The following is a 115343-nucleotide window of genomic DNA, read 5'->3' as shown; positions in this document are numbered from 1 at the left end:
GCGCTTGAGCAGATACCATACTTTGCGATAGTACTCTTTATCCATGCCCGCGAGTGGGTCATCGAGTAGCAGCACCTTAGGCTGCAAGCAGGCTAATGATGCCAAGGCAATAAGATGCTGTTGACCGTAGGACAACTTATGAGGCGAATGTTCGGCCAGCGCACTCAATTCGAGATCGAGCAGCATTTGCTCGGCACGCTCTTTAGGCAGTTCGAAACGATTCAAACTAAACTGCATCTCGGCCAGCACGCTGGTTTCAAACAGTTGTCGACTCGGCCTTTGCAGCAATAACCCTAACTCGGCGCCATACACACCGAGTTTAGGTTTACGGCCTAGCACCTTGAGTGGCAAGCGCAGCTTTAGGTGCAGCATACCCGCGATGGATTTTAATAGGCTAGTTTTACCCACACCATTATCCCCCACTAAGGTCACTATCTCGCCGGCGTGCAATTCAAACCCTTGTGGACAGCTAAACAAGGGCTGACAACCATCGAAGCTGAAATCAAACGCCTCGGCGCTCACCTGTACTTTGCCTAAGTGATGAGTACTGCCCCAAGCTCTCACTGGCGCTTCCTGCACGGTGGCATCGCTGACGGTATATATCCCCTCGGATAAACGGCCTGCCTCTAATTGCCAATAGTGCTGGATAATCTCGGCAAAGGCCGCCGCATTATGCTCCACTAACACCAATGCCATGCCTTCGGCAATTAGATTGCGTAATACCGCTAACAGCTCACTCACACCATGGTCATCGATCTGCGCCCATGGCTCATCGAGCAAGAGTAAATGCGGCTCACACACCAACTGTGCGGCGATCATCAAACGGTATTTTTGACCGAGGGAAAGGGTACTGACTGGAGTGTCGAGCCGTAAAAACAGCCCGACGCGTCGCAGCGCTAACTGCACTTTAGGTAACATATTCTCGGCGGGGATGCCGAGATTCTCTAAGGCGAAGGCGACTTCGGCACCAACAGTCTGCCGCAGTAACTGAGTTTGCGGATCCTGCATCACTAAGCCAGTAACCAACTCGGGGTGACGCCAAATATCGCCCTCATGCGGGCGATTCTGCACGCCCGCCAGTAGATTTAATAGACTCGATTTACCCGAGCCCGTGGGCCCACTCACACAATGGCATTGGCCTGCGCCAATCGAGAGCTTAAGCTCCTGTAAAACCGGGGCTAGCTGGCTGCCATAGTTAAAGCTGACACCGTCGAGCTCGAGTAATTTCATCTTAAATCTGCCAGTTCACACCCACGAAGAACTGACGGCCAGCCTGAGGCAATGCTTCACTCTGGTAGTAGTTCTCATCCAATAGGTTAGTGGCGCGCAGATACACTTCTAACTTATCGGCGATCAGCGGCTGCACTAAGTTGATATCCACTAAGGTGTAGTTATCCAGCGACTGCTGTTGATACTGGTTTTGTCCGTTTACCTTCACCTGAGTCGCATAAACCTGATCGAGGATACGTTCCACATTGAGGTGGACTTGTGTCTCGAATGGGAATTCGTAGCTCATTTGCCAGCGCAGCTGGTGACGAGGACGGTATTGCAGCGCATCTAAGGTATCGTCGCCTTCCATTTCTTTTGAATCTAAGTAGCTGTAGGAGAAGCTCAGATCCAAATGTTCAATCACATGGTTATTAATTTGAAAATCAATCCCTTTGAACTCATAGCGCCCCATATTTTGGTAGAAACCCGCAGTATCTTTGGCGATGTAGTTCTTCGCATCCGTGTAATAACCGTAGAGCGAGAAGTCGGTGCTGGCGAGTAAGTTTTGCTCTAAACCCAACTCAACATGCTTAGACTCTTCCGCTTCTAAATCACGGTTACCCGATGATTGCGAGTACAAGTTCACCATGGAAGGGAAACGGACTTTACGTGCCACACTTAGGCTTAAACGTGAATCGGGTACCACTTGCCAGTAGCTAGATGCCATAGCCGAGTAATTATCATCCGTGCCATCAGAGGCATCGAGTGAATGGAAAGCTCCACCTAAGGTAACGCCATAGTTGTGCTCAGATTGATACTGATATTCGGCCGCCGCAGTATATAACCATGCAGAATCATTTAGGTTTTCAGCGCCGCCAGAACCGCCACCGCTACCATTGCCACCGCCAGAACCTGTTCCACCACCGCTACCAGTGCCACCGCCAGAACCTGTTCCACCACCGCTACCAGTGCCACCGCCAGAACCTGTTCCGCCGCCGCTGCCAGTACCACCGCCGGAACCTGTTCCGCCACCACTACCAGTGCCCCCGCCAGAACCTGAACCAGTGCCCGAGTTATTCCCCGTACCACTACCAGTATTGCTGGAGTATGTGTCCACTACAGACTTCCAGCTCTGCTCTTCAGCAATCACAGAGGTGGTTAACAGCCCGGCCTTATGAAAATCAGTGATCAGCTGTAAATTGACCCCTTGAACCACGGAGCGACCGTCTTGAGTTTGCGTTAATGCCAAATAAGTTTCATCGGCATAAGCGGCTTCTAAGGTATCGCTTTGATTGTGGTAGCCAAAACCACGCAGGGTAAAAGTATCGTCGAACTGATGGGCTAAGCCGAGCTGGAAGGTATGTGAATCGTAATCGTCGGTGCGCTCATACTTAAGTTTGCCACTGCCAGTTCCATCACGGGCAGGTTTGCCCCATTCGCCATTACGCAGTGCCGCGTTGACAATCAGTTGGGTCTTATCCGATAACCAGTAACTACCTTGGGCATAAACGTTGGTGACTTCTTTATCTGAGTTGGCACGCAGTTCACCGTCTTGATATTGGGTTGGCTCGAAATCGTTCGACATCGGGAAACCATCGGTCTGTTGACGGCTAACACTCACTAATCCCTGCCAATCATCACCCGAACCTGCGGCGCTGATGTCGCCATTAAAGGTATTGTCTTTACCCGCTTCTACACGTCCAGACAAGGCGGGCGCAGTGCTGCCTTGCTTAGTAATAATATTGATCACCCCGCCGGCACCGCTTGGGCCGTACAGCACTGAAGTCGGGCCGACCGACACTTCAACCGAGGCAATTTGGCTGGTTGGGATCACGCTTGGGTCGAACTGCCCATCGTCGGCACTGCTCATGGGCACGCCGTTTACCAGTAAAGTGACATGGCGAGTCTTAAAACCACGTATATCAACCCTAGGGGTGCCATCGCCACCCACACGGATATAAACCCCGGGCACATTCTTCAGCACTTGGTCTAATGTCTGCGCACCCAAAGCACGGATTTCGGCCTCATTGATGCTCCAATGAGTGGTCGCCAATTGCTCCGCATCGGCGCCTTCGCCATGGACGACAATCACTTCATTCACATTTAGCAGGGGATCGCGGGCGATTTCATCGGCGTGAGCAGTTAAACTGAGCCCAATCGCTAACGCTAAGGACGACACTCTAAAAATCGTTTGTCTGGTAATCATATTATTGTTGTCATACAGGAAATTTAAGATGTGCCCCCTATTGTGGTCTTAGATAATTCCGTCTCAACCAAAAAAAAATTAAAAACCAACCCAGATCGACTAATTACGGCAAATGGAACACGCCTTTAGTCACAAAGAGACAAAATGTCCAACACTGGCAACGGTATCGACAAAAAGACCCATCTTGGTCACATTTTTTTGCGTCTTAAAATGAGACTATGGTAAAAGTCACACACTCATGGCTTGCTTCTTGACACTGACGGCCTCGGCCTTTAATTTGAGCGAAAGATTCTTATTTACACGCTCTAATCAACTTGGTGTAAATGACTTTAAAAAGAATGCATTAATCTAGTTCATATTCACCGCTGAGAACCGGAACTTCAGCCACTACCTTCATTCCGTTATCTTTGGAGTTTTACTTGCCTGCTCATGCCCTGTCTGAAGACCTTAAGTCTCTCATCGACAAACTCATTCAAATGAAACAGGTTCCAGCGTCGGAGCCGATAGTGCAGCTATCTTTAACGACTGTCTCTATTCCTTTGATTTCATGGTTGGCATCACAAACTCAATATCCACGCATCTACTGGCATGGGCGTGACAAAATTGAAGAAGTTGCAGCCATAGGTGCTTGTAAAGACATAAAATTTGAAACTGGCGTCCAGGATAACGAGCTGGCCAGTGTTTACGAACGGCAACGTGTTTTATCTAGCAATCCAGACATTCGATACTATGGCGGTGTAGCCTTTGACCGCAGCATTGAATCTTGGCCTGAGTTTGGTAATAGCCGATTTGTACTACCCAGAATCGAGTTTAGACGCAGTGCAGATCAGTTTAGTTTGCGGGTAAATCTTAATTTTGCCGATAACAATCCTATCGATGAGATCGACCTTGCGATTGCCGCTATTGAAGCGGTTATGCCAGCACGCCCCTTGGCGCCACCCAATAAACTCACCCTAGAGAGCCGCCAAGATATTCCGGACTTTCCTCGTTGGAAAACCTTAGTCGAACAAGTCGTTGAGCCTGAATTTAATCAAGATACGCCCAAGGTCGTTCTCTCACGTTTGACAGAGCTTAAGGTTAACGAGCAAGTTGATCCTTGGATGGTATTAGCCTGCTGGCAAGGCCGTAACCCCAACAGCTTTCAATTTGGATTCCAATTTAGCCCTGAGCGTACTTATATCTCCTGCTCCCCAGAGCGCTTATTTCGTCGTCGTCGGCAACAATTGTTTACCGAGGCATTAGCGGGCACGACAGTTCGCGGATTAAATAAAGAAGAAGATGTGGCGCTAGCCAATGCGCTGCTGGAAGACAATAAAAATAGTGTTGAAAATCAGCTTGTTCGTCGTCACATAGTCAATATGCTCACGCCTTTGAGTCAGTATGTCGGTGCAGAAGAAGCGGCCACAATCTTTAAGTTAAATCATATTCAGCATCTGCACCGCGCTATTCGTGCCGAGTTAAAGCCCGGCGTGAACGATTTTCAGCTGTTACAAGCACTGCATCCTACACCCGCGGTGGGAGGCCTCCCTAGAGAATCTGCAATGAAGTTCATTCGCCAGCGGGAAGGCTATATGCGAGGCTGGTACGCTGGCGCTTGCGGATATTTTAATCAAGATGAGAGTGAGTTTTCAGTCGCCATCCGCAGTGCATTGATTGAGCCAGGTAAAATTAATCTGTTTGCGGGTGCGGGCATTATTGCAGGTTCAGATCCCAAGGCTGAGTGGCAAGAGCTAGAGAATAAACTTGCAACGATAATGTCGATTCTGATTGAACTATAAACATTTAACACTGATGCCAAAACATTAAAAACCCTTTGCTTTGGTCTCAGTGTAAAGCCTATCCTGCTCACCGGAGTCAATGATTTTTTTATGTTCAATATCAAAATGTTGCTTTAGCATTTGTCCTTTTTCGGTATTGGCAAAGGCAAAAAAAGTTTCTGCATTTAACACTCCTTGGATAATCACAAACGTTTGTGGCGCCCTCAGTTCAGGAATGAGCGCCTCCATATTCTTTTTGTAATCCAGTACGGCATCGATTCGTCCCGCATTTACACTATTGAGCATACTCAACATGTCGCTACTTTCTTCGTAAAACATCGGTATGGAGGTCAGCATATTGTAACGATAGGCCAGCATGGCTTGGACTCGCTTATGGGATAAACTCTCCATCCCAGCCCAAGTTGCTGCAATTTGAGGCGTTACTGCGGCATCAATTGAATCAAGCTCAACGGCATTTTCACTCAGTAGGCTATTTTTCACATCGCCTTTGTACACGCTGAGAACCATATCGACCCGTCCGCTTTCAATCAGATATAAGGTACGAGCAAAAGGCATAAACTGCACATCGACCTGCCATTCCGGTGATGGAAAGACACGCCTGAGGAGATCAAAGTAGTAACCCGTCTCATCAGGATTAGCAAAACCTTCCCAAGAGGCTGTGACAAGATGCACCACGACCGGCTTATTGGGAGTCGCGAAAGCACATAAACTCAATAAGCTAACACACAAGGCGGCAAAAAATAATCTCATCGGTTTCTCCTAACATTTCTTAAAAGTGTAGGACAATTTCGATCCCTATGCCTTAGGTTTGCGCTGTATTCGCGGCTAAATTGCTTGAAATATAAACCGTAAGCTTGCATCTTCAAACATGGTCACTATAATGGCGGCCCGATTTCAGCACGCTGGAACGGGATAAAATAACAGCAGACGATTTAGCGGGTTCCCTCACCCCGCCCTACACAACTAAAAAGGCCACATATGTTAATGTTAACCCCTGCGCAGCTTCGCCGCGCACTCCTGCTATTAGTGGGATTTCACATACTGATTATTTGCCTAAGCAACTACTTGGTACAACTGCCGTTTCAATTGTTTGGTTATCACACCACTTGGGGCGCGTTTAGTTTTCCTTTTGTTTACCTTGCAACCGATCTAACGGTGCGCATTTTTGGACAAACACCCGCTCGAAGCATCATCCTCAAGGCCATGGTGCCCGCACTGATGATTTCCTATGTTATGGGAGTCGTATTCCATCAGGGTAGCTTCCAAGGGATGGACTCCTTAAGCCAATGGAACACCTTTGTGTTTCGTATTGCGTTTGCCAGCTTTGCGGCTTATTTGATTGGTCAGCTGATGGATATCACTGTATTCGCCCGTCTGCGCCAGAGCCGTTCATGGTGGGTCGCGCCTGCGGCATCGACGATTGTTGGTAACTTAGTCGATACCTTAGTGTTCTTCAGCATCGCTTTTTATGCTTCAACAGACAGCTTTATGGCCGCCAACTGGCCTGAAATTGCCACTGTCGATTACAGCTTTAAATTGCTTGTTAGCCTAGGGCTATTCTTACCCGCCTACGGTGTGCTGCTGAAAGTGTTACAAGACAAGATATTGCAAACCAGCCCACAAAAATCATTTTCCTGATTAACTCAACTGGCCAGACCTGTTATAATTTGAACAGTTTTTATTCGGCCCCAATGCGTTTGATACGCTATTGGGGCTGATTTTTGTGAGAGAAAATTATGTATTCAATTGAAATCAAAGCAATCACAACTCTGACTCCCGAGTTAGCCATACAACTCATCGAACTAAGTAAGCAAATTCCTGAGCTCGACCGTCCCTTGACGCCTGACACCTTAACGACACGGCTTTCAGGCAAGACTTGCTTGATTCTCCTAGCCTATGTGGAAGGCGAACTGGCGGGGTTCAAGCTGGGATATGAACAGGAAAAAGGAATTTTTTACAGTTGGCTAGGTGGCGTTGCGACAGACTTTAGACGTTTAGGATTAGCACAAAGCCTACTTGAATACCAAGAGAAATGGGCCAGCCTCCAAGGCTATAACCATATTCAGGTTAAAACCATGAATCGTTTCCCTGCAATGCTCAATCTGTTGATTAGAAACCAATATTTAATTACCGAGCTAAATGCCGATCCTCAGAGTTTGATCAACCATAAATTACATTTAAGCAAGTCTATTGTGGCTGCATAAATATACCATAGATAAAAATATGCATTTTTTGCAATAAATAGCTTGCAAACACAATTGAGAATGATTATCGTTAACTTGCGTTCCAAAACTCATCTTTAACACCGATGACTGGTAATCTGACGTTGTTAAAGTGCTCCTGAGTTTGCAAGCACGACATTGCTCACACACTCTTTTGTGGCCGGATTCATCATCCGGCTTTTTTTTGCTTGTTATTCAGTGAATCAATCTGATAGCGTTTTATGCAGAGTCGCTTCTAAGATGACATTTCGGTGCTTTGGCCAGAAAAATGTAAGCCATCGTAAAGGTTGTTTTGTTGATCTTCCTTAGCCTCGTGATACAAGCCAATGGTGAAGATTGAGCCTTTACCTAATACAGAGCTCACCTCTATGGTGCCACCGATGCGCTTAATAATACCGTAGCTGAGCGACAGCCCAAGACCAGTGCCATCTTTACGCGTGGTATAGAAAGGATCAAAAATCCGCCCCAATTGCTCAGGCTCAATCCCAGACCCTTCGTCTTCAACCTCGATTTTGACGCCAATCGGCATATCTTGCTGCACCCAATCATAAGTGCGAACCCAAATGCGTCCCTTACCATCCATCGCATGGGCTGCGTTCACCACAAGGTTAATCAGTACTTGCAGTAACTGCGGGCGATTGACCTGAACAGGGCAACTGGCGTTCAGTTCCGTTATCAGCACAACTTCTTGCTTTTGAATTGAATGCCGCACTAATACCAGCATTTCCTCAATGATCGGCGTGATAGGGTGCATCTCTAAGGGAGCGTTAAACTCTCCCGGGCGACTATATTGCAGTAGGCTACGGATAATAGTGCTTATACGACCAACCTGCTGAATAACTAGATCAATTTCTTCTTTTACGACGTCGGCATTATCACCCAGCTCATAGCGCAGTAACTCCATATTGCCGAGGATAACAGCGGTCGGATTATTGATTTCGTGTGCAATACCAGCGGTTAACTCTCCTAGAGCGGTCAACTTTTCATTAGTCACTAACTGCTGGCGTGTCTCATTGAGTAAAGCGACGTTACGCTGTAGCTCTAAGGTCTTATCTTGCAGGCTACGAGTACGCTCTTCGACCTTCATTTCGAGCTGTTCGGCAGCGGCCTGAATTTGCGCGTTGCGCCGCTGCAATAGGTCGAGCATACGGTCGAACTGCTCGGCAAGATTCGACAACTCGTTATCCCTATCTAACCCCAAGGCACCAATACGCACATTGCGTCCAGACTGCACCGCTTGCACCACATGGTGAATCCGCTCAATCGGCTGCAATAAACTGTAGGCACCGCGGTAAACCAGCAATCCAGAAATAAGCAGCACTAACATCAGAATGGTACCTAACTCAATGATATTAAGCAGGTAGTTATGAATAAAAGGTGACTCCGAAAAACCGGTGTAAATCATCCCAATTCGTTGTCCACGGACATCTTCTAACGGCGCATAGGCAGAAATAAACCAATCATTGTACACAAACGCCCTATCGACCCATAACTCTCCGTGATTTAACACTTTTTCTCGCACTTCCTCCGAGACCAAACTCCCCAGTGCACGCCCTTGGGATTCATTCGGCTGTGGAAAAAAATGCAAAGGAACGTTAGTCGATACCCGAATATTATCGAGAAAAATCGTCACAGTACCAATTGAACGTTCGGGCAAGGTACCCTTGTCGTAGACAAGATCGCGGATATGATCAACGATGCGGGTGTCGCGGTTAAATAACACCCCGCCGTCGAGATACCATGCCACTTTGCCTTCAGTATCGGGGATCGGCAACAAGCTACGGCTGAGCAAACCACGGTCCTCAACTTGCTTATTGGGACTTTGTGCCCGCAAGGTCGCTAACAGTGGAATACTCGCTCTTTGCGCTAAATCAGGGTCAATCCGCGCCAAACGTTCACGAGATAACACCATCAGTCCCGAATAAGGCAACATTCCACCCATTTTCGGTAAAATCTGTCGTAAATCAGGATCCGCCGCCGCTTCAGCCACACTGACCAGCCGCAAAAAGTCTAAATCGAGTTGCTGCTTTTGCTCATCAAGAAAACTATCTATGCTCGTCCTATGATCTAATGCACCACTGAGGATCGGCCTAAAATCATTCTGGAATGTCCATGAGGTCATCACTCTTTCTAGCTGTTTTTCTTGGCGAACTTGCACCTGTTGCAGGGTATTTTCAGCCACAGCCAAATCGGCTTTGACCTTCATAAACAGTTGCTTACCTGTATAGCTGATATTCCAGTAGATCGTGATAAACACTAAACTCACCAAAGTGAGCAAAATCGGCAGCAATGTGAGGATCAAAATGCGATAACGCACTTTAGCCTGCATTTGCTGCCAACTAACTCCAAAAAAGTGAGTAAAAAAAGACACTTAAAACTCCTGCTCGTCGCTAACGTCAAACCACTCTTTATATTTGCGATCTAAGGTCTTGCGGGAAACCCCTAAGTCCCGAGCAGCCGCAGATTTATTGCCAGAATGCAGATCGACCACACTCGTCACATGGTGTTTTTCCACATCTTTTAATGGCCAATCTAAAGGATAACCCTGCAAAGCCGAAGACTCGGTTTTAACCTGCTGCTTCCAGTACTCCGCTGGCGGCTTGCCGAGCAGAATACAACGCTCAATCATATTACGCAGTTCGCGGATATTACCCGGCCATTCATGTTGTTGCAGCTTTACCATGTCCTCATGGCTCCACACCACTTCACGCACGCCTAATTCTGCAGCCAATTGGCGGGTAAAATGGTGGGTCAATTCGACCACATCTTCCGGACGCTCACGCAGCGGAGGAATAAAAATATCCAGCACATTCAGTCGATAATAAAGATCGCGACGGAAGTTCCCCGCTTCGACTTCATCCATCAGAGTACGGTTAGTTGCCGCAATCACCCGGACATCAATATTGACTTCCTTCTCACTGCCCACGGGGCGAATCGCCTTCTGCTCCAGCACCCTTAACAACGCTGTTTGCATTTTGAGCGGCATCTCGCCAATTTCATCGAGGAAAATCGTACCGCCGGAGGCAAAACTAAATAGGCCTTCACGGTTACCTTTAGCACCAGTAAACGCGCCAGCCGTATGACCAAAGAGTTCACTCTCAAGCAGTTCGGGGGCTATCGAGCCACAGTTAACAGGCACGAAGGGCCCTTGGCGGCCGCTGAGCAAATGTAATTGGCGCGCGACTAACTCTTTACCTGTGCCCGATTCGCCTTGAATTAACACCACGGCGTTGGTCGGTGCCACGCGCTCTATCACTTGCTTCACCGACTTCATGGCGTCGCTACTCCCTATGATGGTAGAGGAATAGCCGATAGAGACTTCGCGACGCAACATCAAGTTTTCACGGCGCAGCAATCGGCGTTCAATACAACGGTCAACCGCCGACATCATCTGCTCGAGATGGAATGGCTTCATAATGAAATCTGAGGCACCTGCTCGCAGCGCTTTAATCGCCACCTCTAAATCCGCATAGCCGGTCATAAAGATTACATCGGAACGTCGGCCTTGCTCGTCTAAGGCTTCATGCCACTCGATACCCGAGCGACCGGGTAAGCGGATATCGACAATCAGCAAGTCGAAATGGCAGCGGCTACGTAACTGCTCAGCATCTTCAATACTGCCCGCCGTTTCGACTAAGGCGAATTTCTTCGAGAGTGCCTTATTCAAAAAGCTACGCATCCCCGGCTCGTCATCGACGATCAGGACTGAAACAGCGGAAGGAAGGGGCTTGAGGTTATTATCTATCTGGCTCATAGTGCTCACGTCTGGACATTTTGACTCAATTGCGACCAATTCTAGCATTGAAACTAGACGAATAGGTCACTATGAACCATCAGAAGCATGCGCTGGGACAATTTGTCTGCAAACTATTTGCTGAGCCTGAGATCGAAGTCACAATTTAGATCAAGCTGTGAAGGTAAAAGCGTGAATATCGGTTTGGCACCCTATTTGCTTTCAACCGAACGCATTACAATTTACGGAACCTCCCACTCAGTAGGCAATTGAGTCGGAACCCTATTTTTCGCCAAGGAGTATCCATGCTAAACGTGAAATCCCACATGAAGTCATTACTGGGCCTGGTTGTTGCAGCCAGCATGCTCACAGTGTTACCCGCTCAATCGGCTGAAGTAATTAAGTTAGCCACCACGACCAGTACTGAAAACTCTGGTCTGTTACAAGAATTACTGCCTAAGTTTGAAAGTGCAACAGGCTATAAAGTACAAGTTATCGCAACGGGTACGGGTAAAGCATTGAAACTAGGCGAGCAAGGCGATGTGGATTTAGTGATGACCCACGCACCAAGTGCTGAAGCAAAATTTGTTGCCGATGGTTTTGGTGTTGAGCCACGTGGCATTATGGAAAACGATTTCGTCGTATTAGGCCCTAAAAACGACCCGGCAAAATTGCGTGAAAGCAAAACAGCCGAAGAAGCCTTCGCGAAAATCGCCAAGTCAGGCTTACCTTTCGTCTCTCGTGGTGACAACTCTGGCACCCACATCAAAGAGTTAGAAGTATGGAAAGCCGCAGGCGTGACTCCAGACTTCAAAGGTTACACTTCAGTAGGTCAAGGCATGGGTAAAACCCTGCTGATGGCAAACGAATTACAAGGTTACACTCTGTCTGACCGTGGTACTTTCGTGGCGTACAAAACTAAGCTGGACTTAGGTGTCGATTTCGATGGCGGTAAAACCCTGGCGAACCCATACCAAGTGATTCTGATCAACCCAGCTAAATACCCAGATCTGAACCACAAAGGCGCCAAAGCCTTCAGTGACTGGCTGATCAGCAAAGAAGGTCAAGCCATGATCAACAACTTCAAAGTTGAAGGCGAGCAACTGTTCAAGGCAACCTATAGCGAATGAGCGAAGGCTGGCTAGCACTGTTACAGCAGGCGTTAAGCCTGCTGTTTTCATTGGACCCCGACGTTTGGTCCATCATCTCTGTCTCGTTTTCGGTTTCTTTCGCGGCGCTGCTCATCACCTTAGTCCCCTCTATGGTGCTCGGTTTTGTGTTGGCGTTTGCCCATTTCCCCGGAAAGTGGTTTGTCACTAACTTAGTACAAACATTGCAATCGATTCCCACCGTAGTGATCGGCCTGCTGGTGTATCTCATCTTGACCCGCAACGGCCCGCTTGGGGATTTAAAGTGGTTGTTCACTCAAGAGGGGATGATCCTCGGCCAAATGATGATTTGCGCCCCAGTGATGATCGCCATGAGTCAAGCGGCCTTCACTAGTGTCGATCGCCGGGCATGGGAAACCTCACGCACCTTAGGCGCCTCTTGGTTTAGCGCGGTCTGGACCGTGTGTCGCGAACTGCGTATGCCGTTATTGCTGGCAATTGTCGCGGCCTTTAGCCGTATTCTCACCGAAGTCGGCTGTTCGATGATGGTCGGCGGCAACATTTTAAACGTAACACGTAATATCCCGACGGCTATCGCACTGGAAACCAGTAAAGGCGATTTCGCCCAAGCTATCGCCCTCGGATTAGTGCTGCTAATCTTGGCCTTGATCCTCAACTTTGCCTTAGGTGGTTTACGCGGCAAAGAAACGCCAAGGAGCCATTAACTTATGACCCAAGCCAAACTGATTGCCCGTGATTTGGAAATGTCCTTTGGCCCGCGCTTATTATTCAAAGCTCAGCGCCTTGAGTTATGCCAAGGGAATGTCATTTATTTGCAGGGTGACAACGGCTCAGGCAAATCAACCCTGATGAAGATCCTCGCGGGTCTACAGGCGCCATCTCAGGGCAAGATTGAAGTCAGCGGCTTTAAAAAAGATGGATGGTGGAAACGTAACCCTTTGCTTGGAAAGGCTATTTATCTCCACCAGCACCCCTATCTATTCGATGGCACAGTCAATTACAATCTGACTTACGGTTTACCCTTTGCGGCCTCAAAAACCGAAGCCAAACGTAGAATTGGTCAAGCAATTGAGATGGCTCAACTAGGCTCGCTATTACAAGCTAGAGCCAGCAATTTATCCGGCGGCGAAAGACAACGCCTCGCCATCGCCCGCGCTTGGATATTGCAGCCAAAGTTACTGATGCTCGATGAGCCGACCTCCAATATGGATAAGGACTCCCAAGCCTTAGTGCTGCAAATGATCCAACAGCTCAAACAGCAAGGGACGGGAATGCTATTAAGCAGCCACCAAAACTGTGCGCTCACCGCCATTTGCGAGCAGCAGTGGCACATTGCAGACCAACAGGTGATAACCTCCCATCAGCAAACGCCCACAAACTCCACACAGGGATCTTTATATGTCGTTGCAAATTGATGCGGTTATTCTTGCCGGTGGTATGGCACGCCGTATGGGCGGGGACGATAAAGGCCTCGTCGAGCTAAACGGCAAGGCCATGATAGAACACACTATCGAACGGATAAAACCTCAGGTTAAGGAGATCCTGATCAACGCAAATCGTAACCAAACACGCTATGCTGAGTTCGGTTTTACGGTGTTGAGTGATGAGCATACTGGGTTTCTCGGCCCCTTGGCGGGCATGATCACCGCTATGGGTCACACCCAAGCAGACTATCTGCTCGTGGTGCCCTGCGATTGTCCGCTACTCCCGCGGGATTTAGTCGCCCGCTTATTAACCGCCATTGAGGCAAACGATGCTGAACTTGCCGTGGCCAGCGATGGGGAACGTGAGCAGCCGGTGGTGATGTTACTAAAGCCGAGCCTGCGCGAGTCGATGACCGCCTTTCTCGAAGCGGGTGAGCGTAAAATTGATTTTTGGTATGCCAAACATCGCTTTGCGGTGGCGGCCTTTGCCGATCAACCCAATGCCTTCGTCAATGTGAACACGCCAGAACAAAAACAACGACTGGCAGCAGAGATAAACCAAAGCTAAGGCTTCAAATTTCCCAGATTAGAGGTGCAAATGAGTACTCCCTTCGTCAATCCGCTATCTATTCCCGTTCTCGGATTTTGTGCCTATAGCGGCACGGGGAAAACCACCCTACTCAAGCAATTGATCCCCGAATTAAATCAGCGCGGCCTGCGTCTGGCGGTGATCAAACATGCTCACCACAATTTCGATGTCGATATTCCCGGTAAAGACAGCTACGAGATGCGCAAAGCCGGTGCGCGGCAAATGCTAGTCGCCTCCCATGTGCGTTGGGCGCTGATGACCGAAGATGCCCGCGATGGTGACCCAGAGTTAGTCCACCTACTCAAGCAAATTGAAGCCGATAAAGTCGATATTGTATTAGTCGAAGGCTTTAAAAAACTCACGCTGCCGAAAATTGAGCTGCACCGCGCCGCCCACGGCAAGCCGTTTATCTATACCCAAGACGACAATATTCTCGCCATCGCTTGCTGTGATGACACCGAGCTACCGAGCGAGCTAAGAAGACTCGACCTTAACAATGTCGCGCAAATCGCTGACTTTGTGATGGAATATGCCAATAGCTGGCAAGCCCCTAACCCCGCATTACCGATCGCAACTGTCAATGCCTGCACCTTGGGCAGCGATAAAAACCTGAGCGTGAGCCAAGGGTTAGCGCAGATTTTATCCCATGTCACGCCGGTCACTGAGCTGGAAGACATAGGCTTAGACGATTTAGATAATCGCGTGCTCGCCCGCGACAGCATTTCGCCCGTGGATGTACCGCAGCAAACCAACTCGGCGATGGATGGTTATGCCTTCGCCTATCAAGATCCGCTGCCTGCAAGCTTCACCTTAGTCGGTGAGGTCCTCGCCGGACATCAATATTCCGGCATTCTTAAGGCAGGAGAGACTGTTCGCATAATGACAGGCGCGCCCGTACCCGCTGGCGCAGATACAGTTCAACCTCGTGAGCTAGCTAACGAGGCCAATGCCAAGGTCAGTTTCGATGGTCGCATTCAGCCAGGCCAACACGTTCGCCTTGCAGGTGAAGACATAGGCCAAGGCCAAGTTGCCCTCACTCAAGCCACACGCCTAAGCGCCGCCGAACAGGGCTTATTAGCTTCCCTCGGCCTTGACCGTGTGACGGTTTATCGCCGCCCGACCGTGGCCGTGTTCTCAACCGGGGATGAAGTCAGCCAACCCGGCGAAGCGCTAAATCCAAACTGTATCTATGACTCGAACCGTTACACCATCAAGGCGATGGCAAAACGTTTAGGTTGTGAAGTCATGGACTTAGGCATTATCGAAGATTCCGAAAGCGCTCTCGAAGCCACCTTGACCAAAGCCGCGGCGCAGGCCGATGTGGTGATTAGCTCTGGCGGCGTTTCCGTTGGCGATGCCGACTACATCAAGGCCGTGCTGGCACGCCTTGGTAATATCGACTTCTGGCGGATCAATATGCGCCCAGGTCGCCCACTCGCCTTTGGTAAAGTCGGCGATAGCCTATTCTTCGGCTTGCCCGGCAATCCAGTGGCTGTGATGGTGTCTTTCCTGCAATTTGTGCAACCTGCGCTGCGTAAACTCGCTGGTGAAACTCACTGGCAGGCGCCATTATTCCCAGCGATTACCGATGAAACCCTGCGAAGCCGCACGGGCCGCACTGAGTTTATCCGCGGCATTTATCGCCTCGGTAATGATGGCAGGCTGCACGTGACCAGCACAGGTAACCAAGGTTCGGGCATGCTCAGCTCTATGGTCAAAGGCAATTGCCTTATCATCATTGGAGATGATGCTGAGGTGGTGAATGCGGGTGAAACCGTGTTTATTCAACCTTTTGCCGATCTTCTATAAGAGCCACTGAGTCCCTATGAGCCAACTTGTAGATGCCTTTGGCCGTCAGGTCGAATATTTACGACTCTCAGTGACAGATCGCTGCGACTTCCGTTGTGTCTACTGCATGACCGAAGATCCCTGCTTCTTGCCCAAGGACCATGTACTGCACCTCGAAGAGTTGGCTTGGATTGCCCAAGCCTTTACTGAACTGGGGGTGACCAAAATTCGCCTCACCGGCGGCGAGCCGCTAGTGCGTAGCGATTGCGATCAACTGGTGCACTTACTTGGCAAGCTCCCAGGGCTCAAAGATTTATCGATGACCACCAACGGTTCTAGGCTCAGTAAGTTTGCCAAACCTATGTTTGATGCGGGTCTTAAGCGTTTAAATATCAGCTTAGATACCCTTAACCCCGAGCTCTTTACCCAACTGACACGCAACGGCAAATTAGCACGCGTTATCGAAGGCATTGATGCGGCCATTGCCGCAGGTTTTACGCGCATAAAAATCAATGCCGTGATCCTCAAACAGCAAAACGATCATGAAGTCATCGATCTGGTTAACTTTTGCCGCGACCGCAAGCTCGATATCGCCTTTATTGAAGAAATGCCGCTGGGTGAAATGGATGAACGTAAACGCATGCGCCATTGCAGCAGTGATGAAGTTAAGGCCATGATTAGCGAGCATTATCCACTACAACTCTCCAATAAACGCACAGGCGGACCCGCGCGTTACTACAAGATGGTCGATAGTCCAATTCACATCGGCTTTATCTCACCCCATAGCCACAACTTTTGCCACGAATGTAATCGGGTGCGCGTGACCGTAGAGGGGCAGCTATTGCTCTGTCTGGGTAATGAGCACTCCGTTGATTTAAAAAGCATTATAAGAGAGTTCCCCGGCGATATTGAACGACTAAAAACCGCCATTCTCCAAGGCATTAAGCGCAAACCTCAGCAGCATGTATTCGATAATAACGAAGTACAAATTCTGCGTTTTATGAACGCCACCGGCGGTTAACCTCCTCACCTCAGGGCTAGCATCTCAATTTTGCCGTGATACACTCATGGCATTAGTCCTATTTTTTGTGTCACTCTTCCTATGGCGCTTACTCGTAAACAGTGGAATAACATCATTATTCTTGCCTGCGTGTTTATCATTGGCGTGCTCACGTTTATGGATAAGAAAACCCAAAATGTGCCCAGTGATGCGCAACGGCTATTTGATGATAATGCCCCGCTGGCTCAGTTGCAGTTGGATGGTATTTGGCTGCACAAACAAACTTCAAGCTGGGAATGCGATCCACAAGTACTCAACTGTGAGCAATGGGCAAAGGCTTGGCAAGGCTTAAGGGTCTCGCCCTTGAATGACGCGCCACAACCCACTGGCAAACCTCAGGAGCTGGTGATCCAAATTACCGATATTCGTCAATCACAGCGCTGGATTTATTTCCCCGATGAAGGCGTCCTTAAATCTCCCGCGAGCAACTGGTACTTAGTGCCACCGAGCTTAAGGACGGGTTTACAGCCAATCCTCGATGCGAAACCTGCACGTTAATCTATTGAATAAAAGAAGCCAATCATGCCGGAATTACCAGAAGTCGAAGTCACCCGTCAGGGGATAACCCCTTACTTAGTCGATCAAACCGTGGTTGACCTCGTTGTGCGGAACGCCTCACTGCGTTGGCCCGTTCCCGAACTTGCCAAACAGATCATCGGCCAAACCATACGCCAAGTGCGCCGCCGTGCTAAGTATCTGCTCATCGATACCGATGCCGGCACCAGCATAGTGCACTTGGGAATGTCGGGCAGCCTAAGGATCCTGCCCCACGACACGCCAGTGGAGAAGCATGACCATATCGATCTCGTTCTCGCCAATGGCCGCATTCTACGCTTTAACGACCCAAGACGCTTCGGCGCTTGGTTATGGTGTCAGTTGCCAGAGGAAGCCCATCCGCTGCTGGAAAAACTCGGGCCAGAACCTCTGACCGATGCCTTTAACGTCAATCAGTTAGCTGCCGCACTGGCAGGCAAGAAAAAGGCCATCAAACTCTGCCTGATGGATAATCATATTGTGGTGGGTGTGGGAAATATTTACGCCAACGAAGCACTGTTTGCCGCAGGGATACACCCCGAGGCGGAGGCAGGCAAGATAGATATTGAACGCTTAACGGTACTGGTTGCCGAGGTCAAACAAATACTCGCACACGCCATCAAGCAAGGCGGCACCACGCTTAAGGACTTCACCAATGCCGAGGGTAAACCCGGCTATTTCGCCCAAAAGCTGCATGTTTACGGCCGCGGCGGCGAAACCTGCACTCAGTGCGGCAATCTACTCAGCGAAATCCGTCTTGGTCAACGCACCACAGTATTTTGCGGCATCTGCCAGACGCGTTAACCTCACCGATAAAAATGCCTGCTATTGCAGGCATTTTTAGCTTCTTCGATATAATGTTTGATTACTCTTTTAACCAACGGCCAGGATGATCGGTAAAGTAGCGGTACACACGCTCTGGCGCTTGGCACTGAGGCTTAAGCTCTGACGCAGATAACAAAATCCATTCGTCACGGTGGGCAATCCCCATGCTCTTACCGCCTTTAATATCGAAACAACTCAGCTCAGCACCGCTAGGCACTAACACATAACGCTGTTTGTTCTCCTGCATCCATTGCCACGCGTTACGCTCCTGCTCTTCTACTGGCGCGAGATAACTAAAATGCGTCACACTCATGGGCGAGAACAGAATAAATTGCTCTTTAAAGTTTACTAACCCAAGCTCGGCATCCTCACCTATCACTTCGGCAGTGTGTAGCATCAGGCTTCTGGGGGTGCGCATTTCATCGAGCATAGCGTAACCCCAAGTGCTCACCAGCACCCAGCCCAAGGCTGAAACTAGCCCCACTTTCACCAGTGCAAACTGACGACGCGCCAGCCACAGCAAGGCACACCAAAGCACCCCGAGCAAAATAAATAAGTAACCAATGCCAGTGAGATCATCGGTATAGTCCGCCAGCGCTTTGACAAGTGCAGGGTGATGGATAAATGCCAGCACGCCAGCCACTAACACGAGCGCGCCCAAGAACCACAGCACACCAGTGACTAGTTTTTCAAACCAAGCTTTGGGTGAAACACCCGTTAATACCGCCGATGACGCGAGGGCCAACATAGGTAATGCGGGCAGAATATACACGTTGCGCTTGCCCGGACTGATACTGAAGAACAGCACCACGAGCCCGACCCAAATCAGCAGAATCGCAATGGTGGGATCGGCTTTTACCTTTTGCAGCCACTGTTTCCAATAGGCGACCACCAGCAACGAAATCGGGAACCACATCCAAGGGATCACACTCAGCACGAAGAAATACCAAGGCTTGATATGGTGCCAAGCATTGACGTAACGCTCGCCCGTTTGCTTGAACAAAATATTATTTTGATAGGCCACCATCTCGGGCGTGCCATGGGCTTGAACCGTCATCACCATTGGCACTAACCAACAGGCAATCACGGCCAGCATGGCCAAAGGCCCCGCCAGGCAAAGCCAAGTTAAGCGGCCCTCGAAACGGGTCTTATCTTTGAAGGCGTAAATCCCAATTGGAATGAGCAACAACAAGGGCAAGAAACCAACCCCCTTAGTGATCACCCCAAGTCCCATAAATGCCCAGCCAATAAAATACCAATGCCACTTAGGCCCAAGCATAAAATGCCTGATTAATCCGTAACATCCCACGGTTATCCAACACATCACCATGGCATCTATCTGGGCATTTTTCGCCTGCATCAAAAACTGCGGCACGATAAGGAGCAATAGTGCAGCGTTGCGGCCAACCCGCACATTCCACAATCTGGCACCCAGATCATAGACAAGAAATACCGTCAGCAAGCCACAAAAGGCATTGGGGAGTAAGAAGGAGAGTTTTAACGACCCCGTGAGTTGATAAAACAGGGCAATCGCCCACATAAACACTGGCGGCTTATCGGGATAATATTCCCCGCCCCGGGTAGGAAATAACCATTGACCCGAGGCCACCATTTCCCGCGCGACCTCAACAAACCGCGGCTCGTCAGCAGGCCAAGGGGAACGAAAACCTATGCCAACCAGTAAGATCAGCAAACTCATCAACAGCAGCGGCCAGAGTACTTGGTAATAATCTTCGCTATTGAAACGACGATTCAATGCATCCATTCCTAATCCCTATTTAGTTTTCCAATTCATCCACCTGCTTACGCAGGCTAGAACGGTAAAGGTAAGCGCCGATAAGACTCGAGATAATAAACAGCCCGATACTGATCCCCAGTTGGTTATGATCAGATAAGCCTATGCCCGCGCCCGCAAAACTGAAAATCAGCATCTGCGGCAAATAACCCAGCACGCTGCCAAACATAAATCCCCCCGCGGGGATATGTGTCGCCCCCGCAAACAGGTTTGTCAGCAGATTACTGCCCACGGGTAACAGACGGATCATTAAGACTTTTAACCAAGTCCGATGAATGATCAGCGCCTCAAACTTTTGTAAACGATTGCCAAAACGTCGTTGCAGACTGTTTCGAATGGTTAATCTCGCGGTGTAAAACGCCAGCACACAACCCAGCAATGCCGCTAAGGTGGAAAATAAACCACCATAGATGCCACCAAGGGCAAAGCCGAATACAAAGGCGATCACCTGCCTAGGTCCACCGACAGCGGTAAACAAGGCGCCAACCATCAGCAATACCGCCAGCGCATAGACCCCTTGAGCGGCAATAAAATGTGCCACCCAATTGCTATCGGTTACATGCTCGAATAACCCTTGCTGGGCCGCAAACATTAACACCAGCAAAATAAAGACGATAAAAATCGCCTTATAGAGTCGCTTCATCTTAATCGTGCCAGCTGGTTTCGCTACGGGCGACCTTCGCGATTTTCGCCCTGCGACCGAGCCAGATTACGCCCATGATGTCGACAATTCCGACCCAGACCCGATTCCAAGCGGTATATTTAGATACGCCTACTTGGCGATCCCTATGATTAACCACAGAAATAAACACCTCGCCCCCCATGCGGCGCACGAGTGCAGGGATATATCTGTGCATATGGTCGAAGTAAGGCATGCGCAGGAAGGTTTCGCGGGGGAAGAGTTTTAAGCCACATCCGGTATCGGGTACGCCATCGTGTAACAGTGCATCACGCACTTTATTCGCAAAGCGGGACTGAAATCGCTTCCACGCCGTGTCCTTGCGGTTTTTGCGATAACCGGCAATACAAAAATGTTCGGCATGAATTTGCGGCAATTGGGCCAACATGGCGGGAATATCTGCAGGGTCGTTTTGTCCATCGGCATCTAAGGTGACTATGTATTTACCGCGGGCATGTAAAACGCCAGTGGAGATAGCGGTACTTTGGCCCGTACTGCGCTCGTGACGAATGGCTTTGGCATCGCATTGCATCACCTCTGCGGTGTGCATAACTTCACCAAAAGTGTCATCCTGACTACCGTCGTCGACAACAAGAATTTCAAACTCAGTCAACCCTTGCAGGGCTTGGCATATCTCTTTCATTAATGGGCCAATATTGCCCACTTCATCTTTGGCGGGGATCACGACTGAAATCACGTTAAGGCTCCAAGCTTAATAACCATGAGTACGGTAACATAGGATTGTGGCAAACAAAAATCTGCATTGATAGGATGTTATGAATTAAACGGAACGCGAGCCCAGCATTGTATACGGGTGAAAATCGAGAAAAGAGCACTTAATTTGGAACTGTGGATTTCATCGAAATGACATATTCTAATGCCGCAGAAAATGCTAGGTTAGATAACTACATGCCAAACTTTATTGAATCTATGAACATAGTTGTGGTTGGAATGGGCTATGTCGGCCTATCAAATGCGGTGTTGCTCGCGCAGCAAAACCAAGTGACTGCTATTGATCTGATGCCTGAACGAGTCAAATTGGTCAATGACCGAAAATCAACCGTCGCGGACAACCTGATTGAAGAATACCTGCAGCATAAAGCCTTAAATCTCAGTGCCACGAGCGACAAAAACGTCGTTAAAGAAGCCGATTTTGTCATCATAGCCACTCCTACGGATTACGACCCACAAACCAACTACTTTAATACTCAGTCGGTCGAACGGGTGGCGAAGGAAGTGCTCGCCCTGAATCCTGACACCACCATTGTCATCAAATCTACTGTGCCAGTGGGTTTTACCGAAGGGCTGAGAAGTAAACTCAACAGTGACAATATCTTATTTTCGCCAGAGTTTTTGCGTGAAGGTAAGGCGCTTTACGATAACCTGCACCCCTCGCGGATCATAGTGGGTGAACGTTCCGAGCGCGCCCAAGCCTTTGCCAATCTGCTTACTCGCGCCGCAATTAAGCAAGATATTCCAATTTTACTCACAGACAGCACTGAGGCCGAGGCGATTAAGTTGTTTGCCAACACCTTTTTAGCCATGCGTGTCGCCTACTTTAATGAGTTGGACACCTATGCGGAGAGCCGAGGGCTCAACACCCGCCAGATTATCGAAGGCGTATGCTTAGATCCGCGCATCGGCGATTACTATAACAATCCTTCCTTCGGTTATGGCGGTTACTGCCTGCCCAAGGACACTAAGCAGTTGCTGGCCAACTATAATAATGTGCCTAACAATCTCATCAGCGCCATTGTCGATTCCAACACCACCCGTAAAGATTTTATTGCCAACGCCATTATCAGTAAGCAACCCAAACGGGTCGGCATCTATCGTTTGATCATGAAGTCCGACTCGGACAACTTCCGCGCCTCGGCGGTACAAGGTGTGATGAAACGCATTAAGGCCAAGGGCATCGAAGTCGTGGTCTATGAACCCGTACTCAAAGAAGGTGAGTTTTTTAACTCGAAAGTCATTCGCGATTTACACGAATTTAAAACCATGTGCGACGTGATTATTTCTAATCGTATGGCCAGTGAACTCGAAGATGTTGCCGATAAGGTTTACACCCGGGATCTGTTCCATCACGACTAAGCGTCCCAAACATTAAGGTTGACGATGAAATACTTAGTTACAGGCGCCGCCGGATTTATCGGCGCTAAAGTCAGTGAGCGACTCTGTGCACAGGGCCATGAGGTTGTCGGTATCGATAACCTCAATGACTATTATGATGTCGGGTTAAAACTAGCACGACTGGCACCGCTCGAGACCTTAAACAATTTCCGCTTTATCAAACTGGATTTAGCCGACAGAGACGGCATTGCGGCATTGTTTGCAGAGCAGGATTTTCAACGGGTTATCCATCTTGCCGCACAGGCAGGGGTGCGCTACTCCCTCGATAATCCCCTCGCCTATGCCGATAGCAATTTAGTTGGGCATCTCACCATTTTAGAGGGCTGTCGCCACCATAAGATTGAGCATCTCGTCTATGCCTCTTCATCCTCTGTGTATGGCTTGAATCAAAAGATGCCATTTTCGACCGAAGACAGTGTCGATCATCCGATATCCCTCTATGCAGCGACCAAGAAAGCCAACGAGTTAATGTCGCACACTTACTCACATCTCTATCAGTTACCCACCACAGGCTTGCGCTTTTTTACCGTGTATGGCCCCTGGGGACGACCCGATATGGCCTTGTTTAAATTCACAAAAGCCATTCTCGCGGGCGACACTATCGATGTGTATAACCATGGCGATCTCAGCCGTGATTTCACCTATATCGATGATATTGTTGAGGGCATCATCAGGGTGCAAGACAAACCACCTCGCCCAACACCGGACTGGCGTGTAGAAACCGGTACACCGGCTAATAGCAGCGCCCCTTATCGCGTATTCAATATCGGCAATGGCAGCCCAGTGCAATTGCTGGATTTTATTACCGCACTCGAAAGTGCACTCGGCATTAAGGCTAAAAAGCAATTCTTACCCATGCAGCCCGGTGATGTACATTCCACTTGGGCCGATACCGAAGACCTGTTTAAGGCGGTGGGTTATAAACCCCAAGTGGATATCAATACCGGAGTGGGCAGATTTGTCGAGTGGTACCGCGCGTTTAATGCGAAGTAAGCTCTTTGAGAAAACAAAAAGGCCTGCTGATTTGCAGGCCTTTTTATTGGATTGGCGCTTAAAAACGGTATTCAAAACTGCTAAAGAAGGTCGCATTAGTATCGTTTTCTTGTACATCAAATTCCGATCTCGATACTGTACCGCCCAGACTCCACATGCCCTTCCACACCGGCATACGGTAAGAAAGTTCCAGCATCAGCAAGTCTTCCTTCGGTGGCTGTGGCGCCCATGTGGTCGCCACGTTGGTGCCGTCTTTATTCAACTTGGCATAACGCAGTAGCGAGGTAAAACCACGGCTGTTATGGAACTGACCAACCAAACCAAACACAAAGACTTGGGCATCGCTATCATAAGTCGAGCCTAAAGCTCTGCCGTAGTAACGCGCTCCACTGAGGTAAACAGGATCTTCATAGAAGCAGTTAGGCTTGCCATCACACTCGACAAAGGTATCCGAGTATTCCATAAACAGCTTGAACTGTTTACCCGATGTGCCGAAATGAGTATCTATCCCCCAAAGTGAGCCGCAATCGCTGCCGTTTTCACAGCTGCGTTCAAGGTACAAACCAACGGGGATATCCTGCCAAGTGTCGGCATAACGTAAATCGATGCTCTGGGTTCTATGGCCAGCGTCACGGCGTTGATCGGCCAAGCAAGAATCCGAACCGTCGATACACACCGCATTGCTTGCCACCGAGTCCCACCAAGAATCGAAGTCGCAATTCTGCCCTTCACCGCAAAAGAGTGTCGACCAAGACAGGCCTATTTCTAGCTGTTGAAGGGGTTTGGCGGTGAAACGCATATCCCATTCAGCCGTTTTAGGCACGGCACGCTCTTTTTCAGCCATGCTAAAACCGGTCTTGAAGGTCCAAGGACCAATCCAAGATAACCATGGCGTTTCGAAAGCGGCAGCATTATTACGGCTGAGCGACAGTGACTGCATTGGGCGCGCGTTATTAGAGCGATGCAATGCCGAATCAAATCCCGGCCCCCACCATTGTTCAACCGTACCTAAGGTGGCAATCCAGTTCCCCATGATCACTGCAAAATAAGACTCATCGAGGCGAAAATTCTTGTTATCTTGCGGATCGTACGTTTCGGCAACTGTGGTTTTATAGGCCACACGTGAGCCTAAGTATTCGTAGGAGGCTTTAGCCTCACCCTTTTCACGATAGTCAGAGCCATAATGCTGGAAGCGAGCGGGATCGGTCGCTCCCGAGAGTTTAACCCTAGCATTGCCGCGATTATCGACGGCATTCTGATAGTAAAAGTTAACTCGGGCAAAGGCTTGCACTAATCGGGGAGACAATAGCTCGGGTTCGACTTTCGCTAAGTCGCCACCAATTCCAGACCACATCAAGGGAAAGGTATTCACGGGCACCCGGATCACGCCCGCATCGGCCAGTGCTTGAATATCGGCTCTTAAATAAATATCCGAAGCATCCACCCAAGGGGCGGCAGCAACGGAAGCAGAAAACAGTAAACCAGATGCAACGCTAGCAGCGAGGATAGTGGGGGTCAAAAAAGCCTTCATAACATCCTTTTCATTATCATCGCGAGGCCTGATGCCTCAAAGGTTTTATAGAAATACTCAGCCTTATCAGGCTTTTGCGAGGTTAAGCTTGGCGGTCAACGCGCTTGCTACCTCAGGGTGAACAAACTGGCTCACATCACCGCCATGCAGCGCGACTTCCTTCACTAAGGTGGAAGAAATAAAGGAATTTTCTTCGGCCGGTGTTAAAAACACGCTCTCAAGATCTGGGCTTAATCTACGATTCATATTGGCCAATTGGAACTCATACTCAAAGTCAGACACTGCGCGCAAACCACGCACCAGCACGCTCGCACGCTGTTCCTTGGCAAAATCCACCAGCAGGCCCGAAAAACCAACCACTTCGACATTATCCAAATGCGCAGTGACACGATTCACCAGCTCAACGCGCTCCTCGAGGGTAAATCTAGGTTGCTTGGATGGATTGGCTGCAATACCAATAATCACATGCTTAAACAACTTAGCCGCACGCTCAATCAAATCGGCATGACCATTGGTAATGGGATCAAACGTCCCAGGATAAATCGCTCTTGTATGCACTTTGCTGGCTCGACTCAGATAAATACCTAAAAATCATTGCCGCCAGTCTACTCGTTTTAGCCACTTGAGTGAATCTTCCAGATAAAAACCACCAAAAATCCCATTAAAAATTGAAATACTGGCAAGAATTCCTCGGATTAAGCCCATGTAAAGGCATGAACTGATATAATGCCGACTCGCAATATATTGGATTAAGTAGGCAATGGTTTTCATCCAACCTAGGAGGATTAAAACCATACTGCAACCGATTAAGTCCACGTAATCAGAGCACTTATATGAAAAAAATCGCCATTTTTTGCCATAACTTTTTCTCGAATGGCACGGTCAAAATTGCCTTATCTCAGGCCGAAGTGCTGCAGGAAGCCGGGCAAGATGTTCACCTCTTTGTGTTCCATAAAGAGGGAGATTTTATGCCGCCAGAAAATGTGACGATTCATTACCTGTATGACGCCGGCCAAAAGCCAAGCCTACAGGAACAAAGACAACGCCTGAAGGCCAAGGTGGCCGAAGCGGAACAATCGGGTAAGTTCTCGCTATTTTTAAGTAACTCGACCGACTGCGATGTTGTTGTTTCCGGCTGCGATTTCGATCCCTGCTATTACTTTTGCCACTGCGCCCTTAAGCAAGAGCTATTGATGGAATTAAAGCGCGGTCCAGTGCATTTCTGGCGCCGCTGGAAAAAAGCCAAGGCACTGATAGGCAAAAAAATCATCACGGTTTCCAATGGCATCGCTGATGAGCTCAGAGCCACTTCCTGGCTCAAACCACAAAGCGTTCAGACCATCTATAACCCCTTTAGATTGGAGGAGATCCGCAAGAAGACTCAAGAAGAAATTGCCGAGATCCCAAGCGAGCCTTATATGATCCATGTCGGCCGCGTGACACGGCAAAAGCGCCACGATATTTTGTTTAAGGCACTTAGGGATATGCCAACAGCCCCTAAACTTGTCCTGCTGTGCAACCGCCCCAAAAAGGCGCGCAAACTGGCCAAGAAATACGGTGTCGAACACAGAATCATCACTCCAGGGTTTCAACACAATCCCTACGCCTGGATTGCCAAGGCCGAGTTGATGTTACTCAGCTCAGATTTTGAAGGCTTACCGACCGTTGTAATTGAGTCTTTAGCCTGTGGAACGCCTGTCGTCAGTACGGATTGCCCCCACGGGCCCAATGAAATTCTCACAGGCCATTTAGCACAATATCTCGTCCCCGTTCGCCAACCCGCGCTGCTGGCACAAAAGGCACTAGAGTGCTTAGCCTCACCACCTGCTTTAGACAATCTAGAAATATTAAAGGCAGTAGATAGCCAATATATTGCCGCTCAATATATTAATTTAGTAATTTAAATTATTCTCAATGAGAGTACTTGGAGTTAATGTGAAAAAATTAATTGTCGATTTGGACGGAACTATTACACTAGCGAATACTACTGACTATGAAAAAGTTTTACCTAACACAGCGTTAATTGAGAAACTTAAAGAATATAAAACCTCTGGATTTAGCATTGTAATTGCAACAGCAAGAAATATGCGAACATACGATGGAAACATCGGAAAAATCAACATACATACTTTACCAAAAATAATAAAGTGGCTAGATAAACATGAAGTTCCTTATGATGAAATTATAGTAGGAAAGCCCTGGTGTGGTAATGATGGATTTTATATTGATGATAAAGCTATTCGCCCATCTGAGTTTTTAAGCATGGATTTAAGTGAAATAAAAAGTCTACTAAACAAGGAAAATATATGTTTTTAATTATGTCTGGTGCATATGTTACCGAAGATCTTAAAGCTGAATTCGGAACAATACCACCAGCCTTTCTACCTTTAGGTAACAGACGGCTATTTCAGCATCAAATACAAAAAATTCCTAAGGGAAAGAGTATTTACCTTTCCTTACCAGACTCTTATAAAATTCCTGAAGTGGACAATACGTGGCTAGCCGCCCATAACATTAACATTATTCGTACACCAGTAAACCTTTCTATCGGCGAAGCTATTGTCACCAGTTTAAACATTGCAGAAGAAATGTCTTCAAATTCACTTAGCATTCTCTTTGGAGATACATTACTGGAGAGTTATCCAACAGAATGCGATATTATAGCAACAGCTAATACACTAGATAACTATACATGGTCCACTTTCTCAACAAAAAACGAAATTAGCAGGAAAGAAAACAAACAAATTATATGTGGTTATTTTAACTTCACCCATCCAAAAAAACTAATAAAATGTATCACAATTGAGCGCTGGGACTTTATTAATGGAGTAAATCGTTACAATAATGAAAATGGATTATCAAATTTTAAAGTTAAAAAGTGGTATGATTTTGGTCATATAAACACATATTACCACTCAAAAACAGCATTTACGACACAAAGAGCTTTCAATGATCTGAAAATAAACCAAACACAGATTACAAAATCTAGCAAAAATAATAATAAAATTCTTGCCGAAGCAAACTGGTTTGAATCAATACCACCAATGCTCAGAGTTTATACCCCACAATATTTGGGTTGCACTGAAGATAAACTAGGAAATTATAGCTACTCTTTAGAATATCTTCACAACATTTCCTTGAATGAATTATTTGTATTCACTGAGATTCCAACTAGCATTTGGGATAACATTTTCACTCATTGCATAAAATTCATTGACTATTGTAAAGAAGTAAAAAATGTTAAAAATGAAAAATTTTTCAATGAATTACTAACCGTAAAAACAAAAGATAGATTAAATGATTATCTCTTGAGTGAAAAAATAAAAATTGACGAAAAGTGGACATTTAACAAAAACATCAAGTGTAGCATTTTAGATATTTTAGATCTAAGCAAACAATATCTTCCAGCAGAAAGTAAGCACGCAACATTAATGCATGGAGATTTTTGCTTTAGCAATATTTTGTATGATTTCAGAGCTGACAAGATAAAAGTCATAGATCCAAGAGGAATTACACATCAAGGACAAATCAGCATTTATGGTGATATTTTATATGATATAGCTAAGCTAAGTCACTCCGTATTAGGAATGTATGATTGGATTATTGCTGGTTACCATCAAACAAGTGTTGACTACGCTAAAAGAGAATTATCAATAATCTTACCAAACGATAACAAAATCGATAAAATAAAGTCGTCGTTTTTAAATAAGGTTTGCAAACATTACAATCTAACACCGTTAAATATATATGCCATGCAAATTCAACTTTTCATATCCATGTTAACATTACACTCTGATGATAAATATAGGCAATCAGGGCTATTTGCTAATGCTTTCAGAATTTACAGTATTATGAAGGAGCTTATAAAATGATTGTAATCCCAATGGCAGGACTAAGTAGTCGATTTTTTAAAGAAGGATATGAGCAACCAAAATATATGTTACTAGCCCATGGATTATCTCTGTTTGAGCACTCAGTTAAAAGCTTTGAAAAATATTTCAAAAGCGAAGAGTTTATTTTTATAGTTCGAGATAGCTATGAGACTCCTAATTTTGTAAGAAAAAAATCAGAGATCCTAGGCATAAAAAACTTCAAAATAATAGTTCTTCATGAAAATACAAAGGGACAGGCTGAGACAGTTTTTCTCGGCTTAAAAGAGATTAACAAAACAGAAGAACCAATCACTATTTTCAATATAGACACATTTAGACCAGGATTTATATACCCGGAATTGGAAGCGCTCGGAGATGGCTACTTAGAAGTATTTCAGGGCGAAGGAGATAACTGGTCATTTGTGAGAGCAATTTCCAATGAAACAACGTTGATTGACTTAACTACTGAGAAAAAACCTATATCCAAATTATGCTGCACTGGGTTGTATTATTTTAAAAGCAGTAAAGATTACATAGATGCATATAATGATTACATACGTCTCCCTATAGAAAAATGGGAAAAGGGAGAACTATATGTAGCACCGCTGTATAACTATCTCATAAGAAAAAATAAAAAAATACATTATAATTTAATATCTAGAGAGGATGTCATATTTTGCGGAGTCCCTTCGGAATATAAAGACTTTCTATCAGTAAATGATTAAAAATCTTAGCCTACAATGCATAAAACATGCATTGTAGGTTTAATTTATTTTTTTTAACTTATTCCAAAAATCTCTTAGTCCAGACTTTTTCAAAATAAATTTATTTATAAAATATAGATTATATACTAATCTCCCAAATATATTTCCATTGATAAAGTATGCCTGATCTCTATAAGGTCGTTTAAATCTACGAGGTATATCTAAGCCTAGCTTTTTAAATGGCAAAAAATTAAAATCTTCTTGAATTCTTGACTTTGCCAACAAACACTCCTCAAGACTAACATTTCGTTCAGAATTTATTTCAATATTTGAAAAATAGTTCTTATAAAAACGTCGCCCCAACATTTGTTCGACAGTCCTATAGTCATCATAATGAAGATAATTTTTGTCTGTATCACCAAAAAGCTCACCTTTCCAATACTTTATAACATCTTCAGAATATCCTATAAATATAAAGTCACTTAAGTGATAATCAACATAACTCCTTCCACCAAATTTAAAGTACTCTGTGCGACTGTATATATCCAATATGGTCAAACGTCCTTTAAATCTACTGGCTTTAACCAATAAAGAAGGGAGAATATCTATCAAGTTATTATTGATAAATTTAAAATCAGATCTAACTTTACAACAATAAATAGATTCGACTAACTCCAATCCGGCTACAACACCATGTATTTGTCTATTCACATTCTCAAATTTTGGAATTGAGTTGATACATCCGGCCTGATTAGGGCCTACGTCATCAGGACAAACTATAAGATCTATCAAAGATAATACTTCAAGAGGGATCACGACGTTATCTGACCTTGAATATATTATTTTGGAATCAGGAAAATATTTTCGTAAAGTTCTAAAGCATTCATCAGAAGAAATATGATTTCTATCTGTATGCGGAAAGTAAGGTCCTTGCACAACAAAAGTAAGTTCTTTCATTTTTATCTCAAAATAAATTTAAACTAATCATAAATCAAAATTTTACCAAAACTTCCAATAGCCCAACTTGCGGCGCATTTTAAAGTGTCGCAGTAGGTTCAATGGCTTAGGTTTAAGCCAAGCGGTTCCCTTATCAATCAAGGCATCGGTCGCCGCGAGTACACGCTGGCTAGACTGACCATCTCCCGTGGGGTGAATTTGATTACAATAATCATGGATATGCGCCATCAAATCATCGGGGCGGCTGAGCGCTCTAGTGAGTGCAGGTTCAATCTCTTCGACTCGGTTAATATCGATTAAATGCGCCTTCGGTGACTGATTTTTAAAGGTCACTACAGGCTTACGCTGCATTAAAAACATCAATAAAATCGAGGATGTATCGCAGAGCATCACATCTCCCGCCTGCAAAAGTGGGATCACGTTGTCGGTTTCTACAAACTGGAGATTCTCATTTTCGAGAGTCTTGTATTGCTCAACAATGCTAGGTTTCATCTTAGGATGGAATTGTACCAACCAGCGCCACTGACTCTTTTGCGACAGGGCTTTAATCTGCTCAAATACCTCAGGCGCACAGGTCAGACTGGGGGAGAATGTTGAGCAAAACAGCACTACGGGCCGAGGATCGTCGGGCTTAATGTAAGGATTATCTTTATTTTCAATAAATAAAGGATCGAGCGCTGGCCAGCCCGTTTCGGCTACGGTAAAGGTGCCGAATTTTTTCTCTAGCTCAAGGAAAGGTAGCGTCGTCGCCGGCCCTTGGGTGCAATACAGGTCAAAGCAATCTCGGATTTCGAAGTGATCTTCTCGCCCCTTATGATTCATTTTGCCCGCGTTAAAACCGTGGAACACCCCTACTTTTACCCCAGGGATAAAACTTGGCACTACGTTACCCGGCACGAACACGGCATCGGGTTTCCATGCCTTAACGGCATCGATATCGAGTAAGCGTTTTTCATCCGCTTTAAGGAATTTGGGGTCTACCTCACGGCCTTCGAGGAACCAACACGCCTCATCGCCACGCGCCAGAATCACTTGCTGCAGCGGCCTTAGCATCGCATAGGAATAGTTCTGTGCGATGTAGAACAAATAACGTCTTTTGTTTGATTTGCGCGCTTCCACCGCTTTCTCCTCGGGTAAATTATTTCGCTAACGCGAGATATTGTTCGGCAATTGCAGTCGCATCCACCTTAGCTAAAATCTCAACATGTTCGAGGGATGGCGGCTGCGCGACCACGGCGTCAATCATCTTCGCCAAGGCCGCAGGATTACGACGGGGCACAAGATAGGGAGCCAAATTTCCGGTCAAAATCTCATTCGGTCCGTGTGGGCAATCGGTACTCACCACTGGTGTGCCACAGGCTAAGGATTCGATTAATACCGTCGGCAATCCTTCGAAATCGGAACTCAGCACCAGTGCTTTCGCACGTTTGATCCAAGGAAAAGGATTACTCTGGAATCCAGGAATGATTAAGCGCTTCTCGATGCCGAATTTCTTCGCTGCTTTAATTGCCTTCTTATGGTTATGGCATAACAACACTACGGGTAGCTGATTTTGGGTCTGTTTAAGAGCCTCAAACAACACATCGTGGCGCTTCTGCTTAGCAAAACGTCCTACGTGGATCAGATAGTCACCCTGAGGAATTTGCGGATTATCTTGCTGTGACTGAGCAACAATCTCATTAAATTCAAATGGATTGTAGATGGTTCGCATTGATGCTGGGTGCAAACGCCCCTTGGCTTGAATCTCTTTAGCGATGCCATTGGATACAGTGATCAAATGCTGGCCATTGAGCGCTTTTTTCGCCCGCAGTTTCTTGAAGTAGGCGAAGGGGCCTAACTTAAACTGACGACTCAATTCTTCTTCAACTGATGAGTGCACAATCACATAGAGTGGTGTCACCCCGGTTTTGGTCATCATCAAGTTGGTTTTATCAAGATTGGATAAAAACAGATCGAACTTACCGACTCGGGACTCAATCTCGGCAATCTTTGCCCGTAATTTATCGACCGATGCCCCTAGGTGCCCGAAGTGGTCATAATCTTTATCTTTGTCGGCAAAACATTGATGAACAGGTAAATTGTCTGGGGTTTCGTAATAACGATTATCTTCCATGACCAAAAAATGCGGCTCATGCCCTAGGCTAATAAACTGCTTTGCCAAGGTAATCATGACCTTCTCGGCTCCACCACCCGCTAAACTGTCGATGGCTATGGCTATCCGCATGATTTTTCTCCTAAACGATAATCTAAAACTCAGGGTGACAAGCTAACAGTGGTTAACTGTGTGTCTGCTGAATAACCTGATCAAATTTCTCTATCACAGCGTCAACACTAATTAGCGCCATAAGGTGCTCACCCTTGGCTCGGGTGCCCCATTTCACCTCACCGCTTTGCTGTGAGGCGATGGCCTCTTGATAGGCGCTCACCACATATTGCTGCGATAAATAAGGCCCGGTGCGCCCTGGGTTGGAATGGGCATATAAACCTATGACTGGCGTCCCTTGAGTGACCGCCATATGTGCAGGGCCAGTGTCGGGCGCGAGCACTAGGCTGGCGCGTTTCAGTAGAGCCAGCAATTGGGTCAAACTGGTTTTGCCGACCAAGTTATCGAGTTTGGCAGAGCACGCATTGGCAATATCGTCGGCCAATGTCTTTTCAAGTACTGTTGGGCCACCGCAGAGAATAACTCGATACCCCTTATTCACCGCATGCTGCGCCACGGCGGCATAACGCTCAGGCAGCCAATTACGCTCAGCTTTACTAGCGGCCGCGCAAATGACTAATACCTTCTCATCATCGACAATATGGCGCTGGGCAAATTCAGTGTCCGCTTGAGGGACAGGAATATTCCAACTCGGGGTAATATCGCTAACACCAATCGCCTTGGCGAACCCCATAAAACCGTCGAGCACATGGGGTTGAGCTAAAGGTTCTACTCTATGATTGGTGACTAGCCATTGACCTTCTTTGGCGCGGGCACGGTCGAATCCGACCCGAACCTTTGCCGAAATAGCGAGGGATGCCAAGGTCGCACGCAGCGCCACTTGCATATGCAGCAGCACATCAAAACGGCGGCCTTTCAATGCCTTATGCAGATAAAAATAGCTACGCCAGCCTTGGGATTTATCGAAAATCACAAACTCAATGCCGGGCAAGTGCTTCAGCAACTGATATTCAAGTTTACCTATCACCCAAGTGATTTTGAGCTGGGGATATTGGCGCTGAATGGCCTGCACCATCGCCACAGCATGACAGACGTCACCGATAGCCGATAGCCTCAACAGGCAGAGAGAATTCATGGTGTTAATATCTAAACTCAAGCGAATAGCCCTTAAGGTTATTTGGCGCAAGCTGAGGATCTTAATGTAGAATGGCCGCAGGTGCCACGCTTAAGTCAACAAATCTCCCATGAACGCACAAATCAAAATCATAAATACTGCCAATGGCTATATGGCACTTTGCCAAGATACGCCAGAGGACATCACGCCGGCTTGGTTCTCGGTCGATTTTTGGCGCGAAAAAGCTGCAGTTGTGGGTTCATCCAAGGGCCGCTATACCACTTGGTTTGTAGCATTTGAGCACAGTCATTGGGTACTGCGGCATTACTGGCGCGGCGGCCTGATGGAGAAATTCAGTAAGGATGCCTACTTCTATACCGGGCTTGAAAACACTCGCGCCATGGGTGAATTAAGGCTGCTTGACCTGCTTTACCGTGAGCAATTTGCGGTGCCTAAACCTATTGCCGCCAATGTTGTGCGTGATGGCTTGTTTTACCGTGCCGACATTATTATTGAGCGAGTCGATGGCGCCGAAGACTTGGTCGCTAAGTTAACGAAAGACGCCATGGCTCCAGAGCAGTGGCAAGCTCTTGGCGCGACCATTGCCCAGTTTCATCGCCGCGGCGTTTACCATGCCGACTTAAACGCAAAGAACATTTTGTGGCAACCACAGCAAATGAACGGTGCACAAGAGCGCTTTTATCTGATTGATTTTGACAGGGGTGAAATCAAAACGCCCAATGCCCAATGGCAGAAGGCGAACCTTGAAAGGCTGCTACGCTCCTTCAATAAAGAACAAGGTAAGCAGCAAACACTTGCCTTTACACCCGCTAACTGGGCTGCATTGCTCGAGGGTTATCATTCAATTATCCCAAAAGCCTAATACCTCAGTGGCACTAGGCTGTTTGGCTCAGTAACGATTCGGCGAGAGCAAACTGACGCTGCAAAGCACCACGATTGGCTTCTACCACGGCAAGGCCTGCTTCAGCGGCTTGTTGGCGTAAAATCGGCTGCTCAAAATACTGAATTAAATTATCCCCCAACTCTTGCCCTGAACTCACAATCCGCAAGCCACCCGCATCTGCCAACATTTGGGTAATTTGGGCAAAATCCCAATGATTTGGCCCTACCATTACTGGCACGCCCATGGCCGCGGGTTCGAGGGGATTATGGCCGCCATTTTCAATCAAAGTACCTCCCACAAAGGCTTGATCGGCCGCGCCATAAAAGGTTAATAGTTCACCCATGGTATCGCCCACCAGCACCTGCGTCGTGGCAGTAATTGCTTGAGCATCACTGCGGCGCACATATTCAAAACCTTGGCTAGCGGCAACCTCCGCCACCGCCACAAACTGCTCTGGGTGACGCGGCACAATGATCAGCAGCGCCTCCGGCCACTTAGCGAGCAACCGTTTATGGGCACTTAACATGGCATCAAACTCACCGGGGTGAACACTGCCTGCTACCCACACGGGCGCCGTCTCACGCCCCCAAGCTTGCCGAAGCGCTCGTGCGAGGGTTAAGCGCTCGGGCGTAATACTTAAATCAAACTTCAAACTGCCGCAAACAGTCACTCTGTCAGCAGGCACTCCAAGGTCGATAAATCGCTGCGCTTCAACTTGGGTCTGCACCGCAATCACATCTAAGCGTTGCAACATGGGACGACTTAATTGCGAACGCTTGGCATACTGCGCCGCCGATTTAGCCGACAGCCTAGCATTGGCGAGCATCAAGCGCACGCCGCGCTTAGCCGCCAGTGCCAACAGATTCGGCCATAACTCAGTTTCCATTATGATGCACCATTTAGGGGATAACTGGCGCAGAAAACGGCTCACACACCAAGGCAAATCGAAGGGCAAATAGCAGTGCTGCACTTGATCACCAAAGGCTTTGCGTACCTCGGCAGAGCCGGTGGGACTGGTGGTAGTAACCGTAATGCTTAGCTCAGGGTGCGTTTGCATAATCAAACGGATCAAGGGAATAGCCGCGAGCGTTTCTCCCATCGACACCGAATGGATCAGTAAATCCGTCGGTTTAAGTTGGGCTAATCCGAAGCGTTCGCCCCAACGGCCACGATAGTCTGGACTTTTAATGGCTCTAAAAGCCAAATAGACAATGAGTAGAGGGGATAAAAGATAAAGCAACACACTGTAAAAAAATCGATTCATAAAATCGTGCTGATGAGATTTTGCCTGTTGGATAACGGCAATGTTAGCATAATATACCCAAGCGACCTCAAGATACGAGTTCAAGCCTCTCGAAGTTGTTTGCGTATACCAATCCTATTGAATTTTTGTGCGTTGGGGCTTAATCAATAGGGTTTTAAATTAGGGATAATTTACCAGCAGTGTAGCGGTCGTTGGTTAGCCTTCTTTAGTCAATTTGCAGCGTTCACTAGCCACTTGGAAAACATATGAAAACCCGCGACAAAATTATTTACGCCAGCCTTGAGCTGTTCAATGAGCATGGCGAACGAAATATCACCACCAATCATATTGCCGCTCACCTAAATATGAGTCCCGGGAATCTTTATTACCACTTCCGTAATAAGGAAGATATTATTCAGTCGATCTTCAGTCTCTACGAGGCGCACCTTGAATCGGGGTTTCAGCCCTATGAGGGCGAGCAAGTCAACGTAGAACAGCTGATCGGCTATTTTGATGCGATGTTTTACACCCTGTGGCAATTCCGTTTTATGTACGCCAATTTGGCCGATATCCTCGCCCGCGATGAAGAATTAAAAAGCCGATATTTGCACGCCCAGCAGCAAGTATTAACCCGTTCAAGTCACGTGCTAGGTAAACTCAAGCAGGATGGTTTTTTAAATATTGATAACGATAAAATCACGCCACTTGCCGACACCATCAAGATGATTGTGAGTTTTTGGATTGGTTATCAGCTTACCCAATCGAGCACGTCCACCATCACTAAAGGCATTTTGTACGAAGGAGTATTGCGGGTATTGATGATTTTTAAGGCCTACGCCACGCCAACCTCCCAAGCGACCTTCTGTCGTTTAGAGCAGCACTACCACGAGTTAGCGACCCAAGATTCGCTTTAATCGTCCAACGCCGTCGCATTTAGCGCTAAACTCAACAGGTTAAACACGCTAAATGCGGGCTCAATTCATGCCGTTGGCGGTGATGCGACCGACAAGCCGATCATGTTGCACATTAGTTTTTATAATGTAACAACCCCTTTAGCCCTAAACTAATTTATCTAGCTAACCTGCATGAAAAAAAGGCTGTAGGCCGATAGGGTTTAGCGTTAGAATGCCGCAACTCCCAGAATCAGAATAAAGTTAACTAAGGAGATATCAGGTGGCCTCTACCTCATTCTACGCACAGATTAATCAACAGCTTGCGGATATCAAAGCCGAAGGTTTATATAAAAGCGAGCGTGTTATTGCCTCACCGCAACAGACAGCCATTCAAGTAAATCACCAAGAAGTTGTTAACTTTTGCGCCAACAACTATCTAGGCCTAGCTAATCATCCTGAACTGATCAAAGCCGCACAGCAAGGCTTAGACAGTCATGGCTTTGGTATGGCGTCGGTCCGTTTTATTTGTGGAACCCAAGACATCCACAAGCAACTCGAAGCCAGCCTGAGTGAGTTCCTCGGCATGGAAGACACGATTCTGTACTCTTCTTGCTTCGACGCCAACGCAGGCCTGTTCGAAACCCTGTTAGATGCCGAAGATGCGATTATTTCCGACGCCTTAAACCATGCCTCTATCATCGATGGCGTGCGTTTATGTAAGGCCAAACGTTTCCGCTACGCCAACAACGATATGGCGGATTTAGAGACGCAACTGATCGCCGCAAAAGCAGCTGGCGCGCGCAATATTTTGATCGCCACCGACGGCGTATTCTCAATGGACGGCGTCATCGCCAACCTGCAAGGTGTGTGTGACTTAGCCGATAAATACGGTGCATTAGTGATGGTTGACGACTCACACGCCGTGGGCTTTGTTGGCCAAAACGGCCGTGGTTCACACGAACACTGCGGTGTGATGGGTCGAGTCGATATTATCACTGGCACCTTAGGCAAAGCCTTAGGCGGTGCATCGGGCGGTTTCACTTCAGGTAAAAAAGAAGTCATCGACTGGTTACGTCAACGCTCTCGCCCTTACCTATTCTCTAACTCATTGGCGCCTTCGATTGTAACTGCCTCTATCCATGTATTAGAGATGCTCAAATCGGGCCAAGCACTGCGTGAAGCGGTATGGGAAAACAGCCGTTACTTCCGCGAGAAAATGTCAGCGGCAGGCTTTATCTTAGGCGGTGCCGACCACGCGATTATCCCTGTGATGATTGGCGATGCCAAATTGGCGAGCGATTTCGCTAACCGCTTATTAGCAGAACATATTTACGTTATCGGCTTCTCCTTCCCTGTGGTACCAAAGGGACAAGCCCGTATCCGTACGCAAATGTCAGCGGCCCACACCCGTGAGCAACTCGACAAAGCAATTGAAGCCTTTACCCGTATTGCTAAAGAAATGGCGATTATTTAGGACCCTACAAAATGAAAGCACTAAGCAAGTTAAAAGCCGAAAAAGGTATTTGGTTAGTCGATGCGCCTAAACCTGAAATGGGCCATAACGATCTGCTGATCAAGATTAAAAAGACCGCCATTTGCGGCACCGACATGCACATCTACAACTGGGACGAATGGTCACAAAAAACCATTCCTGTACCTATGGTGGTAGGTCACGAATATGTGGGTGAAGTGGTTGATATCGGACAAGAAGTTCGTGGCTTTAACATTGGTGACCGCGTTTCTGGCGAAGGCCATATCACCTGCGGCCACTGCCGTAACTGCCGCGCTGGTCGCACCCATTTATGCCGTAACACCTCAGGTGTGGGTGTAAACCGCGAAGGTTCATTTGCCGAATATTTGGTTATCCCGGCCTTTAACGCCTTCAAAATCCCCGATGATATCAGCGACGATTTAGCCTCTATTTTCGACCCATTCGGTAACGCAGTGCACACTGCGCTGTCATTCGACTTAGTGGGCGAAGACGTGTTAATCACTGGCGCTGGTCCTATCGGAATTATGGCTGCGGCCGTATGTCGCCACGTTGGCGCTCGTCATGTGGTCATTACCGACGTTAACGAATACCGCTTAGAGTTGGCCCGTAAAATGGGTGCTACCCGCGCAGTTAACGTGGCTCAGGAAAGCCTGAAAGACGTGATGAAAGAACTCGGTATGACTGAAGGGTTCGACGTGGGTCTAGAAATGTCTGGCGTACCTTCTGCCTTCCACGCCATGTTAGATACCATGAACCACGGCGGCAAAATCGCGATGCTCGGTATTCCGGGTGGTGAAATGGCGATTGATTGGAGCAAAGTGATCTTCAAGGGTCTGGTCATCAAAGGCATTTACGGCCGTGAAATGTTCGAAACCTGGTACAAGATGGCAAGCTTGATCCAATCTGGCTTAGATATTTCGCCTATCATCACCCATCACTACAAGATTGATGATTTCCAAAAAGGCTTCGACGCTATGGGCTCGGGCCAATCTGGTAAAGTCATCCTCAGCTGGGATTAATTCTCTTAGCTATGCCAATCACGGGGCTGTACACATGCAGCCCCATGTTGCACACTTATCCCATCGCTTATTCCTTTTCAGTTATTTCAGGTTTTATTATGTCTTCCTTTAAACACCTTAGCGTGAATCAATTAGTGCAAATGACCGAGTCAAAGCCAGTGCAAATCGTCGATATTCGCGATGGTCATAGCTTTAACAACGGCCACATTGATGGCGCATTTAATTTGAATAACGAGAATCTAGCGCACTTTATTAGCCAAGCGGATATGGACAGTCCTTTAGTGGTGGTTTGCTACCATGGCATCAGCAGCCAAAATGCCGCGCAATATCTGTGTGAGCAAGGGTTTGATGACGTTTATAGCCTAGATGGTGGCTTTAGCGCTTGGCATGAGGCCAATGCATGATAGAGATTGGCAGACTCCCCAACAGCAGAGCCGCGCAGGCCTTTGTCGATTACCTCAAAGGTGAACAGATAGACTGCCAAATTCAGCCATTGCCGCAGGGAGTCGCTATTCTGGTTATCCGCGATCAGGATGCCGAGCAAGCCCGTAAAGAATTTGCCCACTTTATCGCTCATCCTTACGATAACAAATACTTACAAGCCTCGTGGGAGCATGGTGATACCAATACTAAGCTCGACTATGGCGCCCCTTCTTTACAGCTATTTACCCAATTTATCACAGGCGCAGGCCCAGTTACTCTTATCATCTTCGGCCTCTGTGTACTGATTTATGCTGCGATGAATTTAGGCTTCGCCAGCCCCGTTTACCAAGCACTCTCCTATTTTGGCGCAGTGTCTGACACCAGTTTTAGTGAATTCTGGCGCGTGTTTACCCCAAGCCTGATGCACTTTTCCGCCATGCATATCATCTTCAATTTGCTCTGGTGGTGGTATTTGGGTGGAAAAATCGAGACTCGCATAGGCACAGCCCCGCTGTTAATCCTGCTACTGGTCGCGGGTACTTTGCCCAATATCGTCCAATACTATGTTAGCGGTCCCAACTTTGGCGGGCTGTCAGGCGTAGTGTATGCGGTCGCCGGTTACACTTGGGTCATGGGGCGACGTAAACCAGAGGCGGGTATAGGCTTACCGCCATCCTACATGGGATTTATGCTGATTTGGCTGGTGTTAGGCTTTACGGATTTCTTAGGTGTTTCAGTTGCGAATGGCGCCCATATTGGTGGGCTATTGATAGGTCTCGCCCAAGGCTGGCTTGATAGTCGCAGTAAAGCCACTCGCTAACTCACCGCGATTTCTTCCATATTCAGATACAAATGCAGGGTAAGCCTTAGAGTTTACCCTGCTGTGTTTAGGCGTAATTACTTGGCTAGTTCTAGCACTTTGGCGACCAGCTTCTCGATGCCAGAGTGTGCCTCAGCAATATTCCCCGCCAACATATAAGCGGGCGTACTAATAATCCTATTATCCTCATCCACCACGATATCATGCACAGTCGCTGCCTGATGATTGCCGCCCATCAGATTAAAGGCTGCCACCGTATCCACATCATTACCGATAGTGCCCTTAGCGCCGTGCCCATATAAACGCGGGATCATCATAGGCGCGATGCAAATAAAGCCGACAGGCTTTTTCGCAAGAATAAATTCATTAATAAAATCAGTAACGAGTGGATTCACTTCACACTCACTGCCATTAGTGGCGAAGTTACACAGATTTTTCGCCGCCCCAAAACCACCAGGGATAACTAGCGCATCAAAGTCGCTGATATCGAGTTCGGTCGTTGCCTTTACTTCGCCGCGGGCGATACGCGCCGATTCAACCAGCACATTTCGTGTCGCCGACTTGTCTACTTCACCAGTGAAGTGATTAACAACATGCATCTGATTGATATCAGGAGCAAAACACTGATATTGAGCCCCGGCTTTCGATAGAGATAATAACGTTAAAACCGATTCATGGATCTCTGTTCCATCGAAAACACCGCACCCACTGAGTAATACTGCGATTTTTTTCATTATAAATATCCTTCTTATGTCATTTGGTTTTAACAAACTGTAAACAAAATGGTTGATCTGCTTAAAAATCGTGCTAACTTAGTTCGTCGAATCTAAGGGTCGGTGAAAATTAAGCCAGCCTCTAGGTATTTTACGGAGTCAATAAAAAATCCACAAATCAGGAAGATTTTTCAAGAAACAGTATTTAACTCACACAAATATAATAAAAACATAAAAATCAACAACTTAAAAATATCGCACCAAGCCGTAATTATCGCCATTATTCACAGTTGACTTTTTCACTCACAGAGTTATCCACAGGCTGAGAGTCAATTTGCCGTGGCTGAAATACCACTTCTGTGGCATGCTTAGCGCCATCTAAGTCATCGATAAACGAAAATTACTTATGCCGACCATAGCCAATAACCCACTTGTCCTTGTGGATGGATCTTCTTATTTATATCGCGCCTATTATGCGCCTCCTCACCTGACAAACTCAAAGGGCGAAGCTACTGGTGCAGTTTATGGCGTAGTGAATATGCTCCGCAGCTTATTAAGCCGTTATCAACCTAGTCATATCGCTGTGGTGTTCGACGCTAAAGGCAAAACCTTCCGCAATGACTTATATGAAGAATACAAGGCGCATCGACCACCGATGCCGGATGACCTGCGCTCACAAATTGACCCCCTGCACCGTATTATCCGTGCCTTAGGCTTGCCCTTAATCTCTATCCCAGGTGTTGAGGCAGATGATGTTATCGGCACTATCGCTCGCCAAGCGAGCCGCGAAAACCGCGCCGTACTCATCAGTACAGGCGATAAAGATATGGCGCAGCTGGTTGATGACAATATCACGCTGATCAACACCATGACAGATACCATTATGGGCCCTGAAGAAGTTGCGGCTAAATATGGTGTAGGTCCAGACAGAATTATCGATTTCTTAGCGCTGATGGGCGATAAGGCGGATAACATTCCCGGTTTACCTGGTGTTGGCGAAAAAACCGCATTAGCTATGCTCACGGGGGCGGGTAGTGTAGCCAATTTGCTTGCAGAGCCCGAAAAAGTCACCGAATTAGGCTTTAGGGGCGCAAAAACCATGGCGGCGAAGATCATCGACAATGCCGACATGCTAAAGCTGTCCTATGAGCTTGCCACCATTAAAACCGATGTTGAACTCGAACATGATTGGCATGAGCTCACCGCCAAACCTTCTGATCGAGACGAACTGATCAAATGCTACGGCGAGATGGAGTTTAAACGCTGGCTTGCCGAAGTCTTAGATAATAAGGCGCCAACAACGGTCGCAGTAAAAGCTGAAACAACAGAGACCCAAGAAGAATCAGCGCCCAGCGTCACGATTGAAACCCAATACGATACGATTCTGACCGAAGCTCAGCTTGATGAGTGGATTGCCAAACTCAAACAAGCGCCATTAATGGCCGTGGATACCGAGACCACCAGCCTCGACTATATGGTTGCGGAACTTGTTGGCATGTCCTTCGCAGTGGAAGCAGGAAAAGCCGCTTATCTGCCTTTAACCCACGACTATGTTGGCGCACCTCAACAATTAGATAAGCAGACTGCACTCGAAAAACTGCGCCCCTTACTCGAAGATGCCAAGATCAAAAAAGTCGGTCAAAATCTGAAATATGACATCAGCGTATTGGCCAATGCAGGCATAAAACTCCAAGGCGTGGTATTCGACACTATGCTCGAATCCTATGTGTTTAACTCGATCGCCTCACGCCATGATATGGATGGGTTGGCGCTAAAATATCTGGGCCATAAAAATATCGCCTTTGAAGATATCGCAGGTAAAGGTGCTAAACAGCTAACCTTTAACCAAATTCCGTTGGAAACAGCAGCTCCCTATGCGGCGGAAGATGCCGATATTACGCTACGCCTACATCAACACCTGTGGCCAAGACTCGAAAAAGAAGCTGAATTAGCCTCAGTTTTTACCGATATTGAACTGCCGCTGATCCAAATTCTGTCCGATATTGAACGCCAAGGTGTGTTTATCGATAGTATGTTGCTTGGTCAACAGAGTGATGAACTTGCCCGTAAAATCGATGAGTTAGAAACTAAAGCTTATGATATTGCTGGTGAAAAATTCAATTTAAGTTCACCAAAGCAACTGCAAGTGCTGTTTTTTGACAAGCTGGGTTATCCGGTTATCAAAAAGACACCTAAGGGTGCACCATCCACCGCCGAAGAAGTGCTGGTCGAATTGGCATTAGATTTTCCTCTGCCTAAGGTGATCCTTGAGCATCGCAGCCTGACCAAGTTAAAGAGTACTTATACCGATAAGTTACCTTTAATGGTGAACGCTAAAACGGGCCGAGTACACACAAGCTACCATCAGGCCAACGCCGCAACGGGGCGTTTATCCTCGAGCGAACCAAACCTACAGAATATTCCTATCCGCACCGAGGAAGGTCGTCGTATTCGCCAAGCCTTTATTGCTCCGCAGGGACGTAAGATTTTAGCCGCCGACTATTCGCAGATTGAATTGCGGATCATGGCGCATTTATCCCAAGATGCAGGCTTACTCAAAGCCTTCGCCGAAGGCAAAGACATTCACAGAGCCACCGCCGCCGAAGTATTTGGCACCGACTTTGACAGCGTAACCTCGGAGCAACGACGCCGCGCCAAAGCCGTTAACTTTGGCCTGATCTATGGTATGTCCGCCTTTGGATTGGCGCGTCAGCTCGACATCCCCCGCAACGAGGCACAAACCTATATAGACACTTACTTCGCCCGCTATCCAGGTGTATTAAGGTATATGGAAGAAACACGAGCCAGTGCAGCAGAGCTAGGCTATGTCTCTACGCTATTTGGTCGCCGTTTGTATTTACCCGAAATTCGCGACCGTAATGCAATGCGCCGCCAAGCAGCAGAAAGAGCAGCGATTAACGCCCCAATGCAAGGCACCGCCGCGGATATCATTAAAAAAGCCATGATCAGCATTGCCGATTGGATAAAAACTGATACCCAAGGTGAAATCGCCATGATCATGCAAGTGCACGACGAATTAGTGTTCGAAGTCGATGCCGATAAAGCTGAAAAACTCAAGCTCAAGGTGTGTGAACTCATGGCGAAAGCGGCCAATCTGGATGTAGAACTCCTGGCCGAAGCCGGCATTGGTGATAACTGGGATCAAGCCCACTAGCATTTAAACTGTAGACTTTAGCTTCGAACCTCATTGCTAACACTTACTAAGGCTCATTCATTAAAGGATGGGCCTTTGTATTTGGTGCGACTTTTATATACCGCTAAAATCGACGCCACAGAGGACAACATGGCGAGAAGTTGCTTACGTAGGCGAAAACCTTAAGGGCTAAGTCACCTTAAGAGCGGGAAACAGCATTCGACTCTCTATACAATGCTCTAAGTCACTAATGCAATCTCCCCTCAATTCTCGCTGCTTAAACACCGCCATAAGCACAACCTGCTATCCGCGAGACACTCCACACAAGCCTAAACAATCGTTCGCTGATGGATACAACCAACAACAATCCCCGAAATAGAGTAAAAACATTAAAACTGAAGAATTGATCAATTCTGTACTAAAAATACAGTCTATTTAGCTAAAACAGTGGTTTAGATACTCTTTGTGAAAAGTTTAGATCAAACGTCGCTGATTTTTTCACCTAAAACTTGAGATCTACCGCACACAATTATCACTTTTTCAAAAAAACTGTTTTCCATTTAAAGATAAATAGCGTATTATTCTCTGCGTAGGGTACAGAGGTTAAGATGTTCTATCTTTCAGACCTTTATTTCACTTATAGTGACGAGCCAAATTCTGGCGCCCCAGCAACTTGTTTGCTGGGGCTTTTTTTTGCTTTTTTTTCGCTCTAGGGATGATTTCAACAAAGGCGAGTAAATTTTAGAGTATTTACTTTAATAAAAGATAAATTCGATGTATGCTGTCGTCATTGAGAACCATTGAAGGTAATTTGATGGTGCTTGAGTCTTGTTGAATTTAGCTTCTCCCCAAAAGAGCTAAAACTTTGGCCGGTGACTATTGTTATCGGCTATTTTTTTGCCTGAAACTTGAGGGTTGAGAGTTGAAAATCAATTGTTTTATAAGGGGATAGAGCGGGATATCGCAGCAGAAGATGGCCGAATGCACTTGTGGCATCCGACCATAAAGCAAAAGACTTACTCGGCGCCGTCTTGGTTTTCTAACTCATCGGCCAACCATTGCGGATGACACCATTCATTTAAGATACTGAGCACTTTAGGTTTGCCCGTGCCCTTGAGCGCAGAAAAAGGCTCAACCTGCACCCAATCTCCAAACTCAACCAGCGCTTTACGCACTTCGTTTACTGTCTTCATCTTCGCGCTTTGCGCCAGCTTATCTGACTTAGTCAGCAATGCGAGTACCGGAATTTCACTCGCCACCGCCCATTCAATCATCTGCATATCCAGATCTTTTAGGGGATGACGGATATCCATTAAAACCACAACACCACTTAAACAAGCACGCTTCTGTAAATACTCGCCTAGAGATTGTTGCCATTTAATCTTCATGGCTAATGGCACTTGGGCAAAACCATAACCCGGTAAATCGACTAATCTACGCTGTGCATCAAGCTCAAATACGTTAATCAGTTGAGTGCGTCCAGGCGTTTTACTGGTGCGAGCCAAGTTTTTTTGCTCAGTTAATGCATTGAGCGCACTCGATTTTCCAGCATTTGAGCGACCAGCGAAAGCAATCTCAACACCGACATCGCCAGGCAGATATTGATCCAAATGTGCAATGTCTGGTGCACTGATTAAAAACTTCGCCCTGCGAAAATCTATATGAGATTCAGTCACTATTTACTCCAATATATTTACTGCGCAATACCATAATTTATGAAGAATTGCTTACTTTTCCACGTTTTCGTGTAAAATATTACCCCGATCACATTAAACATATTTTACCACGCTTGCGGGTCACCCTAGTAAGCTCAGGATAATAATCTTAACCAGAAGTTGGAACGCCATGAAAAAGTTAGCTCTTGCGCTGTCTGTTGTAGTTGCCGCCATATCTTCACCTGCGATTGCTGAAGGTAATGCTGAAGCGGGAAAAACTAAAATTATCGTCTGTTCTGCCTGTCACGGTATGGACGGTAACAGCATGATCGATATGTACCCTAAGCTTGCGGGCCAACACGCCACATACCTCCAAAAGCAACTACATGATTTCCGTAGTGCGGCACAATCTGGCGGTAAAGATGGTCGTATGGATCCTATCATGAGTGGTATGGCAATGCCTCTTAGTGATCAAGATATTCTCGACATTACTGCATATTTCTCTACTCAAGCAATCCAAGTTGCTGAGGTGAAAGATGTTCCTGAGCTAGGTGCAAAACTTTACAAAGGTGGCGATGTGTCACGCGGCATCACTGCTTGTATGGCATGCCACGGCCCAGATGGTAAAGGTGCTGAATCAGCTGGTTTCCCAGCATTAGCTGGTCAACACGCTAACTATATCAAGATCCAACTGACTAAGTTCCGTGATGCAGGTCGTCACAATGACCTAAACGGTATGATGCAAGATGTCGCTAAGAAGTTAAATGACAGCGATATCGATGCACTATCTAAATATCTTGCTAGCCTGAAATAAGGTTTAGCGATGTAAAGAAGGGTGTGTTGTCACCCTTTTTTTACACTGCCTAGTTTACGTTAACGTAAACTGATAAAGATTCATGCTTGACATGGATCACAGATTTGGGTTTAATAAGCCCCGTACCGAGATAAACCCATCTGTTTGTACAAATAAATTAATAATAACTTACAGATTTCGGTATAATTAACATTCAAGATATAAGAATAAAGACTCTCAATAACAACAATATAACTAAGACCACTCTCTAATAATAACAAGAGCAGTGATTTCGCTTTGAAATCCAGGTCAGTACATTTTTGTAAGGGACGGCCGATAACGCCAATTTGCGAAAGCAAAACGCCTTACATTCAGGGTAACTTGCCCCATCAGGACACAGTTTTACATGATGTAAACTGTAGCAAAGGAAGCTAATCGCTTTGGATGCACTGGCTGGAAGCTTGTTATCACTGGAAGGTACTTCAAGTAACAAGGATGGTTGATTTAACGTCATTGATGACGCTGCTATAAAAGATGTGTCTTGAGACCATCTACGGAAACTGTGGTCAGGATGGCGACAGGAAAGAATTAAGAGTCTGGAAGACCGCTAACAAAAACACGCAGGGAAAGCAGTAAAAAAAAGAAGGATACCGACCGGGAAAGTCGCATAGCAAGTACGGATACTTGGAATCAGAATAGGGTGCTAAAATGCACTGTTTGTAAGGCGGCAGTTTAACTGCCGCCTTTTTTCTTTATGATTTTCAATCAAAACGCACTTTGTCTAGAAAGTGCACTCTGCAAATATAATTGTTACAATCAAAGCCTTAATCTTTTATCAGTTGACTCAATGCGCAGATGTCCCCTTTGTCATAGCACACAAACACTGTTGCTCCTACAGGACAAAAAACGGTGTTTTTATATTTGTCAGACATGCGGACTCACTTTTGCTGATGCAAATAGCCATCTTCCTCCTGCGGCAGAAAAACAGCGCTATGGCCGTTCACGTATTGCCGCCAAACAGCGCCAACTCTCGCAATTTATTTTGCCGCTACTGACACAAATACAACTGCAGCAAAAAGGTAGCCTTACGGGCTTAAATTTTGGACGCGTGTTAGATCAAACCAGTCTGGCGACCATTGAATCGGCGGGGCACACCTTCAAGCAATATGACCCTTTCTTTGCTCCTGACCATGAACCTCTAAAGCAAGAGTATGATTTTATTTGCTGCTACCGAGTATTTGAGCATTTTCAGTATCCCTTCAAAGAATGGAGATTACTGACCCGCTTGCTTAAACCAGGAGGCTGGTTAGCAATTAGTACTCCTTTATTAATTGATTTAGAAGGTTTTGCTAAGTGGCATTATAAAAACAATCTCACTCACGTGAGTTTTTACCAAAGACTAACTTTTGAATACCTAGCGAGTAATAGTGATTTTGAACTATTATTTGCCGCGAAAGACCTCGTTTTGATGCAAAAAACATCATAATCTGGTATAACAGCCGACCGAATTTAGCACTTAGTCGATCCAGTATCGGCTAGGCCATACGATGTAAATAATTGAGAAAATCATGTCTCGTAGCAAGAAAACACGCAAGGGCGGCGAGAATAGCCCCAAACAACAGCCAAGAGTGAAAAAGCAGGACCGTGCTGAAGTAACAGGCAAGCGCGCAGAAAAGGGTAACAAGTCTGGCAGTCGTCATAATGAAGCGCTGATCCAGGCTCAAGCACCACAGAAAAAGGCTGCACAGAGCAAAGATCCTCGCCATGGCAGTAAAAAACCTGTGGCTTTGACGTTGCCAACCGCGACAGAAAAGCCTGCCACGCCAAAGGTTAAGCAGCCAAAGTTAACTGACGAGCAAAAATTACTGAAGCTGGAAGAAGATCCAAGACTAAATCAGTTGCTCGATATGCTAGAAGAAGGTCGCAACTTAAATGATGCCGATCAAAAATGGTTAGATCAGCAGCTGAATAAGATTGAAGCCCTGATGATTAAACTGGGTATTAGCGATGAGCTAGAAGATGAAGTGCCAGCGAAATCTAAAGCTGATTCAGATGACGACCTGTTCGATCGCTTTGAATCAGGTGCCGAACTGCTAAAAGATTATCAAGATAAGTTTTAAATCTTAGAATATGCATAAAAACAAAACGATTATGTTTTGTTTTTATGCTTTCTGAACAAGGAGTTCTCGTGTCTACCACTCTTATCGTTCTTGGTTTTATCATTATTGTTGCCCTCAGTAGCTACGCCACTTTTTTACTCCTCAAACTCAAGCAACAAAAACACCGTCAACAAGCGCTTTTTGCCGAGCGCGAAGTGGCTGCTAATGCCAAACGAGCACAAGTACTCGAAGATATCCGCTATATTGCGACAGCCATGATTGAAGACCGCTGTGAAATCTCCGAAGGCGTGGTCAGGATTGGGCGTTTGTTTGAGATTTTATCCCTCAGCGAGCGAGTCGCACCAGAGTTTCCTGCACTCTTCCAACATTTTGAGTTAATTAAAAATCATCCGATTATGGAAGCCCGCCAAGCTCTGCCAAAGCAAGATCGAATGAAACTCGATTTTACACGAATGAAATCTGAAGCTGAGCTTGCCGAAGGTATTAACGAAGATGCTAAAAAGTTGTCGACTTATCAGCTAAAAGCACCGCACTAAAAACGCTTACTCCGCCTCGAAGCCAAATTTGGATCGGTTTCGAGGCGATCAATTTAAATCCGTTCATCACATAGAGTGCGACTTCCCGTGAGCCTGTGCACAAAACCTCCAAAAAACGACAGACACACGCTCTTTTTTCATAGATATTGCGTAACTTCTAAAATGGCAGACATCATTTTTACAACCTAGATCAAGGTTATTTACCTAAGAACCTTGCATACTTCGTTTGTTGCTAATTTACCCTCGGAGGACACGCCTTGAAGCAGCCCACTCAGATAAGCTGGGATCAGTCGATGATCGAAAAATATAACTACAGCGGTCCCCGTTATACTTCTTATCCAACGGCGCTAGAGTTCGATGATTCATTCACTGAACAAAACCTGTTAACGGCGATTGAAAACAGTAAGAGTGACAAACTGTCGCTGTATATTCACATCCCCTTCTGCGCCAAACTTTGCTACTACTGTGGCTGTAATAAAGTCATCACTCGCCACGCCCACAAAGCCGATCAATACATTGAGTATTTAAGCCTCGAAATTATTAAGCGTGCTCCGCTGTTTAAGCACTACACAGTCACCCAAATGCACTGGGGCGGCGGCACTCCAACCTTCTTAAATCCAGAGCAAATTTTGAAGTTAACCGACTTAATCAAGGCTAACTTTAACTTTGCCGCTGAAGGTGAGTTCTCGATCGAAGTTGACCCGCGTGAGATTGAGCTTTCAATGCTCGATACCTTAAAAGAAGCGGGCTTTAACCGCATTTCTATCGGGGTGCAGGACTTCAATAAAGAAGTACAAGTCGCAGTTAACCGCGAGCAGGACGAGCAATTTATTTTCGATTTAATGGCCAAAGCCAAGGATATGGGATTCGTCTCAACCAATATCGACTTAATTTACGGTCTGCCACATCAGACACCCGAAACATTCGCCGCCACCATGCAGCGCGTGTTAGACCTGTCACCCGATCGTCTATCCGTGTTCAACTATGCCCATTTACCCGCGCGTTTTGCCGCGCAGCGTAAGATCAAAGATGAACATTTACCATCGCCGAAACAGAAACTCGAGATGTTGCATCAAACGATCGAGACCTTAACCGGCGCGGGTTATCAGTACATCGGCATGGACCACTTCGCTAAGCCTGACGATGAGCTGGCTAAGTTACAACGCGAAGGCAAACTGCACCGTAACTTCCAGGGTTATACCACCCAAGAAGAATGCGACCTGCTCGGTCTGGGCGTGTCTTCAATCAGCCAAATCGGCGATTGTTATGCGCAAAACCAGAAGGACATTCGCCCTTACTACGAAGCCATCGATAAAGATGGCCATGCACTGTGGAAAGGTTGTAGCCTCAACCGTGACGACGAAATCCGCCGCGTAGTGATCAAGCAATTGATCTGCCACTTCGATTTAGATATGGCAAAAATGGATGACAAACTGGGTATTAAGTTTGAGGAATACTTCGCCGAAGACTTAAAACTACTGCAAACCTTTATCGACGATAAATTAGTTGAAATCGCCGACAGAAAGATCACCATCAGCCCCACAGGCCGCCTGTTGATCCGCAATATCTGTATGTGCTTCGACCTTTACTACCGTCAAAAAGCGCGTCAACAACAGTTCTCCCGTGTGATCTAACACTGACACATTTCCAATAAAAAAAATCCGACTCGAATGTCGGATTTTTTATTGGGCAAAAGAGCCGTTTACTTAAGCTTTAGCCGCATACAGCGCCTTGCGCTCACTCTCGGATAAAAACGCCATTTCCACCCCGTTGCGTTGCACCTGAGCCAGCTCAGCATCACTTAGTCCCAGTTCAGACTTAGCAATGCGATACTCATGCTTGATATCAATCGCACTCACACCCGGATCATCGGTGTTCAGGCTTATCAACACACCGGCATCCATAAAGGTTCTGAAGGGATGTTCAGCATAGGAAGACACTGTCGAGGTGTGCAGGTTGCTGGTTGGGCAAGATTCGATACCAATACGATGTTTAGCGAGATATTCCATCAGCTTAGGATCGTGAATCGCATTCACCCCATGGCCAATACGTGTCGCACCCAACTCCTGAATCGCTTGCCACATACTTTGCGAACCCGCCGCTTCCCCCGCATGGGCGGTAATGGCTAAGCCCGCGTCTCGTACTCGCTTAAAATGCTCGTTAAACAATTCGCCAGGGAAACCTAGCTCATCGCCGGCTAAATCCATCGCGACTAAATGTTGTTTATGGGCGAGTAAGCCTTCAAGCTCCTGAGTACAAGCGGCTTGGCCGAAAGAGCGCGACATAATCCCGATAAGATTGATTTTAACTTGGTAATCTTTCAGGCCCGCTTTTACCCCGTCGATAACCGCTTCAACCACACCTTCAATCGGTAGCTTATGGTTCATCGCCATGTAATATGGACTAAAACGCAGCTCCGCATAATCAAGGCCAGATAACGCCGCATCCGCCACGTTTTCATAGGCGACACGTTTTACCGCATCTAAATCAGCCAGAACTGCCACCATCCAGTCAAGCTTCTTCAAAAAGGCGACTAAGCTGGTTTCTTTCCCCTGAATTTGTACAAATGGCGCGAGAGTCTCTAAAGAATCGGCAGGCAAAGCAATGCCGTGTTGGTGTCCGAGTTCCCAAATGGTGTTCACTCGCACGTTACCATCTAAGTGACGATGCAAATCCACCAATGGAATGGATGTATTGATCATAATTAACCCCTATGTGAACTACCCAGCCAATGCTTTTGTTATTTGGTCTAGGGCGGACACTAAGTTTAACATGCATTCTTGGGTGGCACTTAGCTAAGGGCAGGATTTAAATTCACATTCAGTCACAATTCTGCTTAATATGCGTACAAGAATCTGGGGTAAACCTCAGGCATAATGACTTCAATAACAACGAAAATATCCGAGATAAATCATGCATAAACTCTTTACCCCAAGCTTACTTATTTGCGCCCTAACTGCCTGTAGCACAGCTCAAACTCCTATCGAACATACACCTACAACCATCACTACAGCGCAGGCGCCAGCCAAAACTATGGCCCCAGCACTGCAAGCGATTGCTGATCAAAGTTGGCAACTCCAACTCAGTGCCAACCCAGAAATGGCCTATGGAATGGGGGATAAGAGTGCTGCGGGTAAACTACAAAATCTGTCTCCAGAAGCCTTAGCCAAGCTCAATCAGGGACAAATTGCCATTCTGGCCCAATTGAAAGCACTGGATCGCAGCAAGCTGAGTAAAGAAGATAAAATCAACGCCCAAATCCTCGAGGATCAGATCCAAAATGAGGTTGATCTCTATAAATACAAGGATTACTACCTGCCAATCACCGCAGAGAGCGGCTTCCACGCCTATATATCTTCCATTGCACAAGGGCGATTCAACACCCTAGAGGATTACCAAAACTACCTAGGTAAGCTTAAGGCGCTACCGACCTATTTTGCACAGCAAACCCATTGGTTAAAACAAGGCTTAAAGGAAGGCATTACACCGCCTAAGGCGACGCTCAAGGGATTTGAAAACAGCATTAGCGCTTACATCTTACCGGTAGAGAAAAGCAGCTATTTCAAGCCATTTACTCAATATCCAAGCCACTTTACTAAGGCGCAAAAAGCGCAACTGACCCAAGAAGGCCGAGCATCGGTCGAACAGAATGTGCTCCCGACCTATCAGGCTTTTTATGATTTTATGACTCAGGAGTATATGCCCAACACTCGGGAAAATATTGCTGCCAACAGCTTACCCGATGGAGATGCCTTCTATGAGAACCGCGTTCGCTACTACACAACCTTAAATATGACCTCGGCCGAAGTGCACGAACTTGGTTTAAAAGAAGTAAAGCGTATCCGCCAGGAAATGGAGCAAGTCATTACGTCTGTTGGCTTTAAAGGCAGCTTTGCCGACTTTCTACATTTCTTAAGAACCGATCCCCAGTTTTATACCACCAGTGCGGATCAGCTCCTGAAAGAGGCGGCCTTTATTGCCAAAAAAGCCGATGCCATGTTGCCCAAATATTTTGGTAAATTGCCGCGAAAACCCTACGGTATCGCGCCAGTGCCGGCCGAAATCGCCCCTAAATATACCTCAGGCCGTTATTCAGGCTCTAATCGTGATGACGAGCCGGGTTACTACTGGGTTAATACCTACGCCTTAGATAAGCGCCCGCTCTATGAACTCGAAGCGCTAACGCTACACGAAGCTGTGCCTGGTCATCATCTGCAGATTTCACTCAACTCCGAACTGAGCTCGTTGCCTGATTTTCGTCGCTACAGCTACATTTCGGCCTTTGGTGAAGGTTGGGGATTGTATAGCGAGTACTTAGGCTTAGAAGCGGGATTCTATCAAGACCCTTACAGTAACTTTGGACGTCTCACTTACGAGATGTGGCGCGCCGCTCGCCTCGTTGTCGATACGGGGATGCACGCCCAAGGTTGGAGTCGAGAACAAGCCATCGAGTTTATGGCGAGCAACACGGCGTTATCGCTCCACAATGTGACCACTGAGATTGACCGCTACATTACCTGGCCAGGGCAAGCACTCTCCTACAAGATTGGTGAGCTCACCATTAAACGCCTACGCGCGAAAGCCGAGCAAGCCTTAGGCGACAAATTCGATATTCGCGCCTTCCACGACGCCGTATTAGAAAATGGTTCAGTGCCTATGTCAGTGCTGGAGCAACAGATAAACAACTTTATCGAAGCACAAAAAGCCACGATTTAAGTTCATCCCAAGGGAGCGGGTATTTTCCTGCTCCCTTTCCTGCCCGCCCCAGTTCTCTGATACACTCTAGCAAACCTTTTTGCCCGAGATGTGTGACAGAGTATGAGCCAAACGCCCCTAAACTTTCCAAGGGAAGAGTTTTCCAAGGTAGCTTTTTCAACGGAACACGATTTAAATACTTCTGAACAGCAAGCCTTTTGGCAAACCGTTATCCAAGACACACTCAAAACCCCCGATGGATTAACCTTGGCCTACATGATGGTCAAGCATCCCAAGGCCCATGCCAGCATAGTCATCAGCAGTGGCCGAGTTGAGTCCTACTTAAAGTATCAAGAATTGGTATTTGACTTGTACCAGCAAGGCTATTCGGTGTTTGCCATTGATCATCGCGGGCAGGGATTATCGAGCCGCATGACGGCAAATCCCCATCAAGGCCATGTGCGGCGGTTCAATGACTATATCGACGACTTTGCCCTGTTTATGCAAAGCGTTGTACTCAAACATGCCACTTCGCCGCTGTTCTTACTCGGGCATTCCATGGGCGGTGCCATCGGCACCTTGTATCTCAAACAACATCCAGATGTGTTTACCGCGGCAGCATTCTCAGCCCCCATGTATGGCATTAAGTTACCTATGCCTAAAGGGTTTGTCCGTTGGTTAGCCAGTAAGCTCGATACTAGCCTCAACGGTGGAGAGCCTAACTATGTTCTCAGCGGGCAAAACTATAAGGCCGCTCCCTTTAAAGGCAATGATCTCACCCATTGCCAGAGCCGTTATCAAGCTTACCGAGAATTGTACGATGCAGCGCCAAAGCTACAATTAGGCTCACCGACTAACCGCTGGTTGACTGAATCCTTAGATGCGGCCGATGCCTGTGTCTTGGCCACGGCACATATCCGCACTCCTATTCTGATCCTACAAGCTGGCGAGGATAAAATTGTCGACAATGCCGCACAAAATCTTGCGGTGAGTTCTAATTGCCAACTAAAAGTGATTGCAGGTGCTGCCCATGAAATTTTTATGGAGAAAGATAGCTATCGCAATCAAGCACTAAATTACGTACTCGACTTTTTTAAACGCTACGCAACAAGGGACGTGGACAAGCAAGCTGTATAAAATCATTAAAACTCAAGGCTCGAGCGATATTGTAGCCTTGAAAGTGCGTACATCCTAAGGCTGTAAATAGCTGCTGTTGCTGTACAGATTCGACACCTTTCGCCACTATCGGCAGTTTAAAAGATTGTATCGATTGGATAAGCGCTTGGCTCCAACTGGCATCAACCAGCAAGCTTGCAGCACAATGCAAATCTAACTTAACCTCTGTAAGCGGGTAGTGGTGTAGGCAACTTAAGGCGCACTGACCAGCACCAAAGTTATCTAATGTAATCGCAATACCAGCCTCTGTTAACTGTCGGATACGTGGCTCAACAAAAGCGTTAGCGGTAAGCAATATACCCTCAGCAAGTTCAACCCCCAGTTGCTTATCATCAAGCTCATAGGAACGAACTAAAGTAATAAATTGATCTACAAAATCAGCTTGGCAAAAAGATAAGGTACTTATATTCAACGTCATACGCGGTAGTATGATGCCCTGTCGCTTAAACTTTTTGACTAACTGACAAACTCGATCGGCAACATTTAAATCAAGCGCGGCGATTAATCCATTATGCTCAGCTAAGCGAATAAACTGCGCTACAGGCACGATTTCACCATTGGTTAAATACCAGCGAGATAAAACCTCTACAGAAACAATTTTGCCTTGCCTATCAACAACAGGCTGGAACATCAAAGAGAGTTGATTGTCAGTAATCGCATGTTGTAATGCACTGATTAATGACGATTCAGGATCAACAGCAGACGCTAAGTCTGGATGATAAAACGCGCATCCCTCATGCTCCAGTGACAGAGCACACTTCATTGCGAGTTGCGCACGCTGAACCACGAGTTCTGGAGTGAGAGTATCGACGGGATCTAATAAACAAATACCCACGTTGGCACTCAAACTAAAATGAGACTCTCCATAATGGAAAGGGCGAATCGTAATTTGTCTTAACTCGGTTGCCAAAGCTAATGCTCGACGCCCTGCAATCTCAGCATCAACGGCCAACTCCTTAATTAAAAGAGCAAAATGACCAAGTTCAATATGAGCAACGACAATGTTCTCTGTAAAGTAACTCGAGAGCCTTGCACTTAACTGCGACAGTAAACGCTCAAGTTCGTGGGATGATAATGCCTCGCTAACGCCTAAGGTATCGACATTAACGAATAATAATGCTCCCCACTGGCCAGAACTATTACGTTGAGTCAGGTAATGTGACAATTGCACCATAAATATTTCAGGAAGCATCCGATGACCACCTGCCGATTGTTTCACTAACTCCGCAATCGCAGCATGGTTTCTCTCACTCTCTGATACATCGACATGAATGCCTATCATCCGAGTCGGTCTACCAAGATGGTCCCAGTCGACTAACATGCCACGGTCAAATACCCAGACATAATGCCCTTCGCGGTGCTGTAAGCGATGAACACTCTCAAACTCTTTTGTTTTTCCGCTCACATATTCCTGTAAGCAATGCAATACAGCCCGTCTATCATCGGGATGCAAACGTGTTTCCCATGTCTGGAATACCCCTTCCAGTTCATCGGGTTGATAACCTATCATTTCTTTCCAGCGATCGGAGAGAAACACTTCGCCAGTACGAAGATCCCAATCCCAAATACCATTGCGCGACCCTTCAACGGCAAATAACCAACGCTGTTCACTATCATTAAGCTGTTTAACCGCTCGCGCTAACCGCTCATGAACCAATTGAAGGTTTGTTTGCAGGGATAAAATCTCGGACGCACTCCAAGGTACTTGAGTAGAAAATGCCGATGTGCCGACATGTTGTGCCGATTTGCATAACAGCTTCAGTGGACGTATTAGCAGATAATATAACACGCAGGTAAAGCCAATAAGCAGCAACGCCCCAAGCCCCCACACACGCATAAATCGCTGTTGTAACTCGCTTGATGCTCTCGCGACCAAAGGGGCTAGATCAGATTCAAGATAAAGCAGCTCTGTGGCCCCAGGATACTGGGCGTCAACTGGATAATAAGCTTGAATTGATAACCTTTCTGGATTGACCGAAATACTTGCCTGACCTGATTGCACTACGGCATGATGTCTAAGCACATCATATCCATCAATCACTTCTATCGCATTGCTATCGCGCCAAACAGTATGATTAGCAAAACGGATCCGACTGTTCGCATCCAGCAAGATATAAACCATCACATTCATATCTAAGGTTGCTAGAGACACTTCCTGCTCAATCCGCTCAATATCTTGCAGTGCCTGTGCTGACTGAACAACAGCCTGCATACGCAAAAGCTGCTGTTTTATCTGACTAACTTGACGATCAGCTAACTCCTTACGCACCAGTTCACTCTCATAAAAATACTCAGCCGTCACTAACACTAAATAAAGTGTCAGCATACACACAGGAATTAATACGGCGAGTGAGAGTTTGCGAAGCATTGGTAGCTTATGATCTTAAATAAAGAAATAGACGCCCTGTATGCTAACGGTAAACCTACGACTAAGCAAAAAGACTTAACATAAATACGAGTATTTTGGAGAATACTGCCTAAAAATTAAGACAGTGATTGATTGTAATCATCTAATAACATTTAGATGATTTGAATATGGGATCGCTATGTTACAACAAACAGGCAGTTTGAAATATCAAAAACAAAAAAGCCAGCTTATTCAGCTGGCTTCATTGTTTAATTAGGCGCTTGGCGATGACCTACTCTCACATGGGGAGACCCCACACTACCATCGGCGCGATTGCGTTTCACTTCTGAGTTCGGGATGGGATCAGGTGGGACCACAATGCTATTGTCACCAAGCAAATTTGTTATTCACTACCCGTCTTATTGTCGCAGGCAGTAAATTAAATTCGGAAAGCTGTTTGAGTTACACTTCTTAAGTGTTCATATTCGTCTAAGAACTTGCAAAACCCATCTGGGTTGTATGGTTAAGCCTCTCGAGTCATTAGTATCAGTTAGCTCAACGCCTCACAACGCTTACACACCTGACCTATCAACGTCCTAGTCTCGAACGGCTCTTTAGTGGACTTATAGTCCAAGGGATGACTCATCTTGGGGCTCGCTTCCCGCTTAGATGCTTTCAGCGGTTATCGATTCCGAACATAGCTACCGGGCAATGCCATTGGCATGACAACCCGAACACCAGCGGTTCGTTCACTCCGGTCCTCTCGTACTAGGAGCAACTCCCCTCAATCATCCAACGCCCACGGCAGATAGGGACCGAACTGTCTCACGACGTTCTGAACCCAGCTCGCGTACCACTTTAAATGGCGAACAGCCATACCCTTGGGACCGACTTCAGCCCCAGGATGTGATGAGCCGACATCGAGGTGCCAAACACCGCCGTCGATATGAACTCTTGGGCGGTATCAGCCTGTTATCCCCGGAGTACCTTTTATCCGTTGAGCGATGGCCCTTCCATTCAGAACCACCGGATCACTATGACCTACTTTCGTACCTGCTCGACGTGTCTGTCTCGCAGTTAAGCTGGCTTATGCCATTGCACTAACCGTACGATGTCCGACCGTACTTAGCCAACCTTCGTGCTCCTCCGTTACTCTTTGGGAGGAGACCGCCCCAGTCAAACTACCCACCAGGCACTGTCCTTACCCCAGATAATGGGGCCAAGTTAGAACATCAACACTACAAGGGTGGTATTTCAAGGACGACTCCATCAGAACTAGCGTTCCAACTTCATAGTCTCCCACCTATCCTACACATGTAGGGTCAATGTTCAGTGCCAAGCTATAGTAAAGGTTCACGGGGTCTTTCCGTCTAGCCGCGGGTATACGGCATCTTCACCGCAATTTCAACTTCACTGAGTCTCGGCTGGAGACAGCGTGGCCATCATTACGCCATTCGTGCAGGTCGGAACTTACCCGACAAGGAATTTCGCTACCTTAGGACCGTTATAGTTACGGCCGCCGTTTACCGGGGCTTCGATCATGAGCTTCTCTTGCGATAACCCAATCAATTAACCTTCCGGCACCGGGCAGGCGTCACACCGTATACGTCATCTTGCGATTTTGCACAGTGCTGTGTTTTTGATAAACAGTTGCAGCCACCTGGTATCTGCGACTCCCGTCAGCTTAGAGAGCAAGTCTCATCACCAACAAGAGCGTACCTTCTCCCGAAGTTACGGTACCATTTTGCCTAGTTCCTTCAGCCGAGTTCTCTCAAGCGCCTTGGTATTCTCTACCCGACCACCTGTGTCGGTTTGGGGTACGATTCCCGCTAACCTGAAGCTTAGAAGATTTTCCTGGAAGCATGGCATCAACTACTTCATCCCCTTGGGGACTCGTCATCAGCTCTCAGTGTATAGTGACCCGGATTTGCCTAAGTCACCCACCTACCACCTTAAACGCGGACTACCAACGCCGCGCTAGCCTAGCCTTCTCCGTCTCTCCATCGCAGTTAGCGGAAGTACAGAAATATTAATCTGTTTCCCATCGATTACGCCTTTCGGCCTCACCTTAGGGGTCGACTCACCCTGCCCCGATTAACGTTGGACAGGAACCCTTGGTCTTTCGGCGAGGGGGTTTTTCACCCCCTTTATCGTTACTCATGTCAGCATTCGCACTTCTGATACCTCCAGTGTGGGTTACCCCTTCACCTTCAACGGCTTACAGAACGCTCCTCTACCGCGCAACTCTAATGAATTGCACCCGTAGCTTCGGTGGTATGTTTAGCCCCGTTACATCTTCCGCGCAGGCCGACTCGACTAGTGAGCTATTACGCTTTCTTTAAATGATGGCTGCTTCTAAGCCAACATCCTAGCTGTCTAAGCCTTCCCACATCGTTTCCCACTTAACATACACTTTGGGACCTTAGCTGACGGTCTGGGTTGTTTCCCTTTTGACGACGGACGTTAGCACCCGCCGTCTGTCTCCCGAGTAGTACTCATTGGTATTCGGAGTTTGCAAAGGGTTGGTAAGTCGGGATGACCCCCTAGCCTTAACAGTGCTCTACCCCCAATGGTATTCGCTCGAGGCGCTACCTAAATAGCTTTCGAGGAGAACCAGATATCTCCCGGTTTGATTGGCCTTTCACCCCCAGCCACAAGTCATCCGCTAATTTTTCAACATTAGTCGGTTCGGTCCTCCAGTTGATGTTACTCAACCTTCAACCTGCCCATGGCTAGATCACCGGGTTTCGGGTCTACGCCTTGCAACTAAACGCGCAGTTAACACTCGGTTTCCCTACGGCTCCGCTATTCGCTTAACCTCGCTACAAAACGTAAGTCGCTGACCCATTATACAAAAGGTACGCAGTCACGGTCTCAAGAACCGCTCCCACTGCTTGTACGTATACGGTTTCAGGTTCTATTTCACTCCCCTCACAGGGGTTCTTTTCGCCTTTCCCTCACGGTACTGGTTCACTATCGGTCAGTCAGGAGTATTTAGCCTTGGAGGATGGTCCCCCCATATTCAAACAGGATATCACGTGTCCCGCCTTACTCGTTTTCATCAAAGGTTAGTTTTCGTGTACGGGGCTATCACCCTGTGCCGCTGGACTTTCCAGACCATTCCACTAACACCCCTCTGACTTAAGGGCTAATCCCCGTTCGCTCGCCGCTACTAGGGGAATCTCGGTTGATTTCTTTTCCTAAGGGTACTTAGATGTTTCAGTTCCCCTCGTTTGCCTCATTAAGCTATGTATTCACTTAATGATGACACCTTATGGTGCCGGGTTCCCCCATTCGGACATCGTTAGCTCAAATGCTTGTTACTAGCTCGCCAACGCTTTTCGCAAGTTACTACGTCCTTCATCGCCTCTGACTGCCAAGGCATCCACCGTATACGCTTAGTCGCTTAACCATACAACCCAAATAGGTTTCACTTGCGTGAGCCACTTGCGCTGTTGCGACCAGCTGGTTTTACTTGTCTCATCTTCGACCAAGAAGATGGACTCGCCTTAGACTTGAATATTCAAGACACTTAACAAGTGTTTTAAGAACTCAATTTTTTTCGTATTAACACAACGACAGACATCATTGCGTTAATTACTATCAGCTTTCCAAATTGTTAAAGAACAATGCATACCGGCTCGCGGTGCATGTCGCTCTCCCTTCCCTTACAGGAAGTTCAACAAGCCATCTGTGTGAACACTCAACAAACATCGAGTTAGTCGTATAGGTAAGGAGGTGATCCAGCCCCAGGTTCCCCTAGGGCTACCTTGTTACGACTTCACCCCAGTCATGAACCACAAAGTGGTGAGCGCCCCCCCGAAGGTTAAGCTACCCACTTCTTTTGCAGCCCACTCCCATGGTGTGACGGGCGGTGTGTACAAGGCCCGGGAACGTATTCACCGTGGCATTCTGATCCACGATTACTAGCGATTCCGACTTCATGGAGTCGAGTTGCAGACTCCAATCCGGACTACGACGAGCTTTGTGAGATTAGCTCCACCTCGCGGCTTTGCAACCCTCTGTACTCGCCATTGTAGCACGTGTGTAGCCCTACTCGTAAGGGCCATGATGACTTGACGTCGTCCCCACCTTCCTCCGGTTTATCACCGGCAGTCTCCCTAGAGTTCCCACCATTACGTGCTGGCAAATAAGGATAGGGGTTGCGCTCGTTGCGGGACTTAACCCAACATTTCACAACACGAGCTGACGACAGCCATGCAGCACCTGTCTCACGGTTCCCGAAGGCACAAGTCCATCTCTGGTCTCTTCCGTGGATGTCAAGAGTAGGTAAGGTTCTTCGCGTTGCATCGAATTAAACCACATGCTCCACCGCTTGTGCGGGCCCCCGTCAATTCATTTGAGTTTTAACCTTGCGGCCGTACTCCCCAGGCGGTCTACTTAATGCGTTAGCTTGAGAGCCCAGTGTTCAAGACACCAAACTCCGAGTAGACATCGTTTACGGCGTGGACTACCAGGGTATCTAATCCTGTTTGCTCCCCACGCTTTCGTGCATGAGCGTCAGTCTTTGTCCAGGGGGCCGCCTTCGCCACCGGTATTCCTCCAGATCTCTACGCATTTCACCGCTACACCTGGAATTCTACCCCCCTCTACAAGACTCTAGTTCGCCAGTTCGAAATGCTATTCCTAGGTTGAGCCCAGGGCTTTCACATCTCGCTTAACAAACCGCCTGCGCACGCTTTACGCCCAGTAATTCCGATTAACGCTCGGACCCTCCGTATTACCGCGGCTGCTGGCACGGAGTTAGCCGGTCCTTCTTCTGTAGGTAACGTCACAGATGAGCCGTATTAAGACTCACCCTTTCCTCCCTACTGAAAGTGCTTTACAACCCGAAGGCCTTCTTCACACACGCGGCATGGCTGCATCAGGGTTTCCCCCATTGTGCAATATTCCCCACTGCTGCCTCCCGTAGGAGTCTGGGCCGTGTCTCAGTCCCAGTGTGGCTGATCATCCTCTCAGAACAGCTAGGGATCGTCGCCTTGGTGAGCCATTACCTCACCAACTAGCTAATCCCACCTAGGTTCATCCAATCGCGAGAGGCCCGAAGGTCCCCCTCTTTCCCCCGTAGGGCGTATGCGGTATTAGCAGTCGTTTCCAACTGTTATCCCCCTCGACTGGGCAGATCCCTAGGCATTACTCACCCGTCCGCCGCTCGCCACCTCAGGAGTAAACTCCCTTGTGCTGCCGCTCGACTTGCATGTGTTAGGCCTGCCGCCAGCGTTCAATCTGAGCCATGATCAAACTCTTCAATTAAAAGTTTTTTGAACCCGAAGATTCGGCTCAATGAATTCTGAATCGACTTAACTTAATAAGTCGTTGTACATATTGCTATGAACACTCATTCATTGATTTAATTCTTTGATTACTCGCCAAACGGCAGAGTAATTTCGATTAACTCAACACCTGTGAGTGTCCACACAGATTTCTTGTTTAGATTGTTAAAGAGCATTTGACCTCATCGCTTGCGTTACCGCTCACTGGGTCAGGGCTGCGTATTCTACGCATTTCCTTTGTCGCGTCAAGGCGTTTTTACAAACTTCTTGAGGCTTTCGAATCAACTGCACATTTTGCATTCGATTCGCACTGTAACCGCCCTCGCTTTCGCTGTCTGCCGTGTCAGTGGATGCGCATTATAGGCAGCGAAACTTTTTGTGCAAGGGCTTTTTGTCAGAAAATTACGATAAATCATCTAGACGCCTAGATATCCAGCAACATGAATAAAAAAGGGACTAAACAGTCCCTTTTTAAACTCATTTGGTTAACGAAACAGTAACTATGGGCTGAAGAATCGCGATTCTTGCTCGACTTCGACTTCTTCACCATCAATATGGGTTTTCACTTTTATCTCGATGTTTGTCACTGAACGCGAAAGTTCGACCGGATCGACCCCGATACTAATAGGTAGAGTTAATACCTCTCCACCAGCAATCGTCACTGAGGTAGGTCCATACCACTTATAGTTGTTGAGGCCTTCAACACTCATAGTGTATTCATGAGCTTGCTCTGTCTTATTCAGGATCTTCAAGGTGAAGGTGTTTTCAATCAAACCTCGATCATTTTCTCGATAGAGTTGATTACGGTCGCGGATAATATCCATACGCACTGGCGCAATTGTCGCACTCGCATAGATAAAGATCAGTATCATCGCGGCCAGCACCACACCATAACCCACCAGCTTCGGACGCAGTACCTTCTCTTTAATACCTTCGAGTTTATTTTCGGTGGTGTAACTAATCAGCCCTAGAGGGTATCCCATCCGCTCCATGGTTTGGTCGCACGCATCAATACAGGCACCACAGTTAATACATTCATATTGCAAGCCATTACGAATATCGATACCGGTAGGGCAAACCTGAACACAGAGGTCGCAGTCAATACAATCTCCTAGACCCATTTCTTTGGGGTCGGCTTTACGTGAGCGCGGGCCGCGGGTCTCACCGCGTTTTGCATCGTAACCAACGATATAGGTGTTTTTATCAAACATCGCCGATTGGAAACGCGCGTAAGGGCACATATGAATACACATGATTTCACGCATCCAACCCGCATTACCGTAGGTCGCTAAGGTAAAAAACACCACCCAGAAGTAGATTGCGCCTGATGCATTAAAGGTAAATACATCGACATAGACTTCACGGCTCGGCACAAAATAGGATACAAAGGTCATTGCCGTGATGAGCGAAAGCACTATCCATGCAGTGTGTTTTGCGGTTTTGCGCCAGATTTTGTCAAAACCCCATGGCATTTGATCTAGCTTAATGCGCTTATTACGGGCACCTTCGAGTTTTTCCTCAAACCAAATGAACATAAACGTCCAAACGGTTTGCGGGCAAGTGTAACCACACCAAACTCGGCCGAGATAGGTTGTCACAAAAAATAACGCAAAGGCGGCTATCATAAAGAGAGCGGCAAGTAAGGTCAGATCCTGCGGCCAAATCGTTAAGCCAAAGACATGGAATTTCTGCTCAGCGAGGTTAAACCATACGGCTTGACGGTCGCCCCAAGGGATCCAAGGTAATATCAGGAAGAAGAGCATTGCTATCCAGCCCATGCGGCGGCGTAAACTACTCCATAATCCATCGATTGCACGGACATAAATCCGATTACGGGGGTTAAAGCGATCAGCCTTATCTGCATCAGGCTGGTGAATCTTAATTCGATTGGTTTTCGAATAGTCCTTGTTATTAGATTCTGCGTTCATCGTGACAGCCTTTTACTGCTTTAATATTGGACGAAAACTGGCTTATTATACCCATATTATTAATGGTTATTCACTTATGTTGGACTAAAAGATGAAAGGTTGGATCATATTAGCGCTCCTTTGTGGTGCATTATATTACTTATACACCGAAACAGACAAACTAGATGCACCTATAGCAAAAACAGAGGAAATGGTTCAAAAGATAGAAAGCAAAGTGAGCTCAGCAATGGGCACTCAGATAATTAAAATTAACCAAAATCTCACGAAAGCACGAACAGAGATATTGGAGCGGTTATCAGCATCTGAGGCTGAAGAGTTTAATAAAATCCCACTCACCGAAGATGGCATTGCTGATTTTAAAGAAAACTACTGTGGCACTACAGCCACTGAGCATCCCATTTTTAGCCGAGATAACTTGCTATTTATCTGCGATAACCTCTAATTCCACTAACAGGCAAACGGAATTTTGCAATTCATCACTAAGCATGGTGCTTAGGCGATTGACCAGAAACATGATTCCGCCTAGCCTTTGAGCTTCAATTATATAGGCCTTGCATCATGACTAAACCAGTATCAGATATTTTTGATCCCACACTGTGGGATGAAGTCGACGGATTTAACTTCGACGATATTACTTACCATAGAGCCAAAGCCCACGGCACAGTGCGTATCGCCATCAATCGCCCAGATTGCCTCAATGCCTTTCGTCCAAAAACGGTTGATGAGTTATATATCGCCCTCGATCACGCTCGTCAATGGTCCGATGTAGGTTGTGTATTACTCACTGGCAATGGCCCCTCGGCTAAAGGACAATACTCATTCTCCTCCGGCGGCGATCAACGCATTCGTGGTAAAGATGGTTATAAATATGAAGGCGCCGAAAAGGGCAAAGCCGATTTAGCCAGAATGGGGCGTTTACATATCCTCGAAGTCCAACGATTGATCCGCTTTATGCCAAAAGTAGTGATCGCGGTCGTGCCTGGTTGGGCCGTGGGTGGCGGACACAGTTTGCATGTGGTTTGCGACTTAACCTTAGCCTCCAAGGAACACGCCGTCTTCAAACAAACCGATCCCGATGTCGCGAGTTTCGACTCAGGCTATGGCAGTGCTTATCTTGCCAAGATGATTGGCCAAAAGCGCGCGAGAGAAATTTTCTTCTGCGGCTTTAACTACAGTGCCGATGAAGCCTTTGCCATGGGAATGGTGAATAAATCGGTTCCCCATGCCGAACTCGAAGTCGAAGCATTAAGATGGGCCAAAGAAATCAACTCAAAATCGCCGACAGCGATGCGTATGTTGAAGTACGGCTTTAACATGACAGACGACGGCATGGTTGGCCAGCAACTGTTTGCGGGTGAAGCAACACGTTTAGCCTATGCCAGTGCAGAAGCTCAAGAAGGGCGCGATGCTTTCCTTGAGAAACGCGATCAAGACTTCTCAGCCTTCCCTTGGCATTACTGATCGAAGCTGATTGCCATATAACGCCCTCATTTGAGGGCTTTATATTTTTTAGCGCTTATAGATAGAAAAAACCGTTTAAACTAATCTCAAAATACGGCTTTAAATTTTAATGAGAATTGTTATCATCTAATCATTCCCAAAAGGGGCTTACATTAGAGGATAGAATCATGACCAAGACACTTACTTTTGCCATATTACATTTCAGCGTTGCTTTTACTGTCACTTATTTATTAACAGGCAGTGTGCTTGTTGGTGGGGCAGTAGCCTTAGTTGAGCCCGCTATTAACACTGTGGTATTTTATTTCCACGATAAAGTATGGAAACGTTTAGAAGCAAAAAAGCAACACGCGCTTGATGCAATAACAGCTTAATAGCCTAAGCCACCAGCAAATAACTCTAATTAAGCCCCAATAAAAAACCGCCATTTAGGTGTGAGAGAGGAATAAAGTTTCATACTTATCCATTTGTAGATGCTGATTTTTGGCTGGTAAAAGCAGCACCTAAAAAATAAAGTATCACACCAAATCTAGATCAAGTTCCAATTTAGATCAGAATTCTAGTAATAAAGAATCATACTAGTACAGATAAGGATTTGATAACCTAGCTAAATCGCAAGTTGCAACGCTTTCAGCACCACTATATTCACTATGCATCCAATAATTACTAATTTGCTGAAAGTAGTCTTTCCACCAATTTTTCTGCGATTCTTTTACGATTTCTTGATACGTTGTATCTGCTCGAAGGTTCTTCCAAGTTCTCTTATCGAGGAAGTTTGTTAAGGCGAAATCTATAGCCAAAAACAAGTCTAGCGGGGGATGCATTAAACGTGGTGCATCCATTATTAATAAATCCCCATAGTTAGAAATATCGTCTTTAATGGCCCTTCCTCCGTGATGGAAATGGTAACTTGGGTGTATAAAGTCAGGCTCACTACCTTTGGGATTATTCTTATGATAATCCAAATGCCAAGCCCCTTTCGCGAGTTCAGCAGTGTCTTCTGAACAAGCTTCATACACAATTTCCACAACAGCACTATCTACATCACCAAACTTAAAAGCACCATTTTCAACTAATGATATATCCAAATTTAAATAGGCTGACAAACCAGATCCATCCCATTTATCACAGCGAATTAATTGTTTATCTGATACATTTCGAAACTCAAGACAATATAATTTATATGACAATCCTCTTGTCGCATTAGTCCTTTCTAAGGACTTAATTAGGTCATATAAAGGACTGGAACTTACTATCACTCCGTGCTCATCTAAGACTCTTATAAAGTCATGCACTTGACATATTGTATTATTCTTATCACTCATCGGAAGTTAATCTTTTATAAAGAGGTTTAACTTTTTTCTGGTAATCATGATCAACTGAAAACTTTGGTGTATGTCTTCTGTTGTATACCGTTTCAACATCGAGATATATTTTTTGCTCCCACGGTTTCAAATCCACAGCTTTTGCAATTAATGCATCATATGGGTCAAGTGGAGTACCTGAAACAATGCAGTTCACCCAAAATTTTTCGCTTTGCTTTCCGTTGGAATATTTGGGAATAATGGCATTAATGTCTGTAAGTAATGTAATTTTTTTTAAAGCATCAACTCTTTCCGACGCCTTCATAGCTCGTAGCACTTGCCCTTCTGGATAATTTTCTAACCACCAGTCTTCTATTCGAGAAAACCACCACCGCTCCTTTAATTCAGAAAAGACACCCTGATATTTATATCCATTAAGTAACCCTTTTAAGCGTTCCCAATCTGCAGACCTGGAAATATCTACTCCTAATTTTGTAGCGAGCATTTCTTCTGTAATTAAAATTCCAGCACTATATACAAAGTTATTTAGCAAAAGAGATATTAGAGTATGAATATCATGACTCTTAGTTTGAATGTACTCTACAAATCTATTATCAGTGTATTTAAACACTGCTTCATCCCACTTTAATAATGGCTCTAATAGCTCAAATGGCTTTGAATATAGGGTTGCTATATTAGGTAACACATCTTCCCGTGCATGCTTATATGCTATAGCTAAAGCTATAATTATCTTACTAACTTTACAAGCATACTCTGAAGATGAAGCGACATTTCTTTTTTTAACTGCATAATCAAACAGATTATGAGCACTTTCATCTAAATCGTAGTATTGAACAAAGACATCTTCATTGGAAAGAAGAATAATAGGAGCACTATCAATTTCGCGACCGATCATTTCAGTACGAAAATTTTGGGCTAGAGATGTTCCCCAATAATCAGCCGTATTTCCATACTCATTAGCCGCATCCAATTTTTGGTCTATAATCAAACCATCAAACTTATCAGAGGAAAACTTTCGTACAATTTCTTTCATTGTCCTCACACGAATATGCTCGATCTGAACCTTTCCCTCACCGAAATGTTCTAATTCGTTGATAAGAGGCTGAATATCATTTTGATGATCATCATCAATATACAAATATCTAATAAGCATCTTCAGGAATCTCATCTTCTGTTGCTTTAGGGATAATAATTTCTATGCATGTATTATACCCTTCAGAGGGGTCAATAATAGAAATATCCCCATCAAATCCCAAAACAATATCTTTAGTTATTGTCAAACCAAGCCCCATCCCTCTTAATTGCTGGCTATCTATGGCATAAGCACCTTGTGAAAGCTCTGTAGTATACAAGGCGTTAAAAACTCTACCCCAGTCTTTACGCGGAATACCATCACCATTATCTTCAAACCGAATAACATGTTCCTCGTTAGTTGACGTCATGACTAATTTCAAACACCCTTGCTGACGTCCAGCTCTAACAATAGCCTTACAGGAATTGGTAAATAAGTTCATTAATATTGAAGATAATTCGGAAAGGTGGATAGGTTTAGTCCAAAAATCGTCACCTTGAAAATCGATGTTAAGATCATACCCTCTACGCTGAATCGTAGGTAACATGGCGTCAAAAAAATTTCGAATTACATCCCGTAGCTCTATAGAACGTCTTGCTCGTTGTGAATTACTACGAATTGTGTCCGTAAAAAAGTCTGTATAAGAGACCAACATATCGATGTTCGACTCCATCTCTTTTGCAGATGTCAACGCTTCACAATGGTCCTTCACTAATCGTTGCAACTGCTTCCCATTTAGCATTAAATTATTAAGATAAAGCTGAATTTCATGAGTAAATTCAGCGATGGCTAAACCAGACGATGCGAGAACACGATACATATTCTTTTCATCAATAAGTTCACGAATTAACTCCTTGCTCTCTTCGAGAGCTCCCTTAATTTCGGAAGTGGTTTGAGAAATATCTGTACCGTCTGAGTTCTCTGGATTTGAATCTTGGTTTATTTGACCTTTATTGTTGGACGGTTGCTCGAGTTTCTCTACTTGTTCTGACAGGCTTTTAAAACTAGTTTGTATTTTTTCTTCTAGGGATTTTTCAGGTGATACATATCCCTTCTGACTGGAAGTAACTTTTCTTCCTCGTTCAGAAGTTATTCTCATCACGGCACTTTTTATGATTTCATAACCTATCCTTTGCAACTCATTGAAATAGTGGTTTTCAATAAGTCCTTCACGTGAAGAAGTTTCTTCAAAATGAAACCCTTCACTATCGGTTATATCAATATTCCCTATAAAGTTCGTGTTAGCGTGTGGTGGTAGAATTAAACGCCTTCTAGATGAATCATCTAACCCAAGCCAATCATCATGACGCGCTCCATATGGGGGTACATAAAAGCCATTGCGATACAGTTTGACCCCCCCGTTATCTCGCAAGTATGTTTGCAAATGAGATGAGCGTTTCCCTCCTTTTGCTAATGGGAAATAATGTACTTTAAATAAAAAGCCAACTTTTTTAAGAGCCTCTGATTTTATTTCTGATAACTCATAAGACTCATTCATTTCAAGGTTACTTACCCCCCTGATATGCAATTTAGGAGTACCTTTTTCCGTTATTTCAGCCTCAATTACGGCTAATGCTTCACTCAGAAATTCTGTTTCATCATTTACTATAGAAAATGGTTCCCCACATAAGGTAAGGCGATTAAAAAACTCTGGTTTAAAACCAGGGTCGACAACTCCTGACTCTAAGGTTTTAGGAACAACTTTAATTACTGAGCTTGTGTACTTAAATGCAGTAGAAATATTATCAGGAGTCCATGCTTCTCTTGTACCCGATATTATTAGTTTTGTTCCTTTCTCAAAAAAATAGTTATCAAACTTTTCGTCACCATAATCATCAAAAGTTTCTGAAATAGTATTAGATATAACGGTGAGGTTAGCATTTGACTTAAACTTTTCCCAGTCAATAGTGACTATTTTGAAAGGTTCATCGCAGGATGTACGAGTAACGATAGTCAACATTTTACCTATTTTATGGGCTGAAAATCGACCTATTCCTTTTCGGCCAGCTCTTGGACGTTCATACACAGGTGATAATGGGTATTCTTCTTTATCTGACGTACTTATCTTCATAAAGCCTTTAACCAAGGCTTCTTTAGTCATCCCATTTCCATTATCAATTATCGTAATACTACCATCAGGCGTATCTGTATCACTGAAGATCACCTTAACTTCTGAAGAGTCAGCATCATAGCTGTTTTTAATTAGCTCACTGAGAGCTGTTGTTTTTTTTGCGACAAGTTGCTCTCCAAGACGCTTTACTAAATTTGCGTCTACAGAAAATCGTACATTATTGGTGTCAAACTCTGACAACTCAGAAGCAATTTTTAATACAGATCCATAATCGAGTTTTTTTTGTGAAATTAAATTTACTAGTTCTTTTTTTAAAGCATCTTCATTATTCATAAATATGCATACTCCGTTCGCAACATTCGTATATATATCATATGTGTAATTCATCTTAGGGTATATTCCATTTATCACCCTATATAACCAAATCACACATCTTCTTAGCCCCCTCGGCTAAGCCCTCTATACCTATCCAGCCTTAACATATGAGCACATTTATTTAATTCATCAAAATCACTTAAGGGTATATTTTCGACTTTACAAATAACGTTATCAACAATCTTTTGAGCTTCCTCTAGCAACCCTTCAGCAACCAATACGTCTATCTTAGACGTTATGTGTGAAAGTGCCTTAATTACTTTCGTGCTAGTAAAGATAGAAATATTCTTTGCCGCTGTAGGCTCAAGCTTCAAAACTCCAGAACCATATGATCTTCCTACTAACTCCGCTGAAAGTTGAGAATAAGAGGATAGGAAAGACACTGCAATAGCTTTTTTCTCTGCATAGCTCATGTTATTTGTAAAAAACACCCGATGGATAGAGTTAGTACAATTAATCTTTGAAGTATTAATGACCAATCGAGGCCCTTTATCTAACATATATGAAAGAAATCCATCAGGATACCGACCATCATCTGGATAATACCAATTCACTCTTTTTGCAAAAGTTCTATTAGTCTTACGTTTATTTCGGTCAAATTTTGCTAAATAACTTCTGACTGAAGAATTTTTCACCTGCAAATTCTCAGGGCATACAAGTAGACATTTGTGACCCTCTTGAACTATTCGGTTATGTCTAGCTGGAGTATGAATAATCCCTTTTAATTGCGAAAAACGCCCAATTACAGGTCGTAAATCTCTTTGCTCAAGGTTCAGATCGTTTGTTTCTTTCTCGCTAAGAACAAATTTCTTATTGTCACCAGTCACCATCCCTATAACGACGTTTGATATTTCTCCCATTCGTTGAGTTAAGTGACTTTGTTCCAATCTATTCATAAGTGTTATGACTGCTGAAGTCATTAAAGAGTATTTATAGTTTTCAGGAAAAATTTGTTGCAACTCGCTACTAACTGTCACTTTTTCTTTAAGTGAACTCAAATCCTCAGCAACAGAGTACTGAATGATTGCACTATCCCTAGGCTGATTGTTGAAACCATCAGCTAATAAAACAACGGATATTTCATCTGCTCCTGATGACTGAAAAAATCTTTGGTTGAGTTTTATCACCTTAAGACTCTCAAAGTGTTTTTTATATATTGAAAGCAAAGCTTTTGCATAATCAGCATGAAGCACACTACTGGGTAGCACCCAAGCTACTCGTGCATTTCTTTTAAGAAAAGATAGAGAATGAAGCAGAAAAAAAGCCCACAGACTCGCATTACTTCCTATTGTTTCATCTGCATAAGGGGATTCTCTCAGAATTTTTTTGCAACTAGCCCGCTGATGTTCAGACATATTATGCATAGAAACGTAAGGTGGATTACCAATGACAACATCAAACTCAACACAACCAAAGTCTTGCGTTGTTGTTTGAATAAAATCTTTGCAGATAAAACGATTGCTAATACTTGCAATTTTACCTAATTTATCAAATAGAAAGTCAAATGCTTTCAGGTCAATATCAGCCCCGTAAAGTTGGTTGTTTGGAGCTTCGCACCCTAATAATCTCAGCGTATTGACACTAGTTTCTAAAAAACCACATCCCCCGAAACTAGGCTCTAAAACAACCTCATCAGGGGCACGAATAGCCCAATCACACAACACTTGGCTTAAGTTGTTAGGTGTGTAATAGGCGCCTAAGGCTTTACGTTCAGCTTTTGAATGAGTAGACATAGTGTTGTTAAAAATACAGTTATTTAGTGTCTTATATCGATATTGTACCACTGGGTCAATGATAAACGGGCATCGATAACAAAATAGACTAAGGCACTCAGTATCGATAGCTGATAAGTCTATCGATAAACATTAGTTATGTAAGGGATTCAAAAAACCTATCACTCCATTTCACAACCTCTTTTTCGCTTAAAGCTCCTCCTTTGCCAGACTTCTGATGCGGAACCCAAAAGTGATTTTCATTACCAACTAAAGCATTCAGATGCTCCTTAGGCCAAGACAAGGAAGCCTTTAGCAGTTGTTTTTCTATCTCATGTAGGTGTGACTCTATGTCACCAATTGCGCTGGCACGGATTACTTTTGTCGACAACGCCTTACTGGAATCAGATGTATCAACCTCCAATAGGTAATAACCAGTTGTTTCTACAGTGATATGAGTGACCGACAAACATCTAGAGTTACCGTCCGTTTCCAGAATATGCCTTTTGCATTTACCAATGGCAGGCAGTTTTCTAAGTGGATATTTTACGACCTCACAGCCATGCTTTTTCTCCAGAAGATCCAACATCGCAAAGTAGCTAGTAAATTTGTCTAAATACAGATGAGAATCGTCCGTTTGCTCGTTCAAATTATCCCATTCAGCACTCGGTAGATCACCGTTTGGCCCCTGCTCTTCAGTACTGACATCGCTAGAAGCTTCACTTGGTTCCTCCTCGTCTTTTTTACCGCGGCCCACAGACTTTCTTTTCTTACTGACCTTAGATGTTTGCACTGCTCGGTCAAACTCAAACTCCGTAGTATTTTCACTTATCATGACCGGCTTATTATCACGACTTCCCTCTGCGGTTTCGTCGATATCATGATTAGGTGGGCGATCAGCTCCTGTTCTTGCTGCTCGGCCCTGTCCGTTTACTTGGGAATAAAATTTGGGGCTGAAAAATTCGATATGTTCCGGCAGATCGGTAGGTATATTTAAAATGCTGGATATTTCATAGACAAACAGGGTATTAGTCTTGAGATCAAAATGCCCCTTCAGTTTCAACTTAGCTCCTTTTAGCGCAGGAGGGTCAAACCTAAAGGCCCAACGCCGGTATTGCCCCACATCGTATCCATCGTTCAATTGGTAATTGCCGATACTCTCAAATGAAGGCTTAGCATCTTTGTCCATCAGCAACCAAGCGATTAATCGACGATAACCATAATCATTGAATAACTCCCAGTTTCCAGAAAAGGTTTCCAGTACATTGATGATGGTCTTATCACCATCTTGCTCAAGGGAAAACTCATTACTCAATAGATCGTGAACCACCGAAGAACGGGCTAAGTAGGCATTATGGAAGAATAATGCTCGCGCCAACTCGAACTGAGGTAGGTACACCCTAGTTCCGTCAATCAGTTGAAACACAAAACAGTATTGACCTAATTCCTTGGGTAATCGTCTTTCAAGAGCAGGACAATTTTCGAGCTTATCAACTTGCCAATTACTGGTTGTAGAGATTTTAATCGTCTTTTCAAAATCTTTACGATAATAGTCTTTGGTCGGATTGATTATGTGCTTACGTATAAGGATAGGTGCATTAGAAAGGATAATTGCATCAGGGCCGTTATCTTTACTTGGATAAATACTGAGGTTAATTCCCCATTGTTTACTATCCTTTTTACGGAATAGATCACCTATACCATTGATCCAAGTATCGTCTTTAAATCCCTTAAGATGCGTAGTACCGTTCAAATCCCAATAATTTCCTTTAGAAATAGACTTGCTTGTTCGGTGAGGCGTTCTTCGCTAAGTCCTGACTTTCTCAAAACTTGCCAACGTTTCAGCGGCTCGTCATTCAACATAAGAGATATAACTGTTCCGGTTATTCTTCTTATTTGATATTCAAAGATATTTTCACAATAACGATCAAAAAACAATCTGCACAACGGAAGTAATTTCAAGTGTTTTTCAATACTAGCTTTATGATCAAGCTGGTTTAGATACCAGCTTATCGAGCGTCTGGGCATATCCTGCAATAGCTCGCTCAATTCACGAATGTGTATCAGCTTTTTAACTGTATCTCGATCACGTTTCTGCCAGTCAACCTTTGCTTTATGTTTTGGTTGCGGCATTTTATTAACCTGATTTGTTTTGAGTAACCAATCTCTGTCACGACGATAAAGCCAAGCATAAAGATCATCAAAACCATTGAGGCGTGCTTGCTTGGTTCCTTGTATTTCAATGGCTTTTCGCCATCGATTGCGACATTCATTCAGTAAATGTTTATCTGTTCCACTCAGTATCTTGCTCGATTTTTTCTTATCTGGCTTGAGCCGTATAACACTATCGATGACACTTGCAAGCTTCCATCTAGGTTCTAAGAAGGCATGAAGTACAACTAAATGCTCTAAGTAGCTAAAAGCCTTACGATGCTTACGAAATATACTTTTAAGCCAATTAGCTTCGTCGTCATTTGGCATTAGCCCATATCGGGAAAGCCAGTTTGTGCCCCAAAAACTGAGGACTTTGTCACGGATAAGGTCATGACGTATAAAAGAGCCACGAGTGCATAAGTGATTAACTGCTAGATTGGCGTACCAAAGACTCCATTGTGAGAACTCTGGTGCAAGCACAACCTCTAGGTTCAACAAGTCATTAATACTTTCAGCAAGCAAGTTGTATTGCCATTCACCTTGAAGCTGTTCAACCTTAGGGCAAATAGTCAAATCAGCGGCTAAAAACTCATGCCTATGCACATCGTGGCGAAATATTTGTGAATCTATGAGCTTGCCATGAACAAGGCAAATTTCGGAACCAGCAACTTGCCAATCGCGCCGCCAATAGCATTCTCCATGTTTGCTTAACTGCTCGAGCATACAAGTTGGACAATATCTTAGGTATTTAGGCTGTCTTATACGCGAAGCCGCCACCCCGACCGAGAGATGAACAGAACTTTTACTGTTTGCCGTAAGCTCCTTAACTAGAGCTATCCGTTTTATTTCGCCTACGAAAGGTGCATACAAAGGAAAAAGAGTATTTCGATAGAGCAAACCGAGCGATGTAATCTCAAGTTCTTCAGGATAGAGTGCTGCGATATGTTGTAAGTGCGATGGCAAATCTGACGAAGCAATGATCTTAGTATCACCGAATACTTCAAATAACAGCTCCTTTGGCGAAGCTATACCACTGTGGATCCCATGCCTTGCAATAGTGCTGTACAGCAGTTCATCGCGATAAGGCAAAGGAAAGCCCAACATATCAGCCTACTTTCTTCAGCCACTTAGGCACATCGAACAATTCTTTACCGTATTTCAACTCTTCGTAAAGTCGCCCTTTGTCTGCTTGAGAGAATTTGAACCTCAAATCTTCGGAATCCAGCGTATGCCAATCCGAGGGCTTAATAGTCTGAGTTTTGACCTTTTTTGGTGATTCGGAAGGTTTGGAATACCAGTCCAGAATAATTCGGCTTAGCTCAGGAAGAGACAAATTCGGATGCTGCTTGAAAGCATTAACAATCAGTGGCTGCAACAATTCTGAGTCGCATCCCATAGCCTGTAACATGGTATACAGCCGCATAGCGTTCTCATCACCGGCAAAGGCCGCTTCATTTTCTTTTTCGCTCTGTCGCTCTTCAATTAGTCTCCTTAGCTCAATAAGGCGCTTATCAATCCCTGGTAACTGTAAATCTGAATATTTAACGATAAGCTGAGGATCATCTCTACGTAAAGCGTCCAACATGGGATGTACTGGCTTTAACTCTTGCTCATATACGGTCCGCAACAATTTAGTGGTGATCCGCTCCAACCCCGTAGAAATAGCTCGCATCTGTGCAAGCACGAATATTTTCACGACTATATCGATGACACCCTGCGACAAATCAAACCAACAATCGCGAATTTCATCACTCAACACCTCATCACGATTGCTCAACCACTGGTATTGCCAAAGCTTGTCAGTAAATGCCTGCCATTCGGTTCTTCTCGATTTTCCCGTCTTAGGATCCGCTTTAGCTAAACCTTCTTGCATAGGCTCCCAAAACAGCGAACCGAACCCAGCACTGCGTCGACCAGCCTGAAGTTCCATTTCAAATATAGGCCTAGCTTTAGGCGTACCCACCATCACAACGGGCACCCCAACCACGTTTACAAGCGCAACAAAAAACTCCAGCATCGCTTCTTTGCTTATCGAACGCTTCAACGTTAATCGTTGAATTTCATCTATGACCAAAACACCTATTGCCCGCTGTGTTGCCACCTGTCCCATAAGAGAAAGCAGGACTTCAGTACTATGGCGTTTACGAGCATACTTTTCTTCATATCCAGTATGGAGGGTACGATCAACTTCGCGGAAAAAATTCAGGCATAAGCTCTTCAACGAGCCATCTGACGGGCATTCGATTCTCAGATAGGGCATCTGAATGAAGTTATATTTTTTGTGATAAATGACTTGCGGATAAGTCGCGAGAATACGATTAATTGTCGAACTCTTGCCGCTACCAGAACAGCCAATCAATGACATGCTCTTTGCCGTCGAGTTCGATTGTGTAAAACGAAAATCGTTCGTAGCTCCTGACATAATCCTTTGGTAGCCTTCCTGCATCTTCTGATTCAGGGAACCGTCCGCAATATTACGCCCCACATAACCACCGCGGATCATGACTGATATTTTCTCCTCTAACTGCTTGTGAATAGACAGTGGCTGGAAAAAATCATCGAGTAGTGCACTAATCTCGTGAGCACGTATATGCCCTTTTACATAACAGTCCTTAGGGTTGAACTCCACCTTACCTGTTAGCTTAACCTTGAGGTCTTGTAAATCCATTATAGGCGGCAGAGCCTCAATCAGCGGATTACCGCGATAGCGTTCGAGACCAGGATCGATGTAAACTGCATCGACAAAGTTATCTGGTAATGACATCAGTCATCCTCCCCAAATAGTTCATCGATATAATCAGGATAATCCAAGTCTGGCTCAGGGTTTACAAGATGGATCACCTTACCAGGTTTTCTATTATCCTTTGTAACGGGATGGTGCGCCTTCTCAGCTCTCTCCCTAGCCTTTTCTTCCCGCTTATTTTCGTTGATAGCACGTATCCGCTCAGCATTGGAAATCCCCGAAGTACTAGGTGCAGTCTTTTCCGCTTGAGCTATCTTATCGATGACAAATTGCTCATGTTGTCGTTTCTTTGCCTTAGACTGCACACGAGCTTGCCCAGTCGTCATTTTCTGCTCATCACGAAGTAGCCAGACATCCCAAAATGAGGCGCCTTGAAACTCTCTTGATCGGTCAGCCAAGTTACATACCCAATACTTGTTATTACCCTTTTCCGGAAAAAGGTAAATTCTATCGGCAACAAGTGGATCGTAAGCAGCTTCCATATTGGCTGGACGCTTCACATCCTTCCCTCTATGCGTCCAACCCAATTGCAGCAATTCAGAAGACGTATAGTAAATACCGAATAGACAAACTCCCAACTCAGACAAAGTGGCCGTTTTTCTTGGCAAAAGGGCGATACGAAGCGCATCTTCATCAGCTTGGTGCAAGCGTCCTGTTCGGTGCTGTAAACCCCAGTTCCACAAGTGAATAGGGGTTGTAGACAGATCCGTCGGCATATCTGAATCTCTGTCATACTTTTCAAGTACTGCGTACTGATTATGATAAAGCACTGATGAGATGATGATCTGAGAAAACTCTTTTACTGTTAGCTTCGCGTCTAGCCGATAGTCGTTTCCACCGCGTTTTTTTACCATAGTACCCGAGACATAACCTGGCACAAACGAACCAAAGGAAGCCTGAATAGTTTTGAAATTACGTTCAACAATACCTTTTGCATCACCTCGGTAGGGCGGCGTATTTTCTATTCTGACTGCAAAATTGCTCTCTAAACTCTCAATCTGATGACCCAGTAGCTCACCTCTATCAGCTAGAATGGCATCCGGTAGGCCTACACTAGGCCAATCCTCCGATGCAATATCAAAACCTAACGCTTTGCAGTACGACGTTTTATCGGTAGCCGCCATAAACAAAGCCTGCATAGCTGCAGCATAGGAGGCATTTTCAAAACCAATATAGAAACCAACAATCATGCGGCTGAACACATCAATAACCATATAAACAACGGGACGGCCGACGATGTTTGCCCTCTCACTATCTGATACAAGATAAAGATCAGCTATTGTGGCATCTATCTCGTAACGAGATCCTGGTCCAAGCACTTGAGTATTGGCAGTACTATGAAGGGGCCTAATATCTTTATTATATTCAACGTTCGACACACGCTTTCTTAGCTTTTCAGGTTGAGAATACTCGCGCTTGTAGAAGTGCATCATCTGCCAGTTACTGGGCAATTCTTCTTGAGGCGTATCAGGAAAATAATTTAAATACAGAGTCTCGAAACGACGATGAGCATAAGGGAACGAATGGCCCTTATCTTTCAGGAGATAGCGGTCAATTGCGATACGAAAAAGACGTTCAATAAATTCATCAATTTTAGCCCCAGTTCCTGGCTCATATTTACGCGGACGCCCAAGCTTTTTATCCTTGGCCAACCGTCGTTTACCCTTGCCACCGGAATTTTTATAATCAGGTAATAGAGCGTTCGGCGTCTGCCCACGCTGCCAGTAACGACGAGCCAGCCGATATAGCGTCTGTTTAGTTGAACCATGCTCAGCAAGAATGCCTTTAATAACCGCTCCGCGGCTTTGAGGCCTATAAAAGTCCGGTAGAGCAAGTAGTGGTTTAATTAATGCGTAGTTTGTATCGCGCTTGGTTCTAGCAACACTACCTTCAATAGGTGTTTCAAAGGAAAGTTTTTTATACGGATCATTTGTACGTTCAAGATTTTCCTGATCAATTGCCTTTGTCAGTTCGCTCGTCAATATTAATTCAGGAAAAGCAGTTGCGTCATCGATATCTATCCATACCAAATACTCGCCGAGTTGTTGCAGAACTCGATATCTATGCTCACCAAACTTAAGAACCTCATTGATTCGAAACAAGGTATGTCTCCCTGATAAAACCTAGCTCTCCAGCATTCAAATCACACGCCTTGAGTTTGGTTGTTGGAATGAAGATATCGAAGGAGAAATAGCGCTTGGCCAGCAAGCACCTTACTTCGTAAAGCGATTCGCCAAGCGGCAGGTCATAGGCCGCATCCAATTCCTTGCACAAGGCGAGTACTGTCTTATTAGGGTTCTTTTTGAAATGATGGGCATAGAATTCGATCTGCTGCAGTGCCAGCTCAGCGTCCTCTGCTTCTTCCCTTTGTGCCGAATAGAGCCATTTGATGTTTCTAGTCACCACATCAGGCACGTCTTGTTCTGTGATCAGATACCAAGGCAAGGTTTTCTCCTGCCAATAGAGACGCTCGAGTTCAACTTTTTCGACAGTTCTCACATCGCTCAAAGCCGAGGAATGCTTTGCCTGCAATACAAACCTTGGTTCTTCCTCATCGGTAGAATCGACCAAAAAATCCGACGACATGTACTGATCGATACCCGCGATGTTTGGATGTTTTATCCCTGCGCTGCCAGCAAGTCGGCGAGTGATATCACGCTCAAGTGGAAATTGCTCGCGGATCTGAGTGACTTCACAGTGCCACTCCAGCATAAGGAATACCGAAAGTTCTATATCAGAAAAAAGGTGATGGGTTCTTTGCGATTTGTGGCCAAATACACGATGAACACGCCCTAAAGATGGAAAATCCCTAACGGTTAACCAAGGTTTGTAGTCTGCATGCAGGCCACTCCCTCGACCTTCCTTTATCCATTTGCCAAATTGCTGCTCTGAGCAGCCCTTTAATCGTGAAGCCATAAAAAACCACCGATATTAGCTCGTTAATCGAGCATAATGACGATGGTTTTAGTATGCAACTTTATTACCTCTCTTTTTTAGAGCTGATGACCTTATAGTACTATCAACCTAAACGGTAATATTGGTGCCTTCTTTTTGAGTTATGCTTCCAACTTTTTGCTACATCAAAGACATGTGAAGGGTAATCATCCCAAGAATCTGCTAGCAGTTTCCCACGAGCAGCACGAAGTTTAACTGGATACCCCTTGCATTCAATCAAATGCATGAAGTAAAAACTTTTTTCTTGTTTAGTACTAAAATATTTATGGAAACCGCTACGAATAGTGGGATATCGCCACCATAAATATTTTGAATGTTCCTCATTAATAGTCTGTATGTAATGTGATTTTAGCTTTTTCATACACCCTCCAGGTTTACGTTACCTAGAAGGGGTCCTCTTCAAAATAGTTCATATATTCACTCTCACTTATATAAAATATAAATCAGGCCTAATCCCAATCACAGTTTGGCCCCCCAAGCTCCAAACCAACTGGACCACCTAAAGCACCTTGCAACTTTCGCTTTTTGCACCAAGCAATCGCAATTTTATCAAACACATCTGCTGGTATTTCAGCGTCCAGCCTTCCGAAAAATTTACCTTCAGCATTCGACTCATAAATTATTTTGAAATCAATAGGATTGGTTATTTCAATAACAGCGGGATTGTCATTATCCTTGTCGAAGGTAATTTCTTGATAAAGCCCAAACAGCTCATTTTCTTGATAAATCCACTCTTTGGTACTCATATATCAATACCTCACTAATCGATTTTTTATGAGTGTAACACCAATTTATCAAAGAGAATTGTCATCGATACAATAGCCTCTTTTTCGCGTTACCAAAACATGGCCAACTTAAAAGCACTTGTACATAAAACAGGTTGGGAAAAAACGTGTTAGATTCCCAACTTTACTTTTTGAGTTTCGGATTAAAATTTCTATGGAGATGACTTTTGGTTAAGGGGTAAGCTTTAGCCCGTCACAGTGAGCGCAGCGAACAGTTTGAACCATTTGTTAGGTTACGGTTTCAATATTTCCTTTACATCAAAACCAAGTGAAGATAAATACCTAGACTGATTTACTAAAGTTTTTTCAATCGCAACCTCATCTACCGAACTCCAGAAACCGCCTCTGACTTTCTTCCAGCCATGAGTAACCATTTTGTCTAGTACGATACTATTCTCGATTGTCTCTGCTATTTTCCAGTTTGTTGTTTCTGTAGGCTCAATTGAAAGTACTTCTGTGGGGGGATGCAGTTTAGTCCACGAAGCCCCTTTACCATTAAAGTGCGAATTAATTCGTTTTACAGGCTCAATAGCTTGACCAACGTAATATAAGCCGCCCTCGAGAGCTAGTACATATGTATAGATTGTACTCTTGCGAATATAGTTAATCTCTGTTGAGTTAGGTTCTAACAGTGTGATTTCTTCGCGTTCATCAACAAAGCCTACCTCTGTTGGGTAATGATTACCCTCAGGAGCCTTATTTTTACATAGGGAGCAAACCTCTTTGCCACACGCAGTGCTAGATAATATAAAGTCACCCTTTTTAGTATTTAGTCCACCTGTACTCCACATTCGACAAAATGTATCTATGCCATTCCATAGATGCGCTTTCTGCTTCTTTTTTCCTTTGCTGAGCAGGAAAATACTATGAACATCAGCTTTTAATCCATTCCAGTATTCGGTTTCTATCTCGCCACGATCAAGAACTTTTGAAACTTGATCAACTGCATCTGCAATATGTTTAAATTTATGCTGATGGAGCAACATTTCACACTGCCCATCTAAGGCAAGATGAAAACTATCCTCGTACCTTACAACGCATATTTTTTCATCATTATTGATGCTTCGAATCATAATATTACTATGTCGTAACCTAATGCCTGAATTAAGCCGAGCCACGAAGCGGCTTCGGCTTGAATGAATTGTGTACGCATCATGGGCATATACTAATGAAGTGACAGTCCTCTGTAGGAAGGTCACTGTTTGATAACGTGCTGTTATTAAACGTTAACTAGTAGCAAATGGCAAGAGCCTATCCGCGAGGAGCGGTTTGAAGGAAGCAGCTAGCAAATTTGCGAGCTGGTACAAGACGACGAAACTATGTGAACTAATGGCCCCCGTAGTAAATGATGTAGTAGCGCAAAGAAAGTTCATGTTCTTATCTGGGAAGCTCTGCTTAACATGCGATCGGTTTGGTAAGGCCTGAGATTGTTAGACATTCGAACTTTCCAACCGCATAGATGTGCTATTAAAAACGACACTACCTATATCCGGTCTTTCTGTCATCAGTATTTTGGAAAATGCATTTTGAAAACACGGAACAACCCAATATTGCGAGTCCTCAGGTGGAGTAACACTACACTCAAGATAATCTAGGTAGTCACTGGACGAGTAACAGTCATTGATTCTACCTTTTCAAGAAGAGTTTTAATCGGACATTTCAATTATCAGCTTATGAGTGCTAATGTCTGAATCTGGTGGCATAACCTTTTCCAGTATTTTTTATCGGTTATCAAGGCTTTTCCAAATCTACTGGCCGCACAATGATTAAATCATTTGGATCCAGCCCTTCTTGAACAAATAGCTCTGGAGTGTTTTCTTCGTTCAGCCCTTCCATCATCATCAAAGCTTTGGCCTGTTCAAATGCATTTTTGACTGAAAGCCCAAACCCTATTGCAGAGTAGAATTGTGATGAAAACACTCTGGCGGCTTCATCACCAATGCTGGTATTCATCCCAATGGCTGCTTCGACATGATGAGTGATTGCTTCCGCTTGGTTATAGGAATAACACGTGTTAAAGAAAACCAGACGAATGTCACTCGATGACGCCATCATGGTTTGCACAATAGCTTCCTTACTAACCAACTTTGCATTGCCATTAGCATCTTGAAATACTATCTCATCAGAGTCCGACCCATGACCGCTAAAGTGAACTATTGTAGGGTTTAGTTCATTTATTGCCTGTAGAACATCCATTGGTTGAACTGCCCATCTACTCTCAAATGAAACTGAATCTCTGTGTTTGGCCTTTCTAATCATATCTCCAATTGCACGAGCTTCTTCATCCAGCCTCAGCTGTTGGGCATCAGCAGGATTTGATGCAAGAAATAGAACTATAATTTTCTCTGGAAGATCTTGAAGCGCCTTCATGGTAGCAATCGTGCTCAGATGTAACTCCTCATGCCTATTCAGAGTGCTAGTTATTTGATTCATTCTGGATTGATGTACTCTAGCTTGCCGCTCTGACTCCATTTGGTTTTTCTTGCTCTCTTTTTCCTCTTCCCTTGACACTTTCTTTTGTTCATCAGCAAGTTCTTTATGCTTTCGTGCAATCTTGTTGTCAAAGTCAGCTATCTTCTTTTCTACTGTTGCCTGATCTTTTTGATACCTTTCGATTTCACGCAACTTTGATTTGGCAGTGCTTGCACTATTAGTACGAGACAGCGCTTGAGAAGCTGAATTAATTTTTCCAGCAAGATTAGCGATTTTCGTTTGTTCTTTTGCTTTTCCCTGCTGCAACGTAGCTATCTCCTCTCGTTTTTTAGTCACATTCCTACGATATGAATCTAACAAGGGCATACTATTCTCCATGAGGTGAAAATCAGGCTTATACGGAAATTCCATTGAGTCGCGACAAAATTTGAATGGTCACTTTGTAGCATTACTAAAATTTGGTCAATGTAGCAAGACTTTGGGTGAAAGTTAGTCAATTCACAGCAACGATCGCGTATACGGAAACGCCCAAAGTTATTAGCTTTGGGCGTTTCTTCTAACAAACTTGGTTACGACAAACTGAGCTTTAAAGCGTCATATGCAAAATTGGAAAAGGTTTTCCCATATCATCAAGTGGCGAGCGCGAAACGACTTTGAACCCCATATGCTCGTAGAAGCCTAAGGCTTGTAGGTTTTGTTCGTTTACATCGACTTTGGTTGCACCTAACTGCTCTATTGCGTATTGCAGTAGCACTTTACCAACTCTTTTCCCTCTTGCCTCGTTTAAGATGAAAAGCATTTCAATCTTTGAGTCGTGGATACCAACGAAACCTTGAATTGAACCACTTTCATTTTTCACACATCTTAACGTGACAGCTGGAAAAGCCTGCTCAATGATAATTGGTTTAAAAAACTCAATATCTTCTTCTGTTATAAAGTCATGAGTTGCTCGGACTGAGTTTTCCCAAACATCAAGCATTTCTGCATAATTTTCAGGAAGCACATTTTCTACAATCATTGGATTTTCTCTAACGTTGACTGAAATTCATGTGCAGCCGCGAGTGGGTATTTTACCGACAAAGGATATGTCCGTCCATTTAGCATCAACAATACTTTTGTTTGGGAAAAGATAAACCATCAGCACAGAAGTAATACCGAATGGGGCATAAGGGATTTAGAAATGGCAGCGTACCTATGTGAGCGCTGCCATTCTAGTATGATACTTTAATACTTAGCATGAATCTTTATTACTTAGTATGAGACTTTATTCCTCTCCCACATTAGGCGGTTTTTTATTGCTTCCGATTTATTCCACCGTCACCGATTTAGCGAGGTTTCGCGGTTGATCCACATCGGTGCCCTTAATTAAGGCGACGTGATACGAAAGCAACTGTAATGGAATAGTGTAAATCAGCGGTGCCATAAAGATATCACAGTGTGGAACCGGGATAACCTTCATAGTCTCGTCAGATTCAAATTCCGCATCCACATCGGCAAACACATACATTAAACCACCACGGGCACGCACTTCTTCAACGTTAGATTTCAGCTTTTCTAACAGTTCGTTGTTTGGCGCCACCACGATGACGGGCATGTCGGCATCAATCAAGGCCAGTGGGCCATGCTTCAGCTCGCCAGAAGCATATGCCTCTGCATGGATGTAGGAGATCTCTTTAAGTTTTAGCGCGCCTTCCATCGCTATCGGGTATTGATCGCCACGGCCAAGGAATAAGGCATGGTGTTTGTCGGCAAAGTCTTCTGCCAATTCAGCAATCGCATCATCTAAGCCTAATGCTTGCTCCACTTTGGCAGGCATAGACTGTAAGCTTTGGGTGATCTCGGCCTGCATTTGCTCCGACATGCCATTATGGCGACCGATCACCGCAGTCAGCATTAATAAACCCGCTAATTGCACGGTAAAGGCTTTAGTTGAAGCAACGCCAATTTCGGCGCCCGCTTTCATCATGTATGCCATGTCAGACTCACGGACTAAGGAAGAGCCTGGTGCGTTACAGATAGTTAGCGTCGCCTTGTAACCCATCTCTTTGGCTAGACGCATCGCCGCCAGCGTATCGGCGGTCTCGCCGGATTGAGAAATAGTCACCAACAGGCTGTTGGGGAATAAATGCGACTTGCGGTAGCGGAATTCGGAGGCGATTTCGACATTACAAGAAACGCCAGCCCAATCCTCTAACCAATAACGCGCAGCCATACCCGCATGGTAGCTAGTACCACAGGCAATAATCTGTACGTGTTTAATATCTTTTAAGAATTCAGCGGCATTATCACCAAAAGCCGTGTCGAGCACTTGTTTGTTGGCGATGCGGCCTTCAATAGTACGCGTCAGTGCCAGTGGCTGCTCATAGATTTCTTTGAGCATATAATGGCGATATTCACCTTTGTCACCAGCATCGTGGGTGATTTCTGACTCTTTAACTTCGCGCTCAACTTTATTGCCATGCACATCGAAAATGCTCACGGTGCGACGAGTCACTTCGGCCACGTCACCTTCTTCTAAAAACGCGAAAGAACGGGTCACAGGCAGCAGTGCCAGTTGGTCGGAGGCGACAAAGTTTTCACCTAAACCAAAACCAATCACTAATGGGCTGCCTGAGCGCGCGACAACCATGCGCTCGCTGTCGCGGCGGTCAATCACCACAGTGCCATAAGCGCCTTCGAGTTGTTTAACCGTGGCTTGCACCGCAGCCAGTAAGGTGTCGTGTGTTTTCAATTCATGATGAACTAGGTGGCAAATGACTTCAGTGTCGGTATCAGAGCTGAAGTGGTAGCCGTGTTCTTTAAGCATTTCACGCAGTTTATGATGGTTTTCGATAATGCCATTGTGCACAACGGCAATATCGCCTTCAGATAAATGTGGGTGAGCATTGCGCTCGCTTGGCTCACCGTGGGTTGCCCAACGAGTATGCGCAATACCAGTGCCGCCCGCTAACGGGTCGGTTTCGAGTGCAGCAGACAGTTCCTGCACTTTACCCACGCGGCGGGTGCGATTGAGTTCGCCATTGTGGATCACGGCAACACCAGCGGAGTCATATCCACGATATTCTAAACGACGTAAACCTTCGACCAGAATTTCGGCCACATCCCTTTGCGCCACGGCGCCAACGATTCCGCACATAGTTTTTACCTATAAAATGAAAAATAAAAATGAAGTTGTTTGAGTCATTTGCTCTGGCTTATCACGGGCAAATGCCTAAGGCGAGTAGGGCGCTAAGATGACTTTCACGCCTTGCTCGGTAATTTGGTTAAGGGCGCTCTCTTCGATGCGATCATCGGTGACTAGTACACTAATTTGCGACCAAGGTAGTTCTAAGTTAGGGATCCGCTTGCCAATTTTGTCCGAATCCACCATCACGATGACTTCGCGGGAAACCTCTGCCATCACCTTACTTAAACCTGTAAGCTCATTAAAGGTCGTGGTACCACGTTCAAGATCGATACCATCTGCACCGATAAAGAGCTGGTCGAAGTTGTAGGAGCGTAATACCTGTTCGGCCACTTGGCCTTGAAAGGATTCAGAATGCGGATCCCAGGTTCCACCGGTCATCAATAGGGTCGGCTCATTTTCAAGTTCGTGAATCGCATTAGCCAAATGCAGAGCATTGGTCATGACCACCAGCCCACGTTTGTGGTTGAGTTCAGCAATTAAGCCTGAAGTGGTGGTACCGCTATCGATAATGATACGATTGTGATCTTTAATCAGCTGCGCCGCAGCTTTAGCGATGGATAACTTGTTAGGCGCAATCTTGGCAGAAAACTGTTGCGTTACTTCATCGGGAATAGCCACAGCACCACCGTAGCGGCGTAGCAGCAGTCCGGTTTTTTCAAGTTCTGCCAAGTCTTTACGAATAGTCACTTCTGAGGTTTCGAAACGTAATGACAACTCATCGACACTCACTTCACCCTGTTCATTCAGAATGCTAATAATACTGTGACGTCGTTGCTGTGTATTTCGTTTATTCATAAAACCTTTCAGTTAACTTTCGATTCGAAAGATATATTATAAAGAAACGAAACATTTTTGCTAGTATTCGAAAGATAATTTCGAATCAAGATGGGTAGCCTTTAAGTTGGATTAATTAACTTAATGAAAAATAATAAAAAAGCAGTTCACCCAAAGGTAAACCGCTTTAATTGTATGAAACTTAAAAGGAGAGTTGAGCTTAAAACTTAGCTTCAAGTGCCACGCTGAAGTTACGATCTTGGCCGATAGTGACCATCTTATCGCTACCACCATCTAAGTATTCAGTATCAAATAGGTTTCTCACGTTTGCACGGATGCTAACGTCTTTACCCATAATATCCATAGTATAAGCAGCACCAACATCAAAACGGACGTAACCATCTTTGGTGATAGTGTTAGCAGTATCAGCAAAACGCTCACCAACGTAGATAGCACCAAAGTTCATCGCAAAGTTGTCAGTTACTTCGTAACGAGTCCAGATATTGGCAGACCATTCAGGGGCATCAATAGGAGTATTACCTTCACGAGCATCACCCGTTTGATATTCAGCATCTAAATACATCATCGATGATGTCACAAACCAGCTATCTCCAATTTTGCCTTGAGCACCCATTTCAAAACCACGGTGCTTTTGCTCACCGCCTTGGGTAGTGATATCAGTATAATCACCAATAGGCGTTGGCAATTTTTCTGAAATGGTAATGTTTTCAAGTGTGATATCGAATACCGCTGCCGTTAGCAGCAAACTATCGTCAAACAGTTCCCACTTTGTTCCCACTTCATATTGAATACCGTATTCAGGCTTTAGGTTAAGTTTGTTATTGATATCGTATTCGTTATTCACTGCACCTTGTGGGGTGAAGCTTTTTGAATAGTTGACATAAATACTGCCATTATCCATAGGCGAATAAATCACCCCGAATTTTGGCGATACGGCATAGCTATTTTCCCCTTCACCGTCTTTTTTCTGCTCGTCATAACGTACACCTGCAAGCAATTTCCATTGTTCGTTGATAGTCATTAAATCTTGCAGATAGAAACCGTAGTATTTGTATTCGCTTGGAGCACTTAATTTACCCTGATGGTAATCAAGGTCAGGCTGAACAACTGGTTGTCCAGGGATCACTGTTTGAGTTGCACCACGAGCGATTTGTTGCTGGTAGAAGTAATCTAAATAGTTGGCACCAATAAGGAATTGATGTTCCAAGCCTGCTAATTCAAACTCGCCCGTAAAATCAATATAAGCAGTTTTATGCTGCCAATCGTCATATCGATCAAAAGGCTTGATGCTATACCCCTTGGTGAAGGGATCTGCCGCATAAACAGGGGCAGAGTCGAAACGTTGGCGATTAAATTGTTGATCGTTGTAGCCGACTTTAACTTTCCAGTCGTTACTCATTTGCCAAGTCAGATCTGCACCTAAATTTGAAACAGTATTATCGGTAAAGGCCCAAGGCGCGTCCCATACGGTTTTACGCTCGCCAATCACATTGCCTTGTTTATCTAACCAACCACCCGCATCGATGCCCGCTTTGTCTTGGGTATGGTCGTACTTAACCGATAACAAAACATCATCACTGATATCAAATTCTAAGTTTAAGTAACCCAACCAACGATCACGCTCTTGGTTTTCATTAGTAGTTGAATATTCGCGCCAGTATTTAGTGTCTTGTTTAACTAACACACCACGATAACGAATGCTTTGAGCATCGTTTAAGCTGCCTCCCGCATCTAACTGCGCACGGGTAGAGCCGTAGCCATCAGTATCAAAACCTAAATCGAGCATTGAATCATAGGTCGGCTTTTTGGTGACCATATTAACCAAACCGCCAGGACCGGATTGGCCATACAACATACTTGAAGGGCCTTTTAGTACCTCAACCTGTTGTAGCGTTTCAATAGGTTGAACGTAATGAGACCATTGCTGGTGGCCGTTGATGAGATAACCGTTGCCCGAATCGAGTTCGAAGCCACGAATACTGAAGACTTGGCGGTTCCAACGAGTAGTACCCGCCGTTACGCTCGAATCGTTAACTAAGACTTCCGCAAGGTTAGTTGCTAATTGTTCATCGGTAACAAAATCAGGGATAACATTAACGGACTGCGGGGTATCCATTAAGTCAATATCGCCACGCATAGCGCCCGATGCGCTACCGACTTTATAATCGTTAAAAGTACGGCCTGTTACATTAATACGTTCAATGTTTGCATCGTTTGGCGCTTCTGCCATAACAGGCATCGCCATTAATACAGCCCCAACGGCCAAACCTACAACTGAATATTTAAATACCATTGCCAACACCTCAAGTAGACCTTTCGTCTTAGAATTGCAGGCAATATAAATAAGAATTGTTTTTATTTAATATTCTTTACATGAATTTACAGTTTCGCGTGACTTAGATCAACTTTGAATAAAAACAATGAATTACCCATAACACCACAGTATTAATTCAACATTAATTTAGCTGATTTTTATTTGGTGAGGATTTTGACCTTTGACAAAATAACATAAAGCGGCTAATTGCCGCTTTGTATAACAAAAAATGAAGCCGTTACTTCTTAATCTTTACCGGACGTTGCCAGCCAGTCAGATGTTTTTGCTTAACACGGGTGATCACTAGCTCATCCTCACCCACATCACGGGTAATTGTTGACCCCGCACCAAGCGTCGCGCCTTTACCAATGGTCACCGGCGCCACCAGCTGAGTATCACTTCCCACAAACACATTATCTTCAATCACGGTTAAGTGTTTATTGGCACCATCGTAATTACAGGTAATAGTGCCCGCACCAATATTCACACCCGCACCGATTTGCGCATCGCCTAAATAGGCTAAGTGACCCGCCTTAGACCCCACACCTAAAACGGCTTTTTTCATCTCAACGAAGTTACCGATATGGGCATCTTGCATTAACTCAGCACCGGGGCGTAAACGGGCAAAAGGCCCCGCACTGGCTGCTACGCCGAGTTTAGCGCCTTCGATAATAGAGTAAGGTTTGATCTCGGCATTGTCGGCAATTTCACAATCGATCAGAATCGCGCCAGCACCAATGCTGACATTGTTGCCAATCACCACTTTACCTTCGAAAATCACGTTCACATCGACCATCACATCCATACCCACGGTCACTTCACCACGGATATCGATACGGCTTGGATCGCGCAAATTAGCGCCAGCAATCATCAGCTTTTCGGCTTCACGGGCCTGATAAGCGCGCTCAAGTTGTGCAAGCTGCACGCGGTTATTGGCACCTTCCACTTCGATAGCAGATTGCGGCTGAGCAGTATTAATCTCAACCCCATCGGCGTGGGCCATGGCGATAATATCCGTTAGATAGTATTCACCTTGGGCATTGTTATTCGATAGGCGACCAAGCCAGGTTTTTAATGCATTACCAGGAACCGCCATAATGCCCGTGTTAACTTCATTAATAGCAAGTTGCTCGGGATTAGCATCTTTTTGTTCGACAATACCGACAACCTTGCCCTGCTCGCGCACGATACGGCCATAGCCAGTAGGATTGGTTAGATTGACGGTTAAAATCGCCACACCATTATCGGGACGCGCAGCGAGCAAAGCTTCAAGTGTAGAGGCTTGGATTAACGGCACATCACCGTAAAGGATCAGCACAGTATCATTATCATCGATATTAGGAATCGCCTGAGCGACCGCATGGCCAGTGCCTAACTGCTCGGCTTGCAACATCCAATTGAGTTGCTGCTCACCCAAAGCGGATTTTAATTTATCGGCACCGTAGCCATAAACGAGCTGTATAGCATCACTGCCAATATGGTGTGCAGTATCAATCACATGCTGCACCATGCTCTTATGAGCGATAGGATGTAATACCTTAGGAAGATCCGAGCGCATGCGAGTTCCTTTTCCTGCTGCCAAGATCACTACATTTAATGCCATTGCCATATCCTTGATTAACATCCCAAAGGGATAAACTGAGCTCGATTTAATGGCGCAATTTTAACGGAAAGGCGCAGCAAAGCGAAAGGCAGATCTCAAAACGCAGCGAAAAAACCAACAAAAAAGGCGGGTATCTTTCGATAACCGCCTTTTATCACAAACAATAACCTTTATCTGGCAATGTTTTTCTTGATGGTTTCAACAACACGTAATTGAGCCATTGCTTTCGCTAACTCAACCATAGCGGCATCATAATTAAAGTCCGCACCCGCAGTTGCCATATGGGCTTCTGCACGACGCTTGGCTTCTAATGCTGCCTGCTCATCAATATCTTTGGCACGCATAACCACATCAGCTAACACAGAAACAGAAGAAGGTTGTACTTCCAGTAAACCACCAGAAAGATAAAACACTTCTTCGCTGCCGTCTTGTTTGACGATGCGCGCCATGCCAGGTTTGATATAGCTTAACAGTGGAGCGTGGCCATGCATGATGCCCAACTCACCTTCAGAACCGGTCACTTGTAGGCTAGCTACGCGACCTGAGAAGATGCTGCTCTCTGCACTTACTATATCAAGCTGTACTGTCATGGCTGCCATCCCGTTCTCCTTAAAAAACTAAGTATGACTACTTAGTTATTTCTTTTTGTTAGCTTTCTCGACAGCTTCGTCGATAGAACCAACCATGTAGAACGCTTGTTCTGGAATGTGATCGAACTCACCACTCAGAATTCCCTTGAAGCCACGGATAGTGTCTTTCAGAGAAACGTACTTACCAGGAGAACCAGTAAAGACTTCTGCTACGTGGAAAGGCTGAGACAAGAAACGCTCAATCTTACGTGCACGGGAAACGATCATCTTGTCATCATCTGACAATTCGTCCATACCGAGAATCGCAATAATGTCTTTCAGCTCTTTGTAGCGTTGCAGAACAGTTTGTACACCGTTAGCTACGTCATAGTGCTCTTGACCAACCACCAATGGATCTAATTGACGAGAAGTCGAATCCAATGGGTCAACCGCTGGGTAAATACCCAGAGAAGCGATTTGACGTGACAATACAACAGTCGCATCTAAGTGAGCGAAGGTTGTTGCTGGTGACGGGTCAGTCAAGTCGTCCGCAGGCACGTATACCGCTTGTACAGAGGTAATAGAACCCGTCTTAGTTGAAGTAATACGCTCTTGCAGAACGCCCATTTCTTCAGCCAGAGTGGGTTGGTAACCTACCGCAGAAGGCATACGACCTAACAGTGCTGATACTTCAGTACCGGCTAGGGTGTAACGGTAAATGTTGTCAACGAACAACAGTACGTCACGACCTTCGTCACGGAACTTTTCAGCCATAGTCAGACCGGTCAGTGCTACACGCAGACGGTTTCCTGGTGGCTCGTTCATTTGGCCATAAACCATGGCTACTTTGTCGAGAACGCCAGAATCCTTCATCTCGTAGTAGAAGTCGTTACCCTCACGAGTACGCTCACCTACACCAGCGAATACAGAAAGACCTGAGTGAGCTTTAGCGATGTTGTTAATCAGTTCCATCATGTTAACTGTCTTACCAACACCCGCACCACCGAACAGACCTACTTTACCACCCTTAGCGAATGGACATACAAGGTCGATAACCTTGATACCAGTCTCTAACAGTTCAGTCGTGTTTGATTGCTCTTCGTATGAAGGAGCGCTGCGGTGAATCACATAACGTTCTTCTTCGCCAATTGCACCAGCTTCATCAATAGGGTCGCCTAAAACGTTCATGATACGGCCAAGAGTGGCGGTACCAACAGGAACAGAAATAGGTGAACCTGAGTTTACTACCTCAAGACCACGACGCAGACCATCAGAAGTACCCATAGCGATGGTACGAACTACACCACCACCTAGTTGTTGCTGAACTTCCAGCACCAAACCATTACAGGAGCCTTCACCTGTGATCTTCAGAGCGTCATATACCTGAGGTACGGCATCTTGTGGAAACTCTACGTCCACAACCGCGCCAATCACTTGGACAACAGTACCTGTGCTCATGATTAATCCTCTAAAACTTGTATTCGTTACCTAACCTAAACCGCAGAGGCACCAGAAACAATTTCCGACAGTTCTTGCGTAATCGCAGCCTGACGAGCCTTGTTATAGACCAATTGCAAATCGTCAATCAGTGTACCCGCGTTGTCCGTTGCCGCCTTCATCGCCACCATACGGGCAGCTTGTTCGGAAGCAATGTTTTCAACAACACCTTGGTAAACCTGAGATTCTACATAACGAACCAATAAGGTATCCAAAAGGGCTTTTGGATCAGGTTCGTAGATGTAGTCCCAACGATGAGCAACCTCATCATCTTCCGATTTAGGCAAAGGTAGCAGCTGCTCGATCACAGGAGTCTGCGTCATAGTGTTTACAAACTTGTTGAACACTACATACAGACGATCCAGTTTGCCTTCGTTGTAAGCATCTAGCATCACACGTACTGTCCCGATCAGGTCAGCGAGCTTTGGCGCATCGCCTAAACCTGAAGCATGGGCAGAAACCTGTCCACCGAAGCTTTTGAAAAACTGCACACTACGAGCACCAATAGGGCAGAATTCAAATTCTGCACCTTGCTCTTTCCAGCTTTTCACGTCTGCAACAACCTTTTTAAAGAGGTTGACGTTCAGACCACCACAAAGGCCACGGTCGGTTGCTACAACAATGTAACCAACCCGCTTAGCCTCTCTCACCTCTAAGTAGGGGTGTTTATACTCGAGAGAACCTTGCGCTACGTGACCGATCACCTTACGCATGTTTTCCGCGTATGGACGGCTCGCAGCCATGCGTTCCTGCGCTCTGCGCATTTTGCTGGCTGCCACCATTTCCATGGCGGACGTGATCTTCTGAGTGTTTTTTACACTCGCGATCTTGGTTTTAATCTCTTTAGCGCCGGCCATCTCTACTCTCCAATCTGGACCTGAGGTGTCTTAAGACACCTCTATCATTGTTACCAGGTTTGGGTTGCTACGAACTTGTCGAGGCCAGCTTTTAATTCAGCTTCGATATCGGCGTTATAATCGCCAGTCTCGTTGATAAGCTTGATTAAAGCAGCATGCTCGCTGTTCATGTACGAGAGCAGAGCGGCTTCGAAATCACCAACTTTTTTCAGCTCAATGCCCTTCAGGTAACCTTTTTCAGCTGCGAAAATAGACACAGCTTGAGCAGCTACACTCATAGGAGCATATTGTTTTTGCTTCATCAGTTCGGTAACACGCACACCATGCTCTAGTTGAGCACGAGTTGCATCGTCTAAGTCAGATGCAAACTGTGAGAACGCAGCAAGTTCACGATACTGTGCAAGAGCAGTACGAATACCACCAGACAGTTTCTTGATGATCTTAGTCTGAGCCGCACCACCAACACGAGAAACAGAAATACCTGGGTTAACCGCTGGACGTAAGCCAGAGTTAAACAGATCAGTCTCAAGGAAGATCTGACCGTCAGTAATCGAAATTACGTTGGTCGGTACGAATGCAGATACGTCACCCGCCTGAGTTTCAATAATAGGCAGCGCGGTTAACGAACCGGTTTTACCTGTTACTGCACCTTTAGTGAACTTTTCTACATAATCTTCGTTTACGCGTGAAGCACGCTCTAGTAAACGAGAGTGTAGATAAAATACGTCACCAGGATAAGCTTCACGGCCTGGTGGACGCTTCAGTAGTAACGAGATCTGACGGTAAGCAACTGCTTGCTTAGACAGGTCATCGTATACGATCAGAGCATCTTCACCGCGGTCGCGGAAGTATTCACCCATAGCACAACCAGAGTACGGTGCTAAGTATTGCAGCGCAGCAGCTTCAGAAGCTGTAGCAACCACAACGATAGTGTTAGCTAATGCACCGTGTTCTTCTAGCTTACGCACTACGTTAGCGATAGTAGAAGCCTTTTGGCCTACTGCTACGTATACGCACTTAATGCCAGAATCGCGCTGGTTGATGATTGCGTCGATCGCCATGGCTGTTTTACCAGTTTGACGGTCGCCAATGATCAATTCACGTTGGCCACGACCGATTGGGATCATAGCGTCAACGGCTTTATAACCAGTTTGAACGGGTTGATCTACTGACTTACGCTCGATAACACCAGGAGCAATCACTTCAATAGGAGAGAAACCATCGTTGTTGATAGCTCCTTTTCCGTCAATAGGCTCACCCAGAGTGTTAACTACGCGGCCTAACAGGCCACGACCGACTGGAACTTCCAGAATACGGCCAGTAGTTTTAACTTTTACGCCCTCTGCTAAATCAGCATAAGGGCCCATTACTACGGCACCGACAGAATCACGTTCAAGGTTCAACGCGATTGCAAAACGGCTACCAGGCAGTTCGATCATTTCACCTTGCATCACATCGGCTAGGCCGTGGATGCGGATAATGCCGTCACTAACCGCAACGATAGTACCTTCGTTACGAGATTCGCTAACGACTTCGAACTGCTCGATCCGCTGCTTAATCAGATCGCTGATTTCAGTGGAATTCAGTTGCATGCTCAAACTCCCAATTACGACTGCAGCTTTTCAGACAGACGCGATAACTTACCGCGGACAGAGCCATCAATGACTAAGTCACCTGCCTTAATGATTACACCGGCGATAAGCGCGGCGTCAGTGCTGCAATTCAGCTTAACTTTGCGTGCGAGACGTTTCCCTAAAGAAATACTGATCTGCTGCTGTTGTTCAGAGCTGAGCTCAGCTGCAGAAACCACATCGGCTTCCACTTCTTTTGCCCACTCATTACGGTATTGAGCAAAAAGCTCAGATACAGCAGGTAGTACCTTTAAGCGACCGTTTTCAGCCATTACCTTTATCAAGTTTTGACCTTGCTCATTGATTTGCTCACCACACACACTGATAAAGAGTGCGGCGAGTTTGGTGCTGGCTAAAGAGCCAGTCAGCAGTGGCTGCATGGTTTCGTTTTCACTAACCAATGCGGCAAACGTGAGCATTTCGGCCCAGGTATCCACTGCGTTGTGTTCAACAGCAACGTCAAAAGCTGCCTTTGCGTAAGGGCGAGCGATGGTGGTTAATTCAGCCATAACTCAAACTCCCTTATCAAATTTCAGCGACTAGTTTATTAACTATGTCACTGTGGGCGGCTGGATCAATAGAACGCTCAAGGATCTTCTCAGCACCCATGATGGCAAGAGTAGCAACCTGCTTACGCAGATCCTCTTTCACGCGATTACGTTCAGCTTCAATTTCTGCTTTACCCTGAGCGATGATTTTGGCACGCTCAGCGTCTGCTTCGGCTTTAGCTTCTTCCACTATTTGAGCTTTACGCTTGTTAGCTTGCTCAATAATTTCGTTAGCCGTCACCTTGGCTTCTTTTAGTTGGTCAGTCGCTTTCGCTTGAGCCAACTCTAGGTCTTTTACCGCACGATCAGCATCAGCTAGACCGTCAGCAATCCTTTTTTGGCGCGCTTCGATGGCATTCATCAAAGGGGGCCATACAAACTTCATGCAAAACCACACGAAGATGATAAAGGCGACCGTCTGACCGATTAGGGTAGCGTTGAAATTCACAACAGCCTCCTATTTAGAGTTAAGACAGAAGCGTTTTCTTACAGCATTGCACCCAGTGGGTTGGTGAACAGCATGAATAATGCGATACCAACACCGATCATTGTTACGGCGTCTAACAGACCCGCTACGATGAACATTTTAACTTGCAGCATAGGAGCCATTTCTGGTTGACGCGCAGCGCCTTCCAGGAACTTGCCACCTAATAAGCCGAAACCGATTGCAGTACCAAGAGCACCCATACCAATCAGCAGAGCAACAGCGATAGCTGTCATGCCTAAAATCGTTTCCATCTGTATCTCCAGTATCTAAAATCTAAATCTAATTAGTTGATGATTTAGTTTAAAATTTCTTCAGCAATCCTTAATGATCTTCATGGGCCATGCTTAAGTAAACAATGGTCAACATCATGAAGATAAACGCCTGCAGCGTGATAACCAAAATGTGGAAAATTAACCAACCTAGTTGCAGAGTCACACCTAGGGAAGATAATAACAAGTTGGTACCATACATCAGCGCAATAAGGATGAAGATCAACTCACCTGCGTACAAGTTACCGAATAGACGCAATGCCAATGAAATTGGTTTAGCGATTAAGGTAACAGTCTCTAATAGGAGGTTGACGGGTATCATTGCCTTATGGTTAAAGGGCTGTAGCGTCAGTTCTTTAACAAAACCAGACACGCCTTTGACCTTAATGCTGTAGTAAATAATCAGCACAAACACACCGATAGCTAAGCTGAAGGTGATGTTTACATCAGTCGTCGGAACCACTTTTAAGTATGGAATTCCCGCTAAACTTGCTAGCCAAGGCAGCCAGTCTACAGGGAGCATATCCATGAAGTTCATCATGAATACCCATACAAAAATGGTCAGAGCTAAAGGCGCGATCACGGCATTGCGGCCATGAAAACTTTCTTTCACGCTGTTATCAACGAACTCCACGATCATCTCGATAAAGCATTGCAGCTTACCGGGAACACCTGAAGTCGCTTTTTTACCAACACTACGGAAAATCCACAGGAACAGAACACCAAGACCAACCGAAAAGAACAACGAATCAATGTGCCATGTCCAGAAGCCTTCACCAACGTGTAGGTTGGTAAGGTGATGCTGGATATAGCCCTGCGGTGTTAACGCTTCACCAGTTGCAGCCATGATTCATCCCACTTAACTTTGCTTGAAGTATAAAGGAGCTGTCCAATGCACGATCAACGTCAGCACGTAACAAACAAAAAGAGGCATAAATGCGACCTTAAGATTGATAAACACTAGCGAAAACATTGCGATGGTTAACAGCAACTTTACCGCTTCCCCCCAGTAAAAAGTTTTAATCACTTTTGCAGCTGAACTTGCTCCCGTATGGGAGAAAGCGAGGGTCGCGAATACAAAATTAGGGAGCACAGCAATTGAACCACCTGCTAATGCAGAATAGCCAAACTGAACTCCCCACACGACGAAAAAGAGAATTGAAGCACCCCCAGCCACCGCCGCCTGCATCATCACCAATTTATAGGCTGACCACCGGCCACGACGCGCTAAAACCTTACTCAACTCATCCTCTCCGCATTTATACTTTTTGTTTCGATGACCGGATGACAAATATCCGTATTTATGTCGATGCACAAAAAGCTTGCGAAAGTATACCTTTTCACGCCTTCATTGCAACTTTGAGATAAGGAAAAACAGCACTTTTAACGTGATATAGCGCCAAAACAGTCAAAATCCAAAATTAACATATGTCACAAATTTACATTAAAAACTGTTAATCTACAGACATTAACGAATTTTGCTAAGAATTCCGTCTAATTCAGCCAGATTCTGATAGTTAATTACAATTTTACCCTTCCCCTTACTGCTATGAGCGATCGAAACCTTGGCACCTAATCTTTCAATTAACTGCTGCTCTAAACGACAAACATCTTGATCTTTAGTCGTAGTTTCGACGGGTTTGGGTGGATTTAAGGTTTGATTAATCAATCGTTCAGTTTCGCGAACGGTTAATTCCTTGGCTGCCACTAATCTCGCCAGATTTGTTTGTTCTTCCCCCTCAATTGCGAGCAAAGCGCGCGCATGGCCCATATCAATATCGCCATACTCGAGTAAACGCTTAACAGGCTCATTTAAACCGTTTAAACGTAACAAGTTAGATACACTCGCCCGAGATTTTCCCACAACATCGGCGACCTGTTGGTGAGTCAGTTCAAATTCTTGCATTAAACGTTGTAATGCAATGGCTTCTTCCATGGCATTTAAGTCTTCACGCTGAATGTTTTCGATCAAGGCGATAGCAATAGCGGCATCATCGGGAACCGCTTTAACGATACAAGGGATTTTTTCAACACCCGCCAATTGGGAAGCGCGCCAACGGCGCTCACCGGCAATAATCTCATACTGGTTATTGCTAACTGGGCGCACTACAATCGGCTGGATAATGCCTTGATTACGGATGGAATGGGCAAGTTCTTCCAATGCCTCGGGAGACATGTCCTTACGAGGTTGGTATTTTCCCGGCTGTAATAGGTCGAGATCAAGATGGATAAGTTCTTCTTTTTTATCGACAACGACCACTTCTTCCGTGTGTTTTTTACTCGCGGCGTGGCTATTACTCAGTAAGGCATCTAAGCCTTTACCTAACCCTCTTTTCTTTAACGTCATGGTTTTCCTTTACGCTCGCTTAGCCTGAGTTTTCTGTTCGGAACGGCGGATCATCTCACCAGCCAGCGCTAAATATGCTTTAGCTCCCGCGCTCGATTTATCATAATACATAGCGGGTGCACCAAAGCTCGGCGCTTCGGCCAAACGCACGTTACGCGGGATCACAGTGCGATACACCTTATCGCCAAAGTGTTGTTTTAGCTGATCGGACACATCATTTGAAAGACGATTACGCGGATCATACATAGTGCGTAAAATCCCTTCTATCCCAAGACCAGGATTCACCACGGCAGCCAATTTGGTGATGGTATCGATCAAGGCGGTTAAACCTTCCAGTGCAAAGTACTCACACTGCATTGGCACCAGCACAGAATCCGCCGCCGACATAGCATTAACCGTCAACATGTTGAGCGAAGGAGGGCAATCGATAAATATATAATCGTATTGATCTTTTATCGGCGCGAGCGCATTACGTAAGCGCACTTCACGGGCAAAAAACTCCATGAGTTTGATTTCTGCCGCAGTCACATCGCCATTACTGGCAATTAGATCGTATTTTCCCGTGGTGTCTTTGACCACTATTTCATCGAAGGGCTTTTCTTCTACCAGCAGTTCGTAAGCCGTGTTTTCGACTTCGTATTTATCGACACCGCTGCCCATAGTGGCATTGCCCTGTGGATCAAGATCGATCAGTAGCACTTTACGCTTAGTCGCGGCTAATGAGGCGGCTAAATTGACACAAGTTGTTGTTTTCCCTACGCCACCTTTCTGGTTGGCCACGGCAATTACTTTACCCACAATGTCACCCTGTATGTAAATTCTGGTTTATTGCCTACTTAAAAATCCATTCAAAATGAGGAGCTTTAAGCCTGTTATTCTTTGATTATTTTGAGTAAATGTCTTTGCTCATCGAGTTTTGGCACCTTGAGTTCGATGGTTTCAGTTATCGCAAAGCCAGCGGGGATTTGTTGCATCTCTTCATCACTCAGTTGTCCCTTGAGCGCATAAAATTGCCCATGCTCAGCAGGCAAGTGATGGCACCATGTCAACATATCATGGATTGACGCAAAGGCACGGCTTAGCACACCATCGAACTTTTGCTCGGGTTGATAGGCCTCAACTCGGCTTTCTATCGAACTGATATTATGAATGCCTAATTCGAAGGCTACTTGTTTTTGAAAACGAATGCGTTTACCTAAGCTATCAAGTAGCACAAAAGTTTTACCAGGATTCATAATCGCCAATGGGATGCCAGGCAGTCCAGGACCAGTTCCAACATCAATAAAGCGTTCACCTTGCAGATGTTTTGATACCACTAAGCTGTCCATGATATGACGGACAAGCATGATCTCGGGATCTCTTACTGAGGTTAAGTTATAGGCTTTATTCCATTTGTTGAGCATGCCAACAAAATCAAGCAGTTGCTTTTTCTGCTCAGCGGTAGCGGGCAGATTAATTTCGGCTAAATAGGCCTCTAACTGGGCAGATAACACTGAACAACCTCAACAAAAATGCAATGATAAACTCGTCGGCTATTATGAAGCCCTGAAACGTCGAAGGGAAGCCTGAATGCTTCCCTTCTGCGACCAAACTGGCGATTAAGCTAGCTTTTACGCGCTCTTGCGTAATAAACCACGTTTTTTCAGATGTACTAGCAGAATTGAAATCGCTGCTGGGGTGATACCTGAGATACGTGACGCTTGACCAATGGTTTCAGGCTTATGGCTATTTAACTTAGCAATCACCTCATTTGAAAGCCCAGGAACCTCTTTGTAATCAAGGTTCAATGGCAAGCCCGTGTTCTCATTACGTACCGCTTTATTGATCTCTTCCTGCTGACGTTGAATATAACCAGAATATTTCACTTGGATCTGGACCTGCTCAGCGGCGAGTGGATCGGTAAGACCAGGACCAAAGCCTTCAATTTGCATCAGTTTGTTGTAATCCATTTCTGGACGACGAAGTAATTCTTCAAAAGATGCTTCGCGAGAAATAGGCGTATTCAAGTGCGGATTTAACACTGGCACTAATGGAGAGTTTGGATGGATCCACTGGCTACGTAGACGTTGTAGCTCTAATTCGATCGATTCCAGTTTTTCACTGAAAGACGCCCAGCGCGCATCATCCACCAGACCCAGTGCACGACCTTTTGCGGTTAAACGCAGATCGGCGTTGTCTTCACGTAGCAATAGGCGGTATTCGGCACGGCTGGTAAACATGCGGTAGGGTTCTTTAGTGCCTAACGTCGATAAATCGTCAACCAATACTCCGATGTAAGCTTCATCGCGACGAGGGCACCAAGCTTCTTTGCCTTGAACTTGCAGTGCTGCGTTCATGCCAGCGAGTAAACCTTGGGCGCCAGCTTCTTCATAACCGGTTGTACCGTTGATCTGGCCAGCAAAAAATAATCCATTAATGGTTTTGGTTTCTAACGAGTTTTTAAGATCTCTAGGATCAAAATAATCGTACTCAATCGCGTATCCTGGACGTACGATCTCAGCATTTTCCATCCCTTTGATCGAACGAACCAAATTTAACTGTACATCAAAGGGAAGACTGGTAGAGATCCCGTTAGGGTAAATCTCATTGGTGTTTAAGCCTTCTGGTTCGATAAAGATCTGGTGCGATGATTTATCAGAAAAACGATGGATCTTGTCTTCGATAGAAGGGCAGTAACGTGGGCCGATCCCCTCGATAACACCGGAGTACATTGGGCTTCTATCTAAACCTCCACGAATAATATCGTGGGTTTTTTCATTGGTATGGGTGATCCAACAAGAAATTTGTTTCGGGTGATGGCTCAAATCGCCCATAAATGACATTACAGGTAATGGCGTATCACCTTTTTGTTCTGTCATCTGAGTAAAATCGATGGTATTGGCGTCTATACGTGGTGGTGTACCGGTTTTTAAACGGCCAACACGGATAGGCAACTCGCGTAAACGATGGGCGAGTGCGATAGATGGTGGATCGCCTGCACGACCGCCACTGTAGTTTTCTAACCCTATATGGATCTTACCACTGAGGAAAGTCCCTGCGGTTAATACGACAGCAGCGGCTTCGAAGGCTAATCCCATCTGGGTAACGACACCGATAACGCGATCATTTTCTACAACAAGATCATCTACAGCTTGTTGGAAAATACGTAAGTTAGGTTGGTTTTGCAGAATATTTTGGATCTTATGACGATATAACGCGCGATCTGCCTGTGCACGAGTTGCTCTTACTGCTGGGCCTTTACTCGAGTTTAAGGTTCTAAATTGGATCCCTGCATAGTCGGTTGCGATCGCCATTGCACCGCCTAATGCATCGATTTCTTTAACCAAATGACCTTTACCAATGCCACCGATCGCAGGGTTACATGACATTTGTCCTAAAGTATCAAGATTATGCGTTAGCAATAATGTCTTAGAACCCATTCTTGCTGCGGCTAATGCGGCTTCAGTTCCGGCATGACCACCACCAACTACAATAACATCAAACCGTTCATGAAAATGCATGACCTTACCTTTAAAAACTTAAGTGACCCAATGAGAGCCGATCATTTTAGCATTTGCTTTGATTGAGGTGAATGATCATTTTTCGAAAATAGATCCAGTGGATCGGGACTAATAGATCTTAAGATCTTTATATAGATCTTCTTATTATGTTTACTATTAGGATCGCACTTTCCTGTGGGTAAGGCTAACTTCTCTTTTATATCAGTGGTTAATGATCTTTTGATCCTGTGATCTAACCGAGATCTACTGTCATTAAAGGTGGGGATAGATCCGCTATTTATCCACAGGGTGGATCTTTAAGCGGATCATGATGTGAATAGCACAGAGGTTGATCAGATCTAAATAATAGTTTATCCACAAAAATATACATATAAATAGTTTTTTGTGGATAAATAAGATCTAAACTGTGGGTTGTTTCAGGTATTTTGAAAATGAGGATCTTAAATTTGATCTTGCCATTGTGCCAACCACGCTAAAGCTGGGTCTTCTGGCACAGGATCCTGTTGTACATCGATCTGGATCTTATCCACAAACGCTTTTGCACCGCTATATTCAAGTCCATCAACAAGCTTCTCTGGGCCTTGGCAAAAGGTGTCATAACTCGAATCACCAATGGCACATAATGCGAACTTAATTTGGTGTAGATTTGGTGTATTGAGTAGAACTTCTTTACAAAATGGCTGTAGATTATCGGGAAGATCACCTGCGCCATGGGTTGATGAAACGATGATCCAGAGGGAATAGGGTTGCAGTGAATCCAGTGTTGGACTTAAAAAAGTGTCTACTTCATGCCCTAATTTGGTCAGCTGAGCCTGCATTTCATCTGCAATATATTCGCTGCTGCCGAGGGTGGTACCGACTAATATAGCAATTTTGGTCATTGTTACTGCTCTCTGTGGTCGTTAATTTTCTATTATTTTTGGGGCTTACATCTACTTAGCGTATTTTGTTGTATAAATTTAGCCAATATTGATTCGCAGTCTGTTAGTATCCTTGGCTGCAATCTTGGTTTTATACCGATAACCTTAAGTTTTTTATAACAATTATAATAGGATAACAGATGACTACACCTGTTGATGCGCCAAAATGGCCACGTCAAATCCCCTATATTATTGCCAGTGAAGCTTGTGAGCGTTTCAGCTTTTACGGCATGCGCAACATTCTAACACCTTTCTTAATGACAGCACTTTTGCTGTCCATTCCGGAGGAGCTCCGTGGCGCTGTAGCTAAGGATGTGTTCCATTCCTTTGTAATTGGTGTGTACTTTTTCCCATTATTGGGTGGCTGGATTGCGGATAGATTTTTTGGTAAGTACAACACCATTCTTTGGTTAAGCTTACTTTATTGCGTGGGCCATGCTTTTTTGGCGATTTTTGAGCACAGTGTGCAAGGTTTTTATACTGGGTTATTTTTAATTGCTTTAGGTTCTGGTGGGATAAAACCTTTAGTATCTTCCTTTATGGGCGATCAATTTGATCAGACTAATAAGTCATTGGCTCAAAAAGCCTTTGATATGTTCTACTTTACGATCAATTTTGGTTCTTTCTTCGCATCCTTATCTATGCCATTGTTACTTAAAAACTTTGGTGCCGCTGTTGCTTTCGGGATCCCCGGCGTGCTGATGTTTATAGCGACGGTATTTTTCTGGTTAGGTCGTAAGCGTTATGTGCATATGCCACCAGAACCAAAGGATCCCCATGGTTTTTTACCTGTGATCCGCAGCGCCTTGCTTACTAAAGTGGAAGGTAAGGGAAATATCGGTTTAGTGTTGGCACTAATTGGTGGGATATCTGCTGCCTATGCGCTGGTGAATATCCCAACTCTAGGAATCGTCGCGGGCCTTTGTAGTGCTATGGTGCTACTCATGGGATTTGTTGGGGCTGGCGCTTCATTACAACTTGAGCGTGCTCGAAGCTGTCATCCTGATATTGCGGTAGATGGTGTACGTTCAGTCCTTCGAATTTTGGTTTTATTTGCGTTGGTGACCCCATTTTGGTCGTTATTCGATCAAAAGGCTTCGACTTGGATTTTGCAGGCCAATGATATGGTTAAACCTTCGTGGTTTGAACCTGCAATGATGCAGGCTTTAAATCCACTGTTAGTGATGTTATTGATCCCATTCAATAACTTTGTGTTATACCCCGCGATTGAGCGTATGGGGATTAAGTTAACCGCATTACGTAAAATGGGGGCGGGTATTGCCATTACTGGATTGAGTTGGATTGTGGTGGGGACGATTCAATTGATGATGGATGGTGGTTCAGCACTTTCGATCTTCTGGCAAATTCTACCTTACGCTTTGCTGACTTTTGGTGAAGTTCTGGTTTCGGCAACAGGATTAGAGTTTGCCTATAGCCAAGCGCCTAAAGCGATGAAAGGGACAATCATGAGTTTTTGGACGCTTTCAGTTACCGTTGGTAACCTCTGGGTATTGCTTGCCAATGTGAGTGTTAAAAGTCCTGCTGTGACTGAGCAAATAATGCAAACGGGGATGAGCGTGACGGCATTCCAAATGTTTTTCTTTGCGGGTTTTGCTATTTTGGCGGCATTAGTGTTTGCACTGTATGCCCGTTCATATCAAATGCAAGATCACTACCGGCAGGTATGATTGAGCTGATATTTTTGGGATTAAGATGTTTAAATTGTGGTAATTCATTGGTTTAAGCCAATGATGCTGCAAAATGCCAGCCAATTTAAGCCTTAAATTGGCTGGCAAAACACCTCTGTTCGGGTTAATAGATGAATAAACGCTCCTGTCGCTTATGTGCAACTAAAATCAATCCCAATCGACTGATTGTTATATCAGTTACTCCATTTTTGTGCTTAACAAAGTATGTAAGATCGGTAAATCAACGTGTCTTTTAGCGGTTATGGCATAAAAACTTTCAGTCACACAATCTAAGGCCGCGTAGTTTTTCAATAGTCCCGCTTGAATCTCATCTTGTACAACCACTTCAGGTACCACGGCCACCGCACCCGAATCCCGTGCTAATAGTCTGAGCATCGCCATATCATCGACTTCTGCATAAGGGGTTAGTGAGAGACCATGTTGCTCGCAGTACAAATCAAATTGCCTACGAATATCACTGTCGGGGCCTGGTAATAGTAATTTTACTTTTGTGAGATCCTCTGGAAAGCGTAATGCATTGAATTCCACTTTATTTGGGCCGACTAAGCATACGCCTTGCTGAGCAATTAATTTACAGCGCCAAGGGGTTGAAGAGTCCGATGCCACAGGGCGATTTGAGAGGATCAAATCTAATTTATGTACACGCAATTGCTCGAGTAGATCATCAAAGTTGGATGATTTTAAAGCAAGTTTGACGTTATTTAATTTAATGACCGGGCGTAGTAAGTTTTCTTGGAAATTGCGTGAAAGGGTCGCCACTGCACCTATTCTTAGTAGCTGAAGCCTTTGGTGCTCGCCATTTTCCATAACTGAAAGCAATTCGTGGCCTAAATTAAAAATTCCTTCAGCGTACTCGAGAACGAGATGCCCAACCTCTGTCAGTAATAATGCTCGGCCTTGACGGTGAAACAGATCATGCCCTAGTTGTTCCTCTAACTGTCTGATCTGGGATGATAAAGCCGATTGTGAAATGTTTAGCCTCTGGGAGGCTCGAGTTAAATGTCCTTCTTTAGCGACAGTCCAGAAGTAATGTAGATGGTGAAAATTGAGGTTTCTCATAGAATCGTTCACTTATATAGAACGTTATGTGAATATCTATCTATTTTACATCTCATCACTGATACGGCAACAATAGCCTTCCTTATTCAGCGTCGTTATCGCTTTGTAGATAATATTGAGTAAGGCTAGGTTTGCTTAAAGTTAAGAATTGTCCCCTCACTTCAGGAGTGAGTATTCATCATGGATCATCAATCACATTATAAAATGCCAAAGCGAATTGCCCTGTTAAGCAAACATGGCAAGGCGGCACAAATTGCGCCAATTCTGTCGCCACTTGGGATTGAAATTGTCGCAACGGATGCATTTGATACCGACATGCTGGGCACCTTTTCTGGAGAAGTTGAGCGTACGCTTTCACCACTAGAGTGCGCTAAGAAAAAAGCGCGACTTGCCTGTGAGCTAACCGGTTTAGAGGCTGGGTTAGGCAGCGAAGGTAGTTTTGGGGGAGGGCCTTTGCCAGGAATAATGGATTGGGATACGGAGCTGATCGTACTGCATGATGCAAGGCAAAATATTGATATCGTAGCGAATGTATCTGGTCCGGTAAGCTTGCAAAGTTTCCAAGGGGATGATGTGAGTGCACTTAGTGCGGCGTTATCTGGTGCTGAAGAGGGTCAAGCGTGGATAGTTAAGGTTGATGGTCATACGATCAAAGGTGTAGCTAATCTAGATATGTTGCTGGCCACATTAGAAGCGATGAATCTAGGGCCTGAAAATGGTCGTTTTACTTACCCAATTGATGTCGTTCCAGACCTTCGCGCGATGCATTCTCCGCTGCGGCAGAAATATATTATTAAGGCCGCACAGCAACTGGTTGAGCGCCTTCAAACACATTGCCCACAATGTCATCAAGCGGATTTCTGGCTGCGCGATCGCATCGTGGGTTTGCCTTGCCGCGAGTGTGGTACGCCAACAGATCTCGCTAAAGCTTTTATCCGTCAATGTCTTCACTGCCAATATCAACAAATTGAAACCAAAGAGGAGAGAGTGGCAGATCCTTATCGTTGCCACTGGTGTAATCCATGAAAACAGAAAGACTTAATGCACTCAATCCTGCTGATTTACAGCGTGCAGGAGAGTTGCTAATCGCGGGCAAACTAGTAGCGGTACCGACTGAAACTGTCTATGGGCTTGCGGCGGATGCCAGCAACCCTGAAGCGGTTGAACAGATTTTTTCGGCTAAACAACGTCCTAGAAATCATCCACTCATAACTCATATTGGCAGCATCGATCAGCTTTCTCGTTGGGTTAACGTTATTCCAGATTGGGTTGCACCACTTGCCGAGGCGTTTTGGCCTGGGCCGCTGACACTTATCTTTGAGCGTCATCCCTCGGTTTCGGATGTTATAACTGGTGGATTGCCCAGTATTGCGATAAGAATGCCTGATCATCCGGTGCTTTTATCACTACTGCAACAGTTCAATATTGCCGTTGCTGCTCCATCTGCAAACTTACATAAAAAACTCAGCCCGACTAGTGCAGAGCAAGTATTGAGTGGGCTTGATGGAAGGATTGCTGCCGTACTCGATGGTGGCATTTGCAGTGTGGGTACTGAGTCGACTATTTTACGGATCAGTGAAAATCAAGCTGAGATTTTGCGAAGTGGTCCATTATCCGCGAGGGATTTTCAGCCCTACTTACCGTTCCCCGTTATTACGCCTCAATTCCATCAAGAAGCTATTTCTGGCAATATGAAAGTCCATTATCAACCTAATGCCAAAGTAGTGATTTGTGCTGCTGCTTCACTTGCAACGCAATTTTATGCAGAGCCTGAAGCTACGGGGATATTGGGATATTCTGCACAGATGGAAAATATCCATTGCCAACATAAGCTGATATTACCGAACAACCACCAAGGATATCGACAAGCACTTTATGCCTCTCTTTACGCATTAGACCTAAAGGGGATTAAAACACTTTTGGTTGAAGCGCCGCCTCGTCTTGAGGAGTGGGCTGATATTTGGGATCGATTAAACCGCGCGGCTGCGGAATAGCTTCTCTGTGGTAGGGTCCAGTTTTTTGCAAAAAAATGCCCCTCGTTAAAATGTTAACGAGGGGCATATGCTTTTTGATAGCAACCTTTTAATCATCAATAAAATATTTAAAAATCATAATGTTGATTTTAATTTATCGGATGCGTTTACTCTTTTACTTCCCGATACAGAATGAGCTGAAAATTTTGCCGAGTAGATCGTCTGAAGTAAAACGGCCTGTGATTTCAGACAGGGCGAGTTGCGCCATTCTGAGCTCTTCTGCTAACAGTTCACCTGCGAGGTAAATCTCTAATTGTTCTTTACCGAGTTGCAGATGGCTTGCGGCAACATCTAATGCTTCGAGGTGACGACGACGGGCGATAAAGCCACCTTCGAGATTACTCTGATAACCCATCAAGGATTTAAGGTGTTGCTTTAATTCCTCAACGCCAAGGCCGGTTTTGGCCGAGATCCGATACACGCTGTAACCTTTTTCTTCGGTCATGGCGAGGTTCTCACCGGTGAGATCGGCCTTATTGCGGACAACGGTCACGCCTAAATTGGCGGGGAGACGATCGATAAAATCGGGCCAAATATCGTGGGGATCGACGGCATCCGTGGTGGTGCCATCGACCATAAATAACACCCGATCGGCGCTGTTGATTTCATTCCAAGCGCGCTCGATACCGATTTGTTCAACCGTATCTGTGGTATCCCGTAAACCTGCGGTGTCGATAATATGCAGTGGCATACCATCTAAATGAATGTGTTCGCGCAGCACATCGCGAGTGGTGCCAGCTATTTCGGTCACAATGGCCGACTCTTTACCCGCGAGCGCATTAAGTAGACTGGATTTTCCGGCATTGGGGCGACCGGCAATCACCACCTTCATCCCTTCGCGGATAATCGAGCCTTGCTTGGCACTGGCTTGGACGGCGCTGAGTTTGTCGATGATTTTGTAGAGCGCGTTGGCAATTTTGCCATCACTTAAAAAGTCGACTTCTTCATCGGGGAAATCAATCGCGGCTTCGACGTATAAACGCAGATGGGTGACTTGATCCACCAGCTCATGCACTTCCTTCGAAAACTCACCTTGCAGTGATTGCAGCGCGCTTTTGGCGGCTTGTTCACTAGTGGCATCGATAAGGTCGGCAATGGCTTCGGCCTGGGTTAAGTCCAGCTTGTCGTTCATAAATGCCTGTTCGCTAAACTCACCGGGTTTGGCGATGCGAATGCCTTCGACTTCGAGCACGCGTTTGATCAGCATATCGAGGACGATTTGACCACCGTGGCCCTGCAGCTCTAATACATCTTCACCCGTGAAGGAATTAGGGCCTTTAAAAAACAGTGCGATACCTTGGTCTATCACTTGGCCTGAGGCATTTTTAAAGTCGCAGTAATCGGCGTAACGGGGTTTAGGTAAATGACCCAAAACGGCCATGGCCACATCGGTTGCCTTATCACCAGAGATTCGAATGATACCCACGCCGCCCCGTCCGGGCGCGGTGGCTTGTGCCACGATAGTGTCAGTTGTCACGGAAATACCCATTAATATCGATCAAATTACCTAAAGGAAAAGGCGGCCAATGAAGCCGCCTTTTTGAATATGCTGAGCTGTTAGCTCCTATCTAGCGCTTGGGCTTATTTTAAGCCTTTTTTCTCTAGACCTGCATAAATAATCTTCTGCTGGATGATGGCAACAATGTTACCTACTAACCAGTACAGTACCAGACCCGATGGGAACCACAGGAAGAATACGGTAAAGATCACTGGCATCCATTGCATCATCTTCACTTGCATTGGGTCCATTGTCGGTGCGATGGGTTGCATTTTTTGCATCACAAACATGGACACACCCATCAGCAGCGGCAGAATGTAGTATGGATCTTGTACTGATAAGTCGTGGATCCATAACATAAATGGTGCGTGACGCAGCTCGAAGCTCTCTAGCAATACCCAGTATAGGGCAATAAAGATTGGCATCTGTAAAATAATAGGTAAACAGCCACCCATAGGGTTAACTTTTTCCTTCTTATACAGTTCCATCATGGCTTGACCCATCTTTTGACGGTCATCGCCGAAACGCTCTTTTAGTTCCTGCAGTTTTGGCTGTAGGTTACGCATCTTAGCCATTGAGGTGTACTGCGCTTTGGTAAGCGGGAACAGTAAACCACGAACGGTTAAGGTGATCAGGATAATTGCCACACCCCAGTTACCCACAAATGATTGATAGAACATCAATAACCAGTGGATTGGAACGGCTAACCACCAAAGGAAACCGTAATCAACTACTAGGTTTAAGGTATCAGATAACGCAGATAGCGCTTTTTGATCTTTAGGGCCAACATAGAACTGTGAGCTAATTTCTTGCGTTGCACCTGGTGCAATATCATATACCGCGCCACGGAAACCAATGTTAGCTAAACCGCCAGCGCTTACACTCGAGAAAATGGTGTTGCTATCGGTTGCTGGTGGGATCCAAGCTGATACGAAGTAATGTTGCAGCATCGCCGCCCAACCACCGAGAGTCGGTTGATTGAGGTTGCTCTTGCTCATATCTTCAAACTTGTACTTTTCGTAACGTACATCTTGAGTCGAAAATGCCGCGCCACGGTAAGTTGGCATCATCATGCTGCTTTCAGATGGCTTGATGGTCTGTTTAATCTGACCGTACATCTGAACTTGCAATGGAGCAGCTGAGGTGTTGTTGATTTTGTAATCGATATCAACATTAAACTTGCCACGATGGAATACAAACACTTTTGTGTAAGTCACACCGTTATCAGCCACATAGGTCAGTGGTACTTCTAAGGTGTCTTGGCCATCGGCTAAGGTAAATTCAGTTTTGCTGGCGGCAAATGCGGCGCGACCTTTAGCACTGCTATCGATACCATCACGGCCAATTAGGCCACTCTGAGCGATATAAGTGTAATCTTTGGTTTGCTCAAGCAAAACAAATGGCTGGTCTTTACCCTGTTCCAATTTATGTGAAACCAGTGCAGCAAAAACAATATCACCACCCACAGGGTTGATTTGCACATCGAGCTGATCGGTTTTAACCGTGATTAGATTTTGCGTCGCAGCGACTGCTGCTGGCACACCAGTATCCGCTTCTGGAACATCAGCACTGTGATTAGTGGTCGCATTCGCCACTACAGACGATTCGGTTGCAACGGGTTTTGGAGCTTTGTCTGCTTGCCACTGTTGCCACAGCAAAAAGCTGACAAACAGTAGTCCTATTAGCAATATATTGCGTTGAGATTCCATAGCCTATTTATTACACCTGTCATTTTTAGGGGGGACGGGATCACTACCGCCGGGATGCAAAGGGTGACATTTTAATATGCGTTTCAATGCAAACCAACAACCTTTCGCGGTTCCGTGCACTTTTATTGCCTCAATGGCGTAATGAGAGCAAGTGGGATTGAAACGACATCGAGGTCCCAAGATTGGGCTGATGAAGATTTGATAGCCACGAATAAACGTGGTTGCTAGCCATTGTAGCGGCGACTGAGTTTGCGCCATAGCTTTTCTATCAACTTGTTGAGTTCGGCATTTTCCATTTCCATCACCCCATTTCTAACCAGCACAACAATATCAAGATGAGGAATATTGTGTTGATTGAGGCGAAAACTATCTCTGATCACTCGCTTAATGCGATTTCGCTGATTGGCACGTTTTACGTAGCGTTTAGCAACAGTAAGACCCAGACGCGGATGTTGTTCCGAATTAGGAATGGCAAGCAAGGTTATTTCAGCAGAAGATGCTTTGATGGGATTGGAAAATACAGATTTAAATTGCGCGGGAGTTAGCAAGCGTAACTCCCGCGTAAAGGTATAGCTAGTCAACTAGTTATCCACTTAATTAAGCAGATAAACGAGCGCGACCTTTCGCACGACGACGTGCAAGCACCTTACGGCCGCCTGCAGTAGCCATACGAGCGCGGAAGCCGTGAGAACGCTTGCGCTTCAGGTTGCTAGGTTGAAAAGTACGTTTACTCATGATGGCAATCCGTCTTTGTTATTAGTGAACATATCCTTATCTCCACGAATAGAGGTAAGGGTAAAAAAGAGGCCGAATTGTAATCACTTTACTTGTCCCCGTCAACAACGAAAGTCAGCAAGTGGGTTATTTCTGCCAGCGTATCCTTAGATCAACTCCCCCCACACACTATAAGATGTGGATAACTCTGTGTATGGACACTACATCTAGTAGTTAAGAGGATCTGTTAACAGATCAAAGGGGCGCCATTATAGATCAATCTAGATCGCTTAATAAAGCGGGATTTTCCCTATTTGTTGAATAAAAGGATCGAATTTGATCTTTGATGATCGAGGATGCTGACAAAGAATGATCTTGTTGGGGATAATTATTTTTTAAGGATAGCGATCCTTGAGATCTCGCTATAGAATACACCTCTTTTTGATGATCTTTTGGGGATAACTTAGTGGCGGTTTCACTTTGGCAACAATGTATCGGAAGACTGCAAGATGAGCTTTCTGCTCAGCAGTTCAGTATGTGGATCAGACCGTTACAAGCCGAAATGGATGGAGATACTTTGGTGTTATATGCGCCTAACCGCTTCGTGCTCGATTGGGTTAGGGATAAGTACATCAATATCATTAATCAGTTTTTTACTGAGCAAATGGGTAATGATGCGCCTAAGCTACGCTTCGATATCGGTAGTCGTCCGTCCGCGAAAAAGCCAGAACCTGCGCCCGTCGCAGCAGTGCGCGTACCCAATCCCCAAACTAAGGCTTCTGTTGGTACATCATTTAATACCACCGAGCCTGTTACTAACACTAACCATCGCAGCAATATCAATCCAACTTATCAATTCGATAACTTCGTTGAGGGTAAGTCAAACCAACTTGGTAAAGCGGCTGCATTGCAAGTAGCTGAAAATCCAGGCGGTGCATATAACCCACTATTCTTATATGGTGGAACTGGTCTAGGTAAGACTCACTTGTTGCACGCTGTCGGTAACGGGATCATTAAAAATAATCCCAATGCTAAAGTGGTTTATATGCATTCCGAGCGTTTTGTGCAAGACATGGTCAAAGCGCTGCAAAACAATGCGATCGAAGAATTCAAACGCTATTACCGCAGTGTCGATGCACTGTTTATCGACGATATTCAATTCTTTGCCAATAAAGACCGATCGCAGGAAGAATTTTTCCATACCTTTAACGCACTGCTTGAAGGTAACCATCAGATCATCCTGACATCGGATCGTTATCCAAAAGAGATCGACGGGGTAGAGGACAGATTAAAATCCCGCTTTGGTTGGGGCTTAACAGTTGCAATTGAACCGCCAGAGCTTGAAACTCGCGTGGCTATTTTGATGCGT

General features: G+C 45.4%; 97 protein-coding genes and 3 rRNA genes (2 of these 100 running past the window's edge). 38 read left to right on the top strand and 62 right to left on the bottom strand.

Annotated elements, in window-relative coordinates; all coding sequences use genetic code 11:
* Positions 1–1230, bottom strand: partial view of an ATP-binding cassette domain-containing protein gene (locus KXJ80_RS02605; protein ID WP_218737752.1) — the 5' portion only. 135 nt of this gene lie to the left of the window's left edge; the window shows 1230 of its 1365 coding nt (coding positions 1–1230); the start codon lies at positions 1228–1230; its stop codon lies off the left edge, out of view.
* 1 nt (position 1231) lies between these two features.
* Entirely contained in the window at positions 1232–3415 is a 2184-nt protein-coding gene (locus KXJ80_RS02600) for a TonB-dependent receptor plug domain-containing protein (protein ID WP_069453930.1), read from the bottom strand.
* Between the two features lie 419 nt (positions 3416–3834).
* Between KXJ80_RS02600 and KXJ80_RS02595 the strand changes: the two genes are divergently transcribed.
* Positions 3835–5193, top strand: coding sequence for an isochorismate synthase (locus KXJ80_RS02595; RefSeq protein ID WP_099457206.1), 1359 nt, complete (start codon positions 3835–3837; stop codon positions 5191–5193).
* A gap of 24 nt (positions 5194–5217) precedes the next feature.
* Here the strand turns inward: KXJ80_RS02595 and KXJ80_RS02590 are convergent, their stop codons facing one another.
* The gene (locus KXJ80_RS02590; protein WP_099457205.1) at positions 5218–5943 is read right to left on the bottom strand and encodes a transporter substrate-binding domain-containing protein; all 726 of its coding nucleotides are present in this window, start codon (positions 5941–5943) and stop codon (positions 5218–5220) included.
* Between the two features lie 228 nt (positions 5944–6171).
* On the opposite strand from KXJ80_RS02590, the gene KXJ80_RS02585 reads away from it, so the two are divergent.
* Positions 6172–6831: a 7-cyano-7-deazaguanine/7-aminomethyl-7-deazaguanine transporter gene (locus KXJ80_RS02585; RefSeq protein ID WP_037423985.1), complete on the top strand. Its 660-nt coding sequence runs from the start codon at positions 6172–6174 to the stop codon at positions 6829–6831.
* 98 nt (positions 6832–6929) lie between these two features.
* Positions 6930–7397 (top strand): GNAT family N-acetyltransferase, encoded by a 468-nt coding sequence (locus KXJ80_RS02580; RefSeq protein ID WP_099457204.1) that lies wholly within the window; start codon positions 6930–6932, stop codon positions 7395–7397.
* Between the two features lie 253 nt (positions 7398–7650).
* On the opposite strand, the gene KXJ80_RS02575 is transcribed toward KXJ80_RS02580, so the two are convergent.
* Together KXJ80_RS02575 and KXJ80_RS02570 are read right to left on the bottom strand one after the other, a co-directional pair.
* Positions 7651–9786, bottom strand: a complete 2136-nt coding sequence (locus KXJ80_RS02575; RefSeq protein WP_037428338.1) for a sensor histidine kinase — start codon at positions 9784–9786, stop codon at positions 7651–7653.
* Positions 9787–11169 carry a sigma-54-dependent transcriptional regulator gene (locus KXJ80_RS02570; RefSeq protein WP_037423995.1) on the bottom strand — a complete coding sequence of 461 codons (1383 nt, stop codon included), beginning with the start codon at positions 11167–11169 and terminating at the stop codon, positions 9787–9789.
* A gap of 284 nt (positions 11170–11453) precedes the next feature.
* On the opposite strand from KXJ80_RS02570, the gene KXJ80_RS02565 reads away from it, so the two are divergent.
* The 8 genes from KXJ80_RS02565 (at position 11454) to mutM (ending at position 18477) form a co-directional block, all read left to right on the top strand.
* Positions 11454–12278: an ABC transporter substrate-binding protein gene (locus KXJ80_RS02565; RefSeq protein ID WP_069453927.1), complete on the top strand. Its 825-nt coding sequence runs from the start codon at positions 11454–11456 to the stop codon at positions 12276–12278.
* Positions 12275–12982: an ABC transporter permease gene (locus tag KXJ80_RS02560; protein ID WP_099457203.1), complete on the top strand. Its 708-nt coding sequence runs from the start codon at positions 12275–12277 to the stop codon at positions 12980–12982. Before KXJ80_RS02565 ends, KXJ80_RS02560 begins: the two co-directional genes overlap by 4 nt.
* A gap of 3 nt (positions 12983–12985) precedes the next feature.
* Positions 12986–13693 (top strand): energy-coupling factor ABC transporter ATP-binding protein, encoded by a 708-nt coding sequence (locus KXJ80_RS02555; RefSeq protein WP_099457202.1) that lies wholly within the window; start codon positions 12986–12988, stop codon positions 13691–13693.
* Complete coding sequence (gene mobA, locus KXJ80_RS02550) at positions 13677–14270, top strand: molybdenum cofactor guanylyltransferase MobA (RefSeq protein WP_037428332.1); 594 nt, start codon at positions 13677–13679, stop codon at positions 14268–14270. Before KXJ80_RS02555 ends, mobA begins: the two co-directional genes overlap by 17 nt.
* A gap of 30 nt (positions 14271–14300) precedes the next feature.
* A complete protein-coding gene (locus KXJ80_RS02545) occupies positions 14301–16100 on the top strand; it encodes a bifunctional molybdopterin-guanine dinucleotide biosynthesis adaptor protein MobB/molybdopterin molybdotransferase MoeA (protein ID WP_099457201.1) in 1800 nt (599 codons plus the stop codon).
* A 16-nt stretch (positions 16101–16116) separates the two neighbouring features.
* Positions 16117–17100 carry a GTP 3',8-cyclase MoaA gene (gene moaA / locus KXJ80_RS02540; RefSeq protein ID WP_099457200.1) on the top strand — a complete coding sequence of 328 codons (984 nt, stop codon included), beginning with the start codon at positions 16117–16119 and terminating at the stop codon, positions 17098–17100.
* An 81-nt stretch (positions 17101–17181) separates the two neighbouring features.
* The gene (locus KXJ80_RS02535; RefSeq protein WP_037424018.1) at positions 17182–17637 is read left to right on the top strand and encodes a hypothetical protein; all 456 of its coding nucleotides are present in this window, start codon (positions 17182–17184) and stop codon (positions 17635–17637) included.
* A gap of 24 nt (positions 17638–17661) precedes the next feature.
* Positions 17662–18477, top strand: a complete 816-nt coding sequence (mutM, locus tag KXJ80_RS02530; RefSeq protein WP_099457199.1) for a bifunctional DNA-formamidopyrimidine glycosylase/DNA-(apurinic or apyrimidinic site) lyase — start codon at positions 17662–17664, stop codon at positions 18475–18477.
* Between the two features lie 61 nt (positions 18478–18538).
* On the opposite strand, the gene KXJ80_RS02525 is transcribed toward mutM, so the two are convergent.
* From KXJ80_RS02525 to KXJ80_RS02515, 3 genes are read right to left on the bottom strand one after another with little or no spacing between them, the layout of a single operon-like run.
* Complete coding sequence (locus tag KXJ80_RS02525; protein ID WP_099457198.1) at positions 18539–20263, bottom strand: ArnT family glycosyltransferase; 1725 nt, start codon at positions 20261–20263, stop codon at positions 18539–18541.
* Between the two features lie 13 nt (positions 20264–20276).
* On the bottom strand, positions 20277–20936 hold the full coding sequence (locus KXJ80_RS02520; RefSeq protein WP_011624604.1) for a TVP38/TMEM64 family protein: 660 nt from the start codon (positions 20934–20936) through the stop codon (positions 20277–20279).
* A 1-nt stretch (position 20937) separates the two neighbouring features.
* Complete coding sequence (locus KXJ80_RS02515; protein ID WP_099457197.1) at positions 20938–21669, bottom strand: glycosyltransferase family 2 protein; 732 nt, start codon at positions 21667–21669, stop codon at positions 20938–20940.
* 233 nt (positions 21670–21902) lie between these two features.
* Between KXJ80_RS02515 and KXJ80_RS02510 the strand changes: the two genes are divergently transcribed.
* Positions 21903–23066, top strand: coding sequence for a nucleotide sugar dehydrogenase (locus KXJ80_RS02510; protein WP_218737957.1), 1164 nt, complete (start codon positions 21903–21905; stop codon positions 23064–23066).
* 24 nt (positions 23067–23090) lie between these two features.
* Complete coding sequence (locus KXJ80_RS02505) at positions 23091–24098, top strand: NAD-dependent epimerase (protein ID WP_218737751.1); 1008 nt, start codon at positions 23091–23093, stop codon at positions 24096–24098.
* A 58-nt stretch (positions 24099–24156) separates the two neighbouring features.
* Here KXJ80_RS02505 and KXJ80_RS02500 read toward each other — a convergent pair whose 3' ends face one another.
* From KXJ80_RS02500 to KXJ80_RS02490, 3 genes are all read right to left on the bottom strand, one after another.
* On the bottom strand, positions 24157–25629 hold the full coding sequence (locus tag KXJ80_RS02500; protein WP_218737750.1) for a capsule assembly Wzi family protein: 1473 nt from the start codon (positions 25627–25629) through the stop codon (positions 24157–24159).
* 66 nt (positions 25630–25695) lie between these two features.
* On the bottom strand, positions 25696–26187 hold the full coding sequence (gene coaD / locus KXJ80_RS02495) for a pantetheine-phosphate adenylyltransferase (RefSeq protein ID WP_011718800.1): 492 nt from the start codon (positions 26185–26187) through the stop codon (positions 25696–25698).
* A gap of 33 nt (positions 26188–26220) precedes the next feature.
* Positions 26221–26424, bottom strand: coding sequence for a hypothetical protein (locus KXJ80_RS02490; protein WP_144375925.1), 204 nt, complete (start codon positions 26422–26424; stop codon positions 26221–26223).
* 38 nt (positions 26425–26462) lie between these two features.
* On the opposite strand from KXJ80_RS02490, the gene KXJ80_RS02485 reads away from it, so the two are divergent.
* From KXJ80_RS02485 to KXJ80_RS02470, 4 genes are read left to right on the top strand one after another with little or no spacing between them, the layout of a single operon-like run.
* Complete coding sequence (locus KXJ80_RS02485; RefSeq protein WP_218737749.1) at positions 26463–27533, top strand: glycosyltransferase; 1071 nt, start codon at positions 26463–26465, stop codon at positions 27531–27533.
* A 31-nt stretch (positions 27534–27564) separates the two neighbouring features.
* Positions 27565–27945, top strand: coding sequence for an HAD hydrolase family protein (locus tag KXJ80_RS02480; protein WP_037424029.1), 381 nt, complete (start codon positions 27565–27567; stop codon positions 27943–27945).
* On the top strand, positions 27936–29501 hold the full coding sequence (locus tag KXJ80_RS02475; protein WP_218737748.1) for a capsular biosynthesis protein: 1566 nt from the start codon (positions 27936–27938) through the stop codon (positions 29499–29501). Before KXJ80_RS02480 ends, KXJ80_RS02475 begins: the two co-directional genes overlap by 10 nt.
* The gene (locus KXJ80_RS02470; RefSeq protein ID WP_218737747.1) at positions 29498–30226 is read left to right on the top strand and encodes a glycosyltransferase family 2 protein; all 729 of its coding nucleotides are present in this window, start codon (positions 29498–29500) and stop codon (positions 30224–30226) included. Before KXJ80_RS02475 ends, KXJ80_RS02470 begins: the two co-directional genes overlap by 4 nt.
* A 39-nt stretch (positions 30227–30265) precedes the next feature.
* Here KXJ80_RS02470 and KXJ80_RS02465 read toward each other — a convergent pair whose 3' ends face one another.
* The 4 genes from KXJ80_RS02465 to KXJ80_RS02450 are packed head-to-tail and all read right to left on the bottom strand — an operon-like array spanning position 30266 to position 34482.
* Positions 30266–31162 carry a WavE lipopolysaccharide synthesis family protein gene (locus KXJ80_RS02465; RefSeq protein ID WP_218737746.1) on the bottom strand — a complete coding sequence of 299 codons (897 nt, stop codon included), beginning with the start codon at positions 31160–31162 and terminating at the stop codon, positions 30266–30268.
* Positions 31163–31204: 42 nt separating this feature from the next.
* Positions 31205–32281, bottom strand: coding sequence for a CDP-glycerol glycerophosphotransferase family protein (locus KXJ80_RS02460; protein WP_218737745.1), 1077 nt, complete (start codon positions 32279–32281; stop codon positions 31205–31207).
* A gap of 19 nt (positions 32282–32300) precedes the next feature.
* Entirely contained in the window at positions 32301–33386 is a 1086-nt protein-coding gene (locus tag KXJ80_RS02455) for a glycosyltransferase (protein ID WP_172589772.1), read from the bottom strand.
* A 52-nt stretch (positions 33387–33438) separates the two neighbouring features.
* Positions 33439–34482 (bottom strand): glycosyltransferase family 9 protein, encoded by a 1044-nt coding sequence (locus tag KXJ80_RS02450; RefSeq protein ID WP_218737744.1) that lies wholly within the window; start codon positions 34480–34482, stop codon positions 33439–33441.
* 88 nt (positions 34483–34570) lie between these two features.
* Here KXJ80_RS02450 and KXJ80_RS02445 point away from each other — a divergent pair, with 88 nt between their 5' ends.
* Positions 34571–35323 carry a 3-deoxy-D-manno-octulosonic acid kinase gene (locus KXJ80_RS02445; RefSeq protein ID WP_218737743.1) on the top strand — a complete coding sequence of 251 codons (753 nt, stop codon included), beginning with the start codon at positions 34571–34573 and terminating at the stop codon, positions 35321–35323.
* Between the two features lie 13 nt (positions 35324–35336).
* Here the strand turns inward: KXJ80_RS02445 and waaA are convergent, their stop codons facing one another.
* Complete coding sequence (waaA, locus tag KXJ80_RS02440; protein WP_169547346.1) at positions 35337–36608, bottom strand: lipid IV(A) 3-deoxy-D-manno-octulosonic acid transferase; 1272 nt, start codon at positions 36606–36608, stop codon at positions 35337–35339.
* Between the two features lie 245 nt (positions 36609–36853).
* Here waaA and KXJ80_RS02435 point away from each other — a divergent pair, with 245 nt between their 5' ends.
* The 5 genes from KXJ80_RS02435 to glpG all read left to right on the top strand — a co-directional run bounded on the left by KXJ80_RS02435 (position 36854) and on the right by glpG (position 41234).
* Entirely contained in the window at positions 36854–37501 is a 648-nt protein-coding gene (locus KXJ80_RS02435; protein WP_037424052.1) for a TetR/AcrR family transcriptional regulator, read from the top strand.
* Positions 37502–37760: 259 nt separating this feature from the next.
* Entirely contained in the window at positions 37761–38954 is a 1194-nt protein-coding gene (locus KXJ80_RS02430) for a glycine C-acetyltransferase (protein ID WP_099457194.1), read from the top strand.
* Positions 38955–38965: 11 nt separating this feature from the next.
* Entirely contained in the window at positions 38966–39991 is a 1026-nt protein-coding gene (gene tdh / locus KXJ80_RS02425; protein WP_086902510.1) for an L-threonine 3-dehydrogenase, read from the top strand.
* Between the two features lie 98 nt (positions 39992–40089).
* Complete coding sequence (gene glpE / locus KXJ80_RS02420; RefSeq protein WP_037429864.1) at positions 40090–40395, top strand: thiosulfate sulfurtransferase GlpE; 306 nt, start codon at positions 40090–40092, stop codon at positions 40393–40395.
* Positions 40392–41234 carry a rhomboid family intramembrane serine protease GlpG gene (gene glpG / locus KXJ80_RS02415; protein ID WP_086902511.1) on the top strand — a complete coding sequence of 281 codons (843 nt, stop codon included), beginning with the start codon at positions 40392–40394 and terminating at the stop codon, positions 41232–41234. The genes glpE and glpG overlap by 4 nt, the downstream gene beginning before the upstream one ends.
* Positions 41235–41311: 77 nt before the next feature.
* On the opposite strand, the gene elbB is transcribed toward glpG, so the two are convergent.
* A complete protein-coding gene (elbB, locus tag KXJ80_RS02410) occupies positions 41312–41968 on the bottom strand; it encodes an isoprenoid biosynthesis glyoxalase ElbB (RefSeq protein ID WP_099457193.1) in 657 nt (218 codons plus the stop codon).
* 385 nt (positions 41969–42353) lie between these two features.
* Between elbB and polA the strand changes: the two genes are divergently transcribed.
* A complete protein-coding gene (gene polA / locus KXJ80_RS02405; protein ID WP_099457192.1) occupies positions 42354–45122 on the top strand; it encodes a DNA polymerase I in 2769 nt (922 codons plus the stop codon).
* A 995-nt stretch (positions 45123–46117) separates the two neighbouring features.
* Here polA and yihA read toward each other — a convergent pair.
* Positions 46118–46777: a ribosome biogenesis GTP-binding protein YihA/YsxC gene (gene yihA / locus KXJ80_RS02400; protein WP_037424068.1), complete on the bottom strand. Its 660-nt coding sequence runs from the start codon at positions 46775–46777 to the stop codon at positions 46118–46120.
* 169 nt (positions 46778–46946) lie between these two features.
* On the opposite strand from yihA, the gene KXJ80_RS02395 reads away from it, so the two are divergent.
* The 5 genes from KXJ80_RS02395 (at position 46947) to hemN (ending at position 51839) form a co-directional block, all read left to right on the top strand.
* Positions 46947–47570, top strand: coding sequence for a c-type cytochrome (locus KXJ80_RS02395; RefSeq protein WP_037424071.1), 624 nt, complete (start codon positions 46947–46949; stop codon positions 47568–47570).
* Between the two features lie 826 nt (positions 47571–48396).
* Positions 48397–49035 (top strand): class I SAM-dependent methyltransferase, encoded by a 639-nt coding sequence (locus KXJ80_RS02390; protein ID WP_037429866.1) that lies wholly within the window; start codon positions 48397–48399, stop codon positions 49033–49035.
* 82 nt (positions 49036–49117) lie between these two features.
* A complete protein-coding gene (yihI, locus tag KXJ80_RS02385; RefSeq protein ID WP_037424074.1) occupies positions 49118–49669 on the top strand; it encodes a Der GTPase-activating protein YihI in 552 nt (183 codons plus the stop codon).
* 68 nt (positions 49670–49737) lie between these two features.
* Positions 49738–50205, top strand: a complete 468-nt coding sequence (locus KXJ80_RS02380) for a DUF2489 domain-containing protein (RefSeq protein ID WP_037429860.1) — start codon at positions 49738–49740, stop codon at positions 50203–50205.
* 257 nt (positions 50206–50462) lie between these two features.
* The gene (hemN, locus tag KXJ80_RS02375) at positions 50463–51839 is read left to right on the top strand and encodes an oxygen-independent coproporphyrinogen III oxidase (protein ID WP_099457191.1); all 1377 of its coding nucleotides are present in this window, start codon (positions 50463–50465) and stop codon (positions 51837–51839) included.
* A 72-nt stretch (positions 51840–51911) separates the two neighbouring features.
* On the opposite strand, the gene add is transcribed toward hemN, so the two are convergent.
* Complete coding sequence (gene add, locus KXJ80_RS02370; RefSeq protein WP_011718822.1) at positions 51912–52907, bottom strand: adenosine deaminase; 996 nt, start codon at positions 52905–52907, stop codon at positions 51912–51914.
* A gap of 211 nt (positions 52908–53118) precedes the next feature.
* Here add and KXJ80_RS02365 point away from each other — a divergent pair, with 211 nt between their 5' ends.
* Complete coding sequence (locus KXJ80_RS02365; RefSeq protein WP_099457190.1) at positions 53119–54921, top strand: DUF885 domain-containing protein; 1803 nt, start codon at positions 53119–53121, stop codon at positions 54919–54921.
* 102 nt (positions 54922–55023) lie between these two features.
* Positions 55024–56037 (top strand): alpha/beta fold hydrolase, encoded by a 1014-nt coding sequence (locus tag KXJ80_RS02360; protein WP_069453902.1) that lies wholly within the window; start codon positions 55024–55026, stop codon positions 56035–56037.
* Here the strand turns inward: KXJ80_RS02360 and KXJ80_RS02355 are convergent.
* From KXJ80_RS02355 to ccoG, 5 genes are all read right to left on the bottom strand, one after another.
* Positions 55994–58444 carry an EAL domain-containing protein gene (locus KXJ80_RS02355; RefSeq protein WP_099457189.1) on the bottom strand — a complete coding sequence of 817 codons (2451 nt, stop codon included), beginning with the start codon at positions 58442–58444 and terminating at the stop codon, positions 55994–55996. The two genes, KXJ80_RS02360 and KXJ80_RS02355, sit on opposite strands and share 44 nt — an antisense overlap.
* 258 nt (positions 58445–58702) lie before the next feature.
* Positions 58703–58818: ribosomal RNA gene (gene rrf / locus KXJ80_RS02350) — 5S ribosomal RNA — on the bottom strand.
* Between the two features lie 124 nt (positions 58819–58942).
* Positions 58943–61835 (bottom strand): 23S ribosomal RNA (locus tag KXJ80_RS02345).
* Between the two features lie 319 nt (positions 61836–62154).
* Positions 62155–63697 (bottom strand): 16S ribosomal RNA (locus KXJ80_RS02340).
* The 16S, 23S and 5S rRNA genes sit together here, the layout of an rRNA operon.
* A 520-nt stretch (positions 63698–64217) precedes the next feature.
* Complete coding sequence (gene ccoG / locus KXJ80_RS02335; protein WP_099457188.1) at positions 64218–65645, bottom strand: cytochrome c oxidase accessory protein CcoG; 1428 nt, start codon at positions 65643–65645, stop codon at positions 64218–64220.
* A 91-nt stretch (positions 65646–65736) separates the two neighbouring features.
* On the opposite strand from ccoG, the gene KXJ80_RS02330 reads away from it, so the two are divergent.
* The 3 genes from KXJ80_RS02330 to KXJ80_RS02320 all read left to right on the top strand — a co-directional run bounded on the left by KXJ80_RS02330 (position 65737) and on the right by KXJ80_RS02320 (position 67477).
* Entirely contained in the window at positions 65737–66087 is a 351-nt protein-coding gene (locus KXJ80_RS02330; RefSeq protein ID WP_037424115.1) for a hypothetical protein, read from the top strand.
* Between the two features lie 116 nt (positions 66088–66203).
* On the top strand, positions 66204–67106 hold the full coding sequence (locus tag KXJ80_RS02325; RefSeq protein WP_099457187.1) for a 1,4-dihydroxy-2-naphthoyl-CoA synthase: 903 nt from the start codon (positions 66204–66206) through the stop codon (positions 67104–67106).
* Positions 67107–67273: 167 nt separating this feature from the next.
* Positions 67274–67477, top strand: a complete 204-nt coding sequence (locus KXJ80_RS02320) for a DUF2061 domain-containing protein (RefSeq protein ID WP_218737741.1) — start codon at positions 67274–67276, stop codon at positions 67475–67477.
* A 204-nt stretch (positions 67478–67681) separates the two neighbouring features.
* Here KXJ80_RS02320 and KXJ80_RS02315 read toward each other — a convergent pair whose 3' ends face one another.
* The 32 genes from KXJ80_RS02315 to mioC form a co-directional block, all read right to left on the bottom strand.
* Positions 67682–68428 (bottom strand): hypothetical protein, encoded by a 747-nt coding sequence (locus KXJ80_RS02315; RefSeq protein ID WP_249555685.1) that lies wholly within the window; start codon positions 68426–68428, stop codon positions 67682–67684.
* A complete protein-coding gene (locus KXJ80_RS02310; RefSeq protein ID WP_249555687.1) occupies positions 68421–69581 on the bottom strand; it encodes a protein-PII uridylyltransferase in 1161 nt (386 codons plus the stop codon). Before KXJ80_RS02310 ends, KXJ80_RS02315 begins: the two co-directional genes overlap by 8 nt.
* On the bottom strand, positions 69571–71904 hold the full coding sequence (locus tag KXJ80_RS02305; RefSeq protein ID WP_144346117.1) for a sensor histidine kinase: 2334 nt from the start codon (positions 71902–71904) through the stop codon (positions 69571–69573). The genes KXJ80_RS02310 and KXJ80_RS02305 overlap by 11 nt, the downstream gene beginning before the upstream one ends.
* Positions 71905–72008: 104 nt before the next feature.
* Positions 72009–73679: an N-6 DNA methylase gene (locus KXJ80_RS02300; RefSeq protein ID WP_249555647.1), complete on the bottom strand. Its 1671-nt coding sequence runs from the start codon at positions 73677–73679 to the stop codon at positions 72009–72011.
* Between the two features lie 136 nt (positions 73680–73815).
* A complete protein-coding gene (locus KXJ80_RS02295; protein ID WP_249555649.1) occupies positions 73816–75411 on the bottom strand; it encodes a Tn7-like element transposition protein TnsE in 1596 nt (531 codons plus the stop codon).
* Positions 75408–76916 (bottom strand): TnsD family Tn7-like transposition protein, encoded by a 1509-nt coding sequence (locus KXJ80_RS02290; RefSeq protein WP_249555651.1) that lies wholly within the window; start codon positions 76914–76916, stop codon positions 75408–75410. Before KXJ80_RS02290 ends, KXJ80_RS02295 begins: the two co-directional genes overlap by 4 nt.
* 1 nt (position 76917) lies before the next feature.
* Complete coding sequence (locus tag KXJ80_RS02285) at positions 76918–78576, bottom strand: AAA family ATPase (protein WP_249555653.1); 1659 nt, start codon at positions 78574–78576, stop codon at positions 76918–76920.
* Positions 78576–80657, bottom strand: a complete 2082-nt coding sequence (locus KXJ80_RS02280) for a TnsB C-terminal domain-containing protein (RefSeq protein ID WP_249555655.1) — start codon at positions 80655–80657, stop codon at positions 78576–78578. The genes KXJ80_RS02285 and KXJ80_RS02280 overlap by 1 nt, the downstream gene beginning before the upstream one ends.
* Positions 80641–81471, bottom strand: a complete 831-nt coding sequence (locus tag KXJ80_RS02275) for a TnsA endonuclease C-terminal domain-containing protein (RefSeq protein WP_249555657.1) — start codon at positions 81469–81471, stop codon at positions 80641–80643. Before KXJ80_RS02275 ends, KXJ80_RS02280 begins: the two co-directional genes overlap by 17 nt.
* Positions 81472–81574: 103 nt before the next feature.
* Positions 81575–81871, bottom strand: a complete 297-nt coding sequence (locus tag KXJ80_RS02270; protein WP_249555659.1) for a hypothetical protein — start codon at positions 81869–81871, stop codon at positions 81575–81577.
* Positions 81872–81959: 88 nt separating this feature from the next.
* A complete protein-coding gene (locus KXJ80_RS02265; RefSeq protein WP_253989628.1) occupies positions 81960–82256 on the bottom strand; it encodes a hypothetical protein in 297 nt (98 codons plus the stop codon).
* Positions 82257–82528: 272 nt separating this feature from the next.
* Complete coding sequence (locus tag KXJ80_RS02260; protein ID WP_259474521.1) at positions 82529–83368, bottom strand: GIY-YIG nuclease family protein; 840 nt, start codon at positions 83366–83368, stop codon at positions 82529–82531.
* A 658-nt stretch (positions 83369–84026) separates the two neighbouring features.
* Entirely contained in the window at positions 84027–85094 is a 1068-nt protein-coding gene (locus KXJ80_RS02255; RefSeq protein WP_259474520.1) for a hypothetical protein, read from the bottom strand.
* A 220-nt stretch (positions 85095–85314) separates the two neighbouring features.
* Complete coding sequence (locus KXJ80_RS02250; protein WP_259474519.1) at positions 85315–85746, bottom strand: GNAT family N-acetyltransferase; 432 nt, start codon at positions 85744–85746, stop codon at positions 85315–85317.
* Between the two features lie 288 nt (positions 85747–86034).
* Complete coding sequence (gene glmS / locus KXJ80_RS02245; protein ID WP_037430945.1) at positions 86035–87864, bottom strand: glutamine--fructose-6-phosphate transaminase (isomerizing); 1830 nt, start codon at positions 87862–87864, stop codon at positions 86035–86037.
* A gap of 75 nt (positions 87865–87939) precedes the next feature.
* Positions 87940–88710: a DeoR/GlpR family DNA-binding transcription regulator gene (locus KXJ80_RS02240; RefSeq protein ID WP_218737730.1), complete on the bottom strand. Its 771-nt coding sequence runs from the start codon at positions 88708–88710 to the stop codon at positions 87940–87942.
* A gap of 199 nt (positions 88711–88909) precedes the next feature.
* Positions 88910–91003 (bottom strand): TonB-dependent siderophore receptor, encoded by a 2094-nt coding sequence (locus tag KXJ80_RS02235; protein ID WP_047538120.1) that lies wholly within the window; start codon positions 91001–91003, stop codon positions 88910–88912.
* 259 nt (positions 91004–91262) lie between these two features.
* Entirely contained in the window at positions 91263–92627 is a 1365-nt protein-coding gene (glmU, locus tag KXJ80_RS02230) for a bifunctional UDP-N-acetylglucosamine diphosphorylase/glucosamine-1-phosphate N-acetyltransferase GlmU (RefSeq protein ID WP_037413421.1), read from the bottom strand.
* Positions 92628–92797: 170 nt separating this feature from the next.
* Positions 92798–93226, bottom strand: coding sequence for a F0F1 ATP synthase subunit epsilon (locus KXJ80_RS02225; RefSeq protein ID WP_011624645.1), 429 nt, complete (start codon positions 93224–93226; stop codon positions 92798–92800).
* Between the two features lie 36 nt (positions 93227–93262).
* Positions 93263–94654, bottom strand: coding sequence for a F0F1 ATP synthase subunit beta (atpD, locus tag KXJ80_RS02220; protein WP_218737729.1), 1392 nt, complete (start codon positions 94652–94654; stop codon positions 93263–93265).
* A 35-nt stretch (positions 94655–94689) separates the two neighbouring features.
* Complete coding sequence (gene atpG / locus KXJ80_RS02215; protein ID WP_037413431.1) at positions 94690–95550, bottom strand: F0F1 ATP synthase subunit gamma; 861 nt, start codon at positions 95548–95550, stop codon at positions 94690–94692.
* 50 nt (positions 95551–95600) lie between these two features.
* Entirely contained in the window at positions 95601–97142 is a 1542-nt protein-coding gene (atpA, locus tag KXJ80_RS02210; RefSeq protein ID WP_037413433.1) for a F0F1 ATP synthase subunit alpha, read from the bottom strand.
* Between the two features lie 14 nt (positions 97143–97156).
* Positions 97157–97690, bottom strand: a complete 534-nt coding sequence (gene atpH / locus KXJ80_RS02205) for a F0F1 ATP synthase subunit delta (RefSeq protein ID WP_037413434.1) — start codon at positions 97688–97690, stop codon at positions 97157–97159.
* A 16-nt stretch (positions 97691–97706) separates the two neighbouring features.
* Positions 97707–98177 carry a F0F1 ATP synthase subunit B gene (atpF, locus tag KXJ80_RS02200; protein WP_011624650.1) on the bottom strand — a complete coding sequence of 157 codons (471 nt, stop codon included), beginning with the start codon at positions 98175–98177 and terminating at the stop codon, positions 97707–97709.
* A gap of 38 nt (positions 98178–98215) precedes the next feature.
* Positions 98216–98467, bottom strand: coding sequence for a F0F1 ATP synthase subunit C (gene atpE / locus KXJ80_RS02195; protein ID WP_006083840.1), 252 nt, complete (start codon positions 98465–98467; stop codon positions 98216–98218).
* A gap of 70 nt (positions 98468–98537) precedes the next feature.
* Positions 98538–99332 carry a F0F1 ATP synthase subunit A gene (gene atpB / locus KXJ80_RS02190; protein WP_037413438.1) on the bottom strand — a complete coding sequence of 265 codons (795 nt, stop codon included), beginning with the start codon at positions 99330–99332 and terminating at the stop codon, positions 98538–98540.
* Between the two features lie 12 nt (positions 99333–99344).
* On the bottom strand, positions 99345–99728 hold the full coding sequence (locus tag KXJ80_RS02185; protein ID WP_011074336.1) for an ATP synthase subunit I: 384 nt from the start codon (positions 99726–99728) through the stop codon (positions 99345–99347).
* Between the two features lie 225 nt (positions 99729–99953).
* Positions 99954–100832 (bottom strand): ParB/RepB/Spo0J family partition protein, encoded by an 879-nt coding sequence (locus tag KXJ80_RS02180; RefSeq protein ID WP_037413441.1) that lies wholly within the window; start codon positions 100830–100832, stop codon positions 99954–99956.
* A 9-nt stretch (positions 100833–100841) separates the two neighbouring features.
* Positions 100842–101630 (bottom strand): ParA family protein, encoded by a 789-nt coding sequence (locus tag KXJ80_RS02175; RefSeq protein WP_011718840.1) that lies wholly within the window; start codon positions 101628–101630, stop codon positions 100842–100844.
* 74 nt (positions 101631–101704) lie between these two features.
* Positions 101705–102325: a 16S rRNA (guanine(527)-N(7))-methyltransferase RsmG gene (rsmG, locus tag KXJ80_RS02170; protein WP_037413444.1), complete on the bottom strand. Its 621-nt coding sequence runs from the start codon at positions 102323–102325 to the stop codon at positions 101705–101707.
* Positions 102326–102442: 117 nt separating this feature from the next.
* Positions 102443–104332 (bottom strand): tRNA uridine-5-carboxymethylaminomethyl(34) synthesis enzyme MnmG, encoded by a 1890-nt coding sequence (mnmG, locus tag KXJ80_RS02165; protein ID WP_218737728.1) that lies wholly within the window; start codon positions 104330–104332, stop codon positions 102443–102445.
* Between the two features lie 440 nt (positions 104333–104772).
* Positions 104773–105213, bottom strand: a complete 441-nt coding sequence (gene mioC, locus KXJ80_RS02160; protein WP_037413450.1) for an FMN-binding protein MioC — start codon at positions 105211–105213, stop codon at positions 104773–104775.
* A gap of 179 nt (positions 105214–105392) precedes the next feature.
* Between mioC and KXJ80_RS02155 the strand changes: the two genes are divergently transcribed.
* Positions 105393–106940 (top strand): POT family MFS transporter, encoded by a 1548-nt coding sequence (locus KXJ80_RS02155; protein ID WP_203432453.1) that lies wholly within the window; start codon positions 105393–105395, stop codon positions 106938–106940.
* Between the two features lie 198 nt (positions 106941–107138).
* On the opposite strand, the gene KXJ80_RS02150 is transcribed toward KXJ80_RS02155, so the two are convergent.
* A complete protein-coding gene (locus tag KXJ80_RS02150; RefSeq protein WP_218737727.1) occupies positions 107139–108020 on the bottom strand; it encodes a LysR family transcriptional regulator in 882 nt (293 codons plus the stop codon).
* Positions 108021–108200: 180 nt separating this feature from the next.
* On the opposite strand from KXJ80_RS02150, the gene KXJ80_RS02145 reads away from it, so the two are divergent.
* Together KXJ80_RS02145 and KXJ80_RS02140 are read left to right on the top strand one after the other, a co-directional pair.
* Positions 108201–109046 carry a DUF6671 family protein gene (locus KXJ80_RS02145; protein WP_218737726.1) on the top strand — a complete coding sequence of 282 codons (846 nt, stop codon included), beginning with the start codon at positions 108201–108203 and terminating at the stop codon, positions 109044–109046.
* Positions 109043–110014, top strand: a complete 972-nt coding sequence (locus KXJ80_RS02140) for an L-threonylcarbamoyladenylate synthase (RefSeq protein WP_218737725.1) — start codon at positions 109043–109045, stop codon at positions 110012–110014. The genes KXJ80_RS02145 and KXJ80_RS02140 overlap by 4 nt, the downstream gene beginning before the upstream one ends.
* 154 nt (positions 110015–110168) lie before the next feature.
* Here KXJ80_RS02140 and mnmE read toward each other — a convergent pair whose 3' ends face one another.
* From mnmE to rpmH, 5 genes are all read right to left on the bottom strand, one after another.
* The gene (gene mnmE / locus KXJ80_RS02135) at positions 110169–111530 is read right to left on the bottom strand and encodes a tRNA uridine-5-carboxymethylaminomethyl(34) synthesis GTPase MnmE (protein ID WP_218737724.1); all 1362 of its coding nucleotides are present in this window, start codon (positions 111528–111530) and stop codon (positions 110169–110171) included.
* Between the two features lie 104 nt (positions 111531–111634).
* Positions 111635–113260 (bottom strand): membrane protein insertase YidC, encoded by a 1626-nt coding sequence (yidC, locus tag KXJ80_RS02130; RefSeq protein WP_037429332.1) that lies wholly within the window; start codon positions 113258–113260, stop codon positions 111635–111637.
* A 3-nt stretch (positions 113261–113263) separates the two neighbouring features.
* Positions 113264–113518 (bottom strand): membrane protein insertion efficiency factor YidD, encoded by a 255-nt coding sequence (gene yidD / locus KXJ80_RS02125; protein WP_037413461.1) that lies wholly within the window; start codon positions 113516–113518, stop codon positions 113264–113266.
* A complete protein-coding gene (gene rnpA / locus KXJ80_RS02120; RefSeq protein WP_011070422.1) occupies positions 113485–113841 on the bottom strand; it encodes a ribonuclease P protein component in 357 nt (118 codons plus the stop codon). Before rnpA ends, yidD begins: the two co-directional genes overlap by 34 nt.
* Positions 113842–113857: 16 nt before the next feature.
* Entirely contained in the window at positions 113858–113995 is a 138-nt protein-coding gene (rpmH, locus tag KXJ80_RS02115; RefSeq protein WP_011070423.1) for a 50S ribosomal protein L34, read from the bottom strand.
* Between the two features lie 445 nt (positions 113996–114440).
* Between rpmH and dnaA the strand changes: the two genes are divergently transcribed.
* Positions 114441–115343, top strand: partial view of a chromosomal replication initiator protein DnaA gene (dnaA, locus tag KXJ80_RS02110; protein ID WP_037413464.1) — the 5' portion only. Its footprint extends 480 nt past the window's final position; only the first 903 of its 1383 coding nucleotides appear in the window; its start codon is at positions 114441–114443; its stop codon lies off the right edge, out of view.

This window comes from Shewanella xiamenensis, from assembly GCF_024971755.1.
Classification (GTDB): Bacteria; Pseudomonadota; Gammaproteobacteria; order Enterobacterales; family Shewanellaceae; genus Shewanella; species Shewanella xiamenensis.
The sequence above is the reverse complement of the archived record's forward strand: the minus strand, read 5'-3'. Positions and strand labels throughout refer to the sequence as shown.

What these genes read in the sequence shown, in the direction of transcription:
- KXJ80_RS02320 (WP_218737741.1), top strand. Translation starts at nt 67,274, where the DNA reads ATGACCAAGACACTTACTTTTGCCATATTACATTTCAGCGTTGCTTTT.
- yidC (WP_037429332.1), bottom strand. Translation starts at nt 113,260, where the DNA reads ATGGAATCTCAACGCAATATATTGCTAATAGGACTACTGTTTGTCAGC.
- KXJ80_RS02305 (WP_144346117.1), bottom strand. Translation starts at nt 71,904, where the DNA reads ATGAATAATGAAGATGCTTTAAAAAAAGAACTAGTAAATTTAATTTCA.
- KXJ80_RS02500 (WP_218737750.1), bottom strand. Translation starts at nt 25,629, where the DNA reads ATGAAGGCTTTTTTGACCCCCACTATCCTCGCTGCTAGCGTTGCATCT.
- atpA (WP_037413433.1), bottom strand. Translation starts at nt 97,142, where the DNA reads ATGCAACTGAATTCCACTGAAATCAGCGATCTGATTAAGCAGCGGATC.
- elbB (WP_099457193.1), bottom strand. Translation starts at nt 41,968, where the DNA reads ATGAAAAAAATCGCAGTATTACTCAGTGGGTGCGGTGTTTTCGATGGA.
- KXJ80_RS02145 (WP_218737726.1), top strand. Translation starts at nt 108,201, where the DNA reads ATGGATCATCAATCACATTATAAAATGCCAAAGCGAATTGCCCTGTTA.
- glmU (WP_037413421.1), bottom strand. Translation starts at nt 92,627, where the DNA reads ATGGCATTAAATGTAGTGATCTTGGCAGCAGGAAAAGGAACTCGCATG.
- KXJ80_RS02490 (WP_144375925.1), bottom strand. Translation starts at nt 26,424, where the DNA reads ATGGTTTTAATCCTCCTAGGTTGGATGAAAACCATTGCCTACTTAATC.
- KXJ80_RS02290 (WP_249555651.1), bottom strand. Translation starts at nt 76,916, where the DNA reads ATGTTGGGCTTTCCTTTGCCTTATCGCGATGAACTGCTGTACAGCACT.
- atpE (WP_006083840.1), bottom strand. Translation starts at nt 98,467, where the DNA reads ATGGAAACGATTTTAGGCATGACAGCTATCGCTGTTGCTCTGCTGATT.
- KXJ80_RS02265 (WP_253989628.1), bottom strand. Translation starts at nt 82,256, where the DNA reads ATGAGTACCAAAGAGTGGATTTATCAAGAAAATGAGCTGTTTGGGCTT.
- KXJ80_RS02545 (WP_099457201.1), top strand. Translation starts at nt 14,301, where the DNA reads ATGAGTACTCCCTTCGTCAATCCGCTATCTATTCCCGTTCTCGGATTT.
- yidD (WP_037413461.1), bottom strand. Translation starts at nt 113,518, where the DNA reads ATGGCGCAAACTCAGTCGCCGCTACAATGGCTAGCAACCACGTTTATT.
- KXJ80_RS02225 (WP_011624645.1), bottom strand. Translation starts at nt 93,226, where the DNA reads ATGGCAGCCATGACAGTACAGCTTGATATAGTAAGTGCAGAGAGCAGC.
- KXJ80_RS02590 (WP_099457205.1), bottom strand. Translation starts at nt 5,943, where the DNA reads ATGAGATTATTTTTTGCCGCCTTGTGTGTTAGCTTATTGAGTTTATGT.
- atpG (WP_037413431.1), bottom strand. Translation starts at nt 95,550, where the DNA reads ATGGCCGGCGCTAAAGAGATTAAAACCAAGATCGCGAGTGTAAAAAAC.
- KXJ80_RS02360 (WP_069453902.1), top strand. Translation starts at nt 55,024, where the DNA reads ATGAGCCAAACGCCCCTAAACTTTCCAAGGGAAGAGTTTTCCAAGGTA.
- glpG (WP_086902511.1), top strand. Translation starts at nt 40,392, where the DNA reads ATGATAGAGATTGGCAGACTCCCCAACAGCAGAGCCGCGCAGGCCTTT.
- KXJ80_RS02355 (WP_099457189.1), bottom strand. Translation starts at nt 58,444, where the DNA reads ATGCTTCGCAAACTCTCACTCGCCGTATTAATTCCTGTGTGTATGCTG.
- KXJ80_RS02325 (WP_099457187.1), top strand. Translation starts at nt 66,204, where the DNA reads ATGACTAAACCAGTATCAGATATTTTTGATCCCACACTGTGGGATGAA.
- KXJ80_RS02390 (WP_037429866.1), top strand. Translation starts at nt 48,397, where the DNA reads ATGCGCAGATGTCCCCTTTGTCATAGCACACAAACACTGTTGCTCCTA.
- KXJ80_RS02395 (WP_037424071.1), top strand. Translation starts at nt 46,947, where the DNA reads ATGAAAAAGTTAGCTCTTGCGCTGTCTGTTGTAGTTGCCGCCATATCT.
- KXJ80_RS02445 (WP_218737743.1), top strand. Translation starts at nt 34,571, where the DNA reads ATGAACGCACAAATCAAAATCATAAATACTGCCAATGGCTATATGGCA.
- atpB (WP_037413438.1), bottom strand. Translation starts at nt 99,332, where the DNA reads ATGGCTGCAACTGGTGAAGCGTTAACACCGCAGGGCTATATCCAGCAT.
- KXJ80_RS02300 (WP_249555647.1), bottom strand. Translation starts at nt 73,679, where the DNA reads ATGTCTACTCATTCAAAAGCTGAACGTAAAGCCTTAGGCGCCTATTAC.
- KXJ80_RS02465 (WP_218737746.1), bottom strand. Translation starts at nt 31,162, where the DNA reads ATGAAAGAACTTACTTTTGTTGTGCAAGGACCTTACTTTCCGCATACA.
- mutM (WP_099457199.1), top strand. Translation starts at nt 17,662, where the DNA reads ATGCCGGAATTACCAGAAGTCGAAGTCACCCGTCAGGGGATAACCCCT.
- mioC (WP_037413450.1), bottom strand. Translation starts at nt 105,213, where the DNA reads ATGACCAAAATTGCTATATTAGTCGGTACCACCCTCGGCAGCAGCGAA.
- KXJ80_RS02510 (WP_218737957.1), top strand. Translation starts at nt 21,903, where the DNA reads ATGAACATAGTTGTGGTTGGAATGGGCTATGTCGGCCTATCAAATGCG.
- KXJ80_RS02470 (WP_218737747.1), top strand. Translation starts at nt 29,498, where the DNA reads ATGATTGTAATCCCAATGGCAGGACTAAGTAGTCGATTTTTTAAAGAA.
- rpmH (WP_011070423.1), bottom strand. Translation starts at nt 113,995, where the DNA reads ATGAGTAAACGTACTTTTCAACCTAGCAACCTGAAGCGCAAGCGTTCT.
- KXJ80_RS02235 (WP_047538120.1), bottom strand. Translation starts at nt 91,003, where the DNA reads ATGGTATTTAAATATTCAGTTGTAGGTTTGGCCGTTGGGGCTGTATTA.
- KXJ80_RS02240 (WP_218737730.1), bottom strand. Translation starts at nt 88,710, where the DNA reads ATGAATAAACGAAATACACAGCAACGACGTCACAGTATTATTAGCATT.
- glmS (WP_037430945.1), bottom strand. Translation starts at nt 87,864, where the DNA reads ATGTGCGGAATCGTTGGCGCCGTGGCGCAAAGGGATGTGGCCGAAATT.
- yihI (WP_037424074.1), top strand. Translation starts at nt 49,118, where the DNA reads ATGTCTCGTAGCAAGAAAACACGCAAGGGCGGCGAGAATAGCCCCAAA.
- glpE (WP_037429864.1), top strand. Translation starts at nt 40,090, where the DNA reads ATGTCTTCCTTTAAACACCTTAGCGTGAATCAATTAGTGCAAATGACC.
- KXJ80_RS02140 (WP_218737725.1), top strand. Translation starts at nt 109,043, where the DNA reads ATGAAAACAGAAAGACTTAATGCACTCAATCCTGCTGATTTACAGCGT.
- KXJ80_RS02315 (WP_249555685.1), bottom strand. Translation starts at nt 68,428, where the DNA reads ATGAGTGATAAGAATAATACAATATGTCAAGTGCATGACTTTATAAGA.
- KXJ80_RS02520 (WP_011624604.1), bottom strand. Translation starts at nt 20,936, where the DNA reads ATGAAGCGACTCTATAAGGCGATTTTTATCGTCTTTATTTTGCTGGTG.
- KXJ80_RS02600 (WP_069453930.1), bottom strand. Translation starts at nt 3,415, where the DNA reads ATGATTACCAGACAAACGATTTTTAGAGTGTCGTCCTTAGCGTTAGCG.
- KXJ80_RS02570 (WP_037423995.1), bottom strand. Translation starts at nt 11,169, where the DNA reads ATGAGCCAGATAGATAATAACCTCAAGCCCCTTCCTTCCGCTGTTTCA.
- KXJ80_RS02580 (WP_099457204.1), top strand. Translation starts at nt 6,930, where the DNA reads ATGTATTCAATTGAAATCAAAGCAATCACAACTCTGACTCCCGAGTTA.
- polA (WP_099457192.1), top strand. Translation starts at nt 42,354, where the DNA reads ATGCCGACCATAGCCAATAACCCACTTGTCCTTGTGGATGGATCTTCT.
- KXJ80_RS02565 (WP_069453927.1), top strand. Translation starts at nt 11,454, where the DNA reads ATGCTAAACGTGAAATCCCACATGAAGTCATTACTGGGCCTGGTTGTT.
- mnmG (WP_218737728.1), bottom strand. Translation starts at nt 104,332, where the DNA reads ATGCATTTTCATGAACGGTTTGATGTTATTGTAGTTGGTGGTGGTCAT.
- KXJ80_RS02270 (WP_249555659.1), bottom strand. Translation starts at nt 81,871, where the DNA reads ATGAAAAAGCTAAAATCACATTACATACAGACTATTAATGAGGAACAT.
- KXJ80_RS02180 (WP_037413441.1), bottom strand. Translation starts at nt 100,832, where the DNA reads ATGACGTTAAAGAAAAGAGGGTTAGGTAAAGGCTTAGATGCCTTACTG.
- KXJ80_RS02505 (WP_218737751.1), top strand. Translation starts at nt 23,091, where the DNA reads ATGAAATACTTAGTTACAGGCGCCGCCGGATTTATCGGCGCTAAAGTC.
- KXJ80_RS02155 (WP_203432453.1), top strand. Translation starts at nt 105,393, where the DNA reads ATGACTACACCTGTTGATGCGCCAAAATGGCCACGTCAAATCCCCTAT.
- KXJ80_RS02275 (WP_249555657.1), bottom strand. Translation starts at nt 81,471, where the DNA reads ATGGCTTCACGATTAAAGGGCTGCTCAGAGCAGCAATTTGGCAAATGG.
- KXJ80_RS02475 (WP_218737748.1), top strand. Translation starts at nt 27,936, where the DNA reads ATGTTTTTAATTATGTCTGGTGCATATGTTACCGAAGATCTTAAAGCT.
- tdh (WP_086902510.1), top strand. Translation starts at nt 38,966, where the DNA reads ATGAAAGCACTAAGCAAGTTAAAAGCCGAAAAAGGTATTTGGTTAGTC.
- atpD (WP_218737729.1), bottom strand. Translation starts at nt 94,654, where the DNA reads ATGAGCACAGGTACTGTTGTCCAAGTGATTGGCGCGGTTGTGGACGTA.
- KXJ80_RS02330 (WP_037424115.1), top strand. Translation starts at nt 65,737, where the DNA reads ATGAAAGGTTGGATCATATTAGCGCTCCTTTGTGGTGCATTATATTAC.
- KXJ80_RS02435 (WP_037424052.1), top strand. Translation starts at nt 36,854, where the DNA reads ATGAAAACCCGCGACAAAATTATTTACGCCAGCCTTGAGCTGTTCAAT.
- KXJ80_RS02150 (WP_218737727.1), bottom strand. Translation starts at nt 108,020, where the DNA reads ATGAGAAACCTCAATTTTCACCATCTACATTACTTCTGGACTGTCGCT.
- KXJ80_RS02365 (WP_099457190.1), top strand. Translation starts at nt 53,119, where the DNA reads ATGCATAAACTCTTTACCCCAAGCTTACTTATTTGCGCCCTAACTGCC.
- KXJ80_RS02555 (WP_099457202.1), top strand. Translation starts at nt 12,986, where the DNA reads ATGACCCAAGCCAAACTGATTGCCCGTGATTTGGAAATGTCCTTTGGC.
- waaA (WP_169547346.1), bottom strand. Translation starts at nt 36,608, where the DNA reads ATGAATCGATTTTTTTACAGTGTGTTGCTTTATCTTTTATCCCCTCTA.
- ccoG (WP_099457188.1), bottom strand. Translation starts at nt 65,645, where the DNA reads ATGAACGCAGAATCTAATAACAAGGACTATTCGAAAACCAATCGAATT.
- KXJ80_RS02250 (WP_259474519.1), bottom strand. Translation starts at nt 85,746, where the DNA reads ATGATTGTAGAAAATGTGCTTCCTGAAAATTATGCAGAAATGCTTGAT.
- KXJ80_RS02525 (WP_099457198.1), bottom strand. Translation starts at nt 20,263, where the DNA reads ATGGATGCATTGAATCGTCGTTTCAATAGCGAAGATTATTACCAAGTA.
- KXJ80_RS02260 (WP_259474521.1), bottom strand. Translation starts at nt 83,368, where the DNA reads ATGATTCGAAGCATCAATAATGATGAAAAAATATGCGTTGTAAGGTAC.
- atpH (WP_037413434.1), bottom strand. Translation starts at nt 97,690, where the DNA reads ATGGCTGAATTAACCACCATCGCTCGCCCTTACGCAAAGGCAGCTTTT.
- KXJ80_RS02560 (WP_099457203.1), top strand. Translation starts at nt 12,275, where the DNA reads ATGAGCGAAGGCTGGCTAGCACTGTTACAGCAGGCGTTAAGCCTGCTG.
- KXJ80_RS02535 (WP_037424018.1), top strand. Translation starts at nt 17,182, where the DNA reads ATGGCGCTTACTCGTAAACAGTGGAATAACATCATTATTCTTGCCTGC.
- KXJ80_RS02585 (WP_037423985.1), top strand. Translation starts at nt 6,172, where the DNA reads ATGTTAATGTTAACCCCTGCGCAGCTTCGCCGCGCACTCCTGCTATTA.
- KXJ80_RS02285 (WP_249555653.1), bottom strand. Translation starts at nt 78,576, where the DNA reads ATGTCATTACCAGATAACTTTGTCGATGCAGTTTACATCGATCCTGGT.
- mobA (WP_037428332.1), top strand. Translation starts at nt 13,677, where the DNA reads ATGTCGTTGCAAATTGATGCGGTTATTCTTGCCGGTGGTATGGCACGC.
- add (WP_011718822.1), bottom strand. Translation starts at nt 52,907, where the DNA reads ATGATCAATACATCCATTCCATTGGTGGATTTGCATCGTCACTTAGAT.
- moaA (WP_099457200.1), top strand. Translation starts at nt 16,117, where the DNA reads ATGAGCCAACTTGTAGATGCCTTTGGCCGTCAGGTCGAATATTTACGA.
- KXJ80_RS02310 (WP_249555687.1), bottom strand. Translation starts at nt 69,581, where the DNA reads ATGCTTATTAGATATTTGTATATTGATGATGATCATCAAAATGATATT.
- KXJ80_RS02255 (WP_259474520.1), bottom strand. Translation starts at nt 85,094, where the DNA reads ATGCCCTTGTTAGATTCATATCGTAGGAATGTGACTAAAAAACGAGAG.
- KXJ80_RS02455 (WP_172589772.1), bottom strand. Translation starts at nt 33,386, where the DNA reads ATGCGGATAGCCATAGCCATCGACAGTTTAGCGGGTGGTGGAGCCGAG.
- KXJ80_RS02485 (WP_218737749.1), top strand. Translation starts at nt 26,463, where the DNA reads ATGAAAAAAATCGCCATTTTTTGCCATAACTTTTTCTCGAATGGCACG.